We start from the raw sequence: 114,416 nt of genomic DNA, 5'->3' as shown, positions 1-114,416 counted from the left end.
TTCAACATAGCCGGAGCGCTGTTGCCCGCCTCTGCCGCCTCACGCGCCAGGCGCAGGCAGGGGAAGCGTTGGTCATCCGGCGCTTCGAAATCCAGGCGTGCGATGGCGAACAGGTCCAGGGGTGCAACCCCCGAATCGATCCGCTCGGGCCAGGCCAGGGCATTGGCGATTGGCGTACGCATGTCCGGGTTGCCCAACTGGGCCAACACCGAACCATCCACATAGTCGACCAGGGAATGAATCACGCTTTGCGGATGAATCACCACCTCGACCTGCTCGGCCCGAGCATCAAACAGCCAGCAGGCTTCGATCAGCTCCAGGCCCTTGTTCATCATGCTCGCCGAATCCACCGAGATCTTGCGCCCCATCGACCAATTGGGATGGGCGCAGGCCTGATCGGGAGAAACGTGCTCCAGCTCGCCCAATGGGGTCTGGCGGAACGGGCCACCGGAGGCGGTCAGCAAGATACGCCGTACGCCCACCTGGCTCAGGCCGCGGGCAAAATCGCCCGGCATGCACTGAAAAATCGCATTGTGTTCGCTGTCCAGCGGCAACAGCACGGCGCCACTCTTGCGCACAGCCTGCATAAACAGCGCACCGGACATTACCAGCGCTTCTTTATTGGCCAACAGGATTTTTTTGCCCGCATCAACCGCTGCGAGGGTTGGACGCAAGCCAGCAGCGCCGACGATGGCGGCGACCACAGTATCCACTTCAGAGGCGGCGGACACCTGGCACAAGCCCTCCTCGCCGACCAATACCTCGGTCGAAAGGCCCGCAGCCCGCAGGTCGTCCTGCAAACCACGGGCGGCAGTTGCATCCGGCACCACCGCGAACTGCGGCACATGCCGCACGCACAACGCCAACAGCTCGCTCAAGCGGCTGAAGCCGGTCAGGGCGAATACCTGATAGCGCTCAGGGTGGCGGGCAATCACATCCAGCGTGCTCAACCCGACCGAGCCGGTTGCTCCCAGCACGGTCACTTGCTGTAGGCGGCTCACGAAGCGGCCATCCACAACAGCACGGCAAACACCGGGATCGCCGCCGTCAGGCTGTCGATGCGGTCCAGCACGCCGCCATGGCCCGGCAGCAGGTTACTGCTGTCCTTGATGCCTGCCTGGCGCTTGAACATGCTTTCGGTCAGATCGCCAACCACCGAGATCAGCACCACCACCGCCGCACCGACCAGAGCCAGGAGGATTTGCTTGGCATCCCACTCGCGCACAACGCCAACAATCAGGGTGATCAGCAACGTCAACGCCAGCCCGCCGTACACCCCTTCCCAGCTCTTGCCGGGACTGACCGCCGGGGCCAGCTTGCGCTTGCCAAAGGCACGGCCGGAGAAGTACGCACCGATGTCCGCGCCCCAGACCAGTACCATCACCGCCATGATCAACCAGTTGCCCAGGGCCATGTGCTTGATATAGACCAGGCCCTGCCAGGCCGGCAGCAGGATCAGCAGGCCGATCACCAGCTTGCAGGCGACGCTGGACCATTGGCTGCTGGTACGCGGGTAGGTCAACACCAGGAATGTCGCCAACGCCCACCACAGCACCGCAGCCCCGAGCACCCAGGGTGCGACATCCGGCAGGATGTACATCAGGAACAGCAACAACGCGACAACGGCGGCGTACACCACCCGCGGCAGTTGCTCGGCGAACCCTGCCAGGCGCGCCCATTCCCAGGCGCCCAGGGTCACAACCAGGCCAATGAACAGTGCAAAACCTGCGCCTTCGAGCAGGAAAAACCCGCACAGAGCGATCGGCAGCAGGATCAGTGCCGTGATGATTCGTTGTTTAAGCATTAAACCCGGGCTCCAGCTTCGATCTGCTCGCTCGTTTTACCGAAGCGACGCTGACGGGAAGCGAAATCGGCCAGCGCATTGCGCATGGCATCGTGTTTGAAGTCCGGCCAGAACAGGTCGGAGAAGTACAGCTCGGTATAGGCCAACTGCCACAACAGGAAGTTGCTGATGCGGTGCTCGCCACCGGTACGGATGCACAGGTCCGGCAACGGCAGATCGCCAGTCACCAGGCAGGTTTGCAACAACTCGGGCGTGATGTCTTCCGGGCGCAGATGGCCGGCCTGCACTTCACGCGCCAGGCGCTGCGCAGCCTGGGCGATATCCCATTGCCCGCCATAATTGGCGGCGATTTGCAGGACGAAGCGGTTGCTGCCAGCGGTGATCGCCTCGGCTTCACGCATGGCCGCCTGCAGCTCCGGATGGAACCGCGAGCGATCGCCGATGATGCGCAAGCTGATGTTGTTGTCGTTCAGGCGCTTGGCCTCACGACGCAGGGCCTTGAAGAACAGGTCCATCAAGGCGCTGACTTCGTCGGCCGGGCGCTGCCAGTTTTCACTGGAGAAGGCAAACAAGGTCAATACCTCGACCTTGGCCTCGGCACACACCTCGATCACGGCCCGTACCGCATCGACACCCGCTTTATGCCCGGCGACACCTGGCATAAAGCGTTTTTTCGCCCAGCGATTATTCCCATCCATGATGATCGCGACATGGCGCGGCACCGCGGAGGGCACAGTCTGCTTGGTCTTTTCCATGAAAGCGTCCTGACCCCTTATACGGCCATCAGGTCCTTTTCTTTCTCTTCCGTGGCCTTGGTGATCATGGCCTCGGATTCCTTGGTCAGCTTATCGATATCGGCAATGGCACGACGCTCTTCGTCTTCGCTGATTTCCTTGTCCTTGACCAGTTTCTTCAGGTCACCCAAGGCATCACGACGGATGTTACGCACCGCAACACGGGCATCTTCCGCTGCGCTGCGCGCCTGCTTGGTGAAGCCCTTGCGGGTTTCTTCGGTCAGGGCCGGCATGGAGATCAGCAGCAGCTCACCCAGGTTGGTTGGGTTGAGGTTCAGGCCAGCGCTCTGGATAGCCTTGTCGACGGCAGCGAGCATGTTGCGCTCGAAGGCCACGACCTGCAGGGTGCGCGAGTCTTTCACAGTCACGTTGGCCACGCCGCTCAGCGGAGTGTCGGAACCGTAGTAAGGCACCATCACGCTGCCCAGGATGCTTGGGTGAGCCTTGCCGGTACGAATCTGGCCGAATGCGTGGCTCAGAGACTCCAGGGATTTCTGCATACGCGCTTGGGCGTCTTTCTTGATTTCGTTGATCATTGTTGGCCTTCCTCGATCAGAGTCCCTTCTGCGCCGCCGTGTACGATATTCAGCAGGGCGCCGGGCTTGTTCATGTTAAATACGCGCAGCGGCATCTTGTGGTCGCGGCACAGGCAGATTGCCGTTAAGTCCATCACACCCAGCTTGCGATCCAGCACTTCATCATAAGTCAGATGATCGAACTTCTCGGCATGCGGGTCTTTGAATGGATCGGCAGTGTAGACACCATCGACCTTGGTAGCCTTGAGCACTACGTCAGCATCGATTTCGATGGCACGCAGGCAGGCAGCCGAGTCAGTGGTGAAGAACGGGTTGCCGGTACCGGCGGCAAAGATCACCACCTCTTTGGCATTCAGGTGGCGCATGGCTTTGCGGCGATCATAGTGATCGGTCACGCCAACCATGGAGATGGCCGACATCACGATGGCCGAGATATTGGCACGCTCCAGGGCGTCGCGCATGGCCAGGGCGTTCATCACAGTGGCCAGCATGCCCATGTGGTCGCCAGTGACCCGATCCATGCCAGCAGCACTGAGTGCCGCGCCACGGAACAGGTTGCCACCACCGATCACCAGGCCGACCTGGACACCGATGCCGACCAGTTGGCCGACTTCCAGTGCCATGCGGTCAAGTACCTTGGGATCGATCCCGAACTCTTCCGAGCCCATCAGGGCCTCGCCGCTAAGCTTGAGTAGAATGCGTTTATAGCGAGCCTGATAACCACTGCCCTGCTGAGCCATTGCGAATCTCTCCTGCGGCGTATTTTTAAAAAATTCTTGGCGAGCCGTTTACGGCTTGCGTTCACTCTAGCTGGACGCTGTCACAGCGCCATCGGAACACGGCTTTGTAAGCCAGTTCCAAAGGGAAGCCAAATAAAATTGAGCCTCCCATTTGAAAAGAGGCTGCGCGCGTGAGCGGGCAGCCTCTCTTGGGCGACAGTTGAAAACTGTCTTATTGCTTGGCGGCAGCCAGCTGGGCAGCAACTTCTTCAGCGAAGTTGTCGACCGGCTTCTCGATGCCATCGCCTACTTTGAAGTAGGTGAAGGAAACGATTTCAGCACCGGCTTTCTTGGCCAGTTCGCCAACCTTGATTTCAGGGTTCTTGACGAACGCCTGCTCAACCAGGCTTGCTTCGGCCAGGAACTTGCTGATACGGCCTTTGACCATGTTCTCAACAATGTTTTCTGGCTTGCCTTTGATTTTTTCTTCGTTCAGCTGCAGGAACACAGCTTTTTCGCGCTCGATCGCTTCGGCAGAAACTTCCGAAGGCAGCAGGAACTCTGGGTTGCTGGCCGCTACGTGCATAGCGATGTCTTTGGCCAGCTCAACGTTGCCGCCCTTGAGGACAACTGCAACACCGATCTTGTTGCCGTGCAGGTAACCACCAACCACGTCACCTTCAACACGTACCAGGCGACGGATGTTGACGTTTTCGCCAACCTTGCCGACCAGTACCAGACGATCAGCTTCTTGGGCTGCGATCAGCGGAGCGGCGTCAGTCAGTTTGTCGGCGAACGCTTTTTCAACGCTGGCAGCAACAAATGCCTTGAAGTCGTCTTGCAGGGCCAGGAAGTCGGTCTGCGAGTTCACTTCCAGCAGAACGGCGGATTTGCCGTCTTCTTTCAGAGCGATCGCGCCTTCAGCAGCTACGTTGCCTGCTTTCTTGGCAGCCTTGATCGCGCCCGAAGCACGCATGTCATCAATGGCTTTTTCGATGTCGCCGTCAGCCTTTTCCAGGGCTTTCTTGCAATCCATCATGCCTTCGCCAGTACGCTCACGCAGTTCTTTAACCAACGCTGCAGTAATTGCTGCCATTTTCAAATTCCTCTTGGATAGGTTTTCAACCATTCCACCCGACTTGTACGGGCGTTCAATTCTTCCCGAACCACCCTTGTTAACCGCTGCACGTTACAGATGCTGTAGCTGTGCCGCTCACAAATGGTTTTCGAGGTGGCAAAAAGGGGGCCAAGCCCCCTTTTTGCTTACTGAGTCAACGCCAGGGCGTCAATTACTCAGCTGCAGCGACCGGTGCTTCTTCAGCAGCGAACTCTACGGTGCCGCCGCCAACATTGTTGCGGCCACGGATTACAGCGTCAGCCATCGAACCCATGTACAGCTGGATAGCGCGGATTGCGTCATCGTTGCCTGGGATGATGTAGTCAACACCTTCCGGGCTGCTGTTAGTATCGACTACGCCGATAACCGGGATACCCAGCTTGTTGGCTTCGGTGATCGCGATGCGCTCGTGATCAACGTCGATAACGAACAGTGCGTCAGGCAGACCGCCCATATCCTTGATACCACCCAGGGAACGATCGAGCTTTTCCAGGTCACGGGAGCGCATCAGCGCTTCTTTCTTGGTCAGCTTGGCGAAAGTACCGTCTTCGGCTTGCACTTCAAGGTCACGCAGACGCTTGATGGAAGCACGGATGGTTTTGAAGTTGGTCAGCATGCCGCCCAACCAGCGGTGATCGACGTACGGCGAACCGCAACGTGCTGCTTCTTCAGCAACGATCTTGCCAGCGGAACGCTTGGTGCCGACGAACAGAATCTTGTTTTTGCCCTGGGCCAGGCGCTCTACGAAAGTCAGAGCTTCGTTGAACATTGGCAGGGTTTTTTCAAGGTTGATGATGTGGATCTTGTTACGCGCGCCGAAAATGTATTTACCCATTTTCGGGTTCCAGTAACGGGTCTGGTGACCGAAGTGCACACCGGCCTTCAGCATATCGCGCATGTTGACTTGGGACATGATAGTTCCTTAATAAGTCGGGTTTGGCCTCCACGTATCCCAATGACCAACCAGCGGCTTCAAGGCCTCCGGCACCCAGGTCATCGTGTCGACACGTGTGTGGATTTAAGCTTTGCGGGGCATCCCCGGAAAGCGGCGCATTTTATACCACAGCAACGACAAAAACGAAACCCGCAATCGCATTTGCTTGCCGCCACCGCCACCCAAGCCATTGAATCGGGTGAAAATACCCACACCTTATAGAGAGAAGCGATAGCCAGACACTCATGGTTTGTACCTTGCGTCTGTTAGAATCGCGTTTTTTGGGCTTGTGCGAACGCTGCACCTTTTTGTCGCACGCCCGTAAACCGTATTGATTTCAGCGCGTCGCGCTAGAGAGAGCCTGTATGACCGTTACCCTGAAAACCGCCGAAGACATCGCAGGCATGCGCGTTGCCGGCAAACTGGCGGCCGACGTCCTGGAAATGATTGCCGAACACGTCAAGCCTGGCGTCACCACAGAAGCCCTGGACCGCATCTGCCACGACTATATTGTCGACGTGCAGAAAGCCATCCCCGCGCCGCTGAACTACAAAGGCTTCCCCAAGTCGATCTGCACCTCGATCAACCACGTGGTCTGCCACGGCATCCCGGGCGACAAGCCGCTCAAGGACGGCGATACCCTGAACATCGATGTCACGGTGATCAAGGACGGCTACCACGGCGACACCAGCCGCATGTTCCACGTCGGCAACGTCCCGGTGTGGGCCGAGCGCCTGTCCCAGGTCACCCAGGAATGCATGTACAAGGCCATCGAGCTGGTCAAGCCCGGCTGCCGCCTGGGTGATATCGGCGAAGTGATCCAGAAGCACGCAGAAAAGAACGGTTTCTCGGTGGTCCGCGAGTTCTGTGGCCACGGCATCGGCAAAGTGTTCCACGAAGAGCCGCAGATCCTGCACTACGGCCGCGCCGGCACCGGCATGGAGCTCAAGGCGGGCATGACCTTTACCATCGAGCCGATGATCAATCAGGGCAAGGCCGACACCAAGGTGCTGGGCGACGGCTGGACCGCCATCACCAAGGACCGCAAGCTCTCGGCGCAGTGGGAGCACACCCTGCTGGTCACCGAGACGGGCTACGAGATCTTCACCCTGCGCGCCGATGACACGATCCCTCGCGTTTCGGCCTGATGCTTGCAGCGGGCTTTCCAGATAGCGACGTTGTGACCTACACCTAGATAGAAAGGAAAGCCGATCGATGCCCCAGGTGGATCCCGAACTCTTCGACCGAGGCCAGTTCCAGGCGGAACTGGCGCTGAAGGCAAGCCCGATTGCCGCCTTCAAAAAGGCCATCCGCCAGGCCCGCGAGGTGCTCGACGGGCGCTTTCGCAGCGGCCGGGAGATTCGCCGACTGATCGAGGATCGCGCCTGGTTCGTCGATAACATCCTGCAAAAGGCCTGGGAACAGTTCGACTGGAGCGAAGACGCCGACATTGCCCTGGTGGCCGTCGGCGGCTATGGCCGGGGCGAACTGCACCCCTACTCCGATATCGACCTGCTGATCCTGCTGGACAGTGCCGACCATGAGATCTTTCGTGATTCCATCGAGCGTTTTCTGACGCTGCTGTGGGACATCGGCCTGGAAGTCGGCCAGAGCGTGCGCTCGGTGGCGGAATGCGCCGAAGAGGCCCGCGCCGACCTGACCGTGGTCACCAACCTGATGGAAAGCCGTACCATCTGCGGCCCCGAGCGCCTGCGCCAGCGCATGCTGGAAGTCACCAGCACCGCACACATGTGGCCGAGCAAGGAGTTCTTCCTGGCCAAGCGCGCCGAGCAGAAAGCCCGGCATCACAAGTACAACGACACCGAATACAACCTGGAACCCAACGTCAAGGGCTCGCCCGGCGGGCTGCGGGATATCCAGACCATCTTGTGGGTAGCCAGGCGCCAGTACGGCACCCTGAACCTGCGTGCCCTGGCCGGCGAAGGCTTTTTGGTCGAGAGCGAAAACGCCCTGCTGGCCTCGTCCCAGGAGTTTTTGTGGAAGGTGCGCTACGCCCTGCACATGCTGGCCGGACGCTCCGAAGACCGCCTGCTGTTCGACCACCAACGCTCCATCGCCGCCCTGCTGGGCTTCGAGGGCGAAGACGCGAAGACCAGTATCGAAAGCTTCATGCAGCAGTACTACCGGGTGGTCATGAGCATCGCCCAGCTCAGCGACCTGATCATCCAGCACTTTGAAGAAGTGATCCTGGCCCCGGAAGACGAAGCGCCGCCGCAACCGATCAACGCGCGCTTCCAACTGCACGATGGCTATATCGAGGCGCGCAACGACAACGTGTTCAAGCGCACGCCATTTGCCATGCTGGAAATTTTCGTGCTGATGGCCCAGCAACCGGAAATCAAGGGCGTACGCGCCGACACCATCCGTTTGCTGCGGGAAAACCGTCACCTGATCGATGACGAATTTCGCCACGACATCCGCAATACCAGCCTGTTTATCGAGCTGTTCAAGTGCAAGATCGGCATCCACCGCAACCTGCGGCGCATGAACCGCTACGGCATCCTTGGGCGCTACCTGCCGGAGTTCGGCTTTATTGTCGGGCAGATGCAGCACGACCTGTTCCACATCTACACGGTCGACGCCCACACCCTGAACCTGATCAAACACCTGCGTAAGTTGCAATACACCCAGGTGTCAGAGAAATTCCCGCTGGCCAGTAAGCTGATGGCCAGGCTGCCAAAGCCTGAGCTGATCTACCTCGCCGGCCTTTATCACGATATCGGCAAGGGCCGGCACGGCGACCATTCGGAAATCGGCGCGGTGGATGCGCAAGCCTTCTGCCAGCGTCACCAGTTACCGCAGTGGGACAGCCGCCTGATCGTCTGGCTGGTACAGAACCACCTGGTGATGTCCACCACCGCCCAGCGCAAGGACTTGTCCGACCCGCAGGTGATCCATGATTTTGCGCAGATCGTCGGCGACGAAACCCGCCTCGACTACCTGTACGTACTGACCGTCTCCGACATTAACGCCACCAACCCGACCCTCTGGAATTCGTGGCGCGCCAGCCTGTTGCGCCAGCTGTATACCGAGACCAAGCGCGCCTTGCGCCGGGGCCTGGAAAACCCGGTGGACCGCGAAGAACAGATCCGCCGCACCCAGAACGCGGCCCTGGATATCCTGGTGCGTGGCGGCAACGACCCGGACGATGTGGAGCAACTCTGGTCGCAGTTGGGCGACGACTATTTCCTGCGCCACACCGCAGGCGACGTGGCCTGGCACACCGACGCGATTCTCCAGCAGCCGGCCGACGGTGGCCCGCTGGTGCTGATCAAGGAAACCACCCAGCGTGAATTCGAAGGCGGCACGCAGATATTCATCTACGCCCCGGACCAGCACGACTTCTTCGCCGTGACCGTGGCTGCGATGGACCAGCTCAATCTGAACATTCACGACGCCCGGGTCATTACGTCCAGCAGCCAGTTCACCCTCGACACCTACATCGTGCTCGACACCGAAGGCGAGTCCATCGGCGACAACCCCGAGCGGGTGAAAAAGATCCGCGCAGGCCTGACCGAAGCCCTGCGCAACCCCGACGACTACCCAACCATCATCCAGCGCCGGGTGCCGCGCCAGCTCAAGCATTTTGCCTTTGCGCCCCAGGTGACGATCCACAACGATGCCCAGCGCCCGGTGACCGTACTGGAACTCAGCGCGCCGGATCGCCCTGGCCTGCTGGCGCGGATCGGCGGGATTTTCCTGGAGTTTGACCTGTCGCTGCAAAACGCCAAGATTGCCACCCTGGGTGAGCGGGTCGAGGACGTGTTCTTTATCACCGATGCCGATAACCAGCCGCTGTCCGACCCTGAACTATGCCGCCGCTTGCAGGACGCCATCGTTGCGCAATTGAGCGTGAACCAGGAGCCTGGCGCGGAGTTGTCCAGAATAACCATTTGAGTTGAATTTAATTTCCCTGGGGGTGCGGACCTTGTAGGAGCTGGCTTGCCTGCGATGCGGGCGGCGCGGTGTATCTGGTACACCGAGGCGATGCCATCGCAGGCAAGCCAGCTCCCACAGGGCCGCGCTCAACGATAGAGGCCCCGATGAACAACGCCCTGAACCAACTGCAGCCCTACCCGTTCGAGAAACTGCGAGCCTTGCTGGGCAGCGTCACGCCGAACCCGGACAAACGCCCGATTGCCCTGTCCATCGGCGAACCCAAGCATAAATCCCCGGATTTCGTCGCCCAGGCCCTGGCCAACAACCTTGACCAGATGGCGGTGTACCCCACCACCCTGGGCATCCCCGCCTTGCGCGAGGCGATTGGCACGTGGTGCGAACGGCGTTTCAACGTGCCCAAGGGCTGGCTCGACCCGGCGCGCAATATCCTGCCGGTCAATGGCACTCGTGAAGCGCTGTTCGCCTTCACCCAGACCGTGGTCAACCGCGGCGACGATGCCCTGGTGGTCAGCCCGAACCCGTTCTACCAGATCTACGAAGGCGCAGCGTTCCTCGCCGGGGCCAAGCCGCATTACTTGCCGTGCCTGGATGAAAACGGCTTCAACCCGGATTTCGATGCGGTCTCGCCTGACATCTGGAAGCGTTGCCAGATCCTGTTCCTGTGCTCCCCCGGCAACCCGACCGGCGCACTGATCCCGGTCGACACCCTGAAAAAACTGATTGCCCTGGCCGACCAATACGACTTCGTGATCGCCGCCGACGAGTGCTACAGCGAGCTGTACTTCGACGAGCAAACCCCGCCACCGGGCCTGCTCAGCGCCTGTGTCGAACTGGGTCGCCAGGACTTCAAGCGCTGCGTGGTGTTCCACAGCCTGTCCAAGCGTTCCAACTTGCCGGGCCTGCGTTCCGGGTTTGTGGCCGGGGATGCCGAGATCCTCAAGGCCTTCCTGCTGTACCGCACCTACCACGGCTGCGCGATGCCGGTGCAAACCCAACTGGCGAGCATCGCCGCGTGGCAGGACGAGGCCCATGTACAGGCCAATCGCGACCTGTACCGGCAGAAATTCGACGCCGTGCTGGCGATCCTCAAACCGGTACTGGACGTACAGAACCCGGACGGGGGCTTCTACCTGTGGCCCAACGTTGAGGGCGATGATGCCGCGTTCTGCCGCGACCTGTTCGTGGAGGAACATGTGACCGTGGTGCCGGGCTCGTACCTGTCGCGGGAAGTGGAGGGTTTCAATCCAGGAGCTGGACGGGTGCGTCTGGCCTTGGTTGCGCCATTGGCCGAATGCGTCGAGGCGGCCGAACGAATTCGCGACTTTATCCAGCGCCGTCGTTGAAACACGGGGCCGCTCCCACCTCGGGGGCGGCCAACATTCGCCCACCTTTGGTAATTAGTTGCACTCCAGGCCCACCTCGACTCATACGCAGAAATAATTACTGCGGAACTACTCCGGCTAAATTCCCACTTTGTAGAGGCAACAAACTTTACAAAGAGCCTTCGCCTTTCTTACGTTGGCGCCGGAGTGCCTATGATCGCAAACCCAAGTTCAACCCCTTTCCCACTTCCTAGCCTGAGCACAAACGATACCGCCCCAAGCAATTCTTCAATAACAACACCCCATCCCGACAGCCCGTTAAAGTACGACCCCGCCCCTATTATTATCGAGCTTAATAACTTTGGAAAAAATGAGTTTTTTACAAAGTTAAGCGCCAGCAACTCAATCAAACTAACGCCCTACGATAAGAACTCCGTCACGCACGACCATCTCCCCGCAAAACATATGGCGGACGGAATAACCAACAGCGAACCCTACGAACTTTCATCCAGCGAAAAGTATCTGGCAGACAGCCTCTACCCGCCCAAAAACAGTTCCTTGCGCCAGGCATTCCTCATCACTGACCAACGTGGTTCGCTCTCAACTTACGAATGGGCCCTGGCCGCCCCGCAATCGTCGTCGGCGCAAGAGCAATCGGAGTAGGTGCTTGAAGCCCTTTTCATCTCATCACTATCTGACAACCGCCCCATGAGTAGAGTCCATGAGCCAAGTAACCCCGTTATTCCCCAACGTCCCTATCCAACAATTCGCACCCTCCAGCGACAACTCGCCGGCCGACCGCACAGCACGCAACAAAAGAGGTGTCGCAGACAGCTCAAAACGCTGGTCGCCCGGCGTTATCACGGTGAGCCTGGACCTGGCAAACAAGAAAAGCCAAGCCCTGGTCATCGATGCACTCAAGGAGTGGGCCCATCACACGCCCGGCCTGCAGTTTGAAATCGTCGAGGGCAAACGCGGCGATATTCGTGTCTCCGACGACGAGGGTTTTACCGGCAGTTGGTCGGTCATCGGTACCGACGCCTTGCTGGTCGATGAAGACCAGCCCACCCTGCACCTGGACCGAACCGATAACTCCAAGCAGTTACGCACTCATGCCTTGCACGAATTCGGCCATGCCCTGGGCTTACTGCATGAACACCAGCACCCGCAAAGCACCTTGGATTGGGACGAGCAGGCGGTGCGTGACTATTTCGTCAGTGAGCGTTTCCCCGCAGAACTGGTCCAGGAACAAATACTCGACCCACTCACAGGTCCCGACGTGCAGAGCACAGCCTACGATCCACAGTCTGTGATGCACTACCCCTTTCCCGCACACTTGAGCCGCAAGGGGCATGGCACCTCGGAAAACTTCTTTCTGTCGCCGGGTGACCAGGAGGCCATCAGGAGGCTATACCGGCCGAATATCCCCGGGATGAGCTGACGGCACCGCACAGGCCTACTTCTGCGTGCCCAGGTTGGCTTCGCTCATATCCAGGTCCGCCAGCACTTCGCGCAGCACGTCATCACCAATCTGGTGGTGACGGCTCAGGCTATACAATTCCAGGCGTTGCGCGCGCAGGGCCTTGAGCCGCAGCTTGCGCTCCAGTTGATCCATCTGCAGCGCCAGCGCCTGGGCTTCGGCCGAGTCATTGAACACCTCCAGTTGATGGCGATATTCCGACATGATCCGCGCCTTGAGCTCCGCTGCCAGCGCAGCCTGGGCCGCGTCCAGGGGCGCCTCTGCCGCCTCCTCCACCTCAAGGGCATGAATCGCGGCCTCGGCGGTTTTCCTCCAGGCATCGCGCACCTCGCCGCGGCGCTTGTCATCCGGACTCTTCTCGATGCCCCGCAGCAACAGGGGCAAGGCAATACAGGCGGCCACCAACGACAACAGGATGACCCCGGCGGCAATGAAAATCAGCAGGTCGCGCTCTGGAAATGCCTGGCCGGGGGCGAACAGCAACGGCACCGACATCACACCGGCCAGGGTCACCGCCCCGCGCACCCCGCCGACGGTCAATAGCCAGCAGGATCGGGCCGTTGGCACCAGCGTCAGCTCGCTTTTGCCGCGCAGGCGGCGTAGAAGGCCGGACAGGCGCCAGATGCTCTGCACCCAGATAAACCGCAGCACCAGCAGCACCAGGAAGATCGCGATCACGTCCAGGCAGCGATAGAACAAGGTCGGCCACAGCATGCTTTCGTGGCTGGTCACCGCCTTGATGATGTCGGGCAATTGCAGGCCCAGCAGCAGGAAGATCAGCCCGTTGAAGGCAAACTCCAGCAGTGACCAGACACTGCGATTGAGCAAGCGCGTACTGGTCTGGCGTGGCAGCAGGTCGAGCCAGCTCTGCATCATGCCCGCCGCCACCGCCGACAAAATCCCCGACGCCCCCAGGCGCTCAGCCAGCACATAGGCGGCAAACGGCAGCAGCAACATAAACACCACGTGGGTCGCCGGGTCATCCCAACCCCGGGCAATCATCCAGGCCCGCAAGCGCCCCACCAGCCAGCTCAGGGCCACACCGATGGCCAGGCCACCGAGCGCCACCAGCACAAACGTAAGGCTGGCATCGGCCAGGGAAAACACTCCGGTCAACGCCGCCACCAGGGCGAACTTGAAGGTCACCAGGCCCGACGCATCGTTCATCAGGGCTTCGCCCTGGAGCATATGCATCAAGGGCGTGGGCAGGCGGTTCTGGGAAATTGCCGACACCGCCACCGCGTCTGTCGGCGATAAAACGGCCGCCAGGGCGAAGGCCACCGGCAGCGGAATACTCGGCAGCAACCAATGGATAAAGTAACCGGCGCCCACCACGGTAAACAGCACCAGCCCCACCGCCAACGTCAGGATCGGCCCGCGCAGGCGCCACAATTCACGCTTGGGCATGCGCCAGCCGTCGGAGAACAGCAGCGGCGGCAGGAACAGGAAAAGAAACAACTCCGGGTCCAGTGCCACGTGCAGTCCCAGGGTTGGCCACGCCAGCAAGGCACCAGCGGCAATCTGCACCAAGGGCAACGGCAATGGGATAACACGCCCGACCAGACGCGAAACGCTGACCAGCATCAGCAGGATAAGAACGGTGTAGGCGGTTTGCATAAAGCGGGGTTCCTGGACAATCGACTTGCAATGACACACTTGAGGCAACAACGCGCCTTTGAAGTGCCATATTAGCTGCCTATGCTGCTGGATGACCGTTGCACATAAGTCGCAGCCAGGGCCTAGACCAATGGATAGCGGACCGCAGAGCGACACATTGAAAAATGCACCATTTTAGGTACACTCCAGCACATGAGTAAAAACTCACTCACTTTACATGTGAGCTTTTTTCGCACTGACGCAGGTAACGAGCCGGTACGTGAATGGCTGATAGATCTGCCCCGTGAACACCGGCGAATCATTGGGATAGAAATAAAAACCGTGCAACTGGGATGGCCAATCGGCATGCCCGTAGTGCGAAAGCTCGATTCAGGGCTATGGGAGGTCAGGGTTGAACTGGAGGGCACCATCGCCCGCATTATCTTCACGGTGATCGGCAGCAACATGGTGCTACTCCACGGTTTCATCAAGAAAAGCCAAAAGACACCGGCGTACGACATGGCAACCGCCAAGCAGCGTAAGGCAAGGTTATGAGGTACCACACATGAACAAGCATATCGGTTCTGACTTCGATGATTTCCTCGTCGAGCAAGGGCTCGGCGAGGAAGTCTGCGCGGCGGCCCTCAAGCGTGTCATCGCCTGGCAGATCGCGCAGGCGATGAAGCACCAACGAGTCAGCAAAAAAGCGCTGGCAGAGCGGATGCACACCAGCAGAACCGCCGTGGACCGTGCCCTTGATCAAAATGACTCGGGTATGACCCTCGCCACTTTGGCCAGCGCTGCCAGGGCCCTGGGCCAACGCGTGGAAATCCGCCTGGTTCCAGAGGATCAAGCAGCCCACGCATGACCTGCCCACCTTTGGACCAGGTAGCCTGCGCGCAGTGGCTCTACGTGGCATAATCCTTGGCTGAATTTTTGCGACCCTATTGGGGAGATTTTTAGGAATGAAATATGCCCAATAAAAACAATCAGTTACAGATTTTCGGCATCAAAGCCTGCGACACCATGAAAAAGGCTCGTACCTGGCTCGATGAAAATGCCATCAGCTATGAGTTTCATGACTACAAGACGGCCGGTATCGACCGCGAACACTTGACCCAATGGTGCAACGAGCACGGTTGGCAGGTGGTTTTGAACCGTGCAGGCACGACCTTTCGCAAACTCGAAGACGAACGCAAAGCCGATCTCGACCAAGCGAAAGCCATTGAACTGATGCTCGCACAACCCTCGATGATCAAGCGTCCAGTGCTCGATCTCGGTGACAGAACCCTGATTGGCTTCAAGCCAGAAAGTTATTCGGCGGCCCTCAAGTAGGCCAGCCACTTCATTTTTGTAGAGGTAACAGCATGTCCAATTCCCTGTTCAGCCTGGGCTTCGGCGTCGGCACCCAGAACCGCCAAGGTGCTTGGCTGGAAGTGTTTTACGCGCAGCCATTGCTCAACCCTTCGGCCGAAATCGTCGCCGCCATCGCGCCGATCCTTGGCTACACCGAAGGCAACCGGGCGATCACCTTCACCATTGCCCAAGCCTCGCAACTGGCTGACGCACTGAAAAATGTAGATGCCACCCAGGCCGCCCTGCTGACCCGCCTGGCCGAAAGCCACAAGCCGCTGGTCGCCACGCTGTTGGCTGAAGACGCCGCACTGACCTCCACGCCAGAGGCCTACCTCAAGTTGCACCTGCTGTCCCATCGCCTGGTCAAGCCCCATGGCCTGAGCCTGGCCGGTGTGTTCCCGCAATTGCCGAACGTAGCCTGGACCAGCCAGGGTGCGATCGACATTGGCGAACTGGCCGAACGCCAGCTGGAAGCACGCCTGCGTGGCGAGTTGCTGGAAGTGTTCTCGGTGGACAAGTTCCCGAAAATGACCGACTACGTGGTCCCGGCCGGTGTGCGGATCGCCGATGCCGCGCGTCTGCGCCTGGGCGCCTATGTGGGCGAAGGCACCACCGTGATGCATGAAGGCTTCATCAACTTCAACGCAGGCACCGAAGGCCCGGGCATGATCGAAGGCCGTGTATCGGCTGGCGTATTCGTCGGCAAGGGTTCGGACCTGGGCGGCGGTTGCTCCACCATGGGCACCCTGTCGGGCGGCGGCAACATCGTGATCAAGGTCGGCGAGGGCTGTCTGATCGGCGCCAACGCCGGTATCGGTATCCCATTGGGCGACCGCAACACCGTGGAATCAGGCCTGTACGTGACTGCTGGCACTAAAGTGGCGCTGCTCGATGAGCAGAACCAACTGGTCAAGGTGGTCAAGGCCCGTGAATTGGCTGGCCAGCCGGACCTGCTGTTCCGCCGTAACTCCGAGACCGGTGCCGTGGAGTGCAAAACCCACAAGTCGGCCATCGAACTGAACGCAGCGCTGCACGCTCACAACTAAGCAGCGACTCGATGCCACCGGAGCCGGCCGTGCCTTGCAGCACGGCCGGTTCATATGAGTCTTCAATCCCATGCTTGTGCCCTCGCCCTGGCGCGCCGATTTCCCGGCCATCGCTACCTTGCAACGGCAAGACCAGACCTACCTGGACAACGCCGCCACCACGCAAAAACCTCAAGCCCTGTTGGACGCCCTTAGCCATTACTACGCCAATGGCGCAGCCAATGTGCACCGAGCCCAGCATTTGCCGGGCGCCCATGCGACCCAGGCGTTCGAGGACAGTCGCAGCAAAGTGGCGCAATGGCTCAACGCAGGTGACAGCGGGCAGATCATCTTTACCCACGGCGCGACGTCTGCGCTGAACCTCCTGGCCTATGGCCTTGAGCACCTCTTCAATCCGGGCGATGAAATTGTCATCAGCGCCCTGGAACATCACGCCAACCTGTTGCCCTGGCAGCAGTTGGCCAAACGCCGTGGGCTCACGCTGGTGGTGCTGCCCCTCGACGACGAGGGCTTGATCGACCTGCAAGCCGCCGCCGCGCTGATCGGGCCTCGCACCCGGCTACTGGCGGTGAGCCAGCTGTCCAACGTGCTGGGCGCCTGGCAGCCCCTCGCAAAGTTGCTGGCACTGGCCCAGGCCCACGACGCCTTGACCGTGGTGGACGGCGCCCAGGGTATCGTCCACGGGCGCCATGACGTGCAGGCCCTGGGCTGTGACTTCTATGTGTTTTCCAGCCACAAGCTCTACGGCCCGGACGGCGTCGGCGTGCTTTATGGCCGCACCGAAGCCCTGCATCGGCTGCGCCACTGGCAGTTTGGCGGCGAGATGGTGCAACAGGCCGACTACCACAGCGCCAGCTTCCGCCCCGCGCCCCTGGGTTTCGAAGCGGGCACGCCGCCGATTGCCGGGGTGATTGGCCTGGGGGCGACCCTGGATTACCTCAACTCCCTGGATCAACAGGCGGTGCTCGCCCACGAAGCGGCGCTGCATGACTACCTGTTGCGCGGCTTGCAGGCGCGCAATGGCGTGCGCCTGCTGGGCGCGCCGCAGGTGGCCCTGGCCAGCTTTGTGGTGGACGGCGTACACAACGCCGACCTCGCCCACCTGCTGACCGAGCAGGGCATCGCGGTCCGCGCCGGCCATCACTGTGCAATGCCCCTGCTCAAGAGCCTGCATTTATCTGGGGCGATCCGGGTTTCTTTGGCGCTGTACAACGACTCCGATGACCTGGAGCGCTTTTTTGAAGCGCTGGACCAGGCACTGGACATGCTGCGATGAGCCTGCCAGTGGATGCGCAGGCCGCACTGCTGGCCTTTCAGGCGGTCGGCAGTTGGGAGCAACGCGCCCGCCTGCTGATGCAATGGGGCGAGCGGCTGCCGGCGTTGGCGGATGAAGGCAAGGTCGACGCCAACCTGGTGCAGGGCTGTGAAAGCCTGGTGTGGCTGGTAGGGCGACTGCAGGACGGCCATTGGCAGTTTGCCGCCAGCAGCGATGCGCGCATGATTCGTGGGCTGGTGGCCTTGTTGCTGGCGCGAGTCAATGGGCTCTCGGCGGCCGAGTTACAGGCAGTCGACTTGCCTGACTGGTTCAACCAACTGGGGCTCTCCCGCCAGCTGTCGCCGTCGCGCAGCAATGGCCTGAATGCAGTTTTGCAGCGCATGCGCGACTTGAGCCATACGCAAAACTAACTGTGGGAGCGGGCTTGCTCGCGATTGCGGTGGGTCAGCCAATCGATGTACCGACTGATCTGCCGCTATCGCGAGCAAGCCCGCTCCCACATTTTTGATTGATGCAGGGCAGTGATATTTATGCAGGCTTGACCCGCTCCGAAGGCCTGCGCACTCCGGCCACGATCTTGTCCACCGCCTTGGTCGCCGCCACCATGCCAAAGGTCGCCGTCACCATCATCACTGCGCCAAACCCACCCGCGCAGTCCAGCTTCACGCCATCGCCCACAAAACTCTTCTGCAAACAGATGCTGCCGTCGGGCTTGGGATAACGCAGCTGTTCGGTGGAAAACACGCAGGGCACGCTGTAGTGACGGGTCACGGTGCGCGAGAAGCCGTAGTCGCGGCGCAAGGTGGAGCGCACTTTCGAGGCCAGTGGATCGTTGAACGTGCGGTTCAGGTCGCACACCTGGATCAGCGTCGGGTCAATCTGCCCGCCAGCGCCACCGGTGGTGATGATCTGGATCTTGCGGCGCTTGCACCAGGCGATCAGCGCTGCCTTGGCGTTGACCGCGTCGATGCAGTCGATCACGCAGTCGATAGTCGGCGTGATGTACTCGGCCATGGTGTCGCGGGTCACGAAATCCGCCACCGCGTGCACGGTGCAATCGGGGTTGATCGCGCGCAGGCGCTCAGCCATCACCTCGACCTTGGGCTTGCCCACGGTGCTGTCCAGGGCGTGCAACTGGCGATTGCTGTTGCTGACGCACACGTCGTCCAGGTCAAACAGCGAAATCTCGCCCACCCCGCAACGGGCCATGGCTTCTGCCGCCCACGAGCCAACACCGCCCACGCCGACGATGGCCACATGGGCCGCTTTCAAGCGTTCCAGACCTTCAATGCCATATAGGCGGGCGACACCGGCAAACCGTGGATCTTCTGTGCTCATGACCATTACCCCAAAAACCGGCGCGCATTATAGGGCTACGCAGCGATAAGTTCTAAGCTACAAGCTATAAGTAAAGAACTTACCAGCGCTTTCGCTGCCCAATGCCCGGTTTTTCCTGGCTTGCTGTACGCTCAGGGAAGGGCCGGTGTAGGATGCGCGCCGTTCGACACCTCCATTCGTTCCACACCCTTTGGAACCCGAAACAGCTATGTCATCGCGTAAATTTGGACTCAACCTGGTGGTGGTGCTGGCAATTGCCGCGCTGTTCACTGGTTTCTGGGCGCTGATCAACCGCCCGGTCACTACTCCCAACTGGCCCCAGCAGATTTCCGGCTTTTCCTACTCGCCGTTCCAGCAGGGCCAGTACCCGCAGAAAGACCAGTATCCGAGCGATGAGCAGATGCGTCAGGACCTGGCGATCATGAGCAAGCTGACGGACAACATCCGTACCTATTCGGTCGACGGCACCCTGGGGGATATTCCCAAGCTGGCGGAAGAGTTCGGCCTGCGCGTGACCCTGGGGATCTGGATCAGCCCGGACCTGGAGCGCAACGAGCGCGAAATCCAGCGGGCCATCGAGATCGCCAACACCTCGCGCAGCGTAGTGCGCGTGGTGGTCGGCAACGAGGCGATCTTTCGCAAGGAAATCACCCCTGAGGAGCTGATTGTCCTGCTGGACCGGGTGCGCGCTGCCGTCAAAGTGCCGGTGACCACCTCCGAGCAGTGGCACATCTGGGAGCACAACCCGCAGTTGGGCAAGCATGTCGACCTGATCGCCGCGCACGTCCTGCCATACTGGGAACATGTGCCGATGGCCCAGGCCGGGCAATTCGTCCTCGACCGGGCCAAGGATCTGAAGAAGACCTTCCCGAAAAAACCACTGCTGCTGTCGGAAGTGGGCTGGCCGAGCAACGGTCGCATGCGCGGTGGCGCGGACGCCTCCCCGGCCGACCAGGCCATTTACCTGCGTACCCTGGTGAACAAGCTGAACCGCCAGGGCTACAACTACTTCGTGATCGAAGCCTTCGACCAACCCTGGAAAGCCAGTGACGAAGGCTCGGTCGGCGCCTACTGGGGTGTGTTCAACGCCGCGCGCCAGCAGAAATTCAACTTTGAAGGCCCGGTAGTGGCGATCCCGCAGTGGCGAGTACTGGCCATCGGCTCGGTGGTGCTGGCGCTGCTGTCGCTGACCCTGCTGATGATCGACGGCTCGGCCCTGCGCCAGCGTGGCCGCACCTTCCTGACCTTTATCGCGTTCCTGTGCGGGTCGGTGCTGGTATGGATCGGCTACGACTACAGTCAGCAATACAGCACCTGGTTCAGCCTGACGGTGGGTTTCCTGCTGGCACTCGGTGCGCTCGGGGTGTTTATCGTGCTGCTGACCGAGGCCCATGAGCTGGCGGAAGCGGTCTGGACTCACAAGCGCCGGCGCGAATTCCTACCGGTTGAAGGCGATTCGGACTACCGCCCGAAAGTGTCTATCCATGTGCCGTGCTACAACGAGCCACCGGAGATGGTCAAACAGACCCTCGACGCCCTGGCCGCCCTCGATTACCCAGACTACGAAGTCCTGATCATCGACAACAACACCAAGGACCCGGCCGTGTGGGAACCGGTGCGCGACTACTGTGAGACGCTGGGCCCGCGCTTCAAGTTCTTCCACGTCGCGCCCCTGGCCGGTTTCAAGGGCGGCGCGCTGAACTACCTGATCCCGCATACCGCCAAGGATGCCGAAGTGATCGCGGTGATCGATTCGGACTACTGCGTGTCGCCCAACTGGCTCAAGCACATGGTGCCGCACTTCGCCGATCCGAAAATCGCCGTGGTGCAGTCGCCCCAGGATTACCGCGACCAGAACGAAAGCACCTTCAAGAAGCTCTGCTACGCCGAATACAAAGGCTTCTTCCATATTGGCATGGTCACCCGCAACGACCGCGACGCGATCATCCAGCATGGCACCATGACCATGACCCGTCGTTCGGTACTCGAAGAGCTGGGCTGGGCCGACTGGTGCATCTGTGAGGACGCCGAACTGGGCCTACGGGTATTCGAGAAAGGTCTGTCGGCTGCGTACTACCACACCAGCTACGGCAAGGGCCTGATGCCCGATACCTTTATCGACTTCAAGAAACAGCGGTTCCGTTGGGCCTATGGCGCAATCCAGATCATCAAGCGCCACACCGCCAGCCTGTTGCGCGGCAAGGACACCGAACTGACCCGTGGCCAGCGCTACCACTTCCTCGCGGGCTGGTTGCCGTGGGTGGCAGATGGCATGAACATCTTCTTCACCGTCGGCGCCCTGTTGTGGTCGGCGGCGATGATCATTGTGCCGACCCGGGTCGACCCGCCGCTGCTGATCTTCGCAATCCCGCCGTTGGCGCTGTTTGTGTTCAAGGTCGGCAAGATCATCTTCCTCTACCGCCGCGCCGTTGGCGTAAACCTCAAGGATGCGTTCTGCGCGGCCCTGGCTGGGCTGGCGTTGTCCCACACCATCGCCAAAGCGGTGCTGTATGGTTTCTTCACCACCAGTATTCCGTTCTTTCGTACACCGAAAAACGCGGATAACCACGGCTTCTGGGTAGCAATTTCCGAAGCGCGGGAAGAGATGTTCATCATGTTGCTGCTGTGGGGCGCGGCGCTGGGGATCTACCTGGTGCAGGGCCTGCCGAGCAACGACATGCGCTTCTGGGTGGTGATGTTGCTGGTGCAATCGCTGCCGTATGTGGCGGCGCTGATCATGGCGTTCCTGTCGTCACTGCCGAAACCGGCAGCGGTGGCGGAGCCTGCAACCGCTGCGTAAAAACTTGCGCAATGCACTAAACGGCGGCCTCTGGTCGCCGTTTTGCTATAAGATAACGGCCCTTTTGCAGAGCTGGCTCAGGCCATGCTCTATGTGGGAGCGGGCTTGCTCGCGATAGCGGTGAACCAGCCAGTGCACTTGTAACTGACAGACCGCTATCGCGAGCAAGCCCGCTCCCACATTGGATTTGCGCCGCTGTTCAAATTCGTCCTGCGCCCATAACACGCTTTCGGAGCTCCCCCATGACGGCCCACGCCGACCTTTCGCCGACCCTCCAACTCGCTATCGACTTGATCCGCCGCCCGTCGGTGACGCCGATCGACGCCGACTGCCAGAAGCTGATGATGCAGCGCCTGGGCGACGCCGGCTTTGCGCTTGAGCCGATGCGCATCGAAGATGTGGATAACTTCTGGGCCACCCACGGCAAGCATGCAGGCCCGGTACTGTGCTTCGCCGGCCATACCGACGTGGTCCCGACCGGCCCGGTGCAGGCCTGGCAGAATGACCCGTTCGACGCATTGATCGACGAACACGGCATGCTGTGCGGGCGTGGCGCGGCCGACATGAAAGGCAGCCTGGCCGCGATGCTGGTGGCCTCCGAGCGCTTTGTGAAGGACTATCCGGACCACAAGGGTTCGGTCGCCTTCCTGATCACCAGCGACGAAGAAGGCCCGGCGCACCACGGCACCAAGGCCGTGATCGAGCGCCTGGCGGCACGCAAGGAGCGCCTGGACTGGTGCATCGTCGGCGAACCGTCGAGCACCGCCCTGGTGGGCGACGTGGTGAAGAATGGTCGTCGTGGCTCCCTCGGCGCGACCCTGACCGTGCGCGGTGTGCAGGGCCACGTGGCCTACCCGCACCTGGCGAAAAACCCGATCCACCTCGCCGCCCCGGCCCTGGCCGAATTGGCCGCCGAGCATTGGGATGATGGCAACACCTTCTTCCCGCCGACCAGTTTCCAGATTTCCAACCTCAATTCCGGCACCGGCGCCACCAATGTGATCCCCGGTGACCTGACGGCGGTGTTCAACTTCCGCTTCTCCACCGAGTCCACCGTCGAAGGCCTGCAGCAGCGGGTCGCGGCGATTCTCGACAAGCATGGCCTGGACTGGCATGTGGAGTGGGCGTTGTCGGGCCTGCCGTTCCTCACCGAGCCGGGCGCGCTGCTCGATGCGGTGTCTGCCAGCATCAAGGCCATCACCGGCCGCGAGACCCAGGCCTCCACCAGCGGCGGCACGTCCGACGGGCGCTTTATCGCGACCCTCGGCACCCAAGTGGTGGAACTGGGCCCGGTCAACGCGACGATCCATCAGGTCAACGAGCGTATCCTGGCCAGCGACCTCGATGTGTTGACCGAAATCTACTACCAGACCCTGATCAAGTTGCTCGCCTGATGCTCGCCTGCCCCATTTGCAGCGCCCCCCTCAATGAGGTGGACCATGGCGTGGTATGCCCGGCCGGGCACCGGTTCGACCGGGCCCGCCAGGGTTACCTGAACCTGTTGCCGGTGCAGCACAAGAACAGCCGCGATCCGGGCGATAACCTGGCCATGGTGCAAGCGCGCCGCGACTTCCTCAACGCCGGGCACTACGCGCCAGTGGCCAAGCGCCTGGCGGCACTGGCGGCGGAACGCAAACCCCAGCGCTGGCTGGATATTGGCTGCGGCGAAGGCTATTACACCGCACAAATCGCCGATGCCCTGCTGCGCGCTGATGGCTATGCCCTGGATATTTCCAAGGAAGCAGTCAAGCGTGCGTGCAAGCGCAACCCGACGCTGACCTGGCTGATCGCCAGCATGGCCCGGGTGCCGTTGGCCGACGGCAGTTGCCAGTTCCTCGCCAGCGTGTTCAGCCCGCTGGACTGGCAGGAAGCCAAGCGCCTGCTCAGCCCTGGCGGCGGCCTGATGAAGGTTGGCCCGACCAACGGCCACCTGATGGAGCTGCGCGAACGCCTGTACGACGAAGTGCGCGAGTACACCGACGATAAGCACCTGGCACTGGTACCGGACGGCATGAGCCTGCAACACAGCGAAGTGCTGGAGTTCAAGCTCAGCCTGGCCGACCCCAAGGACCGCGCCAATCTGCTGGCGATGACACCCCACGGCTGGCGCGCCAGCGCCGAGCGCCGCGCCCAGGTGATCGAGCAGGCCGAACCGCTGCGGGTCACCGTTTCGATGCGCTACGACTATTTCGTGCTTCAATAACCGACTTTTCCGGGCGTTCGCGCCCACCCTGAATCCGCGAATGGATTTTCGAATCCCGCAACGAGGAACATCCATGCGCCAACCCGATATCGAGATTTACCTCAAGGACGCCGACGTCGACCACAAGGCCATCGCCGCCTGGCTGGGCGCCGCCCTGGGTCCGTGTACCGACTGGGTACAAAAGGGCCAGACCTACAAGTGCAAGGCCGGCAATGTGCCAGTGACCTGGCTGCCCAAGGCCGTGGGCAAGTGGAACAGCCTGTACCTGGAAAGCGACCAGACCCCGTGGGAAGACGACATCGCCTGCGCCCGTGCGGCGTTTGCCGCGCTGAACGTTGAAGTGCGCTGCGCGCCGGGAACGTGGGTCGAGGAAGAGGGCGAAGAAAGCGCCGACACCTGGATTCGGATCAGCACCGATGGTGAAGAACAGATCACCTGGAAAACTGCCTGACCCAACCTGGTCAGTGTGGGGGCTGGTTTGTGTGGGAGCTGGCTTGTGTGGGAGCTGGCTTGCCTGCGATAGCATCACCGTGGTCTGACAGAGAGACCGAGGTGCCTGTATCGCAGGCAAGCCAGCTCCTACACAAGCCAGCTCCCACATGGGTTCAGCGGCGTTGCAGAAATCTGCCTTAAAGACCGACCACATCCTCCGCCTGCAAGCCCTTCTCGCCGGTCACCACGGCGTATTCCACCTGCTGGCCCTCGGCCAGGGAGCGGTGGCCTTCACCACGGATGGCGCGGTAGTGCACAAACACATCCTTGCCGTCTTCCCGCTGGATAAAGCCATAGCCCTTGGCGTCGTTGAACCACTTCACATTGCCGGTTTCGCGCGTTGTCATCTGTTTGCTCCCACTGGTTTTTATTGTTGAGTCAGTCGCATTGAACTGCCGAGTATAAGACAGGCTCAAAAACGATCAACTCAACTTTACTTCGCTGCTTTTTTGCCGATTTTCGGCGAATACGGCACACTACCCGCCCGAGCGCCTGCTCGGTTTTTTCCACTCAAAGCAGCACGCCTATGACCCGCTCCCCGTTCCGCCGTCTGGTATTTGGCACCTTGCGCCGACTGTTGTACCTCTGGGTTCGCTCGGAGACGATCAACCAGTCGTCCCTCACCCTTAACCTGGACCGCAGCCGGCCGGTGTTCTACGTTCTGCAATCACCCTCCCTGACCGAACTGGCCGTGGTGGATGCCGAGTGCACCAAGGCCGGCCTGCCGCGCCCGGTGCTGCCAGTGGCCGTTGGCCCGTTGATGGAGCCGGCGGCGTTCTTCTACCTGACCCCCGACCCGGACTGGCTCGGCCGCCAGGACAAGCGCGGCGCGCCGCCGACCCTGACGCGCCTGGTCAACACCCTGACCGAGCACGCCGAAGAAAACGCGCAGATCATCCCGGTCAGCGTGTTCTGGGGCCAATCGCCGGCCAGCGAGTCGAGCCCGTGGAAACTGCTGTTCGCCGACAGTTGGGCAGTCACCGGGCGCCTGCGCAGGCTGTTGAGCATCCTGATCCTGGGGCGCAAGACCCGGGTGCAATTCTCTGCGCCAATCAACCTGCGTGAATTGATCGAGCACAATAAAGGTCACGAACGTACGGTGCGCATGGCCCAACGGATCCTGCGGGTGCACTTTCGCAACCTGAAGACCGCGGTGATCGGCCCCGACCTGTCCCACCGGCGCAACCTGGTCAAGGGCCTGGTGAACATGCCACTGGTGCGCCAGGCAATCCTCGACGAGGCCGAGCGGGAAAAAATTACCCCGGAAAAAGCCAAGGCCCAGGCCCTGCGCTATGGCAATGAGATCGCCTCGGACTACACCTACACCGCCATCCGCTTCCTCGAAGTGGTGCTGAGCTGGTTCTGGAACAAAATCTACGACGGGATCAAGGTCAACAACATCGAAGGTGTGCAAAAGGTCGCCCAGGGCTACGAAGTGATCTACGTGCCTTGCCACCGCAGCCACATCGACTACCTGCTGCTGTCCTACCTCCTATTCAAGAACGGCCTGACCCCGCCGCACATCGCCGCCGGGATCAACCTCAATATGCCGGTGATCGGCAGCCTGCTGCGCCGGGGCGGGGCGTTTTTCATGCGTCGCACGTTCAAGGGCAACCCGCTGTACACCTCGGTGTTCAACGAATACCTGCACACCCTGTTTACCAAAGGCTTCCCGGTGGAGTACTTCGTCGAGGGCGGCCGCTCACGGACCGGGCGCATGTTGCAGCCCAAGACCGGGATGCTGGCGATTACCCTGCGCAGTTTCCTGCGCTCCTCGCGCATGCCAATCGTGTTTGTGCCGGTGTATATCGGCTACGAGCGGGTGCTGGAAGGTCGCACCTACCTGGGCGAATTGCGCGGGGCGACGAAAAAGAAAGAGTCGATCTTCGATATCTTCAAGGTCATTGGCGCGCTCAAGCAGCGCTTTGGCCAGGTGGCGGTCAACTTCGGCGAGCCGATCAAGCTGGCGGAGTTCCTCGACCACGAGCAACCGGACTGGCGTACCCAGGAGCTGGCGCCCAACTACAAGCCCGCCTGGCTCAACGAGACCACCAACCGCCTCGGCGAGCGCGTGGCCCAGCACCTCAACGAGGCCGCCGCGATCAACCCGGTGAACCTGGTGGCGTTGGCGCTACTGTCCACCAGCCGCCTGGCCCTGGACGACCAGGCCATGGCCCGGGTGCTGGACCTGTACCTGGCGCTGCTGCGCCGGGTGCCCTACTCGCCCCATACCACGTTGCCCGAGGGTGACGGCCAGGCCTTGATCAAGCACGTCAAGGACATGCACCTGCTGTCCGAACAGAGTGATGCCCTGGGCAAGATCCTCTATCTGGACGAGCAAAACGCGGTCCTGATGACCTATTACCGCAACAACGTGCTGCATATCTTCGCCCTGCCGGCGTTGTTGGCCAGCTTCTTCCAGAGCAGTTCGCGCATGAGCCGCGAACAGATCCTGCGCTATACCCGCGCGCTGTATCCGTACCTGCAATCGGAGTTGTTTATCCGCTGGTCCCTGGACGAGCTCGACGCGGTGGTCGACCAGTGGCTCGAAGCCTTGGTAGAACAAGGCCTGCTGCGCTTTGAAAACAACATCTACCTACGCCCGGCGCCCAGCTCGCGCAACTTTGTGCTGCTGACCCTGCTGTCCAAGAGCATTGCCCAGACCCTGCAACGCTTCTACATGGCCATTTCCCTGCTGCTTAACAGCGGCCAGAACAGCATCAGCGCCGAAGAGCTGGAAGACCTGTGCACGGTCATGGCCCAGCGCCTGTCGATCCTGCATGGCCTGAATGCCCCGGAGTTCTTCGACAAGAGCCTTTTCCGACATTTTATTCAGACGTTGCTCGAGCAAGATGTGCTGCGCCGCGATGAAGCCGGCAAGTTGAGCTACCACGACCTGCTCGGCGAATTGGCCGAAGGCGCCGCCAAACGGGTGTTGCCCGCAGAGATTCGCCTGTCGATCCGCCAGGTGGCGCTGCACCGCAACGACGAAGCGCCCGCGCCAGACGTCGAGCCGGACGAAACCCGCTAGATTTACCAGGGCGCCAGGGTGTTTCTGGCGCCGTCGACAAGGAGCTGTACCATGAAAAAGATCATTCTCCTGGGCCTGACCGCCCTGCTGGGAGCCTGCCACTCGATGAATCCTGCGCCCAAAGCCAGCCTTGATGGCGAAGTGTTCTACCTGCAGCGCATCGCCCTGCCACCGGCCGCCACCTTGAGCGTCAGCCTTCTGGACGTGTCCCTGGCCGATGCGCCCGCCGTGACCCTGGCCGAGCAAAAAGGCCCGGTCAACGGCCAGGTGCCGCTGCCCTTCCACCTGAGCTACGACCCGGCCCAGGTCAAGCCTGGCCACAGCTATTCGGTCAGCGCTCGCATCGAGCTGGATGGCAAGCTAATGTTTATTACCACCGAGCGTCATTCGGTGCAGTTGAACGGCCAGGATCCCCAGCCGCTTCGCCTGCGCGTTGATGCCGTTGCCCACTGATCCAGTCGATTAAAAGGAAGCGCCCATGCTCCGTAACTCTCTTCGCCTCAGCGCCCTGTGCGCCGGCCTGCTGCTCGGCGCCAACGCCATGGCCCTGTCCCTCGGTGACCTGTCCCAGGGCGACGCCACGGGTGGCCTGAAGGACGCCCTGACCCAAGGCGCACAGGTTGCCGTCAAGCAACTGGGGGCTCCCGGTGGTTTCAGCAACAACCCCGAGGTCAAGATCGGTTTGCCGGGCAAGCTTGAAAAAGCCGCCGGCGCCCTGAAAATGCTCGGCATGGGCGATCAGATCACCCAGCTTGAAGCCAGCATGAACAAGGCTGCCGAATCCGCCGTGACCCAGGCCCAGCCGATTCTGGTGAACGCCGTGAAAAACATGAGCGTGAGCGACGCCAAGGGCATCCTCAGCGGCGGCCAGGATTCGGCGACCCAGTATCTGGACAAAAGCAGCCGCGAGCAGATCCGCGCCAAGTTCCTGCCGATCGTCAAGCAATCCACGGACAAGGTCGGCGTAGCCCAGCAGTACAACGCGCTGGCCAAAAAAGCGCCCATGGGCTTGCTGGGTGGCAAGAGTGACAGCGTCGAAAACTACGTGACTGAACAAGCGCTGGACGGCCTGTTCAAGATGATTGCCCAACAGGAAGAAAGCATCCGCCAGAACCCGGCAGCCGCCGCGACCAGCCTGGCGAAGAAAGTGTTCGGCGCGCTGTAGATCCATCGCCGGCAACAAATACAAACGCCCCGAAAAATCGGGGCGTTTGTGTTACTGCACCAGGGGCGTTATCAGCCGTAGGTGATTTTACCTTCGAACTTGACGTTACTCGCGCAAGGCCGCGGCAGCGTCGGCTGCCATGGCGTAGGCTTGCAGGGGGGCTTGCACTTGTTGCGCTTTTTGCCCATTTTGAACGCCATCATCGGCATCACGCCGATACCAATACCTATACCACCCATCGCAAACAAGCCCATAGGTCATTCCTCACGTCTAATTAAACCTCTTCCTGTAGCAACTTCGTTGTCAGGAAAAGGCACCTGCAACCCAGGTAACCCCTGAGTGGCAGGCACGCAAGAAACAGTTCCTGAACCGTGTAGCCGCTTTACGCAGGTTTATGCCGACTTAGGCTGGACCCGGAACCACGCCGCATACAACGCCGGCAAAAACAGCAAGGTCAGGGCCGTGGCCACGATCAAGCCGCCCATGATCGCCACCGCCATTGGCCCGAAGAACACGCTGCGCGACAGCGGGATCATCGCCAGCACTGCCGCCAGCGCCGTCAGCACAATCGGGCGGAAGCGCCGTACGGTGGCTTCGATAATCGCCTGCCACGGCTCCAGGCCCGCCTTGATGTCCTGCTCGATCTGATCCACCAGGATCACCGAGTTACGCATGATCATCCCCGACAACGCGATGGTCCCAAGCATGGCCACAAAGCCAAACGGCTGGCGGAACACCAGCAGGAACAGCGTCACGCCAATCAGCCCCAGGGGCGCGGTAAGAAACACCATGGCCGTGCGCGAGAAGCTGCGCAGTTGCAGCATCAGCAAGGTCAGCACCACCACGATGAACAGCGGCACGCCGGCCTTCACCGAGTTCTGGCCACGGGCGGAGTCTTCGACGGTACCTCCCACGTCCAACAGGTAACCGTCCGGCAGTTCGGCCCGCACCTGGGCCAGGGTCGGCAGGATCTGCTGGACCAGGGTCGCCGGTTGCTCCTTGCCGTAGATATCGGCGCGTACGGTCACCGTGGGCAGGCGGTTGCGATGCCAGATAATGCCTTCCTCGAAGCCATACTCCAGGGTGGCGATCTGCGACAGCGCCACGCTGGTGCCGTTGTCGGTCGGCACCGCCAGGCTCGGCAGCAGCGACAACTCGGTGCGCTCATGCACGGTGCCGCGCAGGAGAATTTCGATCAACTCGTTGTCCTCCCGGTACTGGCTGACGCTGGAACCGGTCAGGGAGCTCTGGAGAAATTTCGACAGGTTGGCCGTGCTCACCCCCAAGGCGCGGGCGCGGTCCTGGTCGACATTGAGGTAGACGATCTTGCTCGGTTCTTCCCAGTCCAGATGCACATTCACCACGTGGGGGTTTTCCCGCACCTTGGCCGCGACCTTGCGCGCCAGGGCCCGCACTTCTTCGATGTACTCGCCAGTCACGCGAAACTGCACAGGGTAGCCAACCGGCGGGCCGTTCTCCAGGCGGGTGACCCGCGAACGCAGGTCGGGGAATTGCTCGTTGAGGGTTTCGATCAACCAGGTGCGCAGGGTTTCGCGCTCCTCGATGGTCTTGGCCAGCACCACGAACTGGGCAAAGCTGGCCGCCGGCAACTGCTGGTCCAACGGCAGGTAGAAGCGCGGTGAACCGGTGCCGACATAGGCCACGTAGTTTTCGATCCCCCCATGCGCCTTGAGCAAGCCTTCGAGACGCTTGACCTGATCGGCGGTGTTGCTCAGCGAGGCGCCTTCCGCCAGTTTCAGGTCGACCATCAGCTCCAGGCGCCCGGACGCCGGGAAGAACTGTTGCGGGACAAAGCGGAACAGCGCCACCGAGCCGATAAACAGCAGCACGGTCAGTACAATCACGGTTTTGCGCCGGCGCACGCACCATTCCACCCAGCGCCTTACGCGCTGATAGAACGGCGTGCCGTAAGGATCCGGGCCATCAGTGCCGTGCTTGGCCGCATGAATCTTCGCCAAGTCCGGCAGGAGTTTTTCCCCCAGGTACGGCACAAACACCACGGCGGCAACCCACGAGGCCAGCAGCGCGATGGTCACCACCTGGAAGATCGAGCGGGTGTACTCACCGGTACTCGATTGCGCGGTGGCAATCGGCAAGAAGCCGGCTGCGGTGATCAACGTACCGGTAAGCATCGGAAACGCCGTACTGGTCCAGGCGAAACTGGCGGCCTTGAGACGGTCGTAGCCCTGCTCCATTTTGATCGCCATCATTTCCACGGCGATGATCGCGTCGTCCACCAGCAGGCCCAAAGCCAATACCAAGGCACCCAGGGAGATCTTGTGCAGGCCGATCCCCAGGTAATACATGCAGGCAAAGGTCATGGCCAACACCAACGGAATCGCCAGGGCCACCACCATGCCGGTACGCACGCCGAGGGAGAAGAAACTCACCAGCAATACAATCGCCAATGCTTCGGCCAGCACCTGGACGAATTCGCCCACGCTGGTCTTCACCGCAGCGGGCTGGTCCGACACCTTGCGCAGCTCCATGCCTGCCGGGAGGTTCTTCTGCAAGCGTGCGAATTCGCCCTCAAGGGCCTTGCCCAGTACCAGGATGTCACCGCCATCGCGCATGGCCACGGCCAGGCCGATCGCATCGTCACCCATGTAGCGCATACGCGGCGCGGGCGGGTCGTTGAAGCCACGGTGGATCTCGGCCACGTCGCCAATGCGGAAGGTGCGGCCGCCCACGCGGATCGGGAAATCGCGGATTTCCTCCACCGCCTTGAAGTTACCCGACACCCGCAGTTGCACGCGCTCGCTCGGGGTTTCAAAGAAGCCGGCGGTGGACACCGCGTTCTGCTCCTGCAACGCCTGTTGCACCGCCGCCAGGGGCAGGCCGAGGGTGGCGAGCTTGAGGTTGGATAGCTCGATCCAGATCTTCTCGTCCTGCAACCCCAGCAGCTCGACCTTGCCCACATCCGGCACCCGTTGCAGCTGGATCTGGATGCGGTCGGCGTAGTCCTTGAGCACGGCGTAGTCAAAACCCTCGCCGGTCAGGGCATAGATATTGCCAAAGGTGGTGCCGAATTCATCGTTGAAGAACGGGCCCTGGATATCCGGGGGCAGGGTCTGGCGGATATCGCTGATCTTCTTGCGCACCTGGTACCACAGGTCGGGAATCTGCGCCGAGTGCATCGAGTCCCGCGCCATAAACGTGACCTGGGATTCGCCCGGGCGGGAGAACGAGACGATGCGCTCGTACTCGCCGGTTTCCATCAGTTTCTTTTCAATACGCTCGGTGACCTGGCGCGAGACTTCCTGGGCCGTGGCGCCTGGCCAGTTAGTCTTGATCACCATGGCTTTGAAGGTGAACGGCGGGTCTTCACTTTGCCCCAGCTTGGTGTAGGACAACGTACCGACAACGGCCAGCAGCAGCATCAGGAACAGTACGATCTGGCGATTACGCAACGCCCATTCGGAAAGATTGAAACCCATCGGGGACTACTCCTTGTTGGCCGCCAGATTCACCACCCGGTTGGAGCGATCCACCGGGCGTACTTGCTGGCCCTCATGGAGCACATGCACACCGGCGGCAATCACCCAGTCGGAGGGGGTCAGGCCTTCGAGCACCGGCACGCTTTTTTCGCCGAAGGCGCCGATGCGCACCGCTGTGCGCTTGAGGGTGTTATCCGGCTTGACCAACCAGACGTAGGACGCACCGTTCTCTGCGCTGAGGGCAGACAGCGGCACCGACAACGGAACCACGCCGTCAGCCTGGATGAAAACCCGCGCACTCTGCCCCAGCTCGGCCGGGACTTTGCCGGCGTTGAAGGCGACGCGGGCGGCGAAGGTGCGTGACTTGGGATCGGCTGCCGGCGACAGCTCGCGAATACGCCCCTCGAAACGCTGGTCGGGCTGGCTCCACAGTTCCACGGAGACCGGCTGGCCGACCTTGAAGCGGCCGAAGCTTTGCTCCGGGAAGCTGATCAACACTTCACGCTCGCCATCGGTAGCCAGGGTGAACACGGTCTGCCCCGCAGACACCACTTGCCCGACTTCCACCGCACGCTTGGCCACCACCCCGTCCTGGGGCGCGCGCAACACGGCATAGCCAGCCTGGTTGTTGGCCACGTCGAATTCTGCCTTGATCTGCTGCAAGCGGGCGACGCCTGCGCGGTAGAGGTTTTCGGAATTATCGTACTGGGAGCGGCTGACCATCTGACGGTCCATCAGGGTCTTGTAGCGATCACGCTCGGCCCGCACCAGGCTCAGGTTGGCCTCGGCCGCCGTGACTTGGGCACGGGTAGCCTGCAGTTGCAGGCGCACATCCTGGGGATCGAGCTCCGCCAGCGGCTGGTTGGCCTTGACGCGCTCGCCCTCCTCCACCAGGCGGCGGCTGACTTTGCCGCCGATGCGAAAGGCCAGGTCCGGTTCATACCGGGCACGCACCTCGCCTGGATAACTGTCCATTGCCAACGCAGAGGGTTGTGGCTGCACCACCATGGCCGGGCGGACGGTGGTTTGGGCCGCTTCTTCATGGCCGCAGGCAGCCAGTAAAAGAGCAAGGCTGGCAGGCAACGCGAGGTGCAGGAAGATGCTGCGCATGCTGAAGGACCTTTCGCAAATGGTGCTTGGAATAATTATACTGGCCGGTATGTTATTAATACCAAACTCACCAGTCCAGTATTAAAGTGAAAATGTCCGACAATCCTGTAAACACCAATAGCCCTGGGCGCCCCAAGGACATGGCAAAACGCCAGGCAATCCTCGACGCGGCGAAAATCCTGTTTTTGAGCAACGGTTATGCGAGTACCAGCATGGATGCCGTCGCCCTTGAGGCTGGCGTGTCGAAACTGACGGTCTACAGCCACTTCACCGACAAAGAAACGCTATTCACCGCCGCCGTCGAGGCCAAGTGCGAAGCGCAACTGCCGGTCATGTATTTCGAGCTGCCCGACGGTGTGCCGGTGGAGAAGGTGCTGCTCAACATCGCCCGGGGCTTTCACCTGCTGATCAACAGTGAGGAGTCGGTGAACCTGCACCGTTTGATGATGACGTCGGGCAATCAGGATCCGAAGCTGTCGCAGATTTTCTTCGAAGCCGGCCCCATGCGGATGCTGCAGGGGATGGAGCGCTTGCTGGGCAAGATCAATCAGAGCGGTGCGCTGAGCATCGACAAGCCGTTTACCGCAGCCGAACACTTCTTTTGCCTGCTCAAGGGCACGGCGAACTTCTGCTTGCTGTATGGCTGCGGCGACCGCTTGAGCGAAGCGGCCGCCGAAGAGCATGTGCAGGAAGTGGTGGGGTTGTTTATGCGGGCGTATCGACCTTGAACAGTCGTTGATCGATCTGACGCCATCGCCGGCAAGCCGGCTCCTACAGGTGATTGCGTTTATTGTAGGAGCCGGCTTGCCGGCGACGGGGCCCTCAGGCCTTGAGCGCTTTTTTAGGGTAAATATCGTACCGGCTGGATTTGCCGTCCAGCGCGTGGCTCGGCTTGGGCCCGTCAATGCACGGCGCCTTGCGCGGGCGCTTGACCACCACCCGGTGGCTGGCCAGGGCCAAGGCCGCCGCCAGCAACGCCGGGGCATCAGGATCGTCGCCCACCAGCGGGCGAAACAGGCGCATTTCTTTCTTCACCAAGGCGGTTTTCTCACGATGGGGAAACATCGGGTCCAGGTAGATCACCTGCGGCGGCTCACCTTCCCAGTTACGCATCAGCTCGATGGAGTTGCCCTTGAGCAGGATCATCCGCCCAACGATGGGCGCCACTTCAAAATCATCGGCCCCACGCGCCAGACCATCTTCGAGCAAGGCACCAATCAACGGTTGCCGCTCGATCAGGCTCATCTCACAGCCCAGGCTGGCCAGCACGAACGCATCCTTGCCCAGGCCCGCCGTGGCATCCAGCACCCGGGGGCGCACACCTTGAGACACGCCCACCGCCTTGGCGATCATCTGCCCGCTGCCACCACCGTAAAGCCGGCGATGGGCCGCGCCGCCCTCGACAAAGTCCACCCGCACCGGCCCAGGCGCATCGGCGCCCAGCTGTTGCAGTTGCAGGCCGTGCTCACCCACTTGCAGGGCAAAATCGGCATCCGCCAGCTGCAACGGCAGGCCGAGCTGCTCGGCCCAATACTGGGCATGGGCCTGGAAACCTTCGGCCAAGGCCTCGACCCGAATGCGGCTGGCCGCGGGTTGTTCGCTCATCGTTTACTACGCTCAAAAATATTAAGGATCGGCAAAAAGCGGCCGATAAAAAAGGATCAGGCATTTTGCCAGACCCTGAGCGTCGACCGAGAGAAATGTCAGACATTCATTCCCTATTCACCGGTGTCCTGCCGACCCACAACCACTTCGGCCTGCGCAATACCCAAGCGCTGGCCGGCGTCAGTCATGTGTGGCAGGACTTCTTCGCCCGGGCGTTGGCCGAGCAACTTGGCCAGGTGCCAGGTGCGCAGCTGGCCGCAGATCCGGTGCCGGTGGATACCTCGATCGAACCCAGCGCCGGCAGCGACCTGCTGACCCAAATCGTTACCCAACGTCATTGCGACGTCCAGGACACCGAGGTCGCCCCGCCTGAACCGCTGTTCCTGCCGATTGCCGAATTCGAGCTGGACCTGCTGCCACCCGCGGCCGTGCCGTTCCCGGATGATGAAATCGTCGCCCAGCAACGCCAGCAGAACTTCGAGAGCGGCTGGGTACGCCCGATCGTCCTGACCGCTGGCCAGCCACTGCCCGAGCCAGGCCCGGCGCCACAACCCAAGCCGCTGTTCCTGCCGATTGCCGAGTTCGAACTGGACCTGCTGCCAGCGGCGGCCGAACCGTATCCGAATGAAGAACTGGTGCAGCAGCAAAAGGCCCTGGACTTCGATTGCGGCTGGGCCCGCCCACTGATCCTCAACAACCTGCGCCTGGCGGCCTGACCCTTAGCGGCACACCCACCAACGCCCCATGTCCAGATGGAAATGGTTGCGATGGGCAGCGTTGTAGTCCGGGCTCAAGACCACGTTGAAATCTTTGCACGCACGGTCGCGCACCTGACGCAAAAAGCGCGCGTTGGCGCCCTCTCCAGGCCAATCCTTCAGCACATTGATACTGCGCCCATCCGCCAGGCGAAACCCGGCGATATCCAGGGCATTGGCCGAGGCGTGCTGGCTGAGCCGCCCTTCGGCACGCCCATACATATTGCGGCAGGCAAAACTGCCCAGGTGATCGACCCGCGTCACCGCCTGGCCAAACACCGCCTGGGCGGCCGGCTGCAAGCTGTGGCGCTCGAACAGAGCAAACGCCACCGCCAAGGGGCAACTGGCGAGAAAGCTGCTACTCAAACCCACCTGCGCGCCCTGCACCCGCAGGGTATTGCGCAGTGGGCAAGCCGCATCAGCGGGACTGTCCGCCTGATGGCTGACCCGCAGCCCGGAGCTTTTCAGCACCTGGTCGCACAGTGCCGGATCATCCTGCAACCGTCCGAGTTTGAACCGCGTCAGCAGGTTGGGCACGGCGCGCACATCCAAGGGCGCCCAGGGGTTCCATTCGGCGGGCAACGGCACCCAGCCGCGCCAGATGCCTACGAGTAGGCCGCCCGCAAGTAGCAGCAACACACCCAACACTTTGAAAAAAGCCACGACTCAACCTTTGAACAACTGATTTGCCTGGCTGAACGGCATCGAGCGCTCGGTAAAGGTGAAGGTTCCCAGTTCCTGAACCTCCCGCGCGGCCCTGAAGAACTCCCCGTAGGCCGCCAGGGCCATGGCCGAGCCGACGCTGATGCGCTTGACGCCCATCTCGCTCAGTTGCGCCACCGAGAGCGTGAGGCCACCGGACATCAGCACATTCACCGGTTTTGGCGCCACCGCCCGCACCACCGCCAGTACTTCCTCAGCACTGCGCAGGCCCGGAGCATACAACACGTCGGCGCCCGCTTCGGCGTAGGCCTGCAAACGGCGAATAGTGTCGGGAAAATCCAGGCGACCATGCAGGAGGTTTTCCGCACGGGCCGTCAGCATGAAGGGGAATGGCAAGCTGCGCGCCGCAGCGACGGCAGCCTCGATGCGCTCAACAGATAGATCAAAGGGGTAGATCGGGTCGACCGCAATCCCCGTAGCGTCTTCGATAGAACCGCCGACGATGCCGGTAGCGGCGGCCCGCAACAGGCTCTGGGCACAACCTTGAGGCGTATCGCTGAAGCCGTTTTCCAGGTCCGCCGCCACCGGCAGCGCGGTGGCCTGAACGATCATCCCGGCGTTGCCCAAAGTGTCCTCCAGCGACAGCGCACCTTCGGCATCCGGACGCCCCAGACTGAAGGCAAAACCCGCGCTGGTAGTGGCCAGGGCTTCAAAGCCGAGGCTGGCGAGCATCTTGGCGGAACCGGCGTCCCACGGGTTGGGCATCACGAATGCACGGTCACGCTCGTGCAGGGCTCGAAAGGATTCGGCGCGAAGGGTTTGGGCATCCATGACTGACTCCAGGCATAAAAGAACCCTAGAGTAACCCCAGTTGCTCCACAGCGGGCTCCCGATGCAACTGCGCCAACGCCGGCAACCCAGGCAATCGCACCATCAATTGCTGATGAAAACGCATGGCCAATTGGGCCGCCAGGCGGTTGTCCGAGGTGTGCAGGAACACATAGGGCGTGCGGCCCTCCTCGATCCAGCCAGCGACCTTTTCAACCCACGGCACCAGGAACGGATCGTTGGCTTCCAGGTCCGGGTGGCCGATAAAACGCACCTGGGGAAACTGGGTCAACGCCGCAGGCCGGGGCGGTACCTTGGGCTTTTTCGATTGGGCGTGGAGTACCGCCGCCGAGGTGGACGTGCAACTGAACAGCGCCCGAGGATCCAGGCAGATCCGCTCGACACCACGGTCACGCAGCAGGCGGTTGAGGCTGCGCTCGGCATCGCCTTTGGCGAAGAACTCGCGGTGACGCACCTCCACCGCCAATGGCCGCTCCAGGCCGTCGATAAACCCTGCCAGTTCCCCCAGCCGCTGCGGGGTGAAGCTGGCCGGTAGTTGCAGCCACAGTGGCGAAACCCGCTCGCCCAGCGGGCTCATCAAACCGAGGAAGCTTTCGGCGGCGGGCAACTGTTCGCGCAGGTCAGCGCTGTGGCTGATATCACCGGGAAACTTGGCGGTAAAGCGAAAGTGCGCGGGCATGATCTCGGCCCAGCGCTGCACAGTCGCGACGGAGGGCCGCGCATAGAACGTGGTGTTGCCTTCGCAGGCATTGAACACCTGGCAATACAGCCCGAGAAAATCTGTGGTGCGGGCGTCTTGCGGATACAGGTACTCGCGCCAGGCGCTTTCACTCCAGGACGGGCAACCGAGGAAATAAGGCAGCAACATCAGATGTGGATATCGAGACCCAGCACTTCCATATCCCATTCGACAAAGCCTGCTGTGGTCAGGTAGCTGGCCAGGGCCGTGGCGACGTTCTTGCTCATGGAGCGCGGGAAGACCATGTCTTGCTGGCGGGCCGGAACGCCGCCGATACGCGCACCGCTGGCACCTTGGGCACGAGCGGAAACCGCTGCGCTCTGGGAGGTTTCGGGCTGGATTTCAATAAAATCGGGGGATTCTTCGACGGACTCGTCTACCTTCACGTTCGCCTTGCGTGGCTTGCGCTTGAGGGGGTAGGACTGGGAGGAAAAGCCGTCTATACGCATGCATGCAGATCCGTGATCAATGATGGCAATTTAGCGGCACTTTCCTTGGCGCGCAAATGCTCTGGTGATAACTAGAACACATAAACGGGCAAAGGTTTAAAACCGCGGGCAAATTCTGACGATTGGCGCCAATTGCCTGCGATCAACGGTGGAAGCTGTCGAGCCCCAGCGAGGCTGCGATGGCGGCGACACTGCCACTATTCATGGCACCTGACACACCGCTATCGCAGCCTCGCTGAGGCTCGACAGCTCCCACATTAGAGGCTAACCGCAATAAGCCTAGAGCCCGCGTTCGGCCTTGGTCTGCGCCACTTTATCGCGCAGGTACACCGGGGCGGCCTGGTCGGCGGGAATCGCCTCGCCGCGTTCCCAGGCAAAACGCGCCAGGGCCAGCAGGTCTTCGGCATGGGGCAGCATCGCGGCATCCTGGCCCATCGTGGGCACGGCGATCCGCTGGCCATACCCCCAACCGGTACCGGCACCAAACCAGTCGCCACTGGCATCGGCCGGCAACGCGGCGGCCTCGGGCGGCTGCACGGCTTCAACGCCGACCAGGCGCATTTCGCCTGCGGTCTCGCGGTAGCAACCCCAGTAGACCTCATCCATCCGCGCATCGATGGCTGCCGCGACCTGGGCCGCGCCGTGCTCACGCAGGGCGCGCTGGGCCAGCACGGCCAGGTTGGACACCGGCAATACTGGCCGTTCCAGGGCAAACGCCAGGCCCTGCACCACGCCGATGGCGATGCGCACGCCGGTGAACGCGCCCGGGCCACGGCCAAAGGCGATGGCGTCCACCGCCGACAAGGTGGTGCCGGCATCGAGCAATAACTGCTTGATCATCGGCAGCAGCTTTTGCGCGTGCAGGCGCGGGATCACCTCATAGTGGCTCGTGACCTTGCCGTTATGCAGCAGGGCAACGGAGCAAGCTTCAGTCGCGGTGTCCAGGGCCAGCAGGGTGCTCATCGGTGTGGGTGTCCAAATCGAAAAAAAGTGCGCCAGTATAAACAACAACGGCCCGCAAGCGGGCCGTTGAACATCACGCCGATCGTCAGATCAGTTCAGCGCTTCCAGCACCTTGGCGGTGATGGCTTCCACCGAGCCAACGCCCGGGATGTGGCTGTATTTCGGTTTGCCCTGGGCAGCCGACAGCTTCTGGTAGAAGTCCACCAGCGGCTTGGTCTGGGAGTGGTAGACCGACAGGCGATGACGCACGGTTTCTTCGGTATCGTCCTTGCGCTGCACCAGGTCGTCACCGGTTACATCATCCTTGCCAGCCACTTTTGGCGGGTTGTAGACGATGTGGTAGACGCGGCCCGAGGCTTCGTGAACACGGCGACCGGCGATACGCTGGACGATCTCTTCGTCTTCAACGGCGATTTCGACCACGGCATCCAACTCGACGCCGGCCTTCACCAGGGCTTCGGCCTGGGGAATGGTGCGTGGGAAACCGTCGAACAGGAAACCGTTCTTGCAGTCTTCCTGGCTGATGCGTTCCTTGACCAGGTTGATGATCAGGTCGTCGGAGACCAGGCCACCGCTGTCCATCACGCTCTTGGCGATCAGGCCCAGCTCGGTACCGGCCTTGACGGCGGCGCGCAGCATGTCGCCAGTGGAGATTTGTGGAATGCCGAACTTTTCAGTGATGAACTTTGCCTGAGTACCTTTACCGGCCCCGGGAGCTCCCAGCAGAATGACGCGCATCGATGTGCTCCTCAATTTTTTATAGAGATGACGCTCGGATTCGCCGCGTGGGGCCAATCTCGTAGAATATGCTCGTAAAAATACGAATCCAGGCCGCCCAAACGGCCAAAGGCTGATCAAGATACACAGCGAGCCCTAACCACACAAGCCGCCAAAAGTCGGAAGAACCCGCCCCACACAAGCCTTTTGGTCGCGGTATCCCTTGGTGCAACCCAAACCCAAAACCGCCGGCAGAGCCCTTTCGGGTCAACCGGCGGTTTTGCGTGCAAGCCCTTGAGAACACGCGACAAATGTCAGCCGGTATTACGCAGCCCGGCGGCAATACCGGCCACGGACACCAGCAGCGCCTGTTCCAGAGGGCTGTCCTGTGTCGCTTCCTGCTGGCGGGACCGCGCCAACAACTCGGCCTGCAGCAGGTGCAATGGGTCAAGGTAGGTGTTGCGCAGGCGGATGAACTCCAGGGTGTCGGGACTGTGGGCCAGCAGTTGCGACTGCCCGGTCAGGCCAAGCACCACGGCACACGCCTGCGACAATAGGTCGCGTAAATGCGCACCCAATGGCAGCAGGTCCGGCTGCACCAGACGCTCGTCATACAGGCGGGCGATATCGGCGTCGGCCTTGGCCAGGACCATTTCCAGCATGTCGATGCGCGTACGGAAGAACGGCCATTGCTCACGCATCTGCCCCAGCAACTCGCCTTCGCCCCGCTCCAGGGCCTTGCTCAATGCCGCTTCCCAGCCCAGCCAGGCCGGCAACATCAGGCGCGTCTGGGTCCAGCCGAAAATCCACGGGATCGCACGCAGGCTTTCGATGCCCCCAGCACGGCGTTTGGCCGGGCGACTGCCCAGGGGCAAGCGGCCCAGTTCCTGCTCGGGCGTGGACTGGCGGAAGTACTCGACGAACTGCGGATTTTCCCGCACTACCGCGCGATAGGCGCTGACGCCATCGGCGGCCAATTCGTCCATCAAATGCCGCCAGGCCGGCTCCGGGGGCGGCGGTGGCAATAAGGTCGCCTCCAGCACTGCGGCCAGATACAGATTGAGGTTCTGCTCGGCGATATCCGGCAAGCCGAACTTGAAGCGAATCATCTCGCCCTGCTCGGTGGTGCGAAAACGCCCGGCTACCGAGCCCGGTGGCTGCGACAGGATCGCCGCGTGGGCCGGGCCACCGCCACGGCCAACGGTGCCGCCACGACCATGGAACAACAACAGTTCCACCTGCTGCTCGCGGCAGATATCCACCAGCCGTTCCTGGGCCCGGTACTGCGCCCAGGCCGCAGCGGTAGTGCCGGCGTCCTTGGCCGAGTCCGAATAGCCGATCATCACTTCCTGCGGGCCTTGCAGGCGCGCGCGATAGCCCGGTAGCAGCAACAGGCGCTCGATTACCGGGCCGGCGTTGTCCAGGTCGGCCAGGGTCTCGAACAGCGGCACCACACGCATCGGCCGCTGCACCCCGGACTCCTTGAGCAGCAGCTGCACCGCCAGCACATCGGATGCCGCACCCGCCATGGAGATGACGTAGGAACCCAGGGATGCGGCTGGCGCGGCGGCAATTTCCTTACAGGTATTGAGCACTTCGGCGGTGTCGGCCGACGGCTTGAAATAGCCTGGCAACAATGGGCGACGGTTGGCCAACTCCTTCATCAGGAAGGTGATGCGCGCGTCTTCGTCCCAATCCTCATAGCGGCCCAGGCCCAGGTAGTCGGTGATCTCGGTCATCGCCGCCGAGTGACGGCTGGAGTCCTGGCGCACATCCAGGCGCACCAGGAACAGGCCGAACGTTACCGCACGGCGTAGGCAATCGAGCAGCGGGCCGTCGGCAATCACGCCCATGCCGCAGGCGTGCAGGGACTGGTAGCACAGCTCCAGCGGCTCCAGCAGGTCGCGATTGTTTTGCAGCACATCAGCCGGCGCCGGGAGGCTGGCGGTCAACGCCGCGTGCGCCCAATTGCGGGTGGCGCGCAGGCGTTCGCGCAGTTGCTTGAGCAAGGCCCGATAAGGTTCGACGCTCTCGCCGACCTTGGCCTGCAACTCGGGGCTGGCCTGCTGCATCGACAGCTCGGATGCCAGGTGATCGATATCACGCAGATACAGGTCTGCAGCCATCCAGCGCGCCAGCAGCAATACTTCGCGGGTCACGGGCGCCGTCACGTTGGGGTTGCCGTCACGGTCACCGCCCATCCATGAGGCAAAGCGGATCGGTGCCGCCTCCAGGGGCAGGCGCAGGCCGGTCGCGGCGTGCAAGGCGTGATCGGCCTTGCGCAGGTAGTTGGGGATGGCGTGCCACAGCGAATGCTCGATCACCGCAAAGCCCCACTTGGCCTCGTCCACCGGGGTGGGCCGGGTGCGGCGGATTTCTTCGGTGTGCCAGGCTTCGGCGATCAGCCGTTGCAAGCGCTGGCGAATCTGCTCGCGCTCGGCGCTGGTCAAGTCACGGTGATCCTGCAACGCCAGTTGGGCGGCGATGGCGTCATATTTCTGGATCAGGGTGCGGCGCGCAACTTCGGTAGGGTGGGCGGTGAGCACCAGTTCGATCTCCAGCCGCGCCAACTGCCGGGCCAGGGATTCGCTGCTATGGCCCTCACTCTGCAGGCGCGCCAGCAGCTCGGGCAGTACCCGCGACTCGAACGGGGCGGGCTGGGATTCATCGCGCCGGTGAATCAGTTGGTACTGCTCGGCGATATTAGCCAGGTTGAGGAACTGGTTGAACGCACGTGCCACCGGCAACAGCTCGTCTTCCTGCAACTGGTTGAGGCTGGCGCTGAGCTCTTCGCCAGCTGCCGCCTCGGTTGCCCCGCCCCGGCGATCGGCCTTGGCGCCCTTGCGGATCTGCTCGATTTTGGCGAGGAACTCATCACCGTACTGTTCTCGAATCGTGTTGCCCAACAGTTCACCCAGCAGGTGAACATCTTCACGCAAACGTGCATCGATATCGCTCATCAGCCAATCTCCAGCCAGGAATCCGGGACGCTTTGATCTTTAAGAGTGCCGATCAAGCCTTGCTCTTACAAGGAACTTTAAACCTTGGCGGTTGCAGCTAGTCTCAAGGATACGTCGTCGCGTTATCCACGCCGCGACCGGTCACTCATCACCGCCCGCTACCCTGGGCATCACTGAGGTTGCCATGAAAATCCGAGAACTGGCCCAGCAATGGGAAGAAACCGCCAAGGGTCGCCTGACCAAGACCGAATATGCCATCCACCTGGATGTCGAGGCCGCCGCACGGCTGGCGGCCATCCGCGAGATGTACCCCAAGCGCAGCACCGAGGAATTGCTCGGCGAGTTGATCGGCGCCGCCCTGGAAGAGCTGGAAGCCAGCTTTCCCTATATCCGGGGCCAGCATGTGGTTGCCACTGATGAAGAGGGTGACCCGTTGTATGAAGATGTGGGGCACACAATAGAGAAAATCGTGAAACGGGGCCAAATTCACGAACTTTGTATCTCCAGCCATACGTAGCTACCGCAGCTTTCAGTTGAGCAATTTCGCCATTCCCCTCCTTATATAGAAGGTCGTCATGAAAACGTTTGAGCAGATGTTAAGCACTTGGGAAGCTAAGGCTCACGAAGACAGCGAGCAAGTCGAGTACACCCTCTCCATCCACCAGCGTGATCTTGTGAAAATCAAAGCGTTGGCTGAGGCTTACGAGCTGTCAGAAGCTGTCGTCACCGAAGGCCTACTATCGGCGGCTATACAGGAAGCGGAACGGGCAATCCCTTACGTCAAGGGAACCCAAGTGATCCGCGTCGAGGAAGGTGAAGAGGTATATGCAGACGCTGGGAGAACACCTGCATATGTAGACGCTGAGAACAGACTCGCCTTGGCAATATTCAATAAAAAATCAGAAGACAGTAAAATCTGAAATAGAATTTTCTATTTTAAGATTTTTGTCCCGCCAACCTCATCTACTATATGACTGACAAGGGACCTAATTGGAAGTTAACCTCATAGCAAAGGACTAAAATGGACATTGAAAACCTTTTATCGCCGATATCTTACGAAGAAAGGATTGTGGTATTTTTTGACGTACTGGGCTGGAAAAGCCACGTTCGCAATGCGGGAGATGATCCACAAAAAATTGGACATTTAGCGTTAATTCCAAAAATACTAAAAAGCGAGCAGATTTTAGAAGCCGCGGAAGCAAGTAGCTCAGCCGGTATAAGAACCACATCTTTTTCGGATTGCTGCGTATTGAGCATTCCATATAGTGAAGAATCATTACCCAATATTATTTACGGACTATCAAATACATTTGTTGGCTGTGCTTTGATGGGCTTTCTCTTGCGAGCAGGCGTAACAATTGGCAAACTGCACCACGAGAACGATATAGTTTTTGGCCCAGCAATGAACAGGGCATATGAATTAGAATCCAAAGGTATTTACCCAAGAATCATTATCGATCCGAACACACCTTCCCTTATGAATTTAAAACTACATCCGAACATGCTTTCGACAGATGAAATCGGGAGCTTCGTCAACCCTTACGAATGGTCATTTATAAAATCAGCCAACTGCCAAAACCCTCTTCCAACTGAACGATTCTTGGGCGTAGAAACCAATACAGCAAAAACTCTTTTCACATGCTTACATGAGGCACTATTAAAAATATTAGACTCCGCAAATGAAGATAAACATCGAGATAGAGCGAACTGGCCGTACAGCAAGGTAAGGCAGCAATTCAAACAAATACTTTCACTGCAGTAATTCGGAACACTCAGACGCCGAGACGGCGTCTGACATCTTTAACCCGAGTGACAAAACACTCCATAAAACGATGAAAACAATTTCAACTAAACCTTTTGTGTGCTTCGGTGTTTATCCCCCCCACATCCTCACCACACTATTTAAACCCTTTATAAACATCATCGTAATTACGAAACTTACTCATACGAGTCTTATTCAACGGCGTGAGCTCTGAAAGCCTTAACAAAGCACCGTAAGTTTTCATAAAAATAGTCCTGAAATCATCCGTAATATCCTTTTCGGGCGAACGAACCTCACCACATTTTAATAAAGCCCTAGCATGCCGCGTAAAATTCTTACTATTTAAACTACTAAAATACTCATAAAATTCATCATCGTCTTTTTGGGCTATCCCTCTTCTTAAATCCCCATCTGGAAAGCCTGAACCTTGAACGACTGCGAGAACCAGATCAGCTAAACTTCCTTTCACCGCTAAGCTGTCAAAATACTGATCAAGTTTCATCGCCAAATAAGCATTGCTCGGCCAAGGATAAATTTCATCTTTTTCCCGGACACCCTTAGCAGGAAGGGCATTAGAACAGTAATCATCAATTACTGAGTTAATTAAGTCCTCTCGACCTAAATCACAATAAATAGATGCAACAGAATCCAAATCACTTACAGTAAAATATTGTAATGCTTTAGAAATAGCTTGCTCAAATGCATCAAGCACCTCCTCCTCATTATCCCCGAAAGACGAATGAAACAAATCCCAAGCCTGCCCAAGAAGAGCAATATCTGCATCATGCTTTATCTTTTTTTCTAAAGCTTCGACAAGGAGCCCTAAAGAACCTTCATCTGCGTAACCTTTCTTTATGAGATCAATTATTGCCACATCAAATTCATCACACTTCCCAAAGCCGTACTCATCAAGATAAACGCTTTTCTCCCTCTCAACCCGTTTACTTTCTGCCTCTTCCGCAGATGCATTAGGATTATCCGGCATATAAGAGAGCAGACTGCCCTGATAATTTAAAATAAAATCAATATCAACTTCACACCTGTCGCCACCATACACAGCATACACCGCAAGAGGCAAAGTGCTGTGAGCTTGCTGAAGCACTCTAGGATGAGCATCTTTTAACGCCCCATCAAGCACAGATGCAAAGAAACCAATCTTTTTCAGCAATCGTATGTTATTTATATTTAATTTTATCGCATTTTCAGACAACACATTACGAGCTTCTCCCACAGAATCAAAAACAAGCTTGACCGACTCCTGCACTGAAGGATTAAAAGTCACTTCATAATCAAAAACCTTCTCACTAAAACTAAAAAACTCATCATTCTTGCTTAGTGATCCGTCATTTAAAATTAAAATAACCGAGCAACTTTTTGACTCAACTAAATTAGATATCAACCCAAGGACATCACGAGATGATAGACCCGTCCCCCTTCGTTCAAAATCATCAATACAGATAATTGTATCCCTTATAAATGCGGACTGTATTGAATCGATAACTCCACCAAAGCTCCCAACAAAAGGAATTTTTATCTCCTTGCCGAAGTTAAATAATTTCCGCCCGCCGCTTGCGGCGTCACTCAAGTCAAGGTTTTTTAGGTTCGCAATAACTGACTCTTTACTAATAGCCTCTCCAGCGTTAGAGCACGCGACGGTATTTTCAAAAATAGAACGTTTAAGATCACCTAAAGAGCCCAGACCGAACAATGATACATAAGAGTATTTTTTTCGAGAAAAAGACGCCCAATTATCCTTAACAACTTTATTCCAAAAATATGTCTTCCCGGTACCCCACTCCCCCTTTAACACAATCGCCGAACCAGACTTACGGGACGCGAAACTACAAAGTGCTTTTTCCACTTGAACTATAGACATAGGCTCTCTCAATAACTCCATTTATAGTAGATGCAGACATCCTTCAAAAAAAATCACATTCAACTCTAGAAGATATGCCGAAAAATAGTAGCACTACGCCACGAAGCCCGCATAGAAACCGCCATATTCAATTATTCTGAATAAGCACAATACAGCACACCAACCAATAGTAAAAAACTATCAAAAAACCTCTTTTGATAATTCTCTATTTTGGTTTTCAACCAACATCTGAAGACGTCGGCCCCACACCGCGCTTCCTGTCGTTGTCACGGCGCTACCTGCACGATATGTCAGCCACGCCTGACGATCAGAAACACTGATAAACATCCGCTGAAAAAAACCATTCCCCAGCGTACCGGGCCTTTCATAGGCCCGGCATACCGCTATGGATGGCAAAAGTTCCGATTTTTAAACACTGACCACTCAGTCAGATTTGTTCAGATGTTTTTTCGGGCAAATCGCCATCTTTGGCTGAACTATTCAAAAAAGCCTCGGGTCACAGCCAGTAAGCCATCACTTGGAACAGGCGTTTGAAAAGGCACACTGAGCTTCACCGCCAAAACGCAGACGCTGAACACCGTAGATGGATTTGATGTTTTTCTGGAGTTATCCAATGGAGTTGAAGACGATGAAGACCAGCACTGCCAAATCCTCGTTTAACCACCTGCGCGGGCTCAAATTGGCCGCGTTGGCAATCGGCACCAGCTTCGTCCTCGCGGGCTGCGCCGGCAACCCGCCGACCGAGCAGTACGCGGTGACCCAATCGGCCGTGAACAGCGCTGTAAGCGCTGGCGGTACCGAATACGCTGCCGTGGAAATGAAAGCTGCCCAGGACAAGCTCAAGCAAGCCGAGCTGGCCATGCACGACAAGAAGTACGACGAAGCCCGTCGTCTGGCCGAACAGGCTGAGTGGGACGCTCGCGTTGCAGAGCGCAAGGCCCAGGCTGCCAAGGCCGACCTGGCGCTGAAGGACTCCCAGAAGGCTGTTCAGGAGCTGCGTAACGAAGGCATGCGTCCTGCTGTGATCCAGCAGAAGTAAGCAGCGCCCTTGTTTGCATCGCACCCGAAATCGAATTGAAAGGACGACACCACTATGCGTAAACAATTGATGATCCCTGCCCTGCTGGCGATGAGCGTTGCATTGGCGGCTTGCTCCACCCCGCCTAACGCGAACCTGGAAAACGCACGGACCAACTTCTCGGCCCTGCAAGCCAACCCACAAGCGACCAAAATCGCCGCCCTGGAAACCAAGGACGCCAGCGAATGGCTGGACAAGGCCGACAAGGCGTACCGCGACAAGGAAGACGAGAAGAAGGTCGACCAACTGGCCTACCTGACCAACCAGCGCGTTGAAGTGGCCAAGGACACCATCGCCCTGCGCGAGTCCGAAGCCAAGCTGAAAAACGCCGGCGACGAACGTGCCCGCGCCCTGCTCGAAGCCCGCGACGCGCAGATCAAGCAGCTGCAAAACAGCTTGAACGCCAAGCAGACTGAACGCGGGACCCTGGTGACCTTTGGTGATGTGCTGTTCGCCACCAACAAGGCCGACCTGAAATCCAGCGGCCTGGTGAACATCAACAAACTGGCGCAATTCCTCCAGGAAAACCCAGATCGTAAAGTCATTATCGAAGGCTACACCGACAGCACCGGCAGCGATGCCTACAACCAGACCTTGTCCGAGCGCCGTGCTACTTCGGTGCAGGTTGCACTGATCAAGATGGGCGTTAACCCAAGCCGCATCGTGACTGCTGGCTACGGCAAGGCATACCCGGTTGCCGATAACGCCAGCGTTTCGGGCCGCGCCATGAACCGTCGCGTTGAAGTGACCATCTCCAACGACAACCAGCCGGTCAAGCCACGTTCTTCGGTTCAGTAACCGACTGACGTACACCGCTAAAAAAGCCCTGCCTGGATTCCAGGCAGGGCTTTTTTTGTAGAAGAACTGCGGCAGATGGCTTTGGATCAGCCGAAGTTGACTGAGTTGGTGTTCTCTTGGGGCATCTGCATGCCTTGCTGGCCGTCGCGATCCATCTGCTTGCGCAGAGGATCTTGCTCATCCTCGCCACCACCATTTGCGCCACTGCCCTGGGAGCCGCCTGCACCGCCCGCGCCGCCCAACAGTTGCGCCAGGAGTTTCTTCAGCGCTTCCGGGTCTGCACCACCCTGCTGCTGGCCCCCTTCGACGCCCTTGCCGACCATATTGCCGGAATCGCCCATGCCGGCGCCGCCGAAGTTACCGAACCCGCTACCACCACCTACTCCACCAATACTCATAGCGATACTCCACATAATTAAGGGGGTTGCTCGTCAGCGCTGCTGACAACCCAATCAGTGGCTTCACACAAAATATGGTTCCAAAAACTACCAGCGTGCTTACTCCTGCAATTGCGGGGTTTCCTGGCCCATGCAACGCACCGCCTGCTTCTTGTTATTCACCAGTACACCGGTCAACCCTTTCTGCTCGGTATCAAACAGCACCAGCACACCGTCGACGCACTGCGCCACCTGGGGAGCCGGGGTCAGGGAGACTTTATAGTCCTCCCCGGGCACCGTCTTGAGCATGGTGAAATCACTGAGCAGCAACGCGTCCTCGGGCTTGGCGAAGTGCAGGTAGCCGTAGTACCACAGGCAGCCAACGGTGCCGATGATGGTGCCGATACCGGTGAGGATCAGGGGGATCATGTTGCGTTCTTCGCTCATTGCGGGCTCTCTGATGATTCAACTTTAGGAGTGGCGGCCGCCGGGTAATTGGGGATTTCCCCCAGGCGGCGCAGGCCATTGAAATGCTGCGGGTCGTCAAGATAACGCAGCATCACGGTTTGCCAGGTCTTGTCGGCAAAAGTCTGCACATGCCCACCGCGGGTCAATTGCAGCACCCTTGGCGGCGGCGCAGCTTGATACAGACGGATGCCGTTGGAAAGCGGCACGATCGGATCATCCAGACTGTGGAACAGCAGTTTCGGCACGCCGGTCAGCTGCGGCATGCCGTGGATCGCGCTGTCGGCGTCCGGCACCAGCCACGACAACGGCACCTGAAACGGCCATGTTAGCCAGGAAGTGCTCAGGGCGAATTGCCCTACATCACGATAACTGGCGGGCACGCCATCCAACACCAGCGCCTTGAGCCGGGGCTGGCGCTCGGGATGTGCCGCCAGGTAATGCACCGCCAATGCCCCGCCCAGGCTCTGGCCGAGCACCACCAACGGCTGGCCCTGGGTCTCGGGGGCCTGGTCAAGCCACTGGAAAGCCGCATCCAGGTCCTGGTAGATGGCCGGCAGCGAAGGTTTGCCTTCGGACACGCCATAGCCGCGATAGTCCAGCATCAGCACTTGATAACCCTGGGCCGGCAGCCACCAACTGCCCCCCAGGTGCCCGGACAGGTTGCCCCCGTTGCCGTGCAAATGCAGCACCGTGCCCTTGAGCGGCACACCGGCCTTGGCCGGCAGCCACCAGGCGCGCAGCTTGAGGCCATCGGCGGTGGTCAGGGTGACGTCACGGTATTCCAGGCGCGCCTGTTGCGGGGTAAATGGCAGGCCGGGCTCGGGGTAGAACAGCAGCGAGCTGCAGCCGTTGAGGGTCAGGAGCAGGCATAGAATGCCGAGCAGTCTCATCCGTTGAAACCTCGTAAATGGGTGGGGACACAACCCTGATAATCAATGAAGACAAACTGTGGGAGCTGGCTGTCAGTTACTCCACCGGTGGCTGACAGACCGAGATCGCAGGCAAGCCAGCTCCTACAGTTGATGGGATTTGGTCAGAGGATATTGGAGTAGTCCGCCTCGATCCGGTCCAGGCTCAGGTGATTGAGGAAGTTGGAGAAGCACATCCACGCCGACAACGCGTTCATATCGCGAAACTGCTCCGGCAAGTACTTGGGCGGCACCACCAGGCCTTCGTCCACCAGTTGGCGCAAGGTGCGCATGTCTTCCAGGGTGGTCTTGCCGCAGAACAACAGCGGCACCTGCTCCAGCTTGCCCTTGCGCACGGCCAGCTGGATGTAGTTGTAGACCATGATAAAGCCCTTGAGGTAGGACAGATCCTTGGTAAACGGCAGGCCCGTCGGCGTCGAGCCGCGAAACACCCGGCTGGCGTTGCCGTAGCTCTCGGCCATTTCAAAGCCCTGCTCGCGGAAGAACTCGAACACCTGCAGGAAATCGGCGCCCTCTTCCACCATATGGATCGCGCGGGTGCGGTTGGTCAGTTTGCGCAGGCGGCTGGGGTAGGAGGCGAAGGTGATGATCTCCATCAGGATCGCCAGGCCCTCCTGGGTCACGGTCGACGACGGTGGGCCCTTGGACAGGAAGGTGCAGATCGGCTGGTTCTGGCCGTTGAGGGTGGTGCCCACATGGACCAGCCCTTCGTGGACTTCCAGGGCCCGCACATCGCGCTCGTTGAACATCGCATCGGTGCGGATCTTGATGTAGTCGGCACCCGCCGCCGCGTCGGCGACGATGCCATCGGACTCAAATACGCGGATGGTTTCCTCGGCCTCGCCAAACACCTTGTTCAGGCGGCTTTGCAGCAGGCTGACGGCGTCCTTGGCAGTCAGGGTCTTGGCTTCGTCCTTGAGATCGCCACGGCCGTCGATATTGTTCAGGTAATCGGAGAGCATCAGGCCCAGGTCGGCCAGGGTCGGGTCGCCGGCATGGAATGCATCGGAGGCCGCGCCGTAGAGTTCCTGGGAAATCAGGCCGAAATCCTCGGTGCCACGGGCTTCGAGCATGCGCACCACCATGCGGTATTCCTTGCACATACGCCGCATGATCTGCCCGACCGGGTTGAACTGGCCCAATTGGCGAGTGATATCACGCTCAATGTTCTGGAACTCCAGCTTCACCTTGCTGGAGTCGAACGACAATGGCCGGTTCAGGTAATAGTCGCGGTCCACGGCCGGCATGTGCTTGCCCTTGCCCTGGAGGAAGCCCTTGCGAATGTTGTCGTCCCACTTCACGGCGTCGAGGACGCGAATCGGTGTTTGCGCCAGCACAATGCGATCGGACAAGGTGCGTATCGTCTGCTGGTAATCGTCCACCCGGTGCTTCCTCTTTAAACGTTATTTGCCCACATGTTTATAGCGTACGGCTTCGACAAACACATCGGCGTTGGCCGGATCATCCAGGTAAGCCAAGACCTGGCTCATGGGGCTGTCGATCAATGTCCCGTCCCCTTCGACGGTCTCGACACTGCTGCCACTCAGGGTTTTGTGCGTGATGGCCTGGTTGATCGCCTCGGGATCGAGGTTGTAGACCACCAGTTCGCGGGCCTCATTCAATTCAAACCCGGCGAGGATAAAGTGCCCGCCCAGCTTGTTTGGCAGCGGCGCCGACAGGTACCAGCGGTTGCCGTGGCGGGACACACTGAACAAATACTCGTCGCGCTTGATCGGCTGGGTCTGCGAGGTGCTCACTGCCTTGTAGCGATGCTGGCCCACCCGGCTGATCTGCAGGTCGAGCGGCTCGCCCCAGGCGTTCCTGCTGGCCCACTTGCCCAGCAGCGCGTCAGGTGCGGCCTCGCTGGCCGGCAGGGGCTCCTTGAAGGTCACCAGGCAGCCGCTCAGGAGCAGCGACACCATCGCGGTCACTAACACACGCCAGGTTTTCATCCATCACTCCACAGCTGTTTTGGGCAGCCTGGCCCCCACATGACTAGACCGAGGCCAGTACCAGGTGCATGTAACGCTTGAGAATCTCGAGCATTTCTTCGCCAGTCAGGGCCTCGGGCTCGAACAGCAGGCCCTGATATTCCATCCGACTGATAATCGCCGTCAACACTTTGGCATCCTGTTGCGGCTCGCGGGAGCCCAGCACCTGGAAAAACTGGCAAGTGCCCTGCAACAAAATCTGCTGGTGAGAACGTACCAGTTCGCCCAGGCGCGGGTTCAACAAGGCTTCCTGGCGAAAGGCCTGTTCGGCCATCAGGTACTCACGCCGGTTGAGCAGTTGGCGCAGGACGTAATCGGCAGTCAGCCGCGCAATATCATCGGCCAGTTGCGAGCGCGACTCGGCACTGCCATCACCGTAGGCCACCATCTCGCGCAGTAAACCTTCGTTGCGCACCCACAACTTGCCCATGAACGCCGCACTGCGCTCCACATACTGGGCAAAGGTGTCGGTGAGCAGGTCGTCGATATCCTTGAAATAGTAGGTGGTGGCCGACAGCGGCACACCGGCCTCCGCCGCCACCGCCCGATGGCGCACCGCCCGCACGCCATCGCGCACGACAATGCGCATGGCCGCGTCGAGAATATCCTGGCGACGCTGTTCGCTGCCCTGGCGACTGGCCTTGCGGCCCTGGTACTGAACACTTTCAGCCACGGCGGCAGCGATGCCAGCGGCGCCTTCTTGAGCCATTACGCGCTTCACGAAAGATCGTCCTCTCACTCAACAAAAGTCTGGCGCCGTACGCTTGACGTTAGTACAGGCCACACAAAAAAGCCGCCTTATAAAAGGCGGCTTCGGGATTCGCTAAGGTTACGCTTGCGGCCGCATGTGCGGGAACAAGATGACATCGCGGATCGACGGTGAGTTGGTCAACAACATCACCAGGCGGTCGATACCGATACCTTCACCGGCCGTTGGCGGCATGCCGTACTCCAGCGCCCGCACAAAGTCGGCGTCGTAGTGCATGGCTTCATCGTCACCGGCGTCCTTGTCGGCCACCTGGGCCATGAAACGCTCGGCCTGGTCTTCCGCGTCGTTAAGCTCGGAGTAGGCGTTGGCGATTTCGCGACCACCGATAAACAGCTCGAAACGGTCGGTGACGTTCGGGTTGTCGTCGTTGCGACGGGCCAGCGGCGACACTTCGAACGGGTACTGGGTAATGAAGTGCGGCTGTTCCAGCTTGTGCTCCACCAGTTCTTCGAAAATCATCACCTGCAGCTTGCCCAGGCCTTCGAAGCCCAGGACCTTGGCCCCGGCTTTCTTGGCAATGGCGCGAGCCTTGTCGATGTCGTTCAGGTCGTCAGCGGTCAGCTCGGGGTTGTACTTGAGGATCGAATCGAACACCGACAGGCGCACGAACGGCTCGCCGAAGTGGAACACCTTGTCGCCGTACGGCACGTCGGTAGTCCCGAGAACCAGTTGCGCCAGCTCGCGGAACAGTTCTTCGGTCAGGTCCATGTTGTCTTCGTAGTCGGCGTAGGCCTGGTAGAACTCCAACATGGTGAATTCTGGGTTGTGACGGGTCGAGACACCTTCGTTACGGAAGTTGCGGTTGATCTCGAACACCTTTTCAAAACCACCGACCACCAGGCGCTTGAGGTACAGCTCTGGCGCGATACGCAGGAACATTTCCATGTCCAGGGCATTGTGGTGGGTTTCGAACGGCTTGGCTGCCGCGCCGCCCGGAATGGTCTGCAGCATCGGCGTCTCGACTTCGAGGAAGTCACGGGCCATCAGGAAGCTGCGGATGTGCGCGATCACTTGCGAGCGCACGCGGAACGTCTGGCGCACTTCTTCGTTGACGATCAGGTCGACGTAGCGCTGGCGATAGCGCTGCTCGGTGTCGGTCAGGCCGTGGTGCTTGTCTGGCAGCGGGCGCAGCGACTTGGTCAGCAGGCGCACGTTGGTCATTTCGACGTACAGGTCGCCTTTGCCGGAACGGGCCAGGGTGCCTTCGGCGGCAATGATGTCGCCCATGTCCCAGGTTTTCACCGAGGCCAGGGTTTCTTCCGAGAGGGTCTTGCGGTTGACGTAGACCTGGATGCGCCCGGTCATGTCCTGGATCACCATGAACGAGCCACGGTTGAGCATGATGCGACCTGCCACCTTGACCGGGATCGCAGCTTCTGCCAGCTCTTCCTTGGTCTTGTCCGCGTATTGCTTCTGCAAGGCATCGCAGTAGTTTTCGCGGCGGAAGTCGTTGGGGAAGGCGTTACCCTTGGCACGCTCGGCAGCAAGCTTTTCCTTGCGCAGGGCGATCAAGGAGTTTTCTTCCTGTTGCAGGGCCTGATCGAGTTGTTGGTCGCTCATGTCTTTAAATATTCCATCTGGTTCGTTGTCCCCAGCCTGCGGCTGGGGATCGCGGGCAAGCCCGCTCCCACAGGGATCGAGGAGTGTCAGCCAATCCCGCGTTGCATGTATTACAGGCCTGATTTCAGGCTGGCTTCCAGGTATTCGTCGATATCGCCGTCGAGTACCTTGTCGCAGTCGCTGCGTTCGATGTTAGTGCGCAGATCCTTGATCCGCGACGCATCAAGCACATACGAACGGATCTGGTGGCCCCAGCCGATATCCGACTTGGTGTCTTCCAGTGCCTGGGAAGCGGCGTTGCGCTTCTGCATTTCCTGCTCGTACAACTTGGCCCGCAGCATTTTCATGGCGGTGTCCTTGTTCGCGTGCTGGGAACGTTCGTTCTGGCAACTGACCACGGTGTTGGTCGGTACGTGGGTGATACGTACGGCCGAGTCGGTGGTGTTTACGTGCTGGCCACCGGCACCGGAGGAGCGGTAGGTGTCGATGCGCAGGTCGGCCGGGTTGATCTCGATTTCCACCTTGTCGTCGATCTCGGGGGAGACGAAAACCGCAGAGAACGAAGTGTGGCGACGGTTGCCGGAGTCGAACGGGCTCTTGCGCACCAGGCGGTGTACGCCGATCTCGGTACGCAACCAGCCAAAGGCGTATTCACCCTTGATATGCACGGTCGCGCCCTTGATACCGGCAACTTCACCGGCGGACAGTTCCATGATGGTTGCTTCGAAACCGCGTTTGTCAGCCCAGCGCAGGTACATGCGCAGCAGGATGTTGGCCCAGTCCTGGGCTTCGGTGCCGCCGGAACCGGCCTGGATATCCAGGTAGGCGTTGTTCGGGTCCATTTCGTGGCTGAACATGCGGCGGAATTCGAGTTTGGCGAGGTTGTCCTCGAGACGGGCCAGCTCGGCGACGACATCGCCCACTGCGCCTTCGTCGTTTTCTTCGACGGCCATGTCCAGCAGGTCGCGGCAGTCGCCCAGACCGGTGTTCAATTCGTCGAGGGTGTCGACGATCTGCGCCAGCGCAGCGCGCTCGCGGCCCAGTTCCTGGGCGTATTCAGGTTTGTTCCAGACAGCCGGATCTTCAAGCTCGCGATTGACTTCGGTCAGACGCTCATGCTTTTGATCGTAGTCAAAGATACCCCCGAATAGTTTCGGAGCGCTCGGACAGGTCCTTGATGGTGTTCAGGATCGGGTTGATTTCCATGGCGGGCAGCACTCGTTGGCGAACTTTTGAAAGCCGGCGAGTATAACGGCAAAAGGCTGGAAACGGCAGTCCGCTTGGCCGAAAAGGCTGGGTTTGTGTGATATCTACAGCCCGATAAAGATCAAATGTGGGAGCTGGCTTGCCTGCGATACAGACGACTAGGTGTATCAAGTAGACCGAGGAGACGCCATCGCAGGCAAGCCAGCTCCTACATTGGGTTGGCGGTGTTCGCAGGCTACTCGATCCCCACCTGGTTGCGCCCATTGTGCTTGGCCAGGTACAACCCCTTGTCCGCTGCCGAGATCAATTGCCGGCAATCGGTCCCCAGCAGTGGCGTCATGGTCGCAAGACCAATGCTGATGGTCAGGCTCGCCCCTTCAGAGGGTGCGATGTGCGGGATTTTCAGCGCGGCAACGGCCTGGCGCAGTTTCTCCGCCACCAGCCGCGCACCACCCGGCGAGGTGTTGGGCAGCACCAGGGCAAACTCTTCGCCCCCGTAGCGCGCCGGCAGGTCCGAAGGACGGCTGCTGGCGTCGCGAATGCTCGCCGCCACCTTGCGCAATGCTTCGTCCCCTTCCAGGTGGCCAAAGCTGTCGTTGTAGGTCTTGAAGAAGTCCACGTCGATCATCAGCAACGACAACTGGGTCTGGTCACGCATGGCGCGTCGCCATTCCAGCTCCAGGTATTCGTCGAAGTGCCGGCGGTTGGACAACCCGGTCAAGCCGTCGGAATTCATCAGGCGTTGCAGCACCAGGTTGGTGTCCAGCAGTTGTTGCTGGCTGACCCGCAGCGCACGGTAGGCCGCGTCCCGCTGCAGCAGGGTCATATAGGAGCGCGAGTGGTAGCGGATCCGCGCCACCAGCTCGATGTTGTCCGGCAGTTTCACCAGGTAGTCATTGGCCCCGGCGGCAAACGCGGCGCTCTTGATCAGCGGGTCTTCCTTGGTCGAAAGCACAATGATCGGGATGTTCTGGGTCGCCGGATGGTTACGGTATTCACGCACCAGGGTCAGGCCGTCCAGCCCGGGCATGACCAGGTCCTGGAGAATCACCGTCGGCTTGATGCGGATCGCCTGGGAGATGGCCTGGTGGGGGTCGGCACAGAAGTGGAAGTCGATATTGTCCTCATGGGCCAGACCGCGCCGCACGGCTTCGCCGATCATCGCCTGGTCGTCCACCAGCAACACCATGGCGGCGTTTTCGTCGGTCTTGAAGTCGTCGAGCTGTAAATCATTCATTTGCGGTCACCTGAATTACTACGTGCAGGCCAGGACAGCGAGTTATATCGGTCATTTTGCGAATACCTCCAGCAATCGTGGCGCAATTCTGTCCAATGGGCGAATCTCAACAGCGGCATCAATCGCCGCTGCCGCTTTGGGCATGCCGTAAACCGCACAGCTCTGCTGATCCTGAGCGATGGTCAGATAGCCCTGCTGACGCATCAATTTGAGTCCCTGGGCTCCGTCGCGTCCCATGCCGGTCAGCAAGACGCCGACGGCATCGCCGTTCCAATGGCTGGCGACGCTCTCGAAAAACACGTCGATGGACGGCCGATAAATCTCGTTCACGGGCTCCGCCGTGTAGGCCAGCGTGCCGTTTTTCAGCAGCCGGATATGATGATTGGTGCCGGCCAGCAACACCACGCCGCTTTGCGGCGGCTCCCCTTCACGCGCCAGGCGCACCGGCAGGCCCGAGGCGCTGCTCAGCCACTCGGCCATGCCGGCGGCGAACACCTGGTCCACATGCTGCACCAGCACAATGGCTGCGGCAAAGTCCCGAGGCAAGCCCTTGAGCAGGGTTTCCAGCGCCGCCGGGCCACCGGCCGAAGAGCCGATCGCCACCAAGCTCTGGCGCTTGCCCGTCCCTCGCGGATGCACAGGTTCGGCGCGCACCCGGCTGCCGCGCTGGCCGATCAGCCAGCCGATATTGAGGATCTTGCGCAACAGGGGCGCGGCCGCCTCCTTGGCATCGCCAACCCCCAGGGCCGGGGTGTCCACCACGTCCAGGGCGCCATGGCCCATGGCTTCGAACACGCGGCTGACATTCTGCTGGCGATCCACGGTGACGATAACGATAGCGCATGGCGTCTCGGCCATGATCTGCCGGGTCGCCTCGACGCCATCCATCACCGGCATGATCAAGTCCATCAGGATCAGGTCCGGCGTCAGCTCGGCGCAGCGCTGCACCGCTTCCAGGCCATTGGTGGCCACCCACACCACTTCGTGGGCCGGCTCGAAGCTCAAGGCCCGGCGCAAGGCCTCGACCGCCAGGGGCATGTCATTGACGATGGCGATCTTCATGCCCGGGCGCCTCCAATCAGTTCTACCACTGCATCGAGCAGGGCATCGTCATGGAAACTGGCCTTGGCCAGGTAATAGTCGGCGCCGGCATCCAGGCCGCGACGCCGGTCTTCTTCGCGATCCTTGTAGGACACCACCATCACCGGCAGCGACTGCAGGCGAGTGTCTCGGCGCAAAAGTGTGACCAATTCAATACCGTCCATGCGAGGCATATCAATGTCAGTGATCAGCAGGTCGAAGTCTTCGGAACGCAGAGCATTCCAGCCATCCATGCCATCGACGGCGACCGCCACGTCATATCCACGATTAAGTAATAGCTTGCGCTGCAGTTCGCGCACGGTCAGTGAGTCGTCCACCACCAGAATGCGCTTGCGTGCAGCCTCCACGGTTTGCTGCGCGCGGCGGGCAATGCGCTCCAGGCGACCGGTATTGAGCAGCTTGTCCACCGAACGCAGCATGTCCTCGACATCGACGATCAGCACCACCGAGCCGTCGTCCAGCAGCGCGCCGGCAGAAATATCCTGCACCTTGCCCAGGCGATCATCCAGCGGCAACACCACCAGGGTGCGTTCGCCGATAAAGCGCTCCACGGCAATCCCGTACACCGCATCGCGCTCGCGGATCACCACGACCTTGAGGGTGTCCTGGTTGGCCTGCCCGGGCGGGCGCTGTAATAGCTGGCTGGCCGCGACCAGGCCGACATGCCGGCCTTCGTGCCAGAAATGCTGGCGGCCTTCCAACTGTACGATTTCGTCAGGTTCCAGGTCGCACATGCGTTCGATGTGGGCCAGGGGAAAGGCGTAGGCTTCTTCGCCAACTTCCACCACCAGGCTGCGCACCACCGACAAGGTCAGCGGCACTTCCAGATGGAAGCGGCTGCCCTGCCCCGCCGTCTGTTCCAGCACCACCGCACCACGCAGTTGGCGGACCATGTGCTGCACCGCATCCAGGCCGACGCCGCGCCCGGAGACTTCGGTCACCTTGTCGCGCAGGCTGAAGCCCGGCAGGAACAGGAAGGTCAGCAATTCCTCTTCGCTCAGGCGCAAGGCGGTTTCCAGCGGCGACAGATTGCGCTCGACAATACTGCCGCGCAGGCGCTCCAGATCGACGCCATTGCCGTCATCGCTCAACTCCAGCACCAGCAGGCCAGCCTGGTGCGAAGCGCGCAGGCGGATCAGGCCCTCGGCCGGCTTGCCCGCCAGCAGGCGCTGCTCGGGCATTTCGATGCCGTGATCGACGGCATTGCGCAACAAATGGGTCAGCGGCGCCTCGAGTTTTTCCAGCACATCGCGGTCGACCTGGGTCTTCTCGCCTTCGATTTCCAGGCGTACCTGCTTGCCCAGGCTGCGGCCCAGGTCACGCACCATGCGCGCCTGCCCCGCCAGCACATCGGCAAACGGGCGCATGCGGCACGCCAGCGCCGTGTCATATAGCACCTGGGCACGTTGCCCGGCCTGCCAGCCGAACTCATCGAGCTCGGCGGTCTTTTCCGCCAGCAGCAACTGCGCTTCGCTCAACAGGCGGCGGGCATCGGCCAGGGCTTCCTGGGCTTCGAGGTTCAGGTCGACCGTCTTGAGCTGGCCGTCGAGGTTGTCCAGGGCCCGGGCGCCGTTGCTCTGGATGCGCTTGAGGCGTTGCAGGCTGGACAGGTACGGCTTGAGCCGCTGGGTTTCCACCAGGGATTTGCTGGACAGGTCCAACAGGCTGTTCAAGCGCTCGGCCGTGACCCGCAACACGCGCTCGCCGCCTTCGGTCATGCGTTTGTTCTGGCGCGGCGTATCACTGCTGACGGGCGGCGCGGCCTCCGGTTCCGGGGGCAATAGCAGTGACTCTTCAAGGGGCGGCAACGGCTGTGCAGGCGGCGCAGTCACAGGCGGCGGTGCAACCACTTTGGCCGTGGGTTGCGACGGATCCAGCAAGCGCTCCATCAGCGCCACATACGCCTGGATATCGGCCGGGCCCACGCTGTTGCCCGGTGTGGCGATGCGCATCAGCAGGTCGGTGCCCTGCAACAACGCGTCGATATGTTCGGGTTGCAGGTACAACCGGCTTTCCTGGGCGCTGACCAGGCAGTCTTCCATCACGTGGGCCACGCTGACACCGGCGTCGACCCCGACAATCCGCGCCGCGCCCTTGAGCGAATGCGCCGCGCGCATGCAGGCTTCGAGCTGGTCGGCCTGGGTCGGGTTGCGCTCCAGGGCCAGCAAGCCGGCACTCAGGACCTGGGTCTGGGCATCGGCTTCCAGGCTGAACAGTTCCAGCAGCGAGGCGTCGCGCATCTGGTCGGGGGTCATGACAGGCTCCGGGTCACGGCAGACAGCAATTGCGCCTCGTCCAGCCAGCGCAGGCTGCGGCCCTTGAACTGCAACACACCCTGGGTGTAGCGCGCACTGGCCTGGGTGCCGGACGCAGACGCCGCTTTGAGGGTGCGCTCATCGATGGCATGAATGCCATCCACTTCATCCACCGGCACCACCACCGGGCCGTCCTGCGCGGCGATGATCAACATGCGCGGCATGATCCGCCCGCCGCTGGGGCCGCCGCCCGTGCTGTCGAGCCCGAGCAGTTCCACCAGGGACAGGCAGGCCACCAGCGCGCCGCGCACATTGGCGACCCCGAGCAGCGCCCGCGAGCGCTGGTGGGGCAAGGAATGGATCGGCTGCAGCGGCGCCACTTCCACCAGGCAACGGGTGGCGATGCCCAGCCACTCCTCGCCCAGGCGGAACATCAGCAACGACCGGGTGGCCACCTCATCGTCCGCCTGCGCGGCGGCGGCATGCCGATGGTCTTCCTGCTGCAGGGCATAACGATCAAGCAGGCGGGTGGCGGCAGCGGAATACACTGCACAGTTGCGGCAGTGGATGTGCTCGGCCAGCAACGGGCAGGATTTATCGCCGTGGATCCCGATGCGGTTCCAGCAATCGTCGATGGCCTGGGTATCGGCCACCGTCAGGTCCAGGTCGGTGTCCGGGAGTGCGGAGCTACTCATCGTTTAGGCTCACTGTCGGCGGCTCGCTCGCTACGGGCAGCACGGGCTTGCAAGCGCCGCGCCCCCGCCGTATCGCCCTGGGATTCCAGCAGCGCGGCCAGGTGCATCAAGGCCTGCGGATGCTGGGGCTCCAGGTACAAGGCTTTTCGATAATACCCCTGGGCTTCCAGGGCGCTACCCGCTACATCGCTGAGCAGGCCCAGCCAATAGAACACCTGGGCCGCCGGTGGATGGTTTTGCAGGTAGCGCTCGCAGGCCGCACGGGCCTCAAGGCTTTTGCCTTCATTGGCCAAGGTTGCGATCTGCCCGAGCAGCTGCGCCGCATCCGAGTGCACGGGTGCCGGCTTGGTCGGCAGCACCGGCGTGGCGAATGCACTGAATGGCCGGGGTTTACGCGCAATCGGCGCGGCGCTGCGCTGGGGCACCGGAGGCGGTGTCGGGGTGAAGACCGGTTCGGGTGTGGTTTGGGCATGACGACTGAAGGCAAACGACTGCGGCACCCCAATCGAACGCATGCCCAGGCGCCCCAGCAGGCTGCCTTCGGCCGGGCCGATAAACAGCACACCGTCGATATGGGTCAGGCCCTTGAGCACTTCAAACACTTGCTTCTGGGTCGGCTGGTCGAAATAGATCAACAGGTTGCGGCAAAACACAAAGTCATAGGTCGGCTCGTTGGCCAGCAACTGCGGGTCCAGCAGGTTGCCCACTTGCAGGCGCACCTGTTCACGCACCCGATCAGCGACGCGGTAGCCGTCATCTTCGGCGCTGAAATGCCGCTCACGAAACTCGATGTCCTGGCCACGAAAGGAATTCTTGCCATACACCCCACGCCGCGCCCGTTCCACCGACAGCGGGCTGACGTCCATACCCTGCACCTTGAACTGGTGGGGCGAAAGGCCCGCATCGAGCAGGGCCATGGCGATGGAATAGGGCTCCTCGCCAGTGGAGCACGGCAGGCTGAGGATACGCAGGGCGCGCATGTGCTTGATCTCGCCCAGTCGCGTGACGGCCAGCCGTGCCAGGGTGGCGAAGGATTCGGGGTAACGGAAAAACCAGGTCTCGGGGACGATGACCGCTTCGATCAACGCCTGTTGTTCTTCGCTGCTGGTTTGCAGGCGCTGCCAGTATTGATCGGCGCTCAGCCCCTGCAATGCCTGGCTGCGCTGGCGCACGGCGCGCTCTATAATCGCTTCGCCCACCGAGGCGACATCCAGGCCGATACGCTCCTTGAGGAAGTCGAAAAAGCGTTGGTCACTGCTCATCACGCCTCCCCAACAGTCAGGTCGGGGGCAAACAGCAGGGCGCGGACCTCGGCGGTGAGCAGGTCGGCGACGCCAATCCACTGTGTCAGGCCCCGTTCGTCTTCGCGCACCGGGCCCAGGTACGGCGCCTGGCGATTGTCCAGGCCGTAGGGTTGGAAATCCGCCGGATCGCAGCGCAGGGTGTCAGTCGCCTGTTCGAGGATCAGCCCCAGCCAGCGCGGCTCCAGCCACGCCTCTGGACGATAGTTGACCAGTACCAGCCGCGTGCTGGTACGGGCTTGGGCCGGTGTACCAAAGGTCAGGGCACTGAGGTCGATCACCGGCACCATGTTGGCGCGATGGGCGAAAATCCCGGCGACCCACACCGGCGCATGGGCGATGGGCTTGAGCGGCAGGCGCGGCAACACCTCGGCCACTTCCGTGGCCTTGAGGGCGTAACGCTCGCTGCCGATATGAAATACCAGGAACAAGGCTTTTCTGGCTGCCGTTACCGCGCCGCGTTTAGCCGCTGGATCACTCATCAGACTTTAAAACGCGACACGCCGCTGCGCAGACCCACCGCAACCTGGCTCAATTCATCAATGGCAAAGCTGGCCTGGCGCAGGGACTCCACGGTCTGGCTGCTGGCATCGCCCAACTGCACCAAGGCATGGTTGATCTGCTCGGCACCGGTGGCCTGGGCCTGCATGCCCTCGTTGACCATCAGCACGCGCGGCGCCAGGGCCTGCACCTGATGGATGATCTGCGACAGTTGCTCGCCCACTTGCTGCACTTCGAACATGCCGCGCCGGACCTCTTCGGAGAACTTGTCCATGCCCATCACACCGGCCGATACCGCCGATTGGATCTCGCGCACCATCTGCTCGATATCGTAGGTGGCCACGGCAGTCTGGTCGGCCAGGCGCCGCACTTCAGTGGCGACCACGGCAAAGCCGCGCCCGTATTCACCGGCCTTCTCGGCCTCGATGGCGGCGTTGAGGGACAGCAGGTTGGTCTGGTCGGCCACCTTGACGATGGTCACCACCACTTGGTTGATGTTGCCGGCCTTCTCGTTGAGGATCGCCAGCTTGGCGTTGACCAGGTCCGCGGCGCCCATCACCGAGTGCATGGTTTCTTCCATGCGGGCCAGGCCCTGCTGGCCGGAACCGGCGGCCACCGAGGCCTGGTCGGCGGCGGTGGACACTTCGGTCATGGTGCGCACCAGGTCCTTGGACGTGGCGGCAATTTCCCGCGAGGTCGCACCGATTTCGGTGGTGGTGGCCGCCGTTTCGGTGGCAGTGGCCTGTTGCTGCTTGGAGGTGGCGGCAATCTCGGTCACCGAGGTGGTGACCTGCACCGACGAACGCTGGGCCTGGGAGACCAGGGCGGTCAGCTCGGTCATCATGTCGTTGAAGCCGGTCTCGACGGCGCCGAACTCGTCCTTGCGCTCCAGGTTCAGGCGCTTGCTCAAATCACCGGTGCGCATGGTTTCGAGGATGTCGACGATGCGTTTCATCGGCGCCATGATCGCGCGCATCAGCAGCAGCCCGCACAGGCCGGCGGCAAGGATCGCGAGGAGCAGCGACACGCCCATACTGATTTTCGCGGCAGCTACGGCGTCATCGATGGCCGCAGTGGCTTTATCGGCCACCTGCTTGTTCTCGTTGATGATGTCATTGAGCTTCATGCGCCCTGCGGTCCAGGCCGGGGTCAGTTGCTCGTCGAACATTTTGACCGCCTCGGCTTCCTTGTTGGCCTGGTGCAGTTCCAGGACCTGGGCCAGCACCTGGTTGTACTTCTGGTGCAGGGCTTCGAAGGTGTCGAACTCGGTACGATCCTGGTCGATATTGATCGTATTGGCGTAACTGGCCATATGCTGCTCGAGGCGTGCCTCGAACGACTTGTAATCCTGGCGATCAGCGTCGGAAATGCCCTGGTGCTCACGCAGCCCGATCAGTTCCTGGGTCTGCAGGTAGCTGTCGACCCAGGCGCTGCGGATCATCGAGCTGAAAAACACCCCCGGTACGGCGTCGTCGCGTACCGAGTTTTCGCTCGTTTCGATCTTCAGCAACCGTGAGTACGAGACCACAACCATCAGCAGCATGATGGCGATAATGACCGCAAAGCTCGCCAATATGCGTTGGCGCAAGGTCCAGTTCTTCACAGTATTTCCTCGAGGGCCGATCAAATGCCGGGGAGTATAGCTGAGGCCGTGCCATCATTTATCAATGGGTTGTGGGCCAAGTCTCAAGGAATACAAAAACACCCCGCAACCTGGATGGCGGCGGGGTGTTTTTCTGTACCGGGCGGGTCAGAGCGTGGCTTGGCGCACCTGTTTTTCCAGCTCGGTCTTCAGGCCCGGCTCCAGCTTGAGCTGGCGGGCCAGTTCGTCGAGGTAGGACTTCTCCATGAAGTTTTCCTCGTCCACCAGCATGACGCTGGCGATGTACATTTCGGCGGCCATTTCCGGGGTGCTGGCGGCGCGCGCTACATCGCTGGGGTCCAGGGGTTTGTTGAGCTCGGCATGCAGCCAGTGTTGCAGCTCCTGGTCGTTGTCCAGCTTGACGAACTCGCCTTCGATCAAGGCGCGCTCGCGCTCATCGACATGGCCATCGGCCTTGGCGGCGGCTACCAACGCCTTGAGAATGGCCTGGCTATGCAGTTCGACCTGGGCCGGTGGCAGGCGGTCGAGGGTCTGCGGCTCGCCTTTGGGCGCACCGGCCTGTTGTGCCTGCCAGTTGCCGTAGGCCTTGTAGGCGATCACGCCGAGCGCTGCGAGGCCGCCATAAGTGAGGGCTTTACCGCCAAAGTTGCGGGCTTTTTTGTTGCCCAGCAGCAGGCCCATGGCCCCGGCCGCCAACGCCCCACCACCTGCGCCACCGAGCAGGCTGCCGAGCCCGCCACCGCCGAGCAGGCCGCCCAGGGCGCCTTTGTCATCACCTTTACGTTGACCGCCAGCCTTGTTTTGCAACATGTCCTGGCCGGACTTGAGCAACTGATCAAGCAATCCACGGGTATTCATTCATAGCCTCCAGAGACTTGGGTTCATAGGTTTAATAGGCCGTCAGCGTAAAACTAAGTGCCAATATTCCTGGATATAGAGTGCTTCCAGATGTAACTCAACTGCGATGGTTTTGGGTCGGTGTGTATATCCATTGCTGCGGTCTGGGCCGCTATTGGTTCCGCTCTTACAGCGGGTCACTTTTGGAAAAGAGCCCCAAAAGTAACCAAAAGGGCTCCTGCCCCACCACTCGGCACCTCGCCCAGGCTCGGTGTGCCCGTCATCCGACATTGATTTGGGGGGCCGCCTCAGATCTAAAGCAAAGCGAGGCGGCCTGACAGCCGACCTGGTTATCGAAGCGTGCGCGTACCCCTGTAGGGGCGGGCTTGCCCGCGATGACGGCAGGTCTGCCAACAGATTCATCGACTGATACACCGCCATCGCGGGCAAGCCCGCTCCTACAGGGGAATGCAGCTTCGCGCTCTATCTCTGCTGTTGCTGTTGCTCTGTTTTTGATCTGGCTTTTGATCTCAGGCGCCCCGTTAAACCACGATGGCCGCAGGCAGGTATTGCGCAGTGGGCACCCCGGCATGGATGCCGGGGTAGCCGCGACACGGCCAGGGATGGCCGATCGCGGCGGGCCCACGGAGCAATGCCTGACTGCGGGCATGCCGAGCCTAGGCGAGGCACCGAGTGGTGGGGCAAAAGCGCTTTGGTTACTTTCGCGCTTTTCGAAAGTGACCCGCTGTAAGAGCGGAACCAATAGCGGCCGTGACCGCAGCAATGGATATACACACCGACCTAAAGCCATCCCCAGCAACCTCCCCTGCTGACACGTCTTGTTTCATATGCAACGCCATCATCCCGCTATCAATCAATTTTCCTTCCCTACCGAACCCCTTAAGCTATCTGGCATCTGTTTAATGTCCGTTGCGTTTGGCCGAAGGCATGTCCGAACCGTTATTTCTGATCCAGCACGCGCCAGGAACGGCACGGGATTGCTCACCACAGGTTGTATTTATGCACCGCAGGAATTTGCTCAAAGCGTCCATGGCCATCGCGGCCTACACCGGGCTGTCGGCCAGTGGCCTGCTGGCCGCCCAGGCCTGGGCCGGGAATCGTGCAGCCGATGGCGACGCCAAGGCGTTCGACTTCGACTGGCTCAAGCTGCAAGCCAAGCAACTGGCCGGCAAACAGTATCAGGACACCCGCCAGGTGCTGCCGCCGACCCTGGCGACCATGACCCCGCAGAATTTCAATGCCATCGGCTACGACGGCAATCATTCGCTGTGGAAAGATCTCAAAGGCCAGTTGGACGTGCAGTTTTTCCATGTCGGCATGGGCTTCAAGACCCCGGTGCGCATGCACAGTGTCGACCCCAAGACCCGCCAGGCGCGGGAGGTGCATTTCCGTCCGTCGCTGTTCAACTATGAAAAAACCACGGTCGATACCAAGCAGCTCAAGGGCGACCTGGGTTTTTCCGGCTTCAAGCTGTTCAAGGCCCCGGAACTGGACCGCCACGACGTGGTGTCTTTCCTCGGCGCCAGCTATTTCCGCGCGGTGGATAACACAGGCCAGTACGGCCTTTCGGCACGCGGCCTGGCCATCGACACCTACGCCGACAAACGCGAAGAATTCCCCGATTTCACCCAGTTCTGGTTCGAGACGCCGGACAAGGACAGCACCCGTTTCGTGATCTACGCCCTGCTCGACTCGCCGAGCGCCACCGGTGCCTATCGCTTCGATATCGACTGCCAGGCCACCCAGGTGGTGATGGCCATCGACGCCCATATCAACGCACGCACCGCGATCCAGCAGATGGGCATCGCGCCGATGACCAGCATGTTCAGTTGCGGCACCCATGAGCGGCGCATGTGCGACACCATCCACCCGCAGATCCACGACTCCGATCGCCTGGCGATGTGGCGCGGCAACGGCGAGTGGATCTGCCGCCCGCTGAACAACCCGGCCACCCTGCAATTCAATGCCTTCGCCGATAAAGACCCGAAAGGTTTCGGCCTGGTGCAGACCGACCATGAGTTCGCCAGTTACCAGGACACCGTCGACTGGTACAGCAAGCGCCCAAGCCTGTGGGTGGAACCGACCACCGCGTGGGGCGAAGGCTCCGTCGACCTGTTGGAGATTCCTACCACCGGCGAGACCATGGATAACATCGTCGCCTTCTGGACCCCGAAAAAACCGGTGGCCGCCGGCGACTCCCTGAACTTTGGCTACAAGCTCTATTGGAGCGCCCTACCCCCGGTCAGCACGCCGCTGGCGCAAGTCAACGCGACCCGTTCCGGCATGGGCGGCTTCACCGAAGGCTGGGCACCGGGTGAGCATTACCCGCCGGTCTGGGCTCGTCGTTTTGCCGTGGACTTCAAGGGCGGCGGCCTCGATCGCCTGCCCGCTGGCACCGGGATCGAGCCGGTGGTCACCTGCTCCCATGGCGAAGTAAAAGACTTCAGCGTGCTGGTGCTGGATGACATCAAGGGCTACCGCATCCTCTTCGACTGGTACCCGACCAGCGACAGCGTGGAGCCGGTGGAGATGCGTCTGTTCATTCGCACCAATGACCGTACCTTGAGTGAAACCTGGTTGTACCAGTACTTCCCACCCGCACCGGACAAGCGCAAGTACAGCTGATGCCAGGCGTTCCCACGCTCATGGCGTGGGAACGCCCCCTGCCGGTTCAAAAGCGCGAAATACTCTTCATCGCGCCAATCAGATAACGCATCGCAACCTGATCGTTTTCCGTCAAGGCCCGGTACTGCTCCAGCAGTTGCGTCTCGTCCGAGCTCAGCCGGCGGCCATGCAATGACAGCTTGCGCCTGAAAAAAAGCGTCAGAACCCCTGCTACACCAATGCACTTGGTCATGGAATGTTTCTCCGTGTAGTAAACAACAACTCCTGATGCCCATAACCCTGCCCGCGAAGTGCAATGCCTCAGCGAGCAAACAGACTGACTTCCTGGGCCAGAAGCCGCCTTACTTCAAGCGTAGAAACTATCCTGGCGCGTGTGAGATTTTTTTAGAGTATTCACTTAAATAATTGCCTTGAGGCAAAAGACCTTCAGAAAATCCTCACGCACCGACCGCCGTGTACGCGCCTGATGCCGGACAGGTCAGGGCAGCGGGCGATACAAGTGGATGTCATTGGGTTCCCGGTGGTACAGCTCGCTGTCGGGCTGCTTGAGCAAACGACAGCCGTGATGCAGATAAAAATCCACGGTGTTGCGCGACTCGGTGGCCGAGATATACAGCGCCTGCGCACCCAGCGTTACCCCGTGCGCGCAGGCCAGCGCCAGCAAGCGCCCGCCCAGCCCATGCCCTCGGCCACTGTGGCTGACATGCAGGAACTTGAGCTGATGCATACGCAGGCCCTGGTTATGGATCACCCGGTTATCCACCACCGCTGCCGCCAGCAGCGTCGGGCCAGCAAACACCCCATGCAACCACCCGCCGCGCAGCCAGCAGCCATGCAGCTCCAGGGCATCCTGCTCGGCTTCGCCTTCGGGCCAGCCGCGCATGTCGTGGTGAGCGGCGTAGAGCACCAACTCGCCGTGTTCCAGGCGATAGCACTCATCAATCAGCTCAGTACGGTCAATCAACGCCAGCAGGGGAATGTCGCTTTCATTCAAATCACGTTCCACCAGCATCTTGGCCTCCAGCGTCCAGGACGCTCAGGATCGCTACTCCCCCGGCGACAGGCAAGAAAAAACCCACCGTGATCAGCGGTGGGTCTGGGTGATGAATGTAAAAAATCAGTCGCGCAAGTCAGACTCATGGATCGGCTGGTCGCGGTGGGTAGCCCGCTGGTATTGCGCCGGCCAGATCGCCTTACGCCCGCCCAGGTCGTCATCGGCGTGCAATGGCCAGTACGGGTCACGCAGCAGTTCGCGGGCAAGGAAGATGATGTCGGCCTGGCAGGTGCGCAGAATATGCTCGGCCTGGGCCGGCTCGGTAATCATGCCAACCGTGCCCGTGGCCATGCCGGACTCCTTGCGCACACGCTCGGCAAAGCGCGTTTGATAACCGGGGCCGATAGGGATTTCGGCATTGGCGGCAGTGCCACCGGAGGACACGTCGATCAGGTCCACACCCAAGTCTTTGAGGCGGCGTGCCAGCTCCACGGTTTCGTCGGGGTTCCAGCCGTCCTCCACCCAGTCGGTGGCCGAGACGCGTACAAACAGCGGCAGCTCTTGCGGCCACACATCGCGCACTGCCTGGGTGACTTGCAACACCAGGCGGATACGGTTTTCAAAGGATCCGCCGTATTGATCCTGGCGCTGATTGCTCAAGGGCGAGAGAAATTGATGCAGCAGATAACCATGGGCGGCATGGATTTCCACCACTTGGAAGCCGGCGGTCAGGGCACGCTTGGCGGCGGCCACGAAGTCGGCGATCACTTGCTGGATTTGCCCTTCGTCCAACTGCCGGGGCGCGGTGTGCTGCGGGTCGAAGGCGATGGGCGACGGACCTACCGGCACCCAGCCACCGTCTGCGGGCTTGACGCTGCCGTGCTTGCCGATCCATGGCCGATGGGTACTGGCCTTGCGCCCGGCGTGGGCCAGTTGGATCCCCGCCACCGCGCCCTGGGCGCGGATAAAGCGGGTGATACGCTGCAGCGGCTCAATCTGGGCATCGTTCCACAGGCCCAGGTCCTGGGCGGTGATGCGGCCATCGGCAGTGACGGCGGTGGCTTCGCTGAAAATCAGCCCGGCGCCGCCAACGGCACGGCTGCCCAAGTGCACCAGGTGCCAGTCATTGGCCAGGCCATCGACGGCGGAGTACTGGCACATCGGCGACACGGCAATGCGGTTGAGCAGGGTCAACTGGCGCAGGGTATAGGGTTCAAGCAACAGACTCATGGGGCACCTCTTCTCGTATCCGGTGGGCATTGGCTCCAGGGTTCTGTCTGACCGGTGCGGGTGACGAAAAGATGAAAGGCCCGTCCCCTTCGGGCTAAAAAACAGACAAGGTCACAAGACCAATCACACAGTGCTTAGAGACTAGTCGACAACCGGGGATTGCACAGGGTTCAGCGTGGTTCGATGTGGGCAATCATCAGCTGCACGGTTTCCTGGCCACGGAATTCATTGACGTCCAGCTTGTAGGCCAGCTCCACCCAGCGAATGGTCGGGTTCGGCCACACTTCGCGGTCGATGCCAAAGGCAATGCCATCGAGCTTTACCGCGCCACACTCACTCTTGAGCACCACCTTGAGGTGACGCTCGCCCACCACCCGTTGCTCCACCAGTTGAAACACCCCGTGAAACAGCGGCTCGGGAAAATGCTGGCCCCAGGGCCCGGCGTTGCGCAGGGCGCGGGCCAGTTCCAGGTGGAACTCTTCCACCGCCAAGGTGCCATCGGACAGCAAGCGCCCGGTGAGGTCTTCTTCACGCAGTTGTCGGCGCACTTCGGCGTCGAAGGCGTCGGCGAACAACGGGAAGTTGGCTTCAGGCAAGGTCAGGCCCGCCGCCATGGCGTGGCCGCCGTATTTGGCGATCAGGTTCGGGTGCTGGCTGGCCACCACCGCCAGGGCATCACGGATATGAAAGCCCGGCACCGAGCGCCCGGAGCCCTTGAGCAGGCCATCACCGGCGTCGGCAAAGGCGATGGTGGGGCGGAAATAGCGCTCTTTCATACGCGACGCGAGGATCCCGATCACACCCTGGTGCCACTCCGGGTCGAACAGGCACAGGCCAAACGGCATCGAGTCCAGCGGCAAGTCCTTGAGCTGGGCCAGGGCTTCGCGCTGCATGCCCTGCTCGATGGCCTTACGGTCCTGGTTCATGCCATCCAGTTGCGCGGCCATTTCCCGGGCCTGGGCGAAGTCGCTGGTGAGCAGGCATTCGATGCCCAGGCTCATGTCATCCAGGCGCCCGGCCGCATTGAGCCGTGGACCGAGGATAAAGCCCAGGTCGGTGGAGGTGATGCGCGTGTGGTCGCGCTTGGCCACTTCCAGGATCGCCTTGATGCCTGGCCGCGCACGCCCGGCGCGAATCCGCTCCAGGCCCTGGTAGACCAGGATGCGGTTGTTGGCATCCAGCGGCACCACGTCGGCCACGCTGCCCAGGGCCACCAGGTCGAGCAGCTCGCCGATATTGGGCTGCGGCTGCTTGTCGTACCAGCCCAGGCTGCGCAGGCGCGCACGCAAGGCCATCAGCACATAGAAGATCACCCCGACGCCCGCCAGGGCCTTGCTGGGGAACCCGCAACCGGGCTGGTTCGGGTTGACGATGGCATCGGCCGCCGGCAGTTCATCACCGGGCAAGTGGTGGTCGGTGACCAGCACCTTGAGCCCTGCCGCCTTCGCCGCCGCCACGCCTTCGACACTGGAGATGCCGTTGTCCACGGTGATCAGCAACTGTGGCTCGCGCTGCAAGGCCACGGCGACGATTTCCGGAGTCAGGCCGTAGCCGTATTCGAAGCGGTTGGGCACCAGGTAATCCACATGCGCCGCCCCGAGCAAGCGCAGGCCCAGGGTGCCCACGGTGCTGGCGGTGGCGCCATCGGCGTCGAAGTCACCGACGATCAGGATGCGCTGGCGCTGCTCCAGGGCCGTCACCAGCAATTCCACGGCGGCATCGATCCCTTTGAGCTGCTGATAGGGAATCAGCCGCGCCAGGCTTTTATCCAGCTCATCCTGCGAAGTCACGCCACGGGCGGCGTAGAGACGGGTCAGCAACGGTGGCAATTCACCAAGGAACGGCAGGACGGCGGGCAATGGGCGGGGATCGATGCGCATGGGGTGATGGGGGCTTCTGTGCAATACAACGGTTAAAAAACACTACCAGGAACGACGAACATCAAATGTGGGAGCGGGCTTGTGTGGGAGCGGGCTTGCTCGCGAAAGCAGTGGGTCAGTCAACATCAATGCTTGCTGGGCCGACGTCTTCGCGGCGATGCGGCGATCCGACAAGCCCGCTCCCACAGGGTCAGCCGCGTTCGCCAACCAGCCACTGCAGCTGCACTTCGTGCTGGCCGCGGTCGTCGGTGACGAAGATCGTGCCTTCGCTGATCATCACATCCCACTTGATCACCCGTGGCATGTCCTTGGCCAGGGTTTCCAGGATTTCCTGGGGCACCGCGGCGATATGCACGTTTTTCAGGTTGTTGGCCACCGGCACCACTTTGCCTTCCCACACCCGCAGGCTGCCGTAGGCCAGCAGGCTGGTCCGTTCGGTGCGGCGTGAGCACCAGGTCAGGCGGTCGGCATCGGGCTGGCCGACTTCGATCCAGTGCAAAACCCGATCATCCAGGCTTTTTTCCCACAGGGCTGGCTCGTCCACATCTGACAGTCCGCGACCAAACGACAACTGCTCGTTGTACCAAAGGGCGTAGGCCAGCAAACGCACGGTCATGCGTTCTTCGGTTTCCGAGGGGTGACGGGCGATGGTTTGCTTGACGCTCTCGTACACCGAACGATCGAGGTCGGTCAGGTTGAGTTCAAACTTGTAGGTCGTGGACGGCTGGGCCATGAACGGACTTCTAGAGACAGGGAAAGGCGGCCAGTCTAACCGATGGCGGGCTCATTCAACGAATCCTGCGCTGCATCATCCTTATCCCTGCACCGCTCGCCTATGTTAAAAGGCAATACAAACCTTCCTGCGCTAGTAAGGATCCTCATGTCGTTTACCGCCAAACCGCTTGCCGGCCTGAAAGTCATCGAACTGGGCACCCTGATTGCCGGCCCGTTCGCCTCGCGCATCTGCGCCGAGTTCGGCGCCCAGGTGATCAAGGTCGAATCCCCCGACGGCGGCGACCCGCTGCGCAAATGGCGCAAGCTGTATGAAGGCACGTCGCTGTGGTGGTTTGTCCAGGCGCGCAATAAACAGTCCCTGACCCTGAACCTCAAGCACCCCGATGGCCTGGCGATCCTCAAGCAATTGCTGGCAGACGCCGACATCCTGATCGAGAATTTTCGCCCTGGCGTCCTGGAAAAACTTGGCCTGGACTGGGACACCCTGCACGCCCTCAACCCCAAGCTGGTGATGGTCCGGCTCTCGGGCTTTGGCCAGACCGGGCCGATGAAGGATCAACCGGGCTTCGGCGCGGTCGGTGAATCCATGGGGGGCCTGCGCTACATCACCGGTTTCGAGGACCGCCCGCCGGTGCGCACGGGGATCTCTATCGGCGACTCCATCGCGGCGCTGTGGGCGGTGATCGGCGCACTGATGGCCCTGCGCCATCGCGAGGTCAACGGTGGCCTCGGCCAGGTAGTGGATGTGGCGCTGTATGAAGCGATCTTCGCGATGATGGAAAGCATGATCCCCGAGTTCGATGTGTTCGGGTTTATTCGCGAGCGTACCGGCAACATCATGCCGGGCATCACCCCGTCGTCGATCCATACCACCGCCGATGGCAAGCATGTGCAGATTGGCGCCAATGGCGATGCAATCTTCAAGCGCTTCATGCTGACCATTGGCCGGGAGGACCTGGCCAATGACCCGCAACTGGCCAGCAACGATGGCCGCGATACCCGGCGCGACGAGTTGTACGGCGTGATCGACCGCTGGGTCAACAGCTTGCCACTGGAACAGGTGGTGGAGCAGTTGAACCTGGCCCAAGTGCCTGCCAGCCGGATCTATAGCGCCGAAGATATGCTGGGCGACCCGCAATTCCTGGCCCGGGAAATGTTCCTCAAGGCCCAGTTGCCCGACGGCAAGGATTTCAAGATGCCCGGCATCGTACCCAAGCTTTCCGACACCCCAGGCAGTTGCGAGTGGGTCGGGCCGCAGTTGGGCGAGCACAATGCCGTGATCCTGCAAACTCTGGGCTACGACAGCAGCGCCGTGGCCCGCTTGCGCAAGGATGGCGCGATCTGATGCCGCTCGGAGCATGCGCAAGATAATGGCCGGCCGTTTCATCATGGCGCTGCGGCGCCTATGGCTCATCGCCCCGCTGCTTGGGATGTGGCCGCTATCCGGCCAGGCACAGGACACCTTGACCTGGCTGGTGCGCGACCTGCCGCCGATGACCATTTTCGATGGTCCGCAAAAGGGCCAGGGCAGCGTCGATAAACTGCTACCGTTGTTGATCGAGCGCCTGCCGCAGTATCGCCACCAGATCCTGCACGTTAACCGCGCCCGTGGCATGCAAATGCTCAATGCGCCCTCCTTCACCTGCGATCCATCGCTGGTATGGACACCCGCGCGAGCCAGGAACATTGTCTTTTCCACACCGGCGTTTGCCGTGTTGAGCAATGGCATCGCGATTCGCCGTAACCGACAGGACGCCCTGGCAAGCTATGTGGTTGAGGGCCAGTTCGACCTGGCAAGGTTTCTTGATGCGCGACAGACACGTCTTGGGATCGTCGCCGAGCGTAGCTACGGCCCCGGGATTGACGAACAGTTGATCCACGCCGACCCACTCGAACTGGCCCCACACTACGGCAACGATGCCCTGGGCAGTTTGCTGCAGATGCAGCGCCTGGGGCGGCTGGAAGCCGTGTTGGGCTACTGGACGGAAATCCGCTATCAGGCAGCGCAACAGGATATTGACCCACAAGACCTGATGTTCTATCCGATCAAGGGCACGACGCGCTATCAACGGATCCATATCGGCTGCTCGAACACCCCGCAGGGGCGCCAGGCCATTAGCCATATCAACCGCGAATTGCAGAATATTCCCCAGGCGGCGCTACTTGAGTCCTACGCCAACAGGCTGGACCCGCTGATGCGCGAGCAATACCTCAAAGACAACCCGAGGTTTTTCAGCGAAACACCGCCGCCCTGATAATTTTTTGGCAAAAAGAAACCCCGAGCAGTGGGGAGACAACTCGGGGTTAAACGTGGCCTACAAAGACCAGTACAACAAGCTACAAGCACCGGAGCACAATGCTTGATCCTGCTGTTACAAGGTCTGACTCGCCTTCCTGTAGGAAGGTTCCAAAGATAAAAATTTCTTCATGCCTGGGCGGGAGCGCGCGCCTGGGCGGCGTTGCGCAAGGCCGCGATCACCGAAGGTTCCAGGCGCCCTTCGGCGATTTTCAGGTCGCGATGCAGGCAGTCCACCACGTCCACCAGGGCTCGCTTGTCGGTCAGTTGTGCGCGATCCACTTCGCGTTCGACCATGATCGCGCCCGTCGGGCTCTTCACCGTCACCAGGCATTCGCCGTGTACACCCGAGGCAGTCAGCGTGACCTGATAAGGGCTCAGCGCTTCGCCGAGCAATAGGCTGATACTTTCCATCTCGATCACCACTCAATCATGAGAAAAATAAATAACCACTGTAGGAGCACGCTCGCTCCTACAGGTAAGTGACCTACGCCAAAAGCACAAAGTTCGCCCTTGAGCTGAGCTTATCGAGCATGCATGGCAAATATGACAGAGAGAAAACAGCCGCCGACAGGCTAGAATCCCCTGATTATTGCCGGAGTCCACCGTGAGAGACGCGTCTGAACTGCCCCTGCGCATTGTCATAGCCGACGATCATCCGATTTTCCTGATCGGTTTGCGCGCAGTGCTGGAGCGCGACGCCCAGGTGCGCATCGTCGGTGAGGCCAACTCGCCCCAGGCCCTGGCCGCCCTGCTGCAAGACCGCCCCTGCGATGTACTGGTCACCGACTTCATGATGCCCGCCGAACCCCAGGCCGACGGCCTGCGCCTGATCGAACACCTGCGCCGGCATTACCCCGACCTGCCCATAGTGGTGGTGACCATGCTCAACAATGCGGGGCTGTTTCACTCGATCCTGGAACTGGGGGTCATGGGCCTGTTAAGCAAGGCCAGCCTGGCCGACGAGTTGCCCGAAGCTATCGACCAGGTGCGCCAGCAGCGGCCCTATGTGGCGCGTACCATTGAGCAGGCGCTGGCCCTGGCCGGCGCCGTGGGGGCTGATCGCCTGCATTCGCAGGACCAGCTATCCCCCCGGGAACTGGAAGTGATCCGCCTGCTGGCGGGGGGTAAGACGGTGGGCGAGATTGCCGCGCACCTCAATCGCAGCAAGCAGACGGTCAGCACACAGAAGGTCAGTGCCATGCGCAAACTGGGGCTGATCAGTGATGCTGCGCTGTTTATCTACGTGCAGGAACATGGGCTGGCCTAGATTGTGTAGGCACCGGCAAGCCAGCGCCTACAGGGCTATCGCGGCGGACTGGGCGAGCCAGTGTTGCAGCATCTGGGCACTCATCGGATGGGCAATCAGGCAACCCTGCAGCCAGGCCGGCCCCAGCGCGCGCACGGCGTCGCGGTCGCCGGGGGTTTCGATTCCGGTCACGACCACGCCGACGCCCAGGTGCTGGGCCATGCTCATGGCCCCGGCAACCACCGCGCATTTGCGCTCGTCACCCGCCATCCCACTGGCAAACACCGGGGGAATCTTCAGCTCGGTGAACGGCAACTCCAGCAAACGCTGCAAGCTGGTTCCGCCGATGCCGAAATCACCAATCGACAACTTGCAGCCGATCATCCGCAGGCGCAGCAAACCGGTGACATGGGCGCTGTCGGTCTTCAGGCGCGAGGTTTCCACCAGCTCCAGGGTCAGGTTGCGCGCGGGTACGGCAAAGCGTTGCAGCAGGCCTTGCAGCGTAAGCGCGAAATGCTCCTGCTCCAGCAGCCGCCCGGGAATGTTGACCGATACCGGCAATTCCCGGCCTGTGTCCCGGGTCACCTGGGCGCAAAGACGCAACACCTGATCCAGCACGTACCAGGTAAAGGCCTGCTCTAGCCCCGCCAACTCCAGCAGCGGCAGAAACTCGCTGGGCATCAACTGGCCATGCTCCGGGTCTTGCCAGCGGGCCAATGCCTCCACGCCTTGCAGATCGCCGGCCTGGTTGACAATGGGCTGGTAGCAGACACTGGCGTAACGCTCGATGGCCGCCTCGCCGACCTCGGCGCAGAGTTTCTCGGTCGCGAATTCACTAACCCCCAGCATCTGGTGCACGCGCTCCCAGGACAATGCGTGCGGGCTAGGCCGCAAGCGTTGCCGGCAGGCATCGAGCATTTGCCCGATGGCCGTGGCAGAAGCCGGTTTGGGCATGCACCCCAATACGTTGAGCCCCGCCTGGCGCGCCATGCTCGCCACGCCGTCGAGCACATCGGGATCGGCATCGCTCAACAGGACCAGCACCTGGGCCTGGCTCTGCTCGGCCATTTCACGAATCAGCCCCAGTGAGTCGCCATGCTCCAGGTACAGATCGCAGATGGCGATATCCACCGGCCCCTTGCTCGCCAGCGACTGGCGGGCGACCTCGACGCTTTCGGCCGTCAGCACGTTGAACACGCCGTTGGCGTTGAGCATCTGGTGCAGGGCCATCAGCTGGAACGGGTGATCTTCGAGAATCAGGACTTTGAGTGAGCGCATGGAAAACTCTGGGGCTGCGTGCAAGATGCTGCACATTAGCCAAAACTGCGACAAGACCCCATAGGACGCGTCCTATTCTTGCCTGTTCAGATATGGCCGGATTTGCTCCTGCAACACCCGTATGGCCACGCAAACATTTTGCCAGCGCTGCGCCAACTCATCCTCACGGTACTCGCGCGCACTGCTTTCCAGGGCAATACAGGCCTTGGCCAATGGCAGCGCATCCACCAGGCAACAAATGCCCTTGAGGCGGTGCAGGCTGGCCCGCAATTGCGCCAAGTCGTGTTCGGCCATGGCGTGGCCCAACAGGTGGTGCTCGTGCTCAAGGTTATTGGCCAACTCCTGCAACATGCTTTGCAGGATCGGACCGTCGGCCTGGGTCATCTTGCGCAGGGCCTGCAAGTCGAAGGCAGGCACCGCCGTGACCCGGGCCAGCACCTGGTTCCACTGCTCCAGGGTCACCGGCTTGACCAGCAGCGCATCCATGCCCGCCCGCTGGCCGCGCTGGCCCTCGTCTTCCTGGGCATCGGCGGTGCAACCGACCAACGCACAGCGCGGGCGCTGCTCCTGGGCCTCTATCTGGCGAATGGCCTCGGCCAGGGCAAAACCGGACATGCCCGGCATATGACAATCGGTCACCAGCACATCGAACGCCTCGCTGCGCCAGCGCTGCAACGCCGCCTCGGCACTGTGCACGGCGACCACCTGGTGCCCGAGGAACTGCAACTGCTGGGCCAGCACCAGGCGGTTGGCCGACAGGTCGTCGACAATCAACACCGACAATGCCCGATCTGCCGGCAGCAAAGACGCTGCGGCCACCGGCGCGGGCAGGTCGTCACTGCCGACCCGGTCCAGGCGCAGGTCGATACACACGGTGGTGCCTTCGCCCAGGACGCTGTGCAGGGTGATTTGCCCGCCCATCAAGTCCACCAGTTGCTGGCAGATGCTCAAGCCCAAGCCGGTACCGCCATGTTCGGCTGCCGTCAGCGGGCTGCCCTGGATAAACGGCTTGAACACCCGCGCCTGCTGGTCGACGCCGATACCGGGGCCCGTGTCCTCGACGCACAGGTGCAAGTATTCATGCCCCTCGCCATCCAACTGGCAGGCGACACGCACGCGCACTTCTCCGTGCTGCGTGAACTTGAGCGCATTGCCCAAAAGGTTATGCATGACCTGGCGCAGGCGCAGCGGGTCGAACCAGTAAAAGCCTTGCGCCTGGGGATCGAAAGCCAGGGTCAGGTGTAGGCCCTTTTTCTGCGCCGTGGCTTCAAACAGCCGCTGGATGCCCTCGAAGAACCCTTTCAGGTCGGTGGTCTGTGGCGCCAGTTGCAGGTGGCCGGCCTCGATCTTCGCCAGGTCCAGGCTATCGCCCATCAAGGCAATCAACTCCCGCGCCGAACGATGGGCCACCTGCAGCGCCTCGGAGACGGGTGCGCCCGAGGCCAGGGCGCGTTCCTGCTCCAGTTCCAGCAGGCCGATAATCGCCGTCATCGGCGTGCGGATCTCATGGCTGAGGTTCGACACAAAGGCACTCTTGGCGAAGTTCGCTTCATCGGCGGCGCGCCGCGCATCCATCAACTGGGTTTCCAGGACCTTGCGCTCGTTGATGTCGACCCAACCACCAAGCAGCCCCTGCAACTGGCCCTGGGCATCATAAAACGGCACGGTCCATTGATAGACATGGGCGATGCCGCCATTGAACTCCAGCTGGCGGTCGATAAACAGCGACTGCTGCGTGGCCAGTTGCTCCATGTGCCCGGTATGCAGACGCAAGGCCGTGGCGGCGGGCAGCACTGCGCTCTGCGGCAGGGTCAGGCCGCGAATCTGGTCAAGCCGGGTCGCCAACTGTTGTTCATAGCTTTTGTTGCAGGTGACCAGGCGGCCAGCGAGGTCGCGCACAAATACCGGGTTGGGGATACCGTCGAGCAAGGCCCGCTTGAAGGCCAACTGGTCATTGAGCCGCCGCTCGGCCTCGACGCGCTGGCGGATCTGGCGCTTGAGCCGGCTGTTCCAGACCAGCGACACCAGCACAAACAGCAGCGCCGTGGCGACCGTCCAGTAGGCCCACGATGGCACACGCTGCCAAGCCGGCACCGGCACCGCCACCGCGCCCATCCAGCGCAGGCGCAGGGCACTCAACTCGGCCACCGGCAAGGCTTCCAGGGCCTTGTTCAAAATACTCAGCAGCTCGGGATGGTCCTTGCGCACCGCCAGGCTGTCACTGGACCACTTGCCATCGACGCTGCGACCGGCCCGCAATTCATCGGCCGGGTAGCTCTGCACTTCCACTTCACTCTGGATGGTCGCGGCGGCGTCTCCCCGGGCCACCAGGGCGCGGGCCTCGGTGTAGTTGGGCACCAGGCGCAGGCGGATCGTCGGATATTCGCGGCGGATATAAGCCTCCAGCACATGCCGCGCGGGCAGCGCCAAGACCCTGCCCGAGAGCTGTCGCAGGTTGATCACCGGCGGTGCATCGGCCCGCTCGACGAACACCCAGCCGGCGCCGCCAAACCCATGGCTGAAATCCAGAAAGCGCCGGCGCTCGGTGTTTTCCACCAGGGTGGTACTCATGTCCGCCGCGTGGTTTTCCAAGAGCTCAAGGGTTTGTGCGGTGGAAAACACTTCCTCGAGGACGAACTGCAAACCGGTCATGCGCGACAGGCGATTAAGCAGATCTACGTTCAGCCCGACCCAGCGGCCGTCCTTGTCCTTGAATACATACGGCGAATATTGCTGGGCCGCCACCAGCACCTGGGGATGGCGCAGCATCCAGGCCTGCTCGGCGGCGGTCAGGGGGATGCGCTCACCGTCAACGTCCACCCCCAGGCCGGTGGTCCAGCGGGCGAGGATTTCACGGCGGACCGAGTCATCGATGCTGTGCAGCGCGCGGTCCAGCATACGGCCCAACAAGGGGTCGGCCTGGCGCGTGGCGAAGGCAAAGCCAATCGGCGCCAGGCGGCTCTGCTCCTTGATCTGCATACCCAGGTAAGGCCGCAGGGACTTGTAGGCGCGCACGATCACTTCATTGCCGATAAACGCATCCACATCGCCCTGGGCCAAGGCCTCCAGGCCGCTGTAGAGGTTGGGCGCGAGCATGATATGGCTTTGCGGGTACGCCGCATGCACGTTCTTGACGTTGGCGTAACCATCAAGCAACACGACTTTCTTGCCCTTGAGGTCGTCTTGCATGGCCTCGTCAGTGCGCACCACCACCACTGAACGGTCCGGCATATAGTCCGGGGTAAAGGCCAGGCCAGGCACATCCCGCTCGTAGCCGTTGGCACTGGTGAGGATATCGATAGCCCCGCTGCGCAACGCCTCCACGGCCTGGGCCCGCTCGGCAAAACCCATCACTTGCATCGGCACGCCAAGCCGCGCGCCCACCAGGCTCAGGTAGTCGGCGCTGATGCCCTGGTAGCGATTGTGATCACGGGTGATATCGATGGGTTGGTAATCATCGATGGAGATCCCCACTTTCAAGCTGGGATGCTGCGCCAGCCATTGCTGCTCGGCGGGTGCCAGGGGCATGGGCGCCAGGGTGATAAACGCCGGCACCAGGTTGAACGGCAGGCTGACGGCGGCCAGGCTTGCAGGCAGATGACCGAGCAAGAGCATGCTCAGGAGGCACTGGCGCCATCGGGTCGTGAACCGCACCGTGGGGGTTTCCTTGTTGGTTATTGCGCACACAGCATAGCCTTACACCAAGCGACACCCCCTGTGGGAGCGGGCTTGCTCGCGATTGCGGTGGGTCAGCCAGCACATACTGCGCCTGGCACACGGCTATCGCGAGCAAGCCCGCTCCCACATTGGTGCTTCGGTGAGCGATGTACCCCAAATAAAAACGACGTTTCCCATCACGGGGTAAACGCCGTTTTTTTCAAGCAAACAACATTGAGTCAGCCAAGACTCAGAGCGGCTTACCACGATTGCCATGCTGGCTGACGAACGCCTGAATAGCCGTCAGATCATTAGGCAATACCGTGCAACGCTCTTCCCGCTCAAACAGGTCAGCCAGGTGCGGCGGCAGCTCCAAGGCCTTGCCGACGCCGGCCTTCTGCACCGCCTCAGGGAATTTCACCGGGTGGGCCGTGCCGAGGATCACCATCGGGATATCCAGGCTGCGCCGGCATTCGCGTGCGGCCTTGACGCCAATGGCGGTGTGCGGGTCCAGCAGCTCGCCGGTCTGGGCATAGACTTCAGCGATGGTCTCGCAGGTCTGGGCATCGTCCACGGCCAGGGAGTCGAACAGCTTGCGGGTCTCGGTCCAGCGCTCCTGATCGACGCTGAAACCGCCACCCTGCTTGAAGCTGTCCATCAGGCCGGCTAGGGCCGCGCCGTTACGACCGTGCATGTCGAACAGCAGGCGTTCGAAGTTCGACGAGACCATGATGTCCATCGACGGCGACAAGGTCGCGTGCAGGGTTTCCTTGACGTACTGGTTGCCGCTCATGAAGCGGTGCAGGATGTCGTTGCGGTTGGTGGCGACGATCAACTGGTTGATCGGCAGGCCCATATTGCGCGCCAGGTAGCCGGCGAAGATATCGCCGAAGTTGCCGGTCGGCACCGAGAACGACACCGAACGCGCCGGCCCGCCCAACTGCAGCGATGCGTGGAAGTAGTAGACGATCTGGGCCATGATCCGCGCCCAGTTGATCGAGTTCACCGCAACCAGGCGCGTGCCTTTAAGGAAGCTCTGGTCAGCAAAGCTGGCCTTGACCATTTCCTGGCAGTCGTCGAAGTTGCCTTCGACCGCGATGTTGTGGATGTTCTCGCCAAAGATGGTGGTCATCTGCCGGCGCTGCACGTCCGATACACGGTTGTGCGGGTGCAGGATGAAGATGTCGACGTTTTCGCAGTGCTTGCAGCCTTCGATGGCCGCCGAGCCGGTATCACCGGAGGTGGCACCGATGATCACCACGCGCTCGCCGCGTTTCTCCAGCACGTAGTCCAGCAGGCGGCCGAGCAATTGCAGGGCAAAATCCTTGAACGCCAGGGTCGGGCCGTGGAACAGCTCCAGCACCCATTCGTTGCCGTTCAACTGGCGCAGCGGGGCGATGGCGTTGTGAGAAAACACGCCGTAGGTTTCTTCGAGGATCTTCTTGAAGTCAGCATCGGGGATGCTGCCGGTGACGAACGGGCGCATGACCCGGAACGCCAACTCGTGGTATGGCAGGCCGGCCCAGGAGGCGATTTCTTCCTGGGTGAAGCGTGGCAGGTTTTCCGGCACGTACAGGCCGCCGTCAGTGGCGAGGCCTGCGAGCAGGACGTCTTCGAAATTCAGGGCCGGTGCCTGGCCGCGGGTGCTGATGTAACGCATGACTGGCTCCTCTACAACATTCTTGAACAGAGGCCGCCGAACCTGCGGGGCCTCTGCAACCTATCGTTAGTTCAGGTGTTCGACACGGATCCGTACCACCGGCCCGACCACGCCTTGCAAGGCTTCCAGGGCGGCGATGGCATCGTTCATGTGCTGTTCCAGCACCCGGTGGGTCAGTAGGATCATGGGCACCAGGCCGTCGTGTTCTTCGACTTCCTTCTGCATGATCGACTCAATATTGATGCCACGCTCCGAGAGGATGCTGGCCACCTGGGCCAACACGCCTGGATGATCCTTGGCCTGGATCCGCAGGTAGTAGGAGCTTTCGCAGGCTTCGATCGGCAGGATCGGGTGGGCCGACAGCGAATCCGGCTGGAACGCCAGGTGCGGCACGCGGTTTTCCGGGTCGCTGGTCATGGCGCGGACCACGTCCACCAGGTCGGCGATCACCGACGAAGCGGTGGGTTCCATGCCGGCGCCAGCGCCGTAGAACAGGGTCGAACCGGCCGCATCACCATTGACCATCACCGCGTTCATCACGCCATTGACGTTGGCGATCAGGCGGTCGGCCGGGATCAGGGTCGGGTGTACGCGCAATTCGATACCGGCAGCGGTGCTGCGCGCCACGCCCAGGTGCTTGATGCGGTAGCCCAGGGCTTCGGCGTAGTTCACGTCGGCGGTGGTCAGCTTGGTGATGCCTTCGGTGTAGGCCTTGTCGAACTGCAGCGGGATCCCAAAGGCGATGGACGCCAGGATGGTCAGCTTGTGCGCTGCGTCGATGCCTTCCACGTCAAACGTCGGGTCGGCTTCGGCGTAACCCAGGGCCTGGGCCTCGGCCAGCACGTCTTCGAAGGTACGGCCCTTCTCGCGCATTTCGGTAAGGATGAAGTTACCGGTGCCATTGATGATGCCGGCCACCCAGTTGATACGGTTGGCCGACAGGCCTTCGCGGATCGCCTTGATCACCGGGATACCGCCAGCGACTGCGGCTTCGAACGCCACGATCACGCCCTTCTCGCGGGCCTTGGCGAAGATTTCGTTGCCATGCACGGCAATCAGCGCCTTGTTGGCGGTAACCACGTGCTTGCCGTTTTCGATGGCCTTGAGCACCAACTCACGGGCGACGGTGTAGCCGCCGACCAGTTCGATGACGATATCGATTTCAGGGTTTGTGGCCACGTCGAAGACATCGTTGGTAATCGCAATACCGGTCGTTTGGTACTGAGGCTTTGGCGTACGCATGGCAATTTGTGCCACTTCAATCCCACGCCCTGCACGGCGGGAAATTTCCTCAGCATTACGCTGAAGTACGTTCAAGGTGCCGCCACCGACGGTCCCTAACCCACAGATGCCTACTTTGACCGGTTTCACTGAAGAACTCCCCATGAAACGGCCGACTCAAGGTCGGCCGTGAAAAACAGCCGCACAACTGCGGCTCGCTATTAATGACCCGCCGACGAGTCGGCGGGTCTGACCGTCAAAGGCTCGACGATACTGTTTATTTGGCACCCAGCGCCAGTTTGGCGATTTGTGGGGCCGGCTGGTAGCCCGGAATGACCTGGCCGTCAGCCAAGACGATGGCCGGCGTACCGTTCACGCCAATCGACTGGCCCAGGTTGAACTGCTTGGAGACCGGGTTGGCACAGGCAGCAGCCTTGATGTCCTTGCCGTCGACCATCTTGTCCATGGCGCCTTTTTTGTCAGCCGAGCACCACACCGCCTGCAACTGCTTGTCACCCGGCGAACCCAGGCCCTGGCGCGGGAACGCGACGTAGCGCACTTCGACGCCCATCTTGTTCAGCTCAGGCACTTCGGCGTGCAGCTTGTGGCAGTACGGGCAGGTGGTGTCGGTGAACACGGTGATGTGGGTCTTGGTCTCGCCAATGGCCGGGTACACCACGGTTTCGGCAACCGGGATGGCGTTGATCAACTTGGACACGCCCAGGCGCTCGGCCTTCTCGGTGAGGTTGACCGGCTTGCCGTCTTTCAATTGGAACAGGTAGCCCTGGACGATGTACTGGCCGTCGGCGCTGGCATACAGCACGCGGCTGCCCTTGAGCTTGACTTCATACAGGCCGGCCATGGGGCTGGCGCTGATGCTTTCGACCGGGGTTTCGAGTTGGAGGCTTTCCAGACTCTTACGGATTGTCTTCTCGGCGGCGTCATCGGCGACGGCAAAGGTTGAGACCAACGCAATGGCTGCGGCGGCAAAAATCTGGGTCAAGCGCATGGGAACTCCTGAAGGCAGATGCAGGGACGAAGGCCAGGACGCCGATCTGGAAACACGGCTCGGGACCGTCCCCTTTGCAAACCGGCAAAGCCTACCACAATTGGGCGTCAGGGCAGACGCCGACGGCCAAATTGGGGCCTGTCAGCCCCTCGGGTGATGTTTGGCATGCAGGTCCTGCAACCTTGCGCGCGCCACGTGGGTATAAATCTGCGTGGTCGACAGGTCGCTGTGGCCCAGCAACATCTGCACCACGCGCAAATCCGCGCCATGGTTGAGCAGATGGGTGGCAAATGCATGGCGCAGGGTATGGGGGGACAGCGACTTGCCGATCCCGGCCACCTTGGCCTGGTGCTTGATGCGATGCCAGAAGGTCTGGCGGGTCATCTGTTCGCCGCGCAGGCTGGGAAACAGCACGTCACTGGGGCGCCCGCCGAGCAACTCGCTGCGGGCATCGCGCATGTAGCGCTCGACCCACACGATCGCCTCTTCACCCATGGGTACCAGGCGCTCCTTGCTGCCCTTGCCCATCACCCGCAACACGCCCTGGCGCAGGTTGACCTGCTCCAGGGTCAGGCTGATCAGCTCGGTGACGCGCAGGCCGCAGGCATATAAGACTTCCAGCATGGCGCGGTCACGCTGGCCGATGGCTTCGCTCAGGTCGGGCGCGGCCAGCAGGACCTCGACGTCGGCTTCTGACAAGGACTTGGGCAACGGCCTGCCGAGCTGCGGCATATCGACTTGCAGGGTCGGATCGACAGCAATCAGCTTTTCCCGCAGCAAATAGCGATAAAACCCACGCACTCCCGAGAGGAATCGTGCAGTGGAGCGCGGCTTGTAGTTTTGCTCAAGACGCCAGGCCAGGTGATCGAGAATCAACTCGCGCCCGGCATGGCTCAGTTCGAGGTTTTTCTCCAGCAACCAGCCATTGAACAGGGCCAGGTCGCTGCGGTAGGACTGGCGAGTGTTGTCCGACAGGCCTTTTTCCAGCCAGAGGGCGTCGAGGAAGCGGTCGATCAGGGGGTGGTCAATGGCGGGCATGGGCGCTCGAACGGAGAAAAGAATGGGTAGATCCTATCGCAGCCGCGCTCTATGTAGGAGCCGGCTTGCCGGCGATGGCGGTCTCACGTACTGCGGTGTTGCTGCGGTCCTCATCGCCGGCAAGCCGGCTCCTACGGGTCAATCCACAAACCCAGGCAACACCGGCACCGGCCGCTTATCGTCATCAATTGCGACAAAGCTGAACACACCCTGGATCGCCTTCTCGCGGCCATCGGCACTCATGCTCTCGACAAATACTTCCACTTCCACCTTGAGACTGGTGTTGCCAACCTTGATCACGCGGCCAATCAGCTCGACGATGGAACCGGCCGGTATCGCATGATTGAAGTCGATACGATCGGTAGACACCGTCACCAGCGGCAAACGGCAAAAACGCGTGGCGGTGATGAACGACACTTCGTCCATCCAGGCCAACGCAGTGCCGCCAAACAGGGTGTTGTGGTGGTTGGTGGTCGGCGGGAATACGGCCTTGGTCACGTGGGTCACGGACAGGTCGGTGCGGCGCTGGATTTCTTCGAGGCGGGTGGTCATGAACGGGTTCCGGGCAATGGGCAAATTTCAGGCACAAAAAAGCAGCCCGTAGGCTGCTTTTTTCTGCATCGGGAAGCTGGACTTAAGCCAGTTTTTCCTTGATGCGAGCTGCTTTACCGGACAGGTCACGCAGGTAGTACAGCTTGGCTTTACGTACGTCACCGCGACGTTTAACGGCCATGCTGTCGATTTGCGGGCTGTAGGTCTGGAAAGTACGCTCTACGCCAACACCGTTGGAGATTTTACGAACAGTGAAAGCACTGTTCACACCACGGTTACGCTTGGCGATTACTACGCCTTCGAACGCTTGCAGACGCGAACGGTCGCCTTCCTTCACTTTCACCTGAACGACAATGGTGTCGCCCGGGGCAAAGGTAGGGATCTCTTTGGTCATCTGCTCTGCTTCGAGTGCAAGGATGATTTTGTTAGTCATGCTGTGCTCCTAAGGTAAATCGTCGGATCTACCATCGATACGTTGTTAACTATCGTCCCGCGCGAGGATGTATTCCTCGAGCAGCTTCTTCTCTTCTCCAGAAAGCGAGCGGCTTTCCAGAAGATCGGCGCGTCGTTCATAGGTCCGACCAAGGGACTGCTGTAAACGCCAACGCCGGATGTGTGCGTGATTGCCACTTAGCAACACGTCGGGAACACGCTGATCCGCATACACCTCCGGTCGGGTGTAGTGCGGGCAATCCAGCAAACCATCCGTGAAGGAATCTTCCTCCGCGGAGTCCGCATGCCCTAAAGCTCCAGGCAGCAGTCGTGTAACCGCATCTATCAGGACCATCGCCGGCAGCTCACCGCCAGACAGGACATAGTCCCCAATCGACCACTCTTCATCGACATGAGCTTCAATAAAACGCTCGTCAATGCCTTCATAGCGACCGGCAATCAGGATCAGTGCTTCCTCATTCGCCAGTTCGCGTACCGCAGCCTGTTTCAGCTGGCGGCCTTGAGGGGACAGGTAAATTACCTTCGCCTTCTCCCCTGCTGCTGCCTTGGCCTGAACCAGGGCGTCTTCCAGGGGCTTGATCTTCATCACCATGCCCGGGCCACCGCCAAAAGGGCGATCATCCACAGTGTGATGTCGATCCGTCGTGTAGTCTCGCGGGTTCCAACAAGTAAGCTGCAAGAGCCCTTGTTTCACCGCCCGACTGGTGATGCCGTACTCGCTGATGGCGGAAAACATCTCGGGAAACAAACTGATCACTTCAATGCGCAAATTAGCCACGCTTAGAAGTCCGCGTCCCATTCCACCTTCATCTCGCCCGCTGCCAGGTCGACGGCCAACACGCATTGCTCGGTATACGGCAACAGGCGTTCGCGATCATCCAGGCTGCCAGCGCAAGGCTTGACCACCATTACATCATTGGCGCCGGTTTCCAGAAGATGATCGATTTTCCCGAGCAATTGCCCAAGTTGATCAATAACCTTCAGACCTTCCAGCTGGTACCAGTAGTACTCGCCATCGGTCAATTCAGGGAACAGGTTGCGCGGCACACAGATCTCATAACCGGCCAGAAGACGCGCTTCTTCACGATCATCGAGACCCTTGAGCTTTGCGACCAGGAACTTGTCGTTCCCGCGTCCACTGACCAGCTCGACCTGTTTCACACTACCTTCGCGCTTGAGCGTCCAGGTCTTGTACTGCAACAGGTTTTCAGTCGGATCAGTAAAGGAATACACCTTCACTTCGCCGCGAACGCCATGAACAGAGTAAATCTTGCCGATAACGATCAAATCATCAGCAACAGCTGGCGTCGCGTTCATATTGCTCAGGCTGCGGCCTTAGCCGAGTCCTTCAACAACTTGGCAACACGCTCGGATGGCTGTGCACCAACGCTCAGCCAGTAGGCTACGCGCTCTTGGTTCACGGACAGACGAACTTCTTGACCACGAGCAACAGGGTTGAAGAAACCAACCTGTTCCTTGTGCGAACCGTCACGCGGGTTGCGGCTGTCGGTTACGGTCAAGTGGTAAAACGGGCGCTTTTTGGAGCCGCCAAGGGCAAGACGGATTGTTAGCATGTGAACATCGTTCCTGTAGTCGGTGCTGCAAATCTAAATGCACAGCGGGCATGGGTGCCCGAAAGGCCGCATATTCTAAGGAATATCCGGACTTTTGCAAATGTCTTTTTCCGGCGCCTGACCGCGTGCCATTCAGATCTGCTATAGAGCCGTCGGTTAAAACGGCGAGTCAGCTCCCGCCAACGGCGGGTTTGCTGGAGATCCCACATCCCTGTGGGTCTGCGCAAGAGCGAACTCTTGCGCGAATTCTTTACATCTTCGGCATACCACGACCGGGCATCATACCGCCCATGCCACGCATCATTTTGGCCATGCCGCCTTTGGCCGAGAATTTCTTCATCATCTTTTGCATCTGCTTGTGCTGCTTGATCAAGCGACCGATGTCCTGCACCTGGGTGCCGGAACCCATGGCAATCCGACGTTTGCGCGAACCGCTGATCAGCTCAGGGTCACGGCGCTCGGCCGGGGTCATGGAGTTGATGATGGCTTCCATCTGCTTGAACTGCTTCTCTGCCGCGCCCTGGGCATTGCCCATTTGCGCCAGGTTCACACCGCCGATGTTCGGCAGCTTGTCCATCAGGCCGCCGAGGCCGCCCATGTTCTTCATCTGTTGCAACTGATCACGGAAGTCTTCGAGGTCGAAGCCCTTGCCCTTCTTCAGCTTCTTGGCCAGTTTGTCGGCCTTGTCCTTGTCGAGGGTTTGTTCAGCCTGCTCGATCAGGCTGAGCACGTCGCCCATGCCGAGGATCCGCGAGGCGATCCGCTCCGGGTGGAACGGCTCGAGCGCTTCGGTCTTCTCGCCCATGCCGATGAACTTGATCGGCTTGCCGGTAATTGCGCGCACCGACAGTGCGGCACCGCCACGGGCATCACCGTCGACCTTGGTCAGGATCACGCCGGTCAAAGGCAGCGCATCACCAAAGGCCTTGGCGGTGTTGGCCGCATCCTGGCCGGTCATGGCGTCGACCACGAACAGGGTTTCTACCGGGTTGATCGCAGCATGCAGCGCCTTGATCTCGCCCATCATCTCTTCATCGATGTGCAGGCGACCGGCGGTATCGACGATCACCACGTCGATGAATTTGAGCTTGGCTTCTTTAATAGCAGCGTTGGCAATGTCGACCGGCTTCTGGCTCAGGTCGGACGGGAAGAAGGTCACGCCGATTTCCCCGGCGAGCATTTCCAACTGCTTGATCGCGGCCGGACGGTAGACGTCGGCCGACACCACCATCACGGACTTTTTCTTGCGCTCTTTAAGGAAGCGCGCCAGCTTGGCAGCGGTGGTGGTCTTGCCCGCCCCCTGCAAACCGGCCATCAGCACAACGGCCGGTGGCACGGCGCTGAGGTTCAGGTCTTCGTTGGCCGCGCCCATCAGGCTTTCGAGTTCGGCCTGCACGACCTTCACAAAGGCCTGGCCCGGCGTCAGGCTGCGGGACACTTCAGTGCCAACCGCACGCTCCTTGACCGAGTTGACGAAATCCTTGACCACAGGCAAGGCAACGTCGGCTTCGAGCAACGCCATGCGCACTTCGCGCAGGGTGTCTTTAATATTGTCCTCGGTCAGCTTGGCCTTGCCGGTGACATGGCGCAGCGTCTGCGAGAGACGGTCAGTCAGGTTTTCAAACATGCGCGATCCTTTCAGGCCCTATTCATCGAAGTGCATCGGTAGACCGAGGTAATGGCGGCCCAGGCTGTGATAAATCGCTATTAAAAACAGCGCTCGGCGAGCCTGCGGCGTGGGCAGGTCGCGGATTATAGCGAAGACTGCCGCCATGCACACCCGCTGTCTGGCCCAGTGGTCTTTCGTGGAACGCAGGTGTGTGCCAAACTCATCGGCTTTCGGGCTTGCCTAACAGGATTTATGCTCCCTTTGTCACCCAGTTTGCTACCCAGTCTCGCCGCCGCACTTTTGTATGCCGCTGCGACCCTCTATCAGGGCACCCGCCTGGCCCAACGCGCCAGGGCGGACAAACGCCTGCTGGCCGGCCTCGGCGTGCTCGCCCTGGTGGCCCACGCTGCCAGCCTGTTCACCCACCTGATGACGCCAGTGGGCCTGGGCCTGGATTTTTTCAGCGCCGCCAGCCTGATTGCCGCCGCGGTCATCGCCTTGACGCTGCTGGCCTGCGCGCGGATCCCGGTGGAAAACCTGCTGTTGCTGCTCTTTCCCCTGGGCATGCTGACGGTGCTGCTGGCACAATTCGCCCCCACCGGCACGGTGCAGGTAATTGATGAAGAGCCGGGCATCCTCGCGCACATCCTGTTGTCGATCCTGGCCTACGGCATGTTTACCATCGCCGTGTTCCAGGCATTGCTGCTGCTCTTGCAGGACCACCAGCTCAAGCACAAGCACCCTTCCGGGCTGATCAAGAACTTCCCGCCGCTGCAGACCATGGAAAGCCTGCTGTTCGGCTTTCTCTGGGCCGGCTGGACGCTGCTGTCGCTGTCGCTGATTTCCGGTTGGCTGTTCGTCGAGAACCTGTTCGCCCAGCACCTGGTGCACAAGACCCTGCTGGCATGCCTGGCCTGGGTGGTGTTCAGCGTACTGCTGTGGGGCCGCAATCGCCTGGGTTGGCGTGGGCACAAGGCAATCCGCTGGACCCTGGCCGGTTTCTGCCTGCTGATGCTGGCGTATTTCGGCAGCAAGCTGGTTCGCGAATTCATCCTGCATATCTGACGGGCAGCGATTATGGACAATTTGCCCCTGGAGCCGATGCTCGCCGTAGTCGCGCTGCTGGTCTTGTGGTCAGCGCTGTTTACCGCCATCGAAGCCGCCCAGCACCATTTGCTGGCCCTGCGCCCCGGTACACGCCAGGGCGACAAGGCCGCCGCCCGCCTCAGCTTCCCGCGCAATAGCCTGATCCTGTGCAATACCTTATGCCGCGCGGTGGTAGTGATTCTCTGCACCCTGCTGGCGCTTCATGCCTGGGCCGAAAACGGTCCCTGGCTCGGCTGGGTGATCTCCAGCGGGCTGCTGCTGGTGCTGGCCGATTACCTGCCGCGCACCCTCGCCACCCGCTACCCGCAGGCGGTGCTGGGGTTTGGCAATACGCTGCTGGGCGTGCCGCTGAAGATCCTCTACCCCTTGGCCTGGGTGCTCAATGGCCTCAGCCTGCTGTTGTTGCGCCCTTTCGCACGCAAGTCCGGGATCGTCAAGAAAAGCGACGAGCCACAGAGCGACCCGTCCGACGAGCAAGCGTCAGACGCGAACGATGACCCGACGTCAGGCATGCCGGGCATCCACGCCCTGGACAACATCACCGTCAATGACATCCTGGTGCCGCGCAGCGAAGTGGATGGCATCAACCTCGACGACCCTATCGAAGAGATCATCGAACAACTGCGCACCTCCCAGCGCACGCGGCTGCCGGTGTTCCACAGTGATATCAACCAGGTCGAGGCGGTGCTCAACACCCGGCAGATCCAGCACCTGCTGCCCGACGCCAGCCTGACCAAGGACGCCCTGCTCGCGGCCTGCCACGAGCCGTACTTCGTCCCGGAAAGCACGCCGCTGCAACTGCAACTGCTGAATTTCCACAAACAACAACGCCGCCTGGGCATGGTGGTGGACGAGTACGGTGAGGTGCTGGGCATCGTCACCCTGGAAGATATCCTGGAAGAGATCGTCGGCGAATTCGAAAGCGAGCAGAGCCTGGACAACCCGCTGATCCAGCCCCAACCAGACGGCCGCTACGTGATTGACGGCGCCGTATCGATCCGCGAACTGAACAAATGCCTGGGATGGCACCTGCCCAGCGACGGCCCCAAGACCCTTAACGGCCTGGTGACCGAAGCGCTGGAGACCATTCCCGATTGCGCGGTGTGCGTGAAGATCGGCCGTTATCGCCTGGAAATCCTCGAAACTGAAGACAACCGGGTGAGCAAGGTGTTGATCTGGCATATCGGCTCAGCGCCGATTGCTACCTAAATCCGAGAGCAGGCTTGTGTGGGAGCGGGCTTGCCCGCGATAGCATCACCTCAGTGTCACTGATACACCATCGCGCCAGCATCGCGGGCAAGCCCACATTTGATCTTTCCAGCCCCAAAGACCGCGCTCCAGCCCTTGTTTGCAGCGCAAACCCCTTCCTATAATCAACTCCGCTTACCCAAGCCCCGCCCGACCGCGTGCTACCCGCACTGAGCGTGTCCAGGCACCGCGTCATCGTGTCTGACCGGTACTCGCTCCCATCCCGAGCCGACTCCGCGCACTGCCCTGATCCATGGGTGCAAGACCAATAATAATCCGCGCCAAAGGCGCAATGACCATCAGGGATACCTCAATGAGCACCACCTATAACGAGGCCGCTCCCGCCGCCCCGACCAACTCGACCAGCCGCGTCGCGACCGCGAGCATCATCGGCACCGCCATCGAGTTCTACGACTTCTATATCTACGCCACGGCCGCCGCGCTGGTGATCGGCCCGGTGTTCTTCCCGCAGAGCTCCGGCACCGCGCAGATGCTGGCGGCGTTCCTGACCTTCGGTATCGCGTTCATCGCCCGCCCCCTGGGCTCGGCGCTGTTCGGCCATTTCGGTGACCGGATCGGGCGCAAGTCGACGCTGGTCGCCTCATTGCTGCTGATGGGCGTGTGTACCACCCTGATCGGCCTGTTGCCGGGTTACGACAGCATCGGCGCCTGGGCACCGATCCTGCTGTGCGTGCTGCGTTTCGGCCAGGGCCTTGGCCTGGGTGGGGAATGGGGCGGCGCCGCACTGCTGGCCACCGAGAACGCGCCCAAGGGCAAGCGCGCCTGGTTCGGCATGTTCCCGCAACTGGGGCCTTCCATTGGCTTTTTGGCGGCCAACGGGCTGTTCCTGATCCTGGCGATGAACCTGGACGATGAGCAATTTCGCAGCTGGGGCTGGCGCATTCCGTTCCTGCTCAGCGCCGCGCTGGTGATGGTGGGCCTGTATGCGCGCCTCAAACTGCACGAAACCCCAGTGTTCGCCAACGCCGTGGCCAAGGAAAAACCGGTGAAAGTGCCGCTGGTCGAGCTGTTCAGCCAGCATTGGTTGCAGGTGCTGCTGGGCGCGGCGGCGATGGTGGTGTGCTATGCGCTGTTCTACATCACCACGGCGTTTTCCCTGAGTTACGGCGTGAGCACCCTGGGCTACAGCCGCGAAACCTTCCTCGCCCTGCTGTGCTTTGCCGTGCTGTTCATGGGCGCGGCCACCCCGCTGGCAGCCCTGGCCAGTGACCGTTATGGGCGCAAACCGGTGCTGATCGTCGGTGCGGTGCTGGCGATTCTTTCAGGGTTCACCATGGAACCGTTGCTGACCCATGGCTCGACCTGGGCGGTGGCGCTGTTCCTGTGCCTGGAACTGTTCCTGATGGGCGTGACCTTTGCGCCGATGGGGGCGCTGTTGCCGGAACTGTTTCCGACACGCGTGCGTTATACCGGGGCGTCGGCGGCGTATAACCTGGGCGGGATCGTTGGCGCTTCGGCCGCACCGTTTTTCGCGACCAAACTGGTGGCGATGGGTGGGCTGAGTTATGTCGGCGGGTATGTGTCGGCGGCAGCGTTGCTCAGTTTGATTGCGGTGCTGTGCCTGAAAGAGACGCGGGATAACGATTTGAACAAAGTCGCCTGATAGACCGCTATCGCGGGCAAGCCCGCTCCCACATGTGCAATGCATTCCAATGTGGGAGCGGGCTTGCCCGCGATGCTTTTACAGCTCTACAACCACCGCCTGGGAAGCACGGGTAGCCTTGGCCCGGGCAGCCTCGATCGACTCATCCCGCGCCAGCGCCACGCCCATGCGGCGCTGGCCATTCACTTCTGGCTTGCCGAACAGACGCAATGCCGTGTCCGGCTCGCTCAGGGCCGCGCCGAGGTTGGCGAACGCTGTCTGGGTCGACTGCCCTTCCACCAGGATCACCGCCGAAGCCGAAGGCCCGAACTGGCGGATCAACGGAATCGGCAAGCCCAGGATCGCCCGCGCATGCAGGGCAAACTGCGACAAGTCCTGAGAAATCAAGGTCACCAGGCCAGTGTCGTGGGGGCGCGGCGAGACTTCGCTGAACCACACCTGGTCGCCCTTGATAAACAGCTCGACACCAAACAGGCCACGGCCACCCAGGGCCTCGGTCACGGCTTTGGCGACGCGCTCGGATTCAGCCAGGGCCGCCGGGCTCATGGCCTGGGGCTGCCACGACTCCTGATAGTCACCCTTCTCCTGACGATGGCCCACAGGCGCGCAGAAGGTGGTGCCACCCACGTGACGCACGGTCAGCAGGGTGATTTCGTAATCAAAGTCGATAAACCCTTCGATGATCACCCGGCCCTTGCCGGCGCGGCCGCCTTCCTGGGCGTAGTCCCAGGCTTTCTGCACGTCATCGACGCTGCGCAACAGGCTTTGGCCCTTGCCCGACGAACTCATCACCGGCTTGACCACGCACGGGAAGCCCAGGTCTTCGACGGCCTTGCGATAGTCTTCCACGGTGTCGGCGAAGTGGTACGGCGAAGTCGGCAGGTCCAGCTCTTCAGCGGCCAGGCGGCGGATTCCTTCACGGTTCATGGTCAACAGCGCCGCGCGGGCGGTGGGGATCACGGTAAAGCCTTCAGCCTCCAGCTCCACCAGGGTGCCGGTGGCGATGGCTTCGATTTCCGGGACGATGAAGTGCGGTTTTTCCGCCTCGATCACCGCACGCAGGGCCGCGCCGTCGAGCATGTTGATCACGTGGCTGCGATGCGCCACCTGCATGGCCGGCGCGTTGGCGTAGCGATCCACGGCAATCACTTCAACGCCCAGGCGTTGCAGTTCGATTACCACTTCCTTGCCCAGCTCACCGCAGCCACACATCAATACGCGGGTCGCGGTTGGCGACAATGGAGTTCCGATTCGGGTCATCTCAGGTCCTCAGGGGAGCGGATCAGGGGGAGAAAGGCCGGCATTTTACATGAACGGCGGGCATTGGCCTCAGTTAGCGACACGCTGGCGCCGCAAACGCCAGGCCATGGCCAGCCACACCACGGTGACCCCGGCAAATTTCGAGGCCAGGGCGGTGCCGACCACAGCGGGCGTCAACGCGCCGATCAGGCCAAAAAAGATAAAGGTATCGAGGGGAATGCTCAGTGCCGAACTTATCCACAGCCGGTCGTGCAACGGGCGCTTGGTGATGCTGAAGACCAGCCAGTCGATGCACTCGGACACCGCGAACGCCGTGGCGCTGGCCAGGGCGATGGACGGATCGGAGGTGATATAGGACAGCGCCAGCGCCGCGAGCATGGCGATGATCGCCCCGTGGCCGAAGCGCGTTTGCACCATGTCCCGCAGGATAAACACCAGGCCACCCCAGGCGGACCAGATGACATCCAGGTGCGGGGCGGTGGAAAAGGCGAAGTTGATCAGCACGACGCTGCTGATATAGGCGATCAGGAAGAGCATGGGGCGAGGGACCTGTGGGCAAGGGGCACAGGGTACTGCACATTTAGAAATATGTCGTCTGGGCGGGTCTCATCGCGGGCAAGCCCGCTCCCACCTGTTGAAATGCATTCCAATGTGGGAGCTGGCTTGCCTGCGATAGCACCGGTTCAGGCGCCAGACTTTCCGGGAATCATCCACAACACCCCACTGGCCTTTGCCCGCTCATGACACAGCCCCAGCACCACCCGGCGCTCGGCGTTGTCCATGCGGCTCCAACGGGTGATTTCGTCGACATTGCGCTGGCAACCGGTGCAGATATCGTCGTCATCCAGGGCACAAATACTCACGCAGGGCGAGGCGACGGGGCGTTCAACCGGGTTCATTCCGGCTGCTCGACCAGGTCACGGGCATAGCGCTGGGCGTTGTGCACATAGTGCGCAGCACTGGCTTCGAGCATCCTCTTCTGCTGCTCGGTCAACTCCCGTACCACCTTGCCAGGCGAGCCCATTACCAGCGAGCCATCGGGGATTTCCTTGCCCTCGCCGATCAACGAATTGGCGCCGATGATGCAGTGCCGGCCAATCTTGGCGCCGTTGAGGATCACCGCATTGATGCCAATCAGGCTGTAGTCGCCGACAGTGCAGCCATGCAGCATGGCGTTATGCCCAACCGTCACACCGGTGCCCAGGGTCAGCGGGTAGCCCATGTCGGTGTGCATCACGCTGCCGTCCTGCACGTTGCTGTTCTTGCCGATCAGGATCAGCTCGTTGTCGCCACGCAACACCGCGTTGAACCAGACGTTGGCGCCCTCCTCGAGCTTGACCTTGCCTACCAGCGTGGCATTGGGAGCCACCCAGCTGTGTGGATGGGTCTCGACACGGGCCTCGCCCAGGCGGTATTTCATAGTCTTCCCTCACGGCTTGCCATTCAAACGATGGCTTAAGTATTGATAAAGCTTTTTGGCGGGCGATGCAGGCTGATGTCGGCATCGTCATAGAGCAGGTTGATCAACTCGACGATCATGATCGCCGTCAGGCCCCAGATCTTGTATTCACCAAACCGATAGCTGGGCACATACCAACTGCGGCCCTGGTAATCGATGCGATGGGTGTGCTCGCGCGGGTCCTGGCGGAAAAACTCCAGGGGCACGCTGAACACGGCGGCAATCTCGGCGTCGTTGGCCAGGTACTCGACGTAATCGGGGATCACCCCCACATAGGGGGTCACGCGGATGCCGTGCAGGGAGATCAGGGGGCTCAAGGGCCCGATCACTTCCACCAGGCCCGGTGGCAGGCCGATTTCTTCTTCGGCCTCGCGCAACGCGGTGAACACCAGGTCGGGGTCTTCGGGGTCGCGGCGCCCACCCGGGAACGCCACTTCGCCGCCATGGGTCGACAGGCCGCTGGCACGCAGGGTCAGGATCAGCTCGGGTTCGTCACTGCGGGTAATCGGCACCAGCACCGCGGCCTCGGGGAAACGTCCGTCAGTTTCCAGCGTGCGTGGCGTGTGATTGCTTACCCGGCGAAGTAGCTCGTCCAGCATGAGTCATCTCGATCTGTTGGCTACCTTGCATCATGCACCAAAGCGTACGGGTGCCCAACCCCAAAACCCCGGCGGTGTCGCTAAACGACAACTTGCAGGCCACTGCCCTGCACGCCAAGATAGGCGCAGTCCCCAGGAACCCAAGCATGAACTTCTGCAGCCAGTGCGGTAAACCGGTCACCCAGCGCATTCCCGAAGGCGATACACGCCTGCGTTATGTGTGCGACCACTGTCAGACCATTCACTATCAGAATCCCAATATCGTCGCCGGCACCCTGCCCGTCTGGGGCAATCAGGTGCTGCTGTGCCGGCGCGCCATCGAGCCGCGCCTGGGCTACTGGACCCTGCCTGCTGGCTTTATGGAAAACGGCGAGACCGTCGAACAGGGCGCCCTGCGCGAAACCCTGGAGGAAGCCTGCGCCAGGGTGCGCAACCTGAGTATCTACACGCTGATCGACGTACCGCACATCAGCCAGGTGCATATCTTCTACCGCGCCGAACTGGTCGACCTGGACTTTGCCGCCGGCCCCGAGAGCCTGGAAGTCCGACTGTTCGATGAAGCGGACATCCCTTGGTCCGAGCTGGCTTTCCGCACGGTCAGGCGTACCTTAGAATGCTTTTTTGCCGACCGTCGGCAACAGGTGTTTCCCGTGCGCAGCGAATCGGTGCCACCCTTGACTCAGCCTGCACAATAACAATCGAAGGTCACCTTCAAAGGGATATCGCTTCAATGCGTTGGTTGCTTGCTCTGCTCTGCCTGTCGTTCGCCACGCTGTCGTGCGCCACCACCCTGCAAACCCTGGGCGGTAAACCCGTCGAGAAGATCCTGGTACTCAAGTCCGCGCACCAGTTGCAACTGATCAACGATGGCAAACCGCTGAAGACCTACCGCATTTCCCTGGGCAAGAACCCCAAGGGCCACAAACTGATCGAAGGCGACCGCCGCACGCCAGAAGGCTTCTACTGGATCGACTGGCGCAAGACCAGCGACCGCTTCAACCTGTCGATGCATATCTCCTACCCCAATATCAGCGATGCCGCCCGCGCCCGCCGCGAAGGGGTCAAGCCCGGCAGCATGATCATGATCCACGGCACGCCAGACAGTGAGGAATACCCGGAACAGTGGTTCCACACCCTGGACTGGACCGACGGCTGCATCGGCATGCGCAATGTCGACATGCGCGAAGTGTGGAACCTGGTCAAGGACGGCACGATGATCGAGATCCGTCCGTAACCTCGACCGTTGGTAAAATAATTCAAAAAAAATCTACCTCTCCTACAGCCCCTGTCGATGAATACCATTTCACCGACAGGGGCTGCGTCTTTCTGCGTGCGATAAAGACCTCTCTAATACCACTTGATACCAGGCACCTTTAGGGTGCCTGTAAACAGGCATGTGCACGCTTTTGGCGGCATTGACATGGTATTTAAGTGGTATTAATTTCCGGCCATTACCGGGCGACAACACTCCAATAACGCATCGGAAACCCTACAGATGAATCCCATCCAGACCCTGCGTCCTGACGATCGGCAATCCACGCCGCTGTACCTGCAACTGGCCCGCAATCTCGAAGCGGCTATCCATGCCGGCCAGTGGAAATCCGAGCAGGCCTTGCCCTCCGAGCGCGTACTCAGCGAACAGTTGAGCATCTCCCGGGTAACCGCCCGCAAAGCCCTGGAAGTGTTGTTCGCCCAAGGCCTGATCCGCCGCAGCCAGGGCTCTGGCACGTTTATCACGCCACGCCTGGAACAGCCGCTGTCGCGCCTCTCGGGGTTCAGCGAGATGTTGCGGCTCAAGGGGTTTGCCCCCAGTTCGCAATGGCTGGTGCACGAAATCACCCCGCCGACCCATGAAGAGCTGATCCGCCTGTGCCTGTCGCCCACCGACAAAGTGGCGCGGCTCAAACGCCTGCGCAAGGCGGATGACACCGTGATGGCCATCGAAATGAGCGCCCTGCCCGCCTCGATCATTCCCAACCCCCAGGCCATCGGCAGTTCGCTCTACGAATACTTGGAAGGCATCGGTAAACCGGTGGTGCGAGCCCTGCAGCATATCCAGGCCATCAACGCCTCGGACGAGTTCGCCGCCCTGGTGGGTATCGCCCCCGGCACCGCCATGCTGCTGATGACTCGGGTCGGCTACACCGCCGACAACACGCCAATCGAGATCACCGACACCTACTGCCGCAACGACTACTACGACTTCGTCGCAGAGCTGCGTAGGTACGATTTTTCCGCTGAACTGCGGCCCTAGAGAACTGCCATGTCCGAAGACAATATCCTCACGCCCCACGGCTGGATTCGCGGCCGCCTGGTGCACCACGAAGGCAAGGTCAGCGCCGTCGAAGGCGTGCCTTGCGACCCGGCCGACAATGACCTGCCCTACCTGCTGCCGGGTTTTATCGACCTGCATGTGCACGGCGGCGGCGGCAAGGACATCATGGAAGGCAGCAGCGCCTTCGAGACCATCACCCGCACCCATGTGCGCTTCGGCACCACCTCGCTGCTGGCCACTACCATGACTGCGCCGGTCGAGGAAATCTCCCGGGTGCTCGGCGAACTCGGCCAGTTCTGCGAACGGCGCCCGGCCGGCAGCGCCCGGGTGCTGGGCGTGCATCTGGAAGGCCCCTACATCAACCCAGGAAAGCTCGGCGCACAGCCCAACTTTGCCCACACCGCATTGATGGCCGAGGTCGAGGAGTACCTGCGCCTGGCACCGATCCGGGTGATTACCATTGCCCCGGAAATCGCCGGGCATGACGCTTTGATCCGTGCCCTCAGCCAGCGCGGCGTGCGCATGCAGATCGGCCATACCCTGGGCAGCTATGAAGAAGGCGTCGCTGCGCTGGCGGCCGGCGCCACCAGCTTCACCCACCTGTACAACGCCATGAGCCCGCTGCATCACCGCGAGCCGGGCATCGTCGGCGCCGCCCTGGCCCACGCGCAATACGCCGAGCTGATCCCGGACCTGTTGCACGTACACCCCGGGGCCATGCGCGTGGCCCTGCGTTCGATTCCCTGCCTGTACTGCGTCACCGACTCCACCGCTGCGGCGGGCATGCCCGACGGCGAATACAAGCTGGGCAGCCACACCGTGACCAAATGCCTGGGCGGCGTACGCCTGGCCGACGGCACCCTGGCCGGCAGCACCCTGACCATGGATCAGGCGCTGCGCAACCTGGTGAAGATCGGCCTGCCCATCAGCGAAGCCTCACAGCGCCTGTCGCAATTTCCTGCGGATTACCTGGGCCTGGAACAACGCGGCCGCCTGCAACCGGGCAGCTTTGCCGACTGCGTGCGTCTGGACCGCTCCCTGCACCTCACCGACGTAATGGTCGAAGGAGAAACCATTGACTTCAAAAATGCTTGAAGAGGCCCTGTCCTCCTGTGAGGCCGTCGCGGCCCAGCTGCAATGCCTCGACCCGCTGCTGGCCGAGGTTGCCGGCCGCCTACGCCGCCAGCCGCCGCAAGTGGCGATGACCGTCGCCCGTGGCAGTTCGGACCACGCCGCCAGCTACTTCGCCTACCTGACCATGCAGCACGTGGGCGTGCCCGTGGCGTCGCTGCCGATGTCGGTGGTGACCCTGGCGCAGGCGCCGCTGAAAGTCAGCGGCCAGGCGGCCTTCGGCTTCTCCCAGTCGGGGCAGAGCCCGGACCTGGTTAACAGCCTACGCCTGCTGCGCAAGCGCGGGGCCTTGAGTGTGTCGATGGTCAATGCCGAAGATTCGCCCCTGGAAGCCGCCTGCGAATTCCATGTGCCGCTGTGCGCCGGCCCCGAACGCAGCGTGGCCGCGACCAAGAGTTTTATCGCCACCTTGAGCGCCAGCGCCCAGTTGGTCGGCCACTGGAACCAGGAAGACGGCCTGCTCGAAGCCTGCCACGCCCTGCCTGCCGGCCTGCGCGAAGCGGCGACCCAGGACTGGAGCCTGGCCATCGACGCCCTGCGCGATTGCCAGCGCCTGATGGTCATCGGCCGTGGCGCCGGGTTTGCCATCGCCCAGGAAGCCGCGCTCAAGCTCAAGGAAACCTCGGCGATCCAGGCCGAAGCCTTCAGCAGCGCCGAAGTGCGCCACGGGCCGATGGCGTTGATCGACGACAACTACCCGCTGCTGGTGTTTGCCCCGCGCGGCGCCGAACAACCGGGCCTGCTGACCCTGGCCACGGAAATGCGCCAACGCGGGGCCCGGGTGCTGCTGGCCGCGCCCGACGATATTGCCGAACGCGACCTGACCCTCAGCCGCGCCGAGCACCCGGCACTGGACCCGATCCTGGCAATCCAGAGTTTCTATGTGATGGCTGCAGGCCTGGCCCAGGCCCGGGGCATGGACCCGGATCAACCCCGCCACCTGAGCAAAGTCACCCGCACCCACTGAGTTGGTTTCTGTCGTTTCCTGATGAGTACCGTGCCCATGCCCGACAATAATAATGACCTCACCCTCAGCGCCCCCCTCAGCGGGCCGGTGCTGACCCTGGGCAACGTGCCTGACGACGTGTTCGCCAGTGGCGCCATGGGCGACGGGATTGCCATCGACCCCCTCAACGACTGCCTGCATGCGCCGTGCGCGGGCGTGGTGATCCACGTTGCCCGTACCGGCCACGCCCTGACGATCCGCGCCGACAATGGCGCCGAGGTGCTGCTGCATGTAGGCATCGATACCGTCCAATTGAATGGCGAAGGCTTTGCCCTGCTGGTCAAGCAAGGCGCGCGGGTCAGCAACGGGCAGCCCCTGGTGCGCTTTGACCTGGACCGCATCGCCCGCCAGTGCAAAAGCCTGGTCAGCCTGATCATCCTCACCAACGGCGGGCAGTTCGAGTTGCGCCCGGTGGCCGTCAATACGGTCAAGGTCGGCGAAGCCCTGCTGCGCATCGTTGCGCGTCAGCCTGCCGCCGTGCAGTCTGTGTCCGACAACTCCCAGGCACATGCCAGCGCCAGCGTGCGCATTACCCATCGCGGCGGCCTGCATGCGCGTCCCGCAGCCCTGGTTCGCAAGACCGCCCAGGGTTTCAGCAGCCAGTCGCAGCTGCATTTCGCCGGCAAGTCGGCGTCGTGCGCCAGCCTGATCGGCCTGATGGGGCTGGGCATTGGTGAGCAGGACGAGGTACAGGTCACCTGCCTGGGCAAGGATTGCGACGCGGCGTTACAGGCATTGGTCGCAGCCCTATCGGTCACCACCCACGAACACGAGCAGGCCCCGGTGATCGTGACTGCGCGCCCGCTCAATACCGAAGCGGGCGTATTGCAGGGTGTGTGTGCCGCACCCGGCCTGGTCTGCGGGCCGCTGTTGCGGCTGCACACCATCGAGTTGCCGCAAGACCCGGGCAACCACATGCGCGAAGAACAATTGCAGCACCTGGACAGCGCCCTGGAGCAGGTACGCGGAGAAATCCGCAACACCCTGGAGCACGCCCGCCAGCGCAAGGCCGTCGAGGAAGAAGAGATCTTCGCCGCCCACCTGGCCCTGCTGGAAGACCCAACCCTGTTGGAGGCCGCCACCGCCGCCATCGAGCACGGCAGCGCCGCCACCCATGCCTGGCGCGATGCGATCCAGGCCCAGTGCGCGGTGTTGCTGGGCTTGGGCAAGCCGTTGTTTGCCGAACGCGCCAACGACCTGCGGGACTTGCAGCAACGGGTGCTACGCGCCCTGCTGGGTGAGGCCTGGCAGTTCCAAATGCCTGCCGGGGCGATTGTCGTCGCCCATGAATTGACGCCCTCGGACCTGCTGCAACTGAGCGCGCAAAATGCTGCCGGCATCTGCATGGCCGAAGGCGGCGCCACCTCCCACGTGGCGATCCTGGCCCGGGGCAAAGGCATGCCGTGCGTGGTCGCCCTGGGCAGTGCAGTGCTGGAGGTGCCGCAAGGCCAACGGGTCGTGCTGGACGCCGGCAATGGGCGCCTGGAACTCACCCCGGACGATGCCCGCCACGCCCAGGTCCACCAGATTCGCGAGGCGCAACAGCAGCGGCGCCAGCAGCAACAGGCCCAGGCCCAGGCAGCGGCCAGCACCCTGGATGGCGTGGGCATTGAAGTGGCCGCCAATGTCGCCTCCAGCAGCGAGGCGCAGATTGCCTTGGCAAACGGCGCCGATGGCGTGGGGTTGTTGCGTACCGAGTTTCTGTTTGTCGACCGTCGCACCGCACCCGACGAGCAGGAACAACGCCAGGCCTATCAGGCGGTGCTGGATGCCATGGGCAACAAATCCGTGATCATCCGCACCATCGACGTGGGCGGCGACAAGCAGCTCGACTACCTGCCCTTGCCCGCCGAGGCCAACCCGGTGCTGGGCCTGCGCGGTATTCGCATGGCCCAGGTACGCCCGGAGTTGCTCGACCAGCAACTGCGCGCCCTGCTGCAGGTCTGCCCGCTGCAGCGCTGCCGGATCCTGTTGCCGATGGTCAGTGAAGTCGACGAATTGCTGCACATCCGCCAGAGCCTCGATCAGCTGTGCGCCGAGCTGGAACTGACCCAGCGCCCGGAACTGGGGGTGATGATCGAAGTGCCGGCCGCCGCGTTGATGGCCGAGCAACTGGCCGAACATGCGGACTTTTTGTCGATCGGCACCAATGACCTGTCCCAGTACACCCTGGCCATGGACCGCGACCACGCCGGCCTGGCCGCGCGGGTCGACGCCCTGCACCCGGCGCTGCTGCGCCTGATCGCCCAGACCTGCATTGGCGCGGCGAAACACGGGCGCTGGGTCGGGGTGTGCGGCGCCCTCGCCTCTGACCCGCTGGCCACCCCGGTGCTGGTGGGCCTGGGGGTGCGCGAGCTGTCTGTCAGCCCGCCGCAAATTGCCGAAATCAAAGACCGCGTGCGCCACCTGGACGCCGCGCAATGCAGGCAACTGAGCCAGGGCCTGCTCGACCTGAGCAGCGCCAGGGCCGTACGCCAAGCCTGTCAACACCACTGGCCGTTGAGCTGACAACAACAAGAAAAAGGAGACTCGCCATGTACCAACTGTTTATTGAAGGCCTGCAACGCCTGGGCCGTGCGCTGATGCTGCCCATCGCCATCCTGCCGATTGCCGGCCTGCTGCTGCGCCTGGGTGATACCGACCTGCTGAACATCGCGGTGATGCACGACGCCGGGCAAGCGATCTTCGCCAACCTGGCGCTGATCTTCGCCATCGGCATCGCCGTGGGTTTTGCCCGCGACAACAACGGCACGGCCGGGCTGGCCGGGGCCATTGGCTACCTGGTGATGGTCTCCACCCTCAAGGTGATGGACAGCACCATCAACATGGGCATGCTCGCCGGGATCGTCAGCGGGCTGATGGCCGGGGCGCTGTATAACCGCTTCAAGGACATCAAGCTGCCGGAGTACCTGGCGTTCTTTGGCGGGCGACGCTTTGTGCCGATTGTCACCGGGTTTTCGGCGGTGGGCCTGGGGGTGATCTTCGGGTTGATCTGGCCGCCGGTGCAGCACGGCATCAATAGCTTCGGCGTGCTGCTGATGGAAAGCGGCAGCCTGGGCGCCTTTGTGTTCGGCGTGTTCAACCGCTTGCTGATCGTCACCGGGCTGCACCATATCCTCAACAACATGGCCTGGTTTGTGTTCGGCAGCTTCACCGACCCCGCCACCGGCGCGGTGGTCACCGGCGACCTGACCCGCTATTTTGCCGGCGACCCCAAAGGCGGCCAGTTCATGACCGGCATGTTCCCGGTGATGCTGTTCGGCCTGCCCGCAGCGTGCCTGGCGATGTACCGCAACGCCCTGCCGCAGCGGCGCAAAATCATGGGCGGGATCTTCCTGTCGATGGCCCTGACGTCGTTCCTGACCGGGGTCACCGAGCCGATCGAATTCGCCTTCATGTTCCTCGCGCCGTTCCTGTACCTGCTGCATGCGCTGCTCACCGGCCTGTCGATGGCGGTCACCAACCTGCTGGATATTCACCTGGGCTTTACCTTCTCCGGAGGGTTCATCGACATGGTCCTGGGCTGGGGCAAGTCCACCAATGGCTGGCTGGTGTTGCCGGTGGGCCTGGCTTACGCGGTGATCTACTACAGCGTGTTCAACTACTGCATCCGTCGCTTCAACCTGAAGACCCCGGGCCGTGAAGATAGCCAGGTGGCACAGGCCGAAGCGATGAGTGATCACCAGCGGGCCAGTGCCTATATCCGCGCCCTGGGCGGTGCCGACAACCTGCTCAGCGTCGGCGCCTGCACCACCCGCCTGCGCCTGGACATGGTGGACCGCAACAAGGCCATGGACGCCGAACTCAAGGCCCTGGGAGCGATGGCCGTGGTGCGCCCGGGCAATGGCGGCAGCTTACAGGTGGTGGTGGGGCCGATGGCCGACAGCATTGCCGATGAGATTCGCCTGGCCATGCCGTCGTTTGTTGCATCGGCGCCCGTGGCGGTTGTGCCTGTGGATAAGCCAGTCATGGTGAATGTGCAGGAGGCCGAACAATGGCTGGGCGCCTTGGGCGGCCGGGCGAATGTACGCCAGCTGGAAGCGGTGGCGATGACGCGGTTGCGGGTGGAACTGGGGGATGATTCGGTGTTGTCCGAAGCTCAGTTGACCGCACTGGGTTGCCAGGGCGTGAGCCGGCTTGAAAGTGGGGTCTGGCACCTGTTGATCGGTGACAAGGCAGCGGGGTTGGGTGAGGCCTTGGAACGGTTGGTTAGCCGCCCGGTCAACGCCTGATCCGAACGGACGCAGAGCGTCCAGGGCGGCGTACCGCTACTTATCTACCGCCCAGCCAAACGCACAACTCCCCATGCTGAGGGTTCTTACCTCAAGCATGGAGAGCGTGCCCGTGAGCACAACACCCCAGACCTTTGAAGGCATCAAAGGCCACCTCAACCAGATCAGCCATCACCTGCTCCAGGTCGAAGCGCCGCTGTTGCCCGAACAAAAACCTGTTGCCGAACTGGCCTACCTGGAAAAAATCAATGGCCAGCTGACGCGCTACCGCCAGCAATACATGAACAAGAGCCAGGTCCTCTATATCGGTATCAAAGCCAACGTCCTGCCCGCCCGTGTGGCGACACTCAAGACCACCCTGAACACGTACCTGCAACAACTTGATCGCGACGAGCAGATCGACGGCAAACCACGCAAGTCCTATATGACCTTCGAAGCCGGGTTCAGCGCCCTGGCCCATGAAACCAAACTCAGCGCCCAGGACCGCCTTCTGCATCCGCAACAACAGGCCATGCTTGAGCGGGTGCCCCTGGGCAGCACGCAACGCCCGGGCCTGTACGCCCTGTCGTTCCAATACCAGGAGCGCACCGTCGAATTGGCCGGCGCCTTTGTCCTGACTCAGCAATCCAGCCCGCTGGTCGCCGACCTGGACGCCGGGCCAGCGGTGGGTGAAGTGATGCTGTTCACCCCCTCCCGCGGGATCGCATCCTTCAGTTCCCTCGCCCAACTCAACCGGCATCTACTGCAAGGAATGGACGACGCCGAGCAACGTCGCGACTTCATGCAACTGCTGCCCGTGCGTTATCGCGATGTCAGCCCCGAGGCCATCTGGCCGCTGCAACTGGCACCGATCAGCGACAGGCCGCTGTTTGAACACACCTACAACGCCCTGATCGACAAGCGCACCCAGGACATCGAGCGCGCCTTGAGCCTGGTGGACAACCCCACACAGAGCCCCGCGCAACTGATCAGTGCCCTGGACCGCGCCATTGCCGGCGCCTTGCCGGACCTGCGCGCGCGCCTGGCGTGGCGCGCGCGCCGCTTGCTGGAGCGCCACCTGCGCCACAGCGCGCCGGACTGGTATCGCAGCGCCAGCGAAGCGCGGCGCGCCACCCTCGCCACCCACCTTTGGCACTACAACGAAGCCCGCCAGGACCTGCTCGACCTGCTGGGCCCGGTCACCACCCCGCAGTCCCTGGCCCGCTACCAGTTGCTTGAACGCCTGAGCGACGAGCTGGACATTCAGGACCTGGCGCCAGAGCACCTGTTGATCAACACCCGGCGCTATGTCTACCCCATCGGCGAGTATGAACATGATCGCAGCCTGGTCGACCTGGCCCTGCGCGGGTTGCAAGACGGGGATGCCCTGCCGGGCTCGGACTTCCTGAACAAAACCACGCTCACCTATCAGGGCGCGACACTGCCCACCGCCTACCAGGACCTGACACCCGCCTGGCTCGCACAGACGCTGGCCACCTTACAGCCGCGTATCGACTTTGCCGACGCGCAACGGCAAATGCATGCCAAACCAGAAGTCAGCCGTAGCATCGAACGGATGCTCGACCAAAGGCTCACCGCACTGGCCTACACCGCCCTGCTGCAAGGCCACCTCAGTGACGAGGACTTTCAATTGGTGCAGGACCTGCGCCAGGGCACCAACCCGCACCTGAGCGCCGCCACTCTGTCGCTACATGCCGCTCAATTGCAGGACCTGTGGGTACTGCGCCAAAGCGATGCGAGCGGCGCAATCATCCGCCTGTTGCTGTGCACGCCCGAAGCGCCGCGCGCGCAGCAGTTCATGGCGTTTGACAGTGAACTCGCCTGCCAGAACCACATCCTCGGCTGGAGCCTGGACAATGGCAGCAAACACCCCCCGGGTACCCTCACCGACTATCTGATCAAGCGCGTCGCCCTGCGTTTTCGCGGGGCCATGAAGCAAGTCTTGAGCGGCCTGAGCTTCAAGTTCCACGACCAGGAATACCAAGAGATCGGCTTTGGCAATATCGGCAGCCACGCCATGTGCCTCAAGGCGATGTCGGCCCATGTGCTGGCGACCCGCATCGACGACTATGAATTCGGCACCCCGAGTTGGTACCGATCCGCCAGCGTCGACAACCGCCAGAAGCTGTTGAAACTGGCCGAAGACAGCGAGGGCGCGCTGCTCACCTACAATGAACATCCGTTGTCTGACGCCCGATTTCCCAGCTTTACCCATTACCTGCATGAACAGGCGAGAAAAAGCCTCAACGACTTGCTGGACCGCCCCCAGAACGATGTCGACCCGGACACCGTGTGGGCCTTTTCACCGCCGTCGTTGCTCGGCGCGCTGACCCCGCCGCCCCTGACTTACACCCAGCTGTACCGCGATGGCTACGCCGACGGCGTAGGTTTTCTCGACGAGAAATTCTCGCGTTCGGCTCGTTTCAAAGGCCCGCCCGGCGTTGACTTGAGCCAATTAAGCGCAGAAAAAATTGCACGCTCGGTCACCGGCACCTGGGTCGGCGAGCGCTACATCAACCAGGTCAAGACCCGCTTGCTCAACACCGGCAGCACCGACTATGCACTGCGGCGCAATGCCACCTTGAGCATCACCCAGCACCAACTGCAGAACGCCGCCCTGGAGTGCCGGCTGGAGGGGTATATCGCCGGGGTAGACTGGACGTGGTTGCAACGCAGTATTGCGAGCATGCACGACACCGCCGCCCAGACCCGTGGCACCTACGCTATCCATCGCCTGCTGGTGGATGGCGAATGGGTGATGGGCAACCTGCTCTTCAGCCATGGCGATTTTCCGACGTTGCTCTACACCCCAAACGCACCGGACGGCATCAGCTTTCGCGAAGCGCGGCTGTTCAATTACCGGTTGAAAAAGATTCCCGGCATGGTGGGCTATTTCACCCTGCGGGTCGGCGCCCAGTCCCAGGTGCGGGTCCGGGCCTTCCTGGAAAACGCCAAGGCCCAATTACCCGAAGACCTGAGCCAGACCGACACCAGCCCGGCACGCTATGACTCGACCCACGGGCAACCCCCGCTGCAGGATCTACGCGAGGCCCTGTACAACATGCCGTTGCAGCGCAAGATCGATGACGTGCAAGGCACCACGGTCAATCGCAACCAAATGATCAGCGCCATTTTGTGGAACTGCGTGGAGTGGGTCACCGCGATTGCCACCGCGCCGTTTCCCAGCCTCAGCCTGAGCCTGGGCATGCTGCTGGCATTCAAGGACGGCATGCTGGCCCTGCACGCGTACCAGCAGGGCGATACCGGGGCGGCACTGGAACACTTGCTCGGCTACGTGCTTAACAGTGCCGGGGCCGCCGTCACCGATTTGCGCCCGGCCCTGGCCTCGGTCAAACAGCTCGCCCGGCCGGGCCTGCGCCAGGTCACCAGGAGCCACGCTGCACCGAGCGAAGCGGTGAGGCTGGTGCAGCCCCTGCAACCCAAGCCCCTGGCGCTGGAAAATATGCAAGCGGTGCTGTTCGAAGGCCAGGCGCTATGGGCCAAAACCGTTCCGGACCCGATCGGCCGTTACCTGCTGTATCGACTGGATCCTGTCACCGGCAGGCTGGTCTCCACCACTCGGGTGGCCGCGCCAGATAGCCAAGGTGTGTGGCGCCGCACCGGGGTCACTGGTGGCGCACCCAAGTACGAAAAACTACCCGAGCCCCCCGAACCGCTGAAAGCCTATGAGATGCCACCGAGCTATGCCCGCGATCTGGGTAAGGCCATCAATCCGGATACACGCGCACAGATGCTGCTGAACACGAGTGAGTTAGTGGGCTCAGAGGGGGTGGCCAGGGGCGTGCTCGCCCTCGACCTTAACCCGCTGCGTACGGTTTACCTGCAACAGGTCGAACGCCTGAGCACTGACGCCCAGGACTTTTTCACCCAACTCACGCCTTTACCGGCGCGCACCGCTCCCGCGGCCGTGGACGCCAGCACCTCATTCGCGCAACTGATCGCCAGCGATGCGTTCAGCGGCAACAAAAACCTGATCATTGGCGCAATACCGGGCTCCATCGCCAGTAAACAGCTGCTGATCACGCAGATGGATGCCTTGGTCAGCAACGGCTTCAAACACTTGTACATTGAGTACCTGCCCGCCGATGCATTCCGCACACGCCTGCAGCGCCTGCATCAGGGTAAAACCTGGGAAAACATTCGCCAGCATCTCGAAGCGGTCGACAAGGGCTTTGGTCTTGCCCCGGACGCCGAATACTCCTACCTTGCCCTGGTACGCAAGGCCAAGGACAAGGGCGTGAAGATCCTGGCCCTGGACGCTTCTACCTCCTACTTGCTGGACGATTTCCTGCAAATGCGCGACACCCCGCCGACCATCCCGCGCAGCAACAGCATCAGGAATTTCTACTCCCATAAAGCCATCGGGGCCGATGCCCTCGTCGAACAGGACGAACGTTGGGTGGCCCTGGTGGATCACAGCCGCCTGCGCACGTTCGAGGGCACGCCGGGCCTGGCCGACTTGCAAGAAGCAGTGGCCCTGCGCGTGGAGGATGTGGCGGCGGGCCAGCCGGTGGGCCTCTGGGTCGACACGCCCGGCGCCATAGCCGGTGCCCCGTTGGCCAAGGGCGATTATCGCTTGGCCCTGCACACGGCGTACAAGGAGCCCGGGCAAGCCGCTTCTGCCAGCGTCGCGTCTACGACGGACGTGACGCACTTCAGCGACTACGATATCCCCCACGCCTTCCGGGACAGCATCAGCCGGCAAAGCACCGCCGGCCGTGGGCTGGACAGCAACTACGCCTCACCGATCGCCACCGAGCAAAGGGCTTTCAGCGTCTTTCTGGACGCCCGAGAGCGCCTGAGTCGCGATGCGGCGGCTTACCTGGAGCAGCATGTACCGCCAGCCAGGCCCGATCCCTCCACCCTGGGCACACCGGCCACCCCGCAGGCGCTGCTCGAACGTGTTGGGAGCAGCGAGTTTTCCGGGCTGGTGGTCGGTGAAGCGCACCAGGCGCAGTCGAGCAAGCGCTGGCTGCGTGAACATATGAAAAAGCTCAAGGAACAGGCATTCAAGACGCTGTACGTAGAACACCTGTTGACCGATATGCATCAGCAAGATCTGGATCTGTTCCTGCGCACCCAACACCTGCCGGACAACCTCAAGCGCTACCTGGCCATGCTTGATCGCGGCCAGATGCCGCACTACAAGGGCAAAAATTCCTACACTGAAGTGATCCAGGTCGCGGCCAGGCATGGCCTGCGCATCCGTGCCCTGGACTGCACCGCCAGCTATAACGTCAAGGGCCTGGAGGATGGCGATCTGGGGCGCAACCAGATGTTCAGTTACTTCGCGTCAAAAGTAATCCAGGCCGACCAGGCAGCACAGGGCCCGCACAAATGGGTGGCCTTTATTGGCAGCGCCCACACCAATAACAACCTGGGCGTGGCCGGGCTTGCGGAACTGCAAGGTGCAGTCAGCCTGCATGTGCGGGATACCGCCCCGGCGCTGGCGCAGAATATTCGCCCGGGGACCTGGGAGGTTTCGACCTCGGGCATAAAGCCGTTCAGGCGGGCGTTACGCGGCGACCTTGTTTTAGAAGCCGGTGTGGAGGGGATTCGTGCGCCAGCGCCCTTTGTCCCGGTAGACCGTCGTCGATTGAATCTCGCGGGCCTGTACTTGATCGAACGCCCGTCGCCTTCGCAGACCAACCTGCTGCACCGCTCGCGCAGCGGCGAAATCGTGTCGACGCCGATCAAGGTCGACCACGACGGCCTGTTCTATGTCGAACGCTGGGCGCCGATGCAGGGCAAGCGTTTCAGCTACGAAAACACGTTGATCAGCGCCCTGGAGGTGGAGGTGGGACTAAAACCTGCGCCAGACATCACGAGGCTTTGATTTCGGCGATCTGACAGGCAAAAAAAACCCGCTGGCCAGTTTGGCCCAGCGGGTTTCTTGTTCTAGCGGCCAGCGGATCAGAAATCCGCCAATTGCCAGACCTCATAAGCCGGTGTCTCGTAGGGATGACTCAGCTTCAACGCAGCAACTACCGCCACGATCAACGCATCGGCCACCACCAGCTCAACCTTCCATTCTGCAACCACCTCGACCTGGCCCACCTGCCCGATAAACGGCTGGCTGCCATCCATCGCGCGGAACTGGCCGCGGCCCAGCACTTGCCAGGCACAGTTGTCGTAGTTGCCGATGCGCCCGCCACCGGCCGCGAAGACGGCGCTTTTCACCGTCTCCACATGGCTGTCGGGCACAAAGAAGCTGAGCTTGTACACCGCCTTAGTTCACCCACACACGAGCGTTACGGAACATGCGCATCCACGCGCCGTCTTCGTTCCACTCTTCCGGGCGCCACGAGTTCTGCACGGCGCGGAACACCCGCTCCGGGTGCGGCATCATGATGGTCACGCGACCGTCGCGGCTGGTCAGCCCGGTGATCCCGCGCGGCGAGCCGTTCGGGTTGGCCGGGTAGCTTTCGGTGACCTTGCCGTGGTTGTCGACAAAACGCAGGGCCACGGTGCCGGACAGATCGGCTTCCAGCAACGCTTCCTCGCTTTCGAACTCGGCATGGCCTTCACCGTGGGCGATGGCAATCGGCATGCGCGAACCGGCCATGCCTTGCAGGAAGATCGAGTTCGATTCCTGCACCTGCACCATGGCCACACGGGCCTCGAACTGCTCGGAACGGTTACGCACAAAGTGCGGCCAGAACTCGCTGCCCGGGATCAGTTCGCTGAGGTTGGACATCATCTGGCAACCGTTGCACACACCCAGGGTGAAGCTGTCGTTGCGTTCGAAGAAGCCCTGGAACGCATCGCGCGCGCGGCTGTTGAACAGGGCCGATTTGGCCCAGCCTTCACCGGCACCCAATACGTCGCCGTAGGAGAAACCACCGCAGGCCACCAGGCCCTTGAACTCATTGAGGTCGACGCGACCGGCGAGGATATCGCTCATGTGCACGTCGATCGCATTGAAGCCTGCACGGTCGAACGCGGCCGCCATTTCCACCTGGCCGTTGACGCCCTGCTCACGCAGTACGGCAACCTGTGGCCGGATGCCTTTCTTGATGTACGGCGCGGCGATGTCCTGGTTGACGTCGAAGCTGAGCTTGGTGCTCAGGCCCGGGTTGTCTTCTTCCAGGATCACGTCGAATTCCTGCTCGGCACAGTCGACGTTATCGCGCAGGCGCTGGATCTGGTAGCTGGTCTCGGCCCACTGGCGTTGCAGCAGGCGGCGCTGGCCTTCAAACACGGTGTCGCCGTTGAAGACGATGTTGATCACGCCGTTGTTGATCGGCTGGCCAACCACCGCCACGCAGTCGCCCAGGCCAGCAGCGCTGAACTGTGCAAGCACGTCCGGAGTGGCGTCCTGGCGCACCTGGATCACCGCGCCCAGTTCTTCGTTGAACAGGATGGCGGCGATGTCAGCGGAAGTTTCCGCCAGACCGTCGAGGTTCAGGCTCAGGCCGCAATGACCGGCAAAGGCCATTTCCACGACGCTGGTCAGCAAACCACCGTCGGAACGGTCGTGGTAGGCCAGCAGGTGGCCGTCGGCGTTCAGGCCCTGGATCACGGCGAAGAAGGCTTTCAGGTCTTCGGCGTCATCGACGTCCGGCGCCTGTTTGCCAAGCTTGCCGTGGGTCTGGGCGAGGATCGAGGCGCCCATACGGTTCTGGCCACGGCCCAGGTCAACCAGGATCAGGTCGGTGGTGCCCTTGTCCATGCGCAGTTGCGGGGTCAGGGTCTGGCGGATGTCGGTGACCGGCGCAAAGCCGGTGACGATCAGCGACAGCGGCGAAGTGACGCTCTTGTCGGTGCCCTCATCGTTCCAACGGGTGGCCATGGACATGGAGTCCTTGCCCACCGGAATGGTGATTCCCAG

103 protein-coding genes and 1 pseudogene (2 of these 104 running past the window's edge) are annotated in these 114,416 nt (G+C 61.2%); 41 read left to right on the top strand and 63 right to left on the bottom strand.

Features of this window, described 5'->3' with window-relative positions; all coding sequences use genetic code 11:
• From ispC to rpsB, 7 genes are all read right to left on the bottom strand, one after another.
• Positions 1–1,001 carry the 5' portion of a 1-deoxy-D-xylulose-5-phosphate reductoisomerase gene (gene ispC / locus ACO77H_RS05765; RefSeq protein WP_432755145.1) on the bottom strand. The gene continues 190 nt to the left of window position 1, outside the view, so the window shows 1,001 of its 1,191 coding nt (coding positions 1–1,001); it begins with the start codon at positions 999–1,001; the stop codon falls past the left edge of the window.
• Positions 998–1,804 (bottom strand): phosphatidate cytidylyltransferase, encoded by an 807-nt coding sequence (locus tag ACO77H_RS05760; protein ID WP_432755144.1) that lies wholly within the window; start codon positions 1,802–1,804, stop codon positions 998–1,000. The genes ispC and ACO77H_RS05760 overlap by 4 nt, the downstream gene beginning before the upstream one ends.
• A complete protein-coding gene (gene uppS / locus ACO77H_RS05755; RefSeq protein ID WP_169955739.1) occupies positions 1,804–2,559 on the bottom strand; it encodes a polyprenyl diphosphate synthase in 756 nt (251 codons plus the stop codon). Before uppS ends, ACO77H_RS05760 begins: the two co-directional genes overlap by 1 nt.
• A gap of 17 nt (positions 2,560–2,576) precedes the next feature.
• The gene (frr, locus tag ACO77H_RS05750; RefSeq protein ID WP_169955738.1) at positions 2,577–3,134 is read right to left on the bottom strand and encodes a ribosome recycling factor; all 558 of its coding nucleotides are present in this window, start codon (positions 3,132–3,134) and stop codon (positions 2,577–2,579) included.
• Positions 3,131–3,874, bottom strand: a complete 744-nt coding sequence (gene pyrH, locus ACO77H_RS05745) for a UMP kinase (protein ID WP_003172271.1) — start codon at positions 3,872–3,874, stop codon at positions 3,131–3,133. Before pyrH ends, frr begins: the two co-directional genes overlap by 4 nt.
• 211 nt (positions 3,875–4,085) lie before the next feature.
• The gene (gene tsf / locus ACO77H_RS05740) at positions 4,086–4,949 is read right to left on the bottom strand and encodes a translation elongation factor Ts (protein ID WP_003172264.1); all 864 of its coding nucleotides are present in this window, start codon (positions 4,947–4,949) and stop codon (positions 4,086–4,088) included.
• Positions 4,950–5,142: 193 nt separating this feature from the next.
• Positions 5,143–5,883: a 30S ribosomal protein S2 gene (gene rpsB / locus ACO77H_RS05735; protein ID WP_029297291.1), complete on the bottom strand. Its 741-nt coding sequence runs from the start codon at positions 5,881–5,883 to the stop codon at positions 5,143–5,145.
• A 386-nt stretch (positions 5,884–6,269) separates the two neighbouring features.
• Here rpsB and map point away from each other — a divergent pair, with 386 nt between their 5' ends.
• The 5 genes from map to ACO77H_RS05710 all read left to right on the top strand — a co-directional run bounded on the left by map (position 6,270) and on the right by ACO77H_RS05710 (position 12,588).
• A complete protein-coding gene (gene map, locus ACO77H_RS05730) occupies positions 6,270–7,052 on the top strand; it encodes a type I methionyl aminopeptidase (protein ID WP_032858167.1) in 783 nt (260 codons plus the stop codon).
• A 67-nt stretch (positions 7,053–7,119) separates the two neighbouring features.
• Complete coding sequence (locus tag ACO77H_RS05725; RefSeq protein WP_169955737.1) at positions 7,120–9,822, top strand: [protein-PII] uridylyltransferase; 2,703 nt, start codon at positions 7,120–7,122, stop codon at positions 9,820–9,822.
• 146 nt (positions 9,823–9,968) lie between these two features.
• The gene (dapC, locus tag ACO77H_RS05720; RefSeq protein WP_170042926.1) at positions 9,969–11,168 is read left to right on the top strand and encodes a succinyldiaminopimelate transaminase; all 1,200 of its coding nucleotides are present in this window, start codon (positions 9,969–9,971) and stop codon (positions 11,166–11,168) included.
• A gap of 192 nt (positions 11,169–11,360) precedes the next feature.
• Positions 11,361–11,810: a hypothetical protein gene (locus tag ACO77H_RS05715; protein ID WP_432755143.1), complete on the top strand. Its 450-nt coding sequence runs from the start codon at positions 11,361–11,363 to the stop codon at positions 11,808–11,810.
• Positions 11,811–11,868: 58 nt separating this feature from the next.
• Positions 11,869–12,588, top strand: coding sequence for a matrixin family metalloprotease (locus ACO77H_RS05710; RefSeq protein WP_432755142.1), 720 nt, complete (start codon positions 11,869–11,871; stop codon positions 12,586–12,588).
• A 15-nt stretch (positions 12,589–12,603) separates the two neighbouring features.
• On the opposite strand, the gene ACO77H_RS05705 is transcribed toward ACO77H_RS05710, so the two are convergent.
• The gene (locus ACO77H_RS05705) at positions 12,604–14,244 is read right to left on the bottom strand and encodes a Na+/H+ antiporter (protein WP_170042929.1); all 1,641 of its coding nucleotides are present in this window, start codon (positions 14,242–14,244) and stop codon (positions 12,604–12,606) included.
• 192 nt (positions 14,245–14,436) lie between these two features.
• On the opposite strand from ACO77H_RS05705, the gene ACO77H_RS05700 reads away from it, so the two are divergent.
• From ACO77H_RS05700 to ACO77H_RS05675, 6 genes are all read left to right on the top strand, one after another.
• A complete protein-coding gene (locus ACO77H_RS05700) occupies positions 14,437–14,778 on the top strand; it encodes a type II toxin-antitoxin system RelE/ParE family toxin (protein ID WP_169955732.1) in 342 nt (113 codons plus the stop codon).
• A 10-nt stretch (positions 14,779–14,788) separates the two neighbouring features.
• Entirely contained in the window at positions 14,789–15,091 is a 303-nt protein-coding gene (locus tag ACO77H_RS05695; protein ID WP_432755141.1) for an XRE family transcriptional regulator, read from the top strand.
• A 104-nt stretch (positions 15,092–15,195) separates the two neighbouring features.
• Positions 15,196–15,558, top strand: coding sequence for an ArsC family reductase (locus ACO77H_RS05690; protein ID WP_169955731.1), 363 nt, complete (start codon positions 15,196–15,198; stop codon positions 15,556–15,558).
• A gap of 32 nt (positions 15,559–15,590) precedes the next feature.
• Positions 15,591–16,625 (top strand): 2,3,4,5-tetrahydropyridine-2,6-dicarboxylate N-succinyltransferase, encoded by a 1,035-nt coding sequence (gene dapD, locus ACO77H_RS05685; protein ID WP_169955730.1) that lies wholly within the window; start codon positions 15,591–15,593, stop codon positions 16,623–16,625.
• 70 nt (positions 16,626–16,695) lie between these two features.
• Positions 16,696–17,901, top strand: coding sequence for an aminotransferase class V-fold PLP-dependent enzyme (locus ACO77H_RS05680; protein ID WP_169955729.1), 1,206 nt, complete (start codon positions 16,696–16,698; stop codon positions 17,899–17,901).
• Positions 17,898–18,311 (top strand): SufE family protein, encoded by a 414-nt coding sequence (locus ACO77H_RS05675; protein WP_169955728.1) that lies wholly within the window; start codon positions 17,898–17,900, stop codon positions 18,309–18,311. Before ACO77H_RS05680 ends, ACO77H_RS05675 begins: the two co-directional genes overlap by 4 nt.
• Positions 18,312–18,429: 118 nt before the next feature.
• Here ACO77H_RS05675 and tcdA read toward each other — a convergent pair whose 3' ends face one another.
• Positions 18,430–19,239 (bottom strand): tRNA cyclic N6-threonylcarbamoyladenosine(37) synthase TcdA, encoded by an 810-nt coding sequence (gene tcdA / locus ACO77H_RS05670; RefSeq protein ID WP_065938764.1) that lies wholly within the window; start codon positions 19,237–19,239, stop codon positions 18,430–18,432.
• A 208-nt stretch (positions 19,240–19,447) separates the two neighbouring features.
• Here tcdA and ACO77H_RS05665 point away from each other — a divergent pair, with 208 nt between their 5' ends.
• The 4 genes from ACO77H_RS05665 (at position 19,448) to ACO77H_RS05650 (ending at position 24,693) form a co-directional block, all read left to right on the top strand.
• The gene (locus ACO77H_RS05665; protein ID WP_169955726.1) at positions 19,448–22,039 is read left to right on the top strand and encodes a glycosyltransferase; all 2,592 of its coding nucleotides are present in this window, start codon (positions 19,448–19,450) and stop codon (positions 22,037–22,039) included.
• A gap of 242 nt (positions 22,040–22,281) precedes the next feature.
• A complete protein-coding gene (gene dapE / locus ACO77H_RS05660; RefSeq protein WP_432755140.1) occupies positions 22,282–23,433 on the top strand; it encodes a succinyl-diaminopimelate desuccinylase in 1,152 nt (383 codons plus the stop codon).
• Entirely contained in the window at positions 23,433–24,242 is an 810-nt protein-coding gene (locus tag ACO77H_RS05655; protein ID WP_432755139.1) for a putative RNA methyltransferase, read from the top strand. The genes dapE and ACO77H_RS05655 overlap by 1 nt, the downstream gene beginning before the upstream one ends.
• 73 nt (positions 24,243–24,315) lie before the next feature.
• Positions 24,316–24,693 carry a hypothetical protein gene (locus ACO77H_RS05650; protein ID WP_029300131.1) on the top strand — a complete coding sequence of 126 codons (378 nt, stop codon included), beginning with the start codon at positions 24,316–24,318 and terminating at the stop codon, positions 24,691–24,693.
• A gap of 178 nt (positions 24,694–24,871) precedes the next feature.
• Here the strand turns inward: ACO77H_RS05650 and ACO77H_RS05645 are convergent, their stop codons facing one another.
• Positions 24,872–25,081, bottom strand: coding sequence for a cold-shock protein (locus tag ACO77H_RS05645; protein ID WP_003189131.1), 210 nt, complete (start codon positions 25,079–25,081; stop codon positions 24,872–24,874).
• A 179-nt stretch (positions 25,082–25,260) separates the two neighbouring features.
• On the opposite strand from ACO77H_RS05645, the gene plsB reads away from it, so the two are divergent.
• Genes plsB through ACO77H_RS05630 form a run of 3 tightly spaced genes read left to right on the top strand, consistent with a single transcriptional unit; the run spans position 25,261 to position 28,930 of the window.
• Positions 25,261–27,765: a glycerol-3-phosphate 1-O-acyltransferase PlsB gene (plsB, locus tag ACO77H_RS05640; RefSeq protein ID WP_169955723.1), complete on the top strand. Its 2,505-nt coding sequence runs from the start codon at positions 25,261–25,263 to the stop codon at positions 27,763–27,765.
• 51 nt (positions 27,766–27,816) lie between these two features.
• Positions 27,817–28,218, top strand: coding sequence for a YbaY family lipoprotein (locus tag ACO77H_RS05635; RefSeq protein WP_169955722.1), 402 nt, complete (start codon positions 27,817–27,819; stop codon positions 28,216–28,218).
• Between the two features lie 25 nt (positions 28,219–28,243).
• Positions 28,244–28,930 carry a DUF4197 domain-containing protein gene (locus tag ACO77H_RS05630; RefSeq protein WP_432755138.1) on the top strand — a complete coding sequence of 229 codons (687 nt, stop codon included), beginning with the start codon at positions 28,244–28,246 and terminating at the stop codon, positions 28,928–28,930.
• 71 nt (positions 28,931–29,001) lie between these two features.
• Here the strand turns inward: ACO77H_RS05630 and ACO77H_RS05625 are convergent, their stop codons facing one another.
• From ACO77H_RS05625 to ACO77H_RS05615, 3 genes are all read right to left on the bottom strand, one after another.
• Positions 29,002–29,184: a hypothetical protein gene (locus tag ACO77H_RS05625; protein WP_169955720.1), complete on the bottom strand. Its 183-nt coding sequence runs from the start codon at positions 29,182–29,184 to the stop codon at positions 29,002–29,004.
• Positions 29,185–29,322: 138 nt separating this feature from the next.
• The gene (locus tag ACO77H_RS05620; RefSeq protein WP_432755137.1) at positions 29,323–32,388 is read right to left on the bottom strand and encodes an efflux RND transporter permease subunit; all 3,066 of its coding nucleotides are present in this window, start codon (positions 32,386–32,388) and stop codon (positions 29,323–29,325) included.
• Positions 32,389–32,394: 6 nt separating this feature from the next.
• Complete coding sequence (locus ACO77H_RS05615; protein WP_170042934.1) at positions 32,395–33,498, bottom strand: efflux RND transporter periplasmic adaptor subunit; 1,104 nt, start codon at positions 33,496–33,498, stop codon at positions 32,395–32,397.
• A 92-nt stretch (positions 33,499–33,590) separates the two neighbouring features.
• Here ACO77H_RS05615 and ACO77H_RS05610 point away from each other — a divergent pair, with 92 nt between their 5' ends.
• Positions 33,591–34,226 carry a TetR/AcrR family transcriptional regulator gene (locus ACO77H_RS05610; protein ID WP_169955717.1) on the top strand — a complete coding sequence of 212 codons (636 nt, stop codon included), beginning with the start codon at positions 33,591–33,593 and terminating at the stop codon, positions 34,224–34,226.
• 94 nt (positions 34,227–34,320) lie between these two features.
• On the opposite strand, the gene ACO77H_RS05605 is transcribed toward ACO77H_RS05610, so the two are convergent.
• Positions 34,321–35,103 carry a class I SAM-dependent methyltransferase gene (locus tag ACO77H_RS05605; protein ID WP_432755136.1) on the bottom strand — a complete coding sequence of 261 codons (783 nt, stop codon included), beginning with the start codon at positions 35,101–35,103 and terminating at the stop codon, positions 34,321–34,323.
• 95 nt (positions 35,104–35,198) lie between these two features.
• Here ACO77H_RS05605 and ACO77H_RS05600 point away from each other — a divergent pair, with 95 nt between their 5' ends.
• On the top strand, positions 35,199–35,819 hold the full coding sequence (locus tag ACO77H_RS05600) for an energy transducer TonB (RefSeq protein ID WP_432755135.1): 621 nt from the start codon (positions 35,199–35,201) through the stop codon (positions 35,817–35,819).
• Positions 35,820–35,822: 3 nt separating this feature from the next.
• Here ACO77H_RS05600 and ACO77H_RS05595 read toward each other — a convergent pair whose 3' ends face one another.
• From ACO77H_RS05595 to ppc, 7 genes are all read right to left on the bottom strand, one after another.
• Complete coding sequence (locus tag ACO77H_RS05595; protein ID WP_432755134.1) at positions 35,823–36,521, bottom strand: extensin family protein; 699 nt, start codon at positions 36,519–36,521, stop codon at positions 35,823–35,825.
• Positions 36,522–36,524: 3 nt separating this feature from the next.
• Positions 36,525–37,352 (bottom strand): isocitrate lyase/PEP mutase family protein, encoded by an 828-nt coding sequence (locus tag ACO77H_RS05590; protein WP_432755133.1) that lies wholly within the window; start codon positions 37,350–37,352, stop codon positions 36,525–36,527.
• A gap of 25 nt (positions 37,353–37,377) precedes the next feature.
• Positions 37,378–38,238 carry a DUF72 domain-containing protein gene (locus tag ACO77H_RS05585; RefSeq protein ID WP_432755132.1) on the bottom strand — a complete coding sequence of 287 codons (861 nt, stop codon included), beginning with the start codon at positions 38,236–38,238 and terminating at the stop codon, positions 37,378–37,380.
• Positions 38,238–38,558, bottom strand: a complete 321-nt coding sequence (locus ACO77H_RS05580) for a hypothetical protein (protein ID WP_432755131.1) — start codon at positions 38,556–38,558, stop codon at positions 38,238–38,240. Before ACO77H_RS05580 ends, ACO77H_RS05585 begins: the two co-directional genes overlap by 1 nt.
• A 279-nt stretch (positions 38,559–38,837) precedes the next feature.
• Positions 38,838–39,521 (bottom strand): tRNA (adenosine(37)-N6)-threonylcarbamoyltransferase complex dimerization subunit type 1 TsaB, encoded by a 684-nt coding sequence (tsaB, locus tag ACO77H_RS05575; RefSeq protein WP_432755130.1) that lies wholly within the window; start codon positions 39,519–39,521, stop codon positions 38,838–38,840.
• 90 nt (positions 39,522–39,611) lie between these two features.
• On the bottom strand, positions 39,612–40,259 hold the full coding sequence (gene adk / locus ACO77H_RS05570; protein WP_169955709.1) for an adenylate kinase: 648 nt from the start codon (positions 40,257–40,259) through the stop codon (positions 39,612–39,614).
• A 293-nt stretch (positions 40,260–40,552) separates the two neighbouring features.
• Positions 40,553–43,198, bottom strand: coding sequence for a phosphoenolpyruvate carboxylase (gene ppc, locus ACO77H_RS05565; RefSeq protein WP_170058320.1), 2,646 nt, complete (start codon positions 43,196–43,198; stop codon positions 40,553–40,555).
• A gap of 184 nt (positions 43,199–43,382) precedes the next feature.
• On the opposite strand from ppc, the gene ACO77H_RS05560 reads away from it, so the two are divergent.
• The 3 genes from ACO77H_RS05560 (at position 43,383) to ACO77H_RS05550 (ending at position 44,960) form a co-directional block, all read left to right on the top strand.
• Positions 43,383–43,715, top strand: a complete 333-nt coding sequence (locus ACO77H_RS05560; RefSeq protein WP_432755129.1) for a hypothetical protein — start codon at positions 43,383–43,385, stop codon at positions 43,713–43,715.
• A gap of 58 nt (positions 43,716–43,773) precedes the next feature.
• Positions 43,774–44,118: a hypothetical protein gene (locus ACO77H_RS05555; RefSeq protein WP_174394823.1), complete on the top strand. Its 345-nt coding sequence runs from the start codon at positions 43,774–43,776 to the stop codon at positions 44,116–44,118.
• 101 nt (positions 44,119–44,219) lie between these two features.
• Positions 44,220–44,960, top strand: coding sequence for a hypothetical protein (locus ACO77H_RS05550; protein ID WP_432755128.1), 741 nt, complete (start codon positions 44,220–44,222; stop codon positions 44,958–44,960).
• Positions 44,961–45,096: 136 nt separating this feature from the next.
• Here the strand turns inward: ACO77H_RS05550 and ACO77H_RS05545 are convergent, their stop codons facing one another.
• Positions 45,097–46,836: a P-loop NTPase fold protein gene (locus ACO77H_RS05545; RefSeq protein WP_432755127.1), complete on the bottom strand. Its 1,740-nt coding sequence runs from the start codon at positions 46,834–46,836 to the stop codon at positions 45,097–45,099.
• A 221-nt stretch (positions 46,837–47,057) separates the two neighbouring features.
• Between ACO77H_RS05545 and ACO77H_RS05540 the strand changes: the two are divergent.
• The 3 genes and pseudogenes from ACO77H_RS05540 to ACO77H_RS05530 all read left to right on the top strand — a co-directional run.
• Positions 47,058–47,156: pseudogene (locus ACO77H_RS05540) on the top strand (pilin assembly protein); the annotation flags it as partial.
• Between the two features lie 293 nt (positions 47,157–47,449).
• Positions 47,450–47,875 (top strand): DUF4398 domain-containing protein, encoded by a 426-nt coding sequence (locus tag ACO77H_RS05535; RefSeq protein ID WP_029300159.1) that lies wholly within the window; start codon positions 47,450–47,452, stop codon positions 47,873–47,875.
• 54 nt (positions 47,876–47,929) lie between these two features.
• Positions 47,930–48,712 (top strand): OmpA family protein, encoded by a 783-nt coding sequence (locus ACO77H_RS05530; protein WP_169955707.1) that lies wholly within the window; start codon positions 47,930–47,932, stop codon positions 48,710–48,712.
• An 86-nt stretch (positions 48,713–48,798) separates the two neighbouring features.
• Here the strand turns inward: ACO77H_RS05530 and ACO77H_RS05525 are convergent, their stop codons facing one another.
• The 16 genes from ACO77H_RS05525 to ACO77H_RS05450 form a co-directional block, all read right to left on the bottom strand.
• Complete coding sequence (locus ACO77H_RS05525) at positions 48,799–49,110, bottom strand: hypothetical protein (RefSeq protein ID WP_169955706.1); 312 nt, start codon at positions 49,108–49,110, stop codon at positions 48,799–48,801.
• Between the two features lie 99 nt (positions 49,111–49,209).
• Positions 49,210–49,536, bottom strand: a complete 327-nt coding sequence (locus tag ACO77H_RS05520; protein ID WP_032858203.1) for a hypothetical protein — start codon at positions 49,534–49,536, stop codon at positions 49,210–49,212.
• Positions 49,533–50,447 carry an alpha/beta hydrolase gene (locus tag ACO77H_RS05515; RefSeq protein WP_170058318.1) on the bottom strand — a complete coding sequence of 305 codons (915 nt, stop codon included), beginning with the start codon at positions 50,445–50,447 and terminating at the stop codon, positions 49,533–49,535. Before ACO77H_RS05515 ends, ACO77H_RS05520 begins: the two co-directional genes overlap by 4 nt.
• Before the next feature lie 143 nt (positions 50,448–50,590).
• Positions 50,591–51,868 carry a flavohemoglobin expression-modulating QEGLA motif protein gene (locus tag ACO77H_RS05510; RefSeq protein ID WP_169955704.1) on the bottom strand — a complete coding sequence of 426 codons (1,278 nt, stop codon included), beginning with the start codon at positions 51,866–51,868 and terminating at the stop codon, positions 50,591–50,593.
• A 21-nt stretch (positions 51,869–51,889) separates the two neighbouring features.
• The gene (locus ACO77H_RS05505; RefSeq protein ID WP_170042943.1) at positions 51,890–52,438 is read right to left on the bottom strand and encodes a hypothetical protein; all 549 of its coding nucleotides are present in this window, start codon (positions 52,436–52,438) and stop codon (positions 51,890–51,892) included.
• 43 nt (positions 52,439–52,481) lie between these two features.
• Positions 52,482–53,198: a TetR/AcrR family transcriptional regulator gene (locus tag ACO77H_RS05500; protein WP_029300174.1), complete on the bottom strand. Its 717-nt coding sequence runs from the start codon at positions 53,196–53,198 to the stop codon at positions 52,482–52,484.
• Between the two features lie 108 nt (positions 53,199–53,306).
• Positions 53,307–54,806 (bottom strand): lysine--tRNA ligase, encoded by a 1,500-nt coding sequence (lysS, locus tag ACO77H_RS05495; protein ID WP_170042944.1) that lies wholly within the window; start codon positions 54,804–54,806, stop codon positions 53,307–53,309.
• 110 nt (positions 54,807–54,916) lie between these two features.
• A protein-coding gene (gene prfB / locus ACO77H_RS05490) for a peptide chain release factor 2 (RefSeq protein WP_104911704.1) occupies positions 54,917–56,012 on the bottom strand; the annotation gives its coding sequence in 2 pieces (ribosomal slippage) (positions 54,917–55,939 and positions 55,941–56,012; 1,095 coding nt in all).
• Between the two features lie 235 nt (positions 56,013–56,247).
• Positions 56,248–57,249: a diguanylate cyclase gene (locus tag ACO77H_RS05485; RefSeq protein ID WP_169865341.1), complete on the bottom strand. Its 1,002-nt coding sequence runs from the start codon at positions 57,247–57,249 to the stop codon at positions 56,248–56,250.
• A gap of 51 nt (positions 57,250–57,300) precedes the next feature.
• Complete coding sequence (locus tag ACO77H_RS05480) at positions 57,301–58,311, bottom strand: chemotaxis response regulator protein-glutamate methylesterase (protein ID WP_169955701.1); 1,011 nt, start codon at positions 58,309–58,311, stop codon at positions 57,301–57,303.
• Complete coding sequence (locus ACO77H_RS05475) at positions 58,308–60,605, bottom strand: hybrid sensor histidine kinase/response regulator (RefSeq protein ID WP_170042945.1); 2,298 nt, start codon at positions 60,603–60,605, stop codon at positions 58,308–58,310. The genes ACO77H_RS05480 and ACO77H_RS05475 overlap by 4 nt, the downstream gene beginning before the upstream one ends.
• A complete protein-coding gene (locus ACO77H_RS05470; RefSeq protein WP_170042946.1) occupies positions 60,602–61,300 on the bottom strand; it encodes a chemotaxis protein CheW in 699 nt (232 codons plus the stop codon). The genes ACO77H_RS05475 and ACO77H_RS05470 overlap by 4 nt, the downstream gene beginning before the upstream one ends.
• Positions 61,297–62,562: a CheR family methyltransferase gene (locus ACO77H_RS05465; RefSeq protein ID WP_432755126.1), complete on the bottom strand. Its 1,266-nt coding sequence runs from the start codon at positions 62,560–62,562 to the stop codon at positions 61,297–61,299. The genes ACO77H_RS05470 and ACO77H_RS05465 overlap by 4 nt, the downstream gene beginning before the upstream one ends.
• The gene (locus tag ACO77H_RS05460) at positions 62,562–63,083 is read right to left on the bottom strand and encodes a chemotaxis protein CheW (RefSeq protein WP_169955697.1); all 522 of its coding nucleotides are present in this window, start codon (positions 63,081–63,083) and stop codon (positions 62,562–62,564) included. The genes ACO77H_RS05465 and ACO77H_RS05460 overlap by 1 nt, the downstream gene beginning before the upstream one ends.
• Positions 63,083–64,705, bottom strand: coding sequence for a methyl-accepting chemotaxis protein (locus tag ACO77H_RS05455; protein WP_169955696.1), 1,623 nt, complete (start codon positions 64,703–64,705; stop codon positions 63,083–63,085). Before ACO77H_RS05455 ends, ACO77H_RS05460 begins: the two co-directional genes overlap by 1 nt.
• A gap of 147 nt (positions 64,706–64,852) precedes the next feature.
• Positions 64,853–65,563 carry a tellurite resistance TerB family protein gene (locus tag ACO77H_RS05450; RefSeq protein WP_169955695.1) on the bottom strand — a complete coding sequence of 237 codons (711 nt, stop codon included), beginning with the start codon at positions 65,561–65,563 and terminating at the stop codon, positions 64,853–64,855.
• Between the two features lie 999 nt (positions 65,564–66,562).
• Here ACO77H_RS05450 and ACO77H_RS05445 point away from each other — a divergent pair.
• Positions 66,563–68,188 (top strand): glucan biosynthesis protein D, encoded by a 1,626-nt coding sequence (locus ACO77H_RS05445; protein WP_432755125.1) that lies wholly within the window; start codon positions 66,563–66,565, stop codon positions 68,186–68,188.
• Positions 68,189–68,234: 46 nt separating this feature from the next.
• Here ACO77H_RS05445 and ACO77H_RS05440 read toward each other — a convergent pair whose 3' ends face one another.
• The 5 genes from ACO77H_RS05440 to ACO77H_RS05420 form a co-directional block, all read right to left on the bottom strand.
• The gene (locus tag ACO77H_RS05440) at positions 68,235–68,420 is read right to left on the bottom strand and encodes a hypothetical protein (protein WP_170058315.1); all 186 of its coding nucleotides are present in this window, start codon (positions 68,418–68,420) and stop codon (positions 68,235–68,237) included.
• Between the two features lie 246 nt (positions 68,421–68,666).
• Positions 68,667–69,200 (bottom strand): GNAT family N-acetyltransferase, encoded by a 534-nt coding sequence (locus ACO77H_RS05435; protein WP_432755124.1) that lies wholly within the window; start codon positions 69,198–69,200, stop codon positions 68,667–68,669.
• Positions 69,201–69,305: 105 nt separating this feature from the next.
• A complete protein-coding gene (locus ACO77H_RS05430) occupies positions 69,306–70,412 on the bottom strand; it encodes an NADH:flavin oxidoreductase/NADH oxidase (protein WP_169955691.1) in 1,107 nt (368 codons plus the stop codon).
• A 170-nt stretch (positions 70,413–70,582) separates the two neighbouring features.
• Positions 70,583–72,292: a single-stranded-DNA-specific exonuclease RecJ gene (gene recJ / locus ACO77H_RS05425; RefSeq protein ID WP_432755123.1), complete on the bottom strand. Its 1,710-nt coding sequence runs from the start codon at positions 72,290–72,292 to the stop codon at positions 70,583–70,585.
• 190 nt (positions 72,293–72,482) lie between these two features.
• On the bottom strand, positions 72,483–73,025 hold the full coding sequence (locus ACO77H_RS05420; RefSeq protein WP_057438005.1) for a YaeQ family protein: 543 nt from the start codon (positions 73,023–73,025) through the stop codon (positions 72,483–72,485).
• A 147-nt stretch (positions 73,026–73,172) separates the two neighbouring features.
• Between ACO77H_RS05420 and ACO77H_RS05415 the strand changes: the two genes are divergently transcribed.
• A complete protein-coding gene (locus tag ACO77H_RS05415) occupies positions 73,173–74,372 on the top strand; it encodes a CaiB/BaiF CoA transferase family protein (protein WP_169955689.1) in 1,200 nt (399 codons plus the stop codon).
• A 25-nt stretch (positions 74,373–74,397) separates the two neighbouring features.
• Complete coding sequence (locus tag ACO77H_RS05410) at positions 74,398–75,282, top strand: TIGR02285 family protein (RefSeq protein ID WP_432755122.1); 885 nt, start codon at positions 74,398–74,400, stop codon at positions 75,280–75,282.
• 170 nt (positions 75,283–75,452) lie between these two features.
• Here the strand turns inward: ACO77H_RS05410 and ACO77H_RS05405 are convergent, their stop codons facing one another.
• Positions 75,453–75,737, bottom strand: a complete 285-nt coding sequence (locus tag ACO77H_RS05405) for a DUF3509 domain-containing protein (protein ID WP_169955687.1) — start codon at positions 75,735–75,737, stop codon at positions 75,453–75,455.
• A 193-nt stretch (positions 75,738–75,930) separates the two neighbouring features.
• Here ACO77H_RS05405 and ACO77H_RS05400 point away from each other — a divergent pair, with 193 nt between their 5' ends.
• Positions 75,931–76,593: a response regulator gene (locus ACO77H_RS05400; RefSeq protein ID WP_169955686.1), complete on the top strand. Its 663-nt coding sequence runs from the start codon at positions 75,931–75,933 to the stop codon at positions 76,591–76,593.
• A gap of 27 nt (positions 76,594–76,620) precedes the next feature.
• Here the strand turns inward: ACO77H_RS05400 and ACO77H_RS05395 are convergent, their stop codons facing one another.
• The 12 genes from ACO77H_RS05395 to ffh all read right to left on the bottom strand — a co-directional run bounded on the left by ACO77H_RS05395 (position 76,621) and on the right by ffh (position 90,641).
• Positions 76,621–77,850, bottom strand: coding sequence for an EAL domain-containing response regulator (locus ACO77H_RS05395; RefSeq protein WP_172314939.1), 1,230 nt, complete (start codon positions 77,848–77,850; stop codon positions 76,621–76,623).
• Between the two features lie 72 nt (positions 77,851–77,922).
• Entirely contained in the window at positions 77,923–81,465 is a 3,543-nt protein-coding gene (locus ACO77H_RS05390; RefSeq protein ID WP_172314945.1) for a transporter substrate-binding domain-containing protein, read from the bottom strand.
• A 292-nt stretch (positions 81,466–81,757) separates the two neighbouring features.
• Positions 81,758–83,167, bottom strand: coding sequence for a threonine synthase (thrC, locus tag ACO77H_RS05385; protein ID WP_170058311.1), 1,410 nt, complete (start codon positions 83,165–83,167; stop codon positions 81,758–81,760).
• A 66-nt stretch (positions 83,168–83,233) separates the two neighbouring features.
• On the bottom strand, positions 83,234–84,538 hold the full coding sequence (locus ACO77H_RS05380) for a homoserine dehydrogenase (RefSeq protein ID WP_029296281.1): 1,305 nt from the start codon (positions 84,536–84,538) through the stop codon (positions 83,234–83,236).
• A 127-nt stretch (positions 84,539–84,665) separates the two neighbouring features.
• Entirely contained in the window at positions 84,666–85,397 is a 732-nt protein-coding gene (gene dsbC, locus ACO77H_RS05375) for a bifunctional protein-disulfide isomerase/oxidoreductase DsbC (RefSeq protein ID WP_170058310.1), read from the bottom strand.
• A 141-nt stretch (positions 85,398–85,538) separates the two neighbouring features.
• Positions 85,539–86,435, bottom strand: a complete 897-nt coding sequence (gene xerD, locus ACO77H_RS05370) for a site-specific tyrosine recombinase XerD (RefSeq protein WP_432755121.1) — start codon at positions 86,433–86,435, stop codon at positions 85,539–85,541.
• Positions 86,436–86,573: 138 nt separating this feature from the next.
• Entirely contained in the window at positions 86,574–86,987 is a 414-nt protein-coding gene (locus ACO77H_RS05365) for an acyl-CoA thioesterase (RefSeq protein WP_057437995.1), read from the bottom strand.
• Between the two features lie 82 nt (positions 86,988–87,069).
• Positions 87,070–87,420 (bottom strand): 50S ribosomal protein L19, encoded by a 351-nt coding sequence (gene rplS, locus ACO77H_RS05360; RefSeq protein ID WP_003175895.1) that lies wholly within the window; start codon positions 87,418–87,420, stop codon positions 87,070–87,072.
• Positions 87,421–87,465: 45 nt separating this feature from the next.
• Positions 87,466–88,239: a tRNA (guanosine(37)-N1)-methyltransferase TrmD gene (trmD, locus tag ACO77H_RS05355; protein ID WP_024077235.1), complete on the bottom strand. Its 774-nt coding sequence runs from the start codon at positions 88,237–88,239 to the stop codon at positions 87,466–87,468.
• The gene (gene rimM / locus ACO77H_RS05350; RefSeq protein WP_010565276.1) at positions 88,221–88,757 is read right to left on the bottom strand and encodes a ribosome maturation factor RimM; all 537 of its coding nucleotides are present in this window, start codon (positions 88,755–88,757) and stop codon (positions 88,221–88,223) included. Before rimM ends, trmD begins: the two co-directional genes overlap by 19 nt.
• A 5-nt stretch (positions 88,758–88,762) precedes the next feature.
• On the bottom strand, positions 88,763–89,014 hold the full coding sequence (gene rpsP / locus ACO77H_RS05345) for a 30S ribosomal protein S16 (protein WP_003175899.1): 252 nt from the start codon (positions 89,012–89,014) through the stop codon (positions 88,763–88,765).
• Positions 89,015–89,264: 250 nt separating this feature from the next.
• Positions 89,265–90,641, bottom strand: coding sequence for a signal recognition particle protein (gene ffh, locus ACO77H_RS05340; protein WP_029296179.1), 1,377 nt, complete (start codon positions 90,639–90,641; stop codon positions 89,265–89,267).
• 234 nt (positions 90,642–90,875) lie between these two features.
• Between ffh and ACO77H_RS05335 the strand changes: the two genes are divergently transcribed.
• The 3 genes from ACO77H_RS05335 (at position 90,876) to ACO77H_RS05325 (ending at position 94,602) form a co-directional block, all read left to right on the top strand.
• Positions 90,876–91,688 carry a cytochrome C assembly family protein gene (locus tag ACO77H_RS05335; protein ID WP_407073441.1) on the top strand — a complete coding sequence of 271 codons (813 nt, stop codon included), beginning with the start codon at positions 90,876–90,878 and terminating at the stop codon, positions 91,686–91,688.
• A 12-nt stretch (positions 91,689–91,700) separates the two neighbouring features.
• Entirely contained in the window at positions 91,701–92,939 is a 1,239-nt protein-coding gene (locus tag ACO77H_RS05330) for a transporter associated domain-containing protein (protein ID WP_169956633.1), read from the top strand.
• 352 nt (positions 92,940–93,291) lie between these two features.
• The gene (locus ACO77H_RS05325; protein WP_169878379.1) at positions 93,292–94,602 is read left to right on the top strand and encodes an MFS transporter; all 1,311 of its coding nucleotides are present in this window, start codon (positions 93,292–93,294) and stop codon (positions 94,600–94,602) included.
• Positions 94,603–94,680: 78 nt separating this feature from the next.
• Here the strand turns inward: ACO77H_RS05325 and purT are convergent, their stop codons facing one another.
• From purT to ACO77H_RS05300, 5 genes are all read right to left on the bottom strand, one after another.
• Positions 94,681–95,862 (bottom strand): formate-dependent phosphoribosylglycinamide formyltransferase, encoded by a 1,182-nt coding sequence (gene purT / locus ACO77H_RS05320; protein WP_076962107.1) that lies wholly within the window; start codon positions 95,860–95,862, stop codon positions 94,681–94,683.
• 69 nt (positions 95,863–95,931) lie between these two features.
• Entirely contained in the window at positions 95,932–96,399 is a 468-nt protein-coding gene (locus tag ACO77H_RS05315) for a VUT family protein (RefSeq protein WP_169956637.1), read from the bottom strand.
• Positions 96,400–96,545: 146 nt separating this feature from the next.
• On the bottom strand, positions 96,546–96,761 hold the full coding sequence (locus ACO77H_RS05310; RefSeq protein ID WP_057437987.1) for a DUF1289 domain-containing protein: 216 nt from the start codon (positions 96,759–96,761) through the stop codon (positions 96,546–96,548).
• Entirely contained in the window at positions 96,758–97,282 is a 525-nt protein-coding gene (locus tag ACO77H_RS05305; RefSeq protein WP_432755120.1) for a gamma carbonic anhydrase family protein, read from the bottom strand. Before ACO77H_RS05305 ends, ACO77H_RS05310 begins: the two co-directional genes overlap by 4 nt.
• Positions 97,283–97,317: 35 nt before the next feature.
• Positions 97,318–97,920: a CoA pyrophosphatase gene (locus ACO77H_RS05300; protein WP_029296164.1), complete on the bottom strand. Its 603-nt coding sequence runs from the start codon at positions 97,918–97,920 to the stop codon at positions 97,318–97,320.
• Between the two features lie 146 nt (positions 97,921–98,066).
• Between ACO77H_RS05300 and ACO77H_RS05295 the strand changes: the two genes are divergently transcribed.
• From ACO77H_RS05295 to ACO77H_RS05260, 8 genes are all read left to right on the top strand, one after another.
• The gene (locus ACO77H_RS05295) at positions 98,067–98,615 is read left to right on the top strand and encodes an NUDIX hydrolase (protein WP_169956641.1); all 549 of its coding nucleotides are present in this window, start codon (positions 98,067–98,069) and stop codon (positions 98,613–98,615) included.
• A 35-nt stretch (positions 98,616–98,650) separates the two neighbouring features.
• A complete protein-coding gene (locus tag ACO77H_RS05290; protein ID WP_169956643.1) occupies positions 98,651–99,154 on the top strand; it encodes a L,D-transpeptidase family protein in 504 nt (167 codons plus the stop codon).
• Between the two features lie 261 nt (positions 99,155–99,415).
• On the top strand, positions 99,416–100,174 hold the full coding sequence (locus ACO77H_RS05285) for a GntR family transcriptional regulator (RefSeq protein WP_432755119.1): 759 nt from the start codon (positions 99,416–99,418) through the stop codon (positions 100,172–100,174).
• Between the two features lie 9 nt (positions 100,175–100,183).
• On the top strand, positions 100,184–101,290 hold the full coding sequence (gene nagA, locus ACO77H_RS05280) for an N-acetylglucosamine-6-phosphate deacetylase (RefSeq protein ID WP_170042955.1): 1,107 nt from the start codon (positions 100,184–100,186) through the stop codon (positions 101,288–101,290).
• The gene (locus ACO77H_RS05275; RefSeq protein ID WP_169956649.1) at positions 101,271–102,293 is read left to right on the top strand and encodes an SIS domain-containing protein; all 1,023 of its coding nucleotides are present in this window, start codon (positions 101,271–101,273) and stop codon (positions 102,291–102,293) included. The genes nagA and ACO77H_RS05275 overlap by 20 nt, the downstream gene beginning before the upstream one ends.
• A gap of 36 nt (positions 102,294–102,329) precedes the next feature.
• Positions 102,330–104,840, top strand: a complete 2,511-nt coding sequence (ptsP, locus tag ACO77H_RS05270; protein WP_432755118.1) for a phosphoenolpyruvate--protein phosphotransferase — start codon at positions 102,330–102,332, stop codon at positions 104,838–104,840.
• A gap of 26 nt (positions 104,841–104,866) precedes the next feature.
• The gene (nagE, locus tag ACO77H_RS05265) at positions 104,867–106,564 is read left to right on the top strand and encodes an N-acetylglucosamine-specific PTS transporter subunit IIBC (RefSeq protein ID WP_169956653.1); all 1,698 of its coding nucleotides are present in this window, start codon (positions 104,867–104,869) and stop codon (positions 106,562–106,564) included.
• A gap of 112 nt (positions 106,565–106,676) precedes the next feature.
• A complete protein-coding gene (locus ACO77H_RS05260) occupies positions 106,677–112,421 on the top strand; it encodes a dermonecrotic toxin domain-containing protein (protein WP_432755117.1) in 5,745 nt (1,914 codons plus the stop codon).
• 77 nt (positions 112,422–112,498) lie between these two features.
• On the opposite strand, the gene ACO77H_RS05255 is transcribed toward ACO77H_RS05260, so the two are convergent.
• Together ACO77H_RS05255 and purL are read right to left on the bottom strand one after the other, a co-directional pair.
• Positions 112,499–112,810: a YqfO family protein gene (locus ACO77H_RS05255; protein WP_169956665.1), complete on the bottom strand. Its 312-nt coding sequence runs from the start codon at positions 112,808–112,810 to the stop codon at positions 112,499–112,501.
• Between the two features lie 4 nt (positions 112,811–112,814).
• A protein-coding gene (gene purL / locus ACO77H_RS05250) for a phosphoribosylformylglycinamidine synthase (RefSeq protein WP_169956698.1) crosses the window boundary here: on the bottom strand, positions 112,815–114,416 show its end. The gene runs 2,295 nt beyond the window's last position; only the last 1,602 of its 3,897 coding nucleotides appear in the window; the start codon falls outside the window, past its right edge; it ends in the stop codon at positions 112,815–112,817.

The sequence above is a fragment of the Pseudomonas sp. WMBT8 genome (genome assembly GCF_050916005.1).
GTDB lineage: Bacteria > Pseudomonadota > Gammaproteobacteria > Pseudomonadales > Pseudomonadaceae > Aquipseudomonas.
The sequence above is the reverse complement of the archived record's forward strand: the minus strand, read 5'-3'. Positions and strand labels throughout refer to the sequence as shown.

What these genes read in the sequence shown, in the direction of transcription:
- plsB (WP_169955723.1), top strand. Translation starts at nt 25,261, where the DNA reads ATGACCCGCTCCCCGTTCCGCCGTCTGGTATTTGGCACCTTGCGCCGA.
- ACO77H_RS05335 (WP_407073441.1), top strand. Translation starts at nt 90,876, where the DNA reads ATGCTCCCTTTGTCACCCAGTTTGCTACCCAGTCTCGCCGCCGCACTT.
- ACO77H_RS05325 (WP_169878379.1), top strand. Translation starts at nt 93,292, where the DNA reads ATGAGCACCACCTATAACGAGGCCGCTCCCGCCGCCCCGACCAACTCG.
- nagA (WP_170042955.1), top strand. Translation starts at nt 100,184, where the DNA reads ATGTCCGAAGACAATATCCTCACGCCCCACGGCTGGATTCGCGGCCGC.
- ppc (WP_170058320.1), bottom strand. Translation starts at nt 43,198, where the DNA reads ATGAGCGATATCGATGCACGTTTGCGTGAAGATGTTCACCTGCTGGGT.
- lysS (WP_170042944.1), bottom strand. Translation starts at nt 54,806, where the DNA reads ATGAGCGACCAACAACTCGATCAGGCCCTGCAACAGGAAGAAAACTCC.
- ACO77H_RS05365 (WP_057437995.1), bottom strand. Translation starts at nt 86,987, where the DNA reads ATGACCACCCGCCTCGAAGAAATCCAGCGCCGCACCGACCTGTCCGTG.
- ffh (WP_029296179.1), bottom strand. Translation starts at nt 90,641, where the DNA reads ATGTTTGAAAACCTGACTGACCGTCTCTCGCAGACGCTGCGCCATGTC.
- ACO77H_RS05635 (WP_169955722.1), top strand. Translation starts at nt 27,817, where the DNA reads ATGAAAAAGATCATTCTCCTGGGCCTGACCGCCCTGCTGGGAGCCTGC.
- ACO77H_RS05650 (WP_029300131.1), top strand. Translation starts at nt 24,316, where the DNA reads ATGCGCCAACCCGATATCGAGATTTACCTCAAGGACGCCGACGTCGAC.
- ACO77H_RS05315 (WP_169956637.1), bottom strand. Translation starts at nt 96,399, where the DNA reads ATGCTCTTCCTGATCGCCTATATCAGCAGCGTCGTGCTGATCAACTTC.
- ACO77H_RS05470 (WP_170042946.1), bottom strand. Translation starts at nt 61,300, where the DNA reads ATGAGTAGCTCCGCACTCCCGGACACCGACCTGGACCTGACGGTGGCC.
- recJ (WP_432755123.1), bottom strand. Translation starts at nt 72,292, where the DNA reads ATGCGCATCGATCCCCGCCCATTGCCCGCCGTCCTGCCGTTCCTTGGT.
- ACO77H_RS05285 (WP_432755119.1), top strand. Translation starts at nt 99,416, where the DNA reads ATGAATCCCATCCAGACCCTGCGTCCTGACGATCGGCAATCCACGCCG.
- ACO77H_RS05715 (WP_432755143.1), top strand. Translation starts at nt 11,361, where the DNA reads ATGATCGCAAACCCAAGTTCAACCCCTTTCCCACTTCCTAGCCTGAGC.
- ACO77H_RS05505 (WP_170042943.1), bottom strand. Translation starts at nt 52,438, where the DNA reads ATGAAAACCTGGCGTGTGTTAGTGACCGCGATGGTGTCGCTGCTCCTG.
- ACO77H_RS05580 (WP_432755131.1), bottom strand. Translation starts at nt 38,558, where the DNA reads ATGCGTATAGACGGCTTTTCCTCCCAGTCCTACCCCCTCAAGCGCAAG.
- ACO77H_RS05480 (WP_169955701.1), bottom strand. Translation starts at nt 58,311, where the DNA reads ATGAAGATCGCCATCGTCAATGACATGCCCCTGGCGGTCGAGGCCTTG.
- ACO77H_RS05330 (WP_169956633.1), top strand. Translation starts at nt 91,701, where the DNA reads ATGGACAATTTGCCCCTGGAGCCGATGCTCGCCGTAGTCGCGCTGCTG.
- dapD (WP_169955730.1), top strand. Translation starts at nt 15,591, where the DNA reads ATGTCCAATTCCCTGTTCAGCCTGGGCTTCGGCGTCGGCACCCAGAAC.
- ACO77H_RS05690 (WP_169955731.1), top strand. Translation starts at nt 15,196, where the DNA reads ATGCCCAATAAAAACAATCAGTTACAGATTTTCGGCATCAAAGCCTGC.
- ACO77H_RS05305 (WP_432755120.1), bottom strand. Translation starts at nt 97,282, where the DNA reads ATGAAATACCGCCTGGGCGAGGCCCGTGTCGAGACCCATCCACACAGC.
- ACO77H_RS05655 (WP_432755139.1), top strand. Translation starts at nt 23,433, where the DNA reads ATGCTCGCCTGCCCCATTTGCAGCGCCCCCCTCAATGAGGTGGACCAT.
- ACO77H_RS05290 (WP_169956643.1), top strand. Translation starts at nt 98,651, where the DNA reads ATGCGTTGGTTGCTTGCTCTGCTCTGCCTGTCGTTCGCCACGCTGTCG.
- ACO77H_RS05485 (WP_169865341.1), bottom strand. Translation starts at nt 57,249, where the DNA reads ATGAATGATTTACAGCTCGACGACTTCAAGACCGACGAAAACGCCGCC.
- ACO77H_RS05625 (WP_169955720.1), bottom strand. Translation starts at nt 29,184, where the DNA reads ATGGGCTTGTTTGCGATGGGTGGTATAGGTATTGGTATCGGCGTGATG.
- ACO77H_RS05665 (WP_169955726.1), top strand. Translation starts at nt 19,448, where the DNA reads ATGTCATCGCGTAAATTTGGACTCAACCTGGTGGTGGTGCTGGCAATT.
- ACO77H_RS05605 (WP_432755136.1), bottom strand. Translation starts at nt 35,103, where the DNA reads ATGAGCGAACAACCCGCGGCCAGCCGCATTCGGGTCGAGGCCTTGGCC.
- ACO77H_RS05390 (WP_172314945.1), bottom strand. Translation starts at nt 81,465, where the DNA reads ATGCTCTTGCTCGGTCATCTGCCTGCAAGCCTGGCCGCCGTCAGCCTG.
- ACO77H_RS05415 (WP_169955689.1), top strand. Translation starts at nt 73,173, where the DNA reads ATGTCGTTTACCGCCAAACCGCTTGCCGGCCTGAAAGTCATCGAACTG.
- thrC (WP_170058311.1), bottom strand. Translation starts at nt 83,167, where the DNA reads ATGCGTTACATCAGCACCCGCGGCCAGGCACCGGCCCTGAATTTCGAA.
- ACO77H_RS05630 (WP_432755138.1), top strand. Translation starts at nt 28,244, where the DNA reads ATGCTCCGTAACTCTCTTCGCCTCAGCGCCCTGTGCGCCGGCCTGCTG.
- frr (WP_169955738.1), bottom strand. Translation starts at nt 3,134, where the DNA reads ATGATCAACGAAATCAAGAAAGACGCCCAAGCGCGTATGCAGAAATCC.
- ACO77H_RS05645 (WP_003189131.1), bottom strand. Translation starts at nt 25,081, where the DNA reads ATGACAACGCGCGAAACCGGCAATGTGAAGTGGTTCAACGACGCCAAG.
- uppS (WP_169955739.1), bottom strand. Translation starts at nt 2,559, where the DNA reads ATGGAAAAGACCAAGCAGACTGTGCCCTCCGCGGTGCCGCGCCATGTC.
- rpsB (WP_029297291.1), bottom strand. Translation starts at nt 5,883, where the DNA reads ATGTCCCAAGTCAACATGCGCGATATGCTGAAGGCCGGTGTGCACTTC.
- ACO77H_RS05680 (WP_169955729.1), top strand. Translation starts at nt 16,696, where the DNA reads ATGCTTGTGCCCTCGCCCTGGCGCGCCGATTTCCCGGCCATCGCTACC.
- ACO77H_RS05395 (WP_172314939.1), bottom strand. Translation starts at nt 77,850, where the DNA reads ATGCGCTCACTCAAAGTCCTGATTCTCGAAGATCACCCGTTCCAGCTG.
- ACO77H_RS05435 (WP_432755124.1), bottom strand. Translation starts at nt 69,200, where the DNA reads ATGCTGGTGGAACGTGATTTGAATGAAAGCGACATTCCCCTGCTGGCG.
- ACO77H_RS05310 (WP_057437987.1), bottom strand. Translation starts at nt 96,761, where the DNA reads ATGAACCCGGTTGAACGCCCCGTCGCCTCGCCCTGCGTGAGTATTTGT.
- ACO77H_RS05440 (WP_170058315.1), bottom strand. Translation starts at nt 68,420, where the DNA reads ATGACCAAGTGCATTGGTGTAGCAGGGGTTCTGACGCTTTTTTTCAGG.
- ACO77H_RS05445 (WP_432755125.1), top strand. Translation starts at nt 66,563, where the DNA reads ATGCACCGCAGGAATTTGCTCAAAGCGTCCATGGCCATCGCGGCCTAC.
- ACO77H_RS05585 (WP_432755132.1), bottom strand. Translation starts at nt 38,238, where the DNA reads ATGTTGCTGCCTTATTTCCTCGGTTGCCCGTCCTGGAGTGAAAGCGCC.
- dapC (WP_170042926.1), top strand. Translation starts at nt 9,969, where the DNA reads ATGAACAACGCCCTGAACCAACTGCAGCCCTACCCGTTCGAGAAACTG.
- ACO77H_RS05555 (WP_174394823.1), top strand. Translation starts at nt 43,774, where the DNA reads ATGAAAACGTTTGAGCAGATGTTAAGCACTTGGGAAGCTAAGGCTCAC.
- dapE (WP_432755140.1), top strand. Translation starts at nt 22,282, where the DNA reads ATGACGGCCCACGCCGACCTTTCGCCGACCCTCCAACTCGCTATCGAC.
- ACO77H_RS05760 (WP_432755144.1), bottom strand. Translation starts at nt 1,804, where the DNA reads ATGCTTAAACAACGAATCATCACGGCACTGATCCTGCTGCCGATCGCT.
- ptsP (WP_432755118.1), top strand. Translation starts at nt 102,330, where the DNA reads ATGCCCGACAATAATAATGACCTCACCCTCAGCGCCCCCCTCAGCGGG.
- ACO77H_RS05525 (WP_169955706.1), bottom strand. Translation starts at nt 49,110, where the DNA reads ATGAGTATTGGTGGAGTAGGTGGTGGTAGCGGGTTCGGTAACTTCGGC.
- ACO77H_RS05405 (WP_169955687.1), bottom strand. Translation starts at nt 75,737, where the DNA reads ATGGAAAGTATCAGCCTATTGCTCGGCGAAGCGCTGAGCCCTTATCAG.
- ACO77H_RS05520 (WP_032858203.1), bottom strand. Translation starts at nt 49,536, where the DNA reads ATGAGCGAAGAACGCAACATGATCCCCCTGATCCTCACCGGTATCGGC.
- ACO77H_RS05710 (WP_432755142.1), top strand. Translation starts at nt 11,869, where the DNA reads ATGAGCCAAGTAACCCCGTTATTCCCCAACGTCCCTATCCAACAATTC.
- rplS (WP_003175895.1), bottom strand. Translation starts at nt 87,420, where the DNA reads ATGACTAACAAAATCATCCTTGCACTCGAAGCAGAGCAGATGACCAAA.
- ACO77H_RS05675 (WP_169955728.1), top strand. Translation starts at nt 17,898, where the DNA reads ATGAGCCTGCCAGTGGATGCGCAGGCCGCACTGCTGGCCTTTCAGGCG.
- nagE (WP_169956653.1), top strand. Translation starts at nt 104,867, where the DNA reads ATGTACCAACTGTTTATTGAAGGCCTGCAACGCCTGGGCCGTGCGCTG.
- ACO77H_RS05465 (WP_432755126.1), bottom strand. Translation starts at nt 62,562, where the DNA reads ATGAGCAGTGACCAACGCTTTTTCGACTTCCTCAAGGAGCGTATCGGC.
- trmD (WP_024077235.1), bottom strand. Translation starts at nt 88,239, where the DNA reads ATGGGACGCGGACTTCTAAGCGTGGCTAATTTGCGCATTGAAGTGATC.
- ACO77H_RS05545 (WP_432755127.1), bottom strand. Translation starts at nt 46,836, where the DNA reads ATGTCTATAGTTCAAGTGGAAAAAGCACTTTGTAGTTTCGCGTCCCGT.
- ACO77H_RS05430 (WP_169955691.1), bottom strand. Translation starts at nt 70,412, where the DNA reads ATGAGTCTGTTGCTTGAACCCTATACCCTGCGCCAGTTGACCCTGCTC.
- ACO77H_RS05450 (WP_169955695.1), bottom strand. Translation starts at nt 65,563, where the DNA reads ATGAATACCCGTGGATTGCTTGATCAGTTGCTCAAGTCCGGCCAGGAC.
- ACO77H_RS05620 (WP_432755137.1), bottom strand. Translation starts at nt 32,388, where the DNA reads ATGGGTTTCAATCTTTCCGAATGGGCGTTGCGTAATCGCCAGATCGTA.
- purT (WP_076962107.1), bottom strand. Translation starts at nt 95,862, where the DNA reads ATGACCCGAATCGGAACTCCATTGTCGCCAACCGCGACCCGCGTATTG.
- rimM (WP_010565276.1), bottom strand. Translation starts at nt 88,757, where the DNA reads ATGAACGCGACGCCAGCTGTTGCTGATGATTTGATCGTTATCGGCAAG.
- tsaB (WP_432755130.1), bottom strand. Translation starts at nt 39,521, where the DNA reads ATGAGCACCCTGCTGGCCCTGGACACCGCGACTGAAGCTTGCTCCGTT.
- ACO77H_RS05600 (WP_432755135.1), top strand. Translation starts at nt 35,199, where the DNA reads ATGTCAGACATTCATTCCCTATTCACCGGTGTCCTGCCGACCCACAAC.
- ACO77H_RS05610 (WP_169955717.1), top strand. Translation starts at nt 33,591, where the DNA reads ATGTCCGACAATCCTGTAAACACCAATAGCCCTGGGCGCCCCAAGGAC.
- ACO77H_RS05515 (WP_170058318.1), bottom strand. Translation starts at nt 50,447, where the DNA reads ATGAGACTGCTCGGCATTCTATGCCTGCTCCTGACCCTCAACGGCTGC.
- ACO77H_RS05460 (WP_169955697.1), bottom strand. Translation starts at nt 63,083, where the DNA reads ATGAGTGATCCAGCGGCTAAACGCGGCGCGGTAACGGCAGCCAGAAAA.
- ACO77H_RS05615 (WP_170042934.1), bottom strand. Translation starts at nt 33,498, where the DNA reads ATGCGCAGCATCTTCCTGCACCTCGCGTTGCCTGCCAGCCTTGCTCTT.
- map (WP_032858167.1), top strand. Translation starts at nt 6,270, where the DNA reads ATGACCGTTACCCTGAAAACCGCCGAAGACATCGCAGGCATGCGCGTT.
- ACO77H_RS05300 (WP_029296164.1), bottom strand. Translation starts at nt 97,920, where the DNA reads ATGCTGGACGAGCTACTTCGCCGGGTAAGCAATCACACGCCACGCACG.
- tsf (WP_003172264.1), bottom strand. Translation starts at nt 4,949, where the DNA reads ATGGCAGCAATTACTGCAGCGTTGGTTAAAGAACTGCGTGAGCGTACT.
- ACO77H_RS05530 (WP_169955707.1), top strand. Translation starts at nt 47,930, where the DNA reads ATGCGTAAACAATTGATGATCCCTGCCCTGCTGGCGATGAGCGTTGCA.
- ACO77H_RS05695 (WP_432755141.1), top strand. Translation starts at nt 14,789, where the DNA reads ATGAACAAGCATATCGGTTCTGACTTCGATGATTTCCTCGTCGAGCAA.
- ACO77H_RS05560 (WP_432755129.1), top strand. Translation starts at nt 43,383, where the DNA reads ATGAAAATCCGAGAACTGGCCCAGCAATGGGAAGAAACCGCCAAGGGT.
- ACO77H_RS05700 (WP_169955732.1), top strand. Translation starts at nt 14,437, where the DNA reads ATGAGTAAAAACTCACTCACTTTACATGTGAGCTTTTTTCGCACTGAC.
- ACO77H_RS05295 (WP_169956641.1), top strand. Translation starts at nt 98,067, where the DNA reads ATGAACTTCTGCAGCCAGTGCGGTAAACCGGTCACCCAGCGCATTCCC.
- rpsP (WP_003175899.1), bottom strand. Translation starts at nt 89,014, where the DNA reads ATGCTAACAATCCGTCTTGCCCTTGGCGGCTCCAAAAAGCGCCCGTTT.
- ACO77H_RS05590 (WP_432755133.1), bottom strand. Translation starts at nt 37,352, where the DNA reads ATGGATGCCCAAACCCTTCGCGCCGAATCCTTTCGAGCCCTGCACGAG.
- ACO77H_RS05550 (WP_432755128.1), top strand. Translation starts at nt 44,220, where the DNA reads ATGGACATTGAAAACCTTTTATCGCCGATATCTTACGAAGAAAGGATT.
- ACO77H_RS05420 (WP_057438005.1), bottom strand. Translation starts at nt 73,025, where the DNA reads ATGGCCCAGCCGTCCACGACCTACAAGTTTGAACTCAACCTGACCGAC.
- ACO77H_RS05705 (WP_170042929.1), bottom strand. Translation starts at nt 14,244, where the DNA reads ATGCAAACCGCCTACACCGTTCTTATCCTGCTGATGCTGGTCAGCGTT.
- adk (WP_169955709.1), bottom strand. Translation starts at nt 40,259, where the DNA reads ATGCGCGTCATTCTGCTGGGAGCTCCCGGGGCCGGTAAAGGTACTCAG.
- tcdA (WP_065938764.1), bottom strand. Translation starts at nt 19,239, where the DNA reads ATGAGCACAGAAGATCCACGGTTTGCCGGTGTCGCCCGCCTATATGGC.
- ACO77H_RS05410 (WP_432755122.1), top strand. Translation starts at nt 74,398, where the DNA reads ATGGCCGGCCGTTTCATCATGGCGCTGCGGCGCCTATGGCTCATCGCC.
- pyrH (WP_003172271.1), bottom strand. Translation starts at nt 3,874, where the DNA reads ATGGCTCAGCAGGGCAGTGGTTATCAGGCTCGCTATAAACGCATTCTA.
- dsbC (WP_170058310.1), bottom strand. Translation starts at nt 85,397, where the DNA reads ATGCGCTTGACCCAGATTTTTGCCGCCGCAGCCATTGCGTTGGTCTCA.
- ACO77H_RS05475 (WP_170042945.1), bottom strand. Translation starts at nt 60,605, where the DNA reads ATGACCCCCGACCAGATGCGCGACGCCTCGCTGCTGGAACTGTTCAGC.
- ACO77H_RS05535 (WP_029300159.1), top strand. Translation starts at nt 47,450, where the DNA reads ATGGAGTTGAAGACGATGAAGACCAGCACTGCCAAATCCTCGTTTAAC.
- xerD (WP_432755121.1), bottom strand. Translation starts at nt 86,435, where the DNA reads ATGCCCGCCATTGACCACCCCCTGATCGACCGCTTCCTCGACGCCCTC.
- ACO77H_RS05725 (WP_169955737.1), top strand. Translation starts at nt 7,120, where the DNA reads ATGCCCCAGGTGGATCCCGAACTCTTCGACCGAGGCCAGTTCCAGGCG.